At 45.6% G+C, this 84,230-nt stretch carries 71 protein-coding genes; 41 read left to right on the top strand and 30 right to left on the bottom strand.

Features of this window, described 5'->3' with window-relative positions; genetic code table 11:
* Together MHM87_RS15860 and prsT are read right to left on the bottom strand one after the other, a co-directional pair.
* Positions 1 to 85, bottom strand: an 85-nt coding sequence (locus MHM87_RS15860; RefSeq protein ID WP_081333992.1) for a valyl-tRNA synthetase, incomplete at its 3' end; no start/stop codon positions are given.
* Positions 86 to 220: 135 nt separating this feature from the next.
* Positions 221 to 2,995: an XrtA/PEP-CTERM system TPR-repeat protein PrsT gene (gene prsT, locus MHM87_RS15855; RefSeq protein ID WP_239260123.1), complete on the bottom strand. Its 2,775-nt coding sequence runs from the start codon at positions 2,993 to 2,995 to the stop codon at positions 221 to 223.
* A 305-nt stretch (positions 2,996 to 3,300) separates the two neighbouring features.
* Between prsT and MHM87_RS15850 the strand changes: the two genes are divergently transcribed.
* The 3 genes from MHM87_RS15850 to MHM87_RS15840 all read left to right on the top strand — a co-directional run bounded on the left by MHM87_RS15850 (position 3,301) and on the right by MHM87_RS15840 (position 7,920).
* Positions 3,301 to 5,091 (top strand): DEAD/DEAH box helicase, encoded by a 1,791-nt coding sequence (locus tag MHM87_RS15850; protein ID WP_014948201.1) that lies wholly within the window; start codon positions 3,301 to 3,303, stop codon positions 5,089 to 5,091.
* A 129-nt stretch (positions 5,092 to 5,220) separates the two neighbouring features.
* Positions 5,221 to 6,603, top strand: coding sequence for a siroheme synthase CysG (cysG, locus tag MHM87_RS15845; RefSeq protein ID WP_101563455.1), 1,383 nt, complete (start codon positions 5,221 to 5,223; stop codon positions 6,601 to 6,603).
* Positions 6,604 to 6,915: 312 nt separating this feature from the next.
* The gene (locus MHM87_RS15840) at positions 6,916 to 7,920 is read left to right on the top strand and encodes a hypothetical protein (protein ID WP_239260121.1); all 1,005 of its coding nucleotides are present in this window, start codon (positions 6,916 to 6,918) and stop codon (positions 7,918 to 7,920) included.
* A 7-nt stretch (positions 7,921 to 7,927) separates the two neighbouring features.
* Here MHM87_RS15840 and ccoG read toward each other — a convergent pair whose 3' ends face one another.
* From ccoG to MHM87_RS15825, 3 genes are all read right to left on the bottom strand, one after another.
* Positions 7,928 to 9,301: a cytochrome c oxidase accessory protein CcoG gene (gene ccoG / locus MHM87_RS15835; protein ID WP_061094170.1), complete on the bottom strand. Its 1,374-nt coding sequence runs from the start codon at positions 9,299 to 9,301 to the stop codon at positions 7,928 to 7,930.
* 234 nt (positions 9,302 to 9,535) lie between these two features.
* On the bottom strand, positions 9,536 to 10,933 hold the full coding sequence (locus tag MHM87_RS15830) for a PLP-dependent aminotransferase family protein (protein ID WP_239260119.1): 1,398 nt from the start codon (positions 10,931 to 10,933) through the stop codon (positions 9,536 to 9,538).
* Between the two features lie 93 nt (positions 10,934 to 11,026).
* Positions 11,027 to 12,424, bottom strand: coding sequence for a PhoH family protein (locus MHM87_RS15825; RefSeq protein ID WP_014978266.1), 1,398 nt, complete (start codon positions 12,422 to 12,424; stop codon positions 11,027 to 11,029).
* Between the two features lie 521 nt (positions 12,425 to 12,945).
* Here MHM87_RS15825 and MHM87_RS15820 point away from each other — a divergent pair.
* Complete coding sequence (locus tag MHM87_RS15820; protein WP_239260117.1) at positions 12,946 to 14,343, top strand: hypothetical protein; 1,398 nt, start codon at positions 12,946 to 12,948, stop codon at positions 14,341 to 14,343.
* Position 14,344: 1 nt separating this feature from the next.
* On the opposite strand, the gene MHM87_RS15815 is transcribed toward MHM87_RS15820, so the two are convergent.
* On the bottom strand, positions 14,345 to 15,136 hold the full coding sequence (locus MHM87_RS15815) for a DUF4019 domain-containing protein (RefSeq protein ID WP_239260115.1): 792 nt from the start codon (positions 15,134 to 15,136) through the stop codon (positions 14,345 to 14,347).
* A 329-nt stretch (positions 15,137 to 15,465) separates the two neighbouring features.
* Here MHM87_RS15815 and rapA point away from each other — a divergent pair, with 329 nt between their 5' ends.
* The 6 genes from rapA (at position 15,466) to MHM87_RS15785 (ending at position 24,275) form a co-directional block, all read left to right on the top strand.
* Entirely contained in the window at positions 15,466 to 18,327 is a 2,862-nt protein-coding gene (gene rapA / locus MHM87_RS15810; protein WP_239260113.1) for an RNA polymerase-associated protein RapA, read from the top strand.
* Positions 18,328 to 18,376: 49 nt separating this feature from the next.
* Positions 18,377 to 19,093: a bifunctional tRNA pseudouridine(32) synthase/23S rRNA pseudouridine(746) synthase RluA gene (rluA, locus tag MHM87_RS15805; protein WP_239260111.1), complete on the top strand. Its 717-nt coding sequence runs from the start codon at positions 18,377 to 18,379 to the stop codon at positions 19,091 to 19,093.
* A 167-nt stretch (positions 19,094 to 19,260) separates the two neighbouring features.
* On the top strand, positions 19,261 to 20,148 hold the full coding sequence (locus MHM87_RS15800; protein ID WP_239260109.1) for an alpha/beta hydrolase family protein: 888 nt from the start codon (positions 19,261 to 19,263) through the stop codon (positions 20,146 to 20,148).
* Between the two features lie 142 nt (positions 20,149 to 20,290).
* Positions 20,291 to 20,614 carry a hypothetical protein gene (locus tag MHM87_RS15795; protein ID WP_239260106.1) on the top strand — a complete coding sequence of 108 codons (324 nt, stop codon included), beginning with the start codon at positions 20,291 to 20,293 and terminating at the stop codon, positions 20,612 to 20,614.
* 43 nt (positions 20,615 to 20,657) lie between these two features.
* Positions 20,658 to 22,004 (top strand): MFS transporter, encoded by a 1,347-nt coding sequence (locus MHM87_RS15790; RefSeq protein ID WP_061094165.1) that lies wholly within the window; start codon positions 20,658 to 20,660, stop codon positions 22,002 to 22,004.
* An 84-nt stretch (positions 22,005 to 22,088) separates the two neighbouring features.
* Positions 22,089 to 24,275, top strand: a complete 2,187-nt coding sequence (locus MHM87_RS15785) for a response regulator (RefSeq protein WP_239260104.1) — start codon at positions 22,089 to 22,091, stop codon at positions 24,273 to 24,275.
* Here MHM87_RS15785 and MHM87_RS15780 read toward each other — a convergent pair.
* The 7 genes from MHM87_RS15780 to rppH all read right to left on the bottom strand — a co-directional run bounded on the left by MHM87_RS15780 (position 24,270) and on the right by rppH (position 31,762).
* A complete protein-coding gene (locus MHM87_RS15780) occupies positions 24,270 to 25,259 on the bottom strand; it encodes a sensor domain-containing diguanylate cyclase (protein WP_202941222.1) in 990 nt (329 codons plus the stop codon). The two genes, MHM87_RS15785 and MHM87_RS15780, sit on opposite strands and share 6 nt — an antisense overlap.
* Positions 25,256 to 26,326: a response regulator gene (locus tag MHM87_RS15775; RefSeq protein ID WP_239260102.1), complete on the bottom strand. Its 1,071-nt coding sequence runs from the start codon at positions 26,324 to 26,326 to the stop codon at positions 25,256 to 25,258. Before MHM87_RS15775 ends, MHM87_RS15780 begins: the two co-directional genes overlap by 4 nt.
* Positions 26,327 to 26,335: 9 nt before the next feature.
* The gene (locus MHM87_RS15770) at positions 26,336 to 27,169 is read right to left on the bottom strand and encodes a thymidylate synthase (RefSeq protein WP_239260100.1); all 834 of its coding nucleotides are present in this window, start codon (positions 27,167 to 27,169) and stop codon (positions 26,336 to 26,338) included.
* A gap of 8 nt (positions 27,170 to 27,177) precedes the next feature.
* Entirely contained in the window at positions 27,178 to 27,990 is an 813-nt protein-coding gene (lgt, locus tag MHM87_RS15765; protein WP_239260098.1) for a prolipoprotein diacylglyceryl transferase, read from the bottom strand.
* Between the two features lie 4 nt (positions 27,991 to 27,994).
* Positions 27,995 to 28,801 (bottom strand): sulfite exporter TauE/SafE family protein, encoded by an 807-nt coding sequence (locus tag MHM87_RS15760; RefSeq protein WP_239260096.1) that lies wholly within the window; start codon positions 28,799 to 28,801, stop codon positions 27,995 to 27,997.
* 3 nt (positions 28,802 to 28,804) lie between these two features.
* A complete protein-coding gene (ptsP, locus tag MHM87_RS15755; RefSeq protein ID WP_039224899.1) occupies positions 28,805 to 31,096 on the bottom strand; it encodes a phosphoenolpyruvate--protein phosphotransferase in 2,292 nt (763 codons plus the stop codon).
* Positions 31,097 to 31,219: 123 nt separating this feature from the next.
* A complete protein-coding gene (gene rppH, locus MHM87_RS15750) occupies positions 31,220 to 31,762 on the bottom strand; it encodes an RNA pyrophosphohydrolase (RefSeq protein ID WP_014948179.1) in 543 nt (180 codons plus the stop codon).
* Between the two features lie 113 nt (positions 31,763 to 31,875).
* Here rppH and mutH point away from each other — a divergent pair, with 113 nt between their 5' ends.
* The gene (mutH, locus tag MHM87_RS15745; protein WP_014948178.1) at positions 31,876 to 32,553 is read left to right on the top strand and encodes a DNA mismatch repair endonuclease MutH; all 678 of its coding nucleotides are present in this window, start codon (positions 31,876 to 31,878) and stop codon (positions 32,551 to 32,553) included.
* A 32-nt stretch (positions 32,554 to 32,585) separates the two neighbouring features.
* Here mutH and MHM87_RS15740 read toward each other — a convergent pair whose 3' ends face one another.
* Together MHM87_RS15740 and MHM87_RS15735 are read right to left on the bottom strand one after the other, a co-directional pair.
* Positions 32,586 to 33,665, bottom strand: a complete 1,080-nt coding sequence (locus tag MHM87_RS15740; RefSeq protein ID WP_239260094.1) for a DNA mismatch repair protein — start codon at positions 33,663 to 33,665, stop codon at positions 32,586 to 32,588.
* 76 nt (positions 33,666 to 33,741) lie between these two features.
* The gene (locus tag MHM87_RS15735) at positions 33,742 to 35,247 is read right to left on the bottom strand and encodes a CYTH domain-containing protein (RefSeq protein ID WP_239260092.1); all 1,506 of its coding nucleotides are present in this window, start codon (positions 35,245 to 35,247) and stop codon (positions 33,742 to 33,744) included.
* Between MHM87_RS15735 and MHM87_RS15730 the strand changes: the two genes are divergently transcribed.
* The gene (locus MHM87_RS15730) at positions 35,210 to 36,022 is read left to right on the top strand and encodes a TIGR04211 family SH3 domain-containing protein (RefSeq protein WP_069943706.1); all 813 of its coding nucleotides are present in this window, start codon (positions 35,210 to 35,212) and stop codon (positions 36,020 to 36,022) included. The two genes, MHM87_RS15735 and MHM87_RS15730, sit on opposite strands and share 38 nt — an antisense overlap.
* A 131-nt stretch (positions 36,023 to 36,153) precedes the next feature.
* Here the strand turns inward: MHM87_RS15730 and MHM87_RS15725 are convergent, their stop codons facing one another.
* From MHM87_RS15725 to MHM87_RS15695, 7 genes are all read right to left on the bottom strand, one after another.
* Positions 36,154 to 37,503, bottom strand: a complete 1,350-nt coding sequence (locus tag MHM87_RS15725; protein ID WP_239218005.1) for a HAMP domain-containing sensor histidine kinase — start codon at positions 37,501 to 37,503, stop codon at positions 36,154 to 36,156.
* Positions 37,497 to 38,237, bottom strand: coding sequence for a response regulator transcription factor (locus tag MHM87_RS15720; protein WP_239218007.1), 741 nt, complete (start codon positions 38,235 to 38,237; stop codon positions 37,497 to 37,499). The genes MHM87_RS15725 and MHM87_RS15720 overlap by 7 nt, the downstream gene beginning before the upstream one ends.
* Complete coding sequence (locus MHM87_RS15715; RefSeq protein ID WP_239260090.1) at positions 38,209 to 41,436, bottom strand: efflux RND transporter permease subunit; 3,228 nt, start codon at positions 41,434 to 41,436, stop codon at positions 38,209 to 38,211. Before MHM87_RS15715 ends, MHM87_RS15720 begins: the two co-directional genes overlap by 29 nt.
* The gene (locus MHM87_RS15710) at positions 41,426 to 42,904 is read right to left on the bottom strand and encodes an efflux RND transporter periplasmic adaptor subunit (RefSeq protein WP_239260088.1); all 1,479 of its coding nucleotides are present in this window, start codon (positions 42,902 to 42,904) and stop codon (positions 41,426 to 41,428) included. The genes MHM87_RS15715 and MHM87_RS15710 overlap by 11 nt, the downstream gene beginning before the upstream one ends.
* Positions 42,901 to 44,355 carry a TolC family protein gene (locus MHM87_RS15705; protein WP_239260086.1) on the bottom strand — a complete coding sequence of 485 codons (1,455 nt, stop codon included), beginning with the start codon at positions 44,353 to 44,355 and terminating at the stop codon, positions 42,901 to 42,903. Before MHM87_RS15705 ends, MHM87_RS15710 begins: the two co-directional genes overlap by 4 nt.
* Positions 44,356 to 44,615: 260 nt before the next feature.
* Positions 44,616 to 48,413, bottom strand: a complete 3,798-nt coding sequence (gene putA / locus MHM87_RS15700; RefSeq protein ID WP_239260084.1) for a bifunctional proline dehydrogenase/L-glutamate gamma-semialdehyde dehydrogenase PutA — start codon at positions 48,411 to 48,413, stop codon at positions 44,616 to 44,618.
* Positions 48,414 to 48,710: 297 nt separating this feature from the next.
* Positions 48,711 to 49,757: a zinc-dependent alcohol dehydrogenase family protein gene (locus tag MHM87_RS15695; protein ID WP_239260082.1), complete on the bottom strand. Its 1,047-nt coding sequence runs from the start codon at positions 49,755 to 49,757 to the stop codon at positions 48,711 to 48,713.
* Positions 49,758 to 49,933: 176 nt separating this feature from the next.
* Here MHM87_RS15695 and MHM87_RS15690 point away from each other — a divergent pair, with 176 nt between their 5' ends.
* The 11 genes from MHM87_RS15690 to rpoS all read left to right on the top strand — a co-directional run bounded on the left by MHM87_RS15690 (position 49,934) and on the right by rpoS (position 60,143).
* Positions 49,934 to 50,392, top strand: a complete 459-nt coding sequence (locus tag MHM87_RS15690) for an Lrp/AsnC family transcriptional regulator (protein WP_110288546.1) — start codon at positions 49,934 to 49,936, stop codon at positions 50,390 to 50,392.
* A gap of 132 nt (positions 50,393 to 50,524) precedes the next feature.
* Positions 50,525 to 52,147: a methyl-accepting chemotaxis protein gene (locus MHM87_RS15685; protein ID WP_239260080.1), complete on the top strand. Its 1,623-nt coding sequence runs from the start codon at positions 50,525 to 50,527 to the stop codon at positions 52,145 to 52,147.
* Between the two features lie 342 nt (positions 52,148 to 52,489).
* Positions 52,490 to 54,205 (top strand): TIGR03545 family protein, encoded by a 1,716-nt coding sequence (locus MHM87_RS15680; protein ID WP_039224435.1) that lies wholly within the window; start codon positions 52,490 to 52,492, stop codon positions 54,203 to 54,205.
* Between the two features lie 98 nt (positions 54,206 to 54,303).
* Entirely contained in the window at positions 54,304 to 54,594 is a 291-nt protein-coding gene (gene ftsB / locus MHM87_RS15675) for a cell division protein FtsB (RefSeq protein WP_014948164.1), read from the top strand.
* Between the two features lie 5 nt (positions 54,595 to 54,599).
* Positions 54,600 to 55,361 (top strand): 2-C-methyl-D-erythritol 4-phosphate cytidylyltransferase, encoded by a 762-nt coding sequence (gene ispD, locus MHM87_RS15670; protein ID WP_239260078.1) that lies wholly within the window; start codon positions 54,600 to 54,602, stop codon positions 55,359 to 55,361.
* The gene (ispF, locus tag MHM87_RS15665; protein WP_039217505.1) at positions 55,361 to 55,834 is read left to right on the top strand and encodes a 2-C-methyl-D-erythritol 2,4-cyclodiphosphate synthase; all 474 of its coding nucleotides are present in this window, start codon (positions 55,361 to 55,363) and stop codon (positions 55,832 to 55,834) included. Before ispD ends, ispF begins: the two co-directional genes overlap by 1 nt.
* A complete protein-coding gene (gene truD, locus MHM87_RS15660; RefSeq protein ID WP_239260076.1) occupies positions 55,831 to 56,916 on the top strand; it encodes a tRNA pseudouridine(13) synthase TruD in 1,086 nt (361 codons plus the stop codon). The genes ispF and truD overlap by 4 nt, the downstream gene beginning before the upstream one ends.
* A gap of 80 nt (positions 56,917 to 56,996) precedes the next feature.
* The gene (locus MHM87_RS15655) at positions 56,997 to 57,632 is read left to right on the top strand and encodes a protein-L-isoaspartate(D-aspartate) O-methyltransferase (RefSeq protein ID WP_014948160.1); all 636 of its coding nucleotides are present in this window, start codon (positions 56,997 to 56,999) and stop codon (positions 57,630 to 57,632) included.
* Positions 57,629 to 58,207: a YqaA family protein gene (locus MHM87_RS15650; protein ID WP_014948159.1), complete on the top strand. Its 579-nt coding sequence runs from the start codon at positions 57,629 to 57,631 to the stop codon at positions 58,205 to 58,207. The genes MHM87_RS15655 and MHM87_RS15650 overlap by 4 nt, the downstream gene beginning before the upstream one ends.
* A 1-nt stretch (position 58,208) precedes the next feature.
* Entirely contained in the window at positions 58,209 to 59,078 is an 870-nt protein-coding gene (locus MHM87_RS15645; RefSeq protein ID WP_039224429.1) for a peptidoglycan DD-metalloendopeptidase family protein, read from the top strand.
* Between the two features lie 72 nt (positions 59,079 to 59,150).
* The gene (gene rpoS, locus MHM87_RS15640) at positions 59,151 to 60,143 is read left to right on the top strand and encodes an RNA polymerase sigma factor RpoS (protein ID WP_239260125.1); all 993 of its coding nucleotides are present in this window, start codon (positions 59,151 to 59,153) and stop codon (positions 60,141 to 60,143) included.
* A gap of 113 nt (positions 60,144 to 60,256) precedes the next feature.
* On the opposite strand, the gene folA is transcribed toward rpoS, so the two are convergent.
* Positions 60,257 to 60,754, bottom strand: a complete 498-nt coding sequence (gene folA, locus MHM87_RS15635; RefSeq protein WP_039231980.1) for a type 3 dihydrofolate reductase — start codon at positions 60,752 to 60,754, stop codon at positions 60,257 to 60,259.
* Positions 60,755 to 60,936: 182 nt separating this feature from the next.
* Between folA and MHM87_RS15630 the strand changes: the two genes are divergently transcribed.
* The 4 genes from MHM87_RS15630 (at position 60,937) to MHM87_RS15615 (ending at position 62,371) form a co-directional block, all read left to right on the top strand.
* Positions 60,937 to 61,302 carry a hypothetical protein gene (locus MHM87_RS15630; RefSeq protein WP_039224426.1) on the top strand — a complete coding sequence of 122 codons (366 nt, stop codon included), beginning with the start codon at positions 60,937 to 60,939 and terminating at the stop codon, positions 61,300 to 61,302.
* A gap of 63 nt (positions 61,303 to 61,365) precedes the next feature.
* Positions 61,366 to 61,572, top strand: a complete 207-nt coding sequence (locus MHM87_RS15625; protein ID WP_014978232.1) for a hypothetical protein — start codon at positions 61,366 to 61,368, stop codon at positions 61,570 to 61,572.
* Positions 61,573 to 61,585: 13 nt separating this feature from the next.
* Entirely contained in the window at positions 61,586 to 62,083 is a 498-nt protein-coding gene (gene sodN, locus MHM87_RS15620; RefSeq protein WP_239260075.1) for a superoxide dismutase, Ni, read from the top strand.
* On the top strand, positions 62,084 to 62,371 hold the full coding sequence (locus tag MHM87_RS15615; protein WP_275443782.1) for a S24/S26 family peptidase: 288 nt from the start codon (positions 62,084 to 62,086) through the stop codon (positions 62,369 to 62,371).
* A gap of 157 nt (positions 62,372 to 62,528) precedes the next feature.
* Here the strand turns inward: MHM87_RS15615 and cgtA are convergent, their stop codons facing one another.
* The 3 genes from cgtA to rplU all read right to left on the bottom strand — a co-directional run bounded on the left by cgtA (position 62,529) and on the right by rplU (position 64,540).
* Positions 62,529 to 63,695 (bottom strand): Obg family GTPase CgtA, encoded by a 1,167-nt coding sequence (cgtA, locus tag MHM87_RS15610; protein WP_014948151.1) that lies wholly within the window; start codon positions 63,693 to 63,695, stop codon positions 62,529 to 62,531.
* 260 nt (positions 63,696 to 63,955) lie between these two features.
* Entirely contained in the window at positions 63,956 to 64,213 is a 258-nt protein-coding gene (rpmA, locus tag MHM87_RS15605; RefSeq protein WP_012517170.1) for a 50S ribosomal protein L27, read from the bottom strand.
* A 15-nt stretch (positions 64,214 to 64,228) separates the two neighbouring features.
* On the bottom strand, positions 64,229 to 64,540 hold the full coding sequence (gene rplU / locus MHM87_RS15600) for a 50S ribosomal protein L21 (RefSeq protein WP_012517169.1): 312 nt from the start codon (positions 64,538 to 64,540) through the stop codon (positions 64,229 to 64,231).
* A 775-nt stretch (positions 64,541 to 65,315) separates the two neighbouring features.
* Here rplU and ispB point away from each other — a divergent pair.
* The gene (gene ispB / locus MHM87_RS15595; protein WP_239260071.1) at positions 65,316 to 66,290 is read left to right on the top strand and encodes an octaprenyl diphosphate synthase; all 975 of its coding nucleotides are present in this window, start codon (positions 65,316 to 65,318) and stop codon (positions 66,288 to 66,290) included.
* Positions 66,291 to 66,420: 130 nt separating this feature from the next.
* Here the strand turns inward: ispB and MHM87_RS15590 are convergent, their stop codons facing one another.
* The 3 genes from MHM87_RS15590 to MHM87_RS15580 all read right to left on the bottom strand — a co-directional run bounded on the left by MHM87_RS15590 (position 66,421) and on the right by MHM87_RS15580 (position 70,979).
* Positions 66,421 to 67,137 (bottom strand): divalent cation transporter, encoded by a 717-nt coding sequence (locus tag MHM87_RS15590; RefSeq protein ID WP_239260069.1) that lies wholly within the window; start codon positions 67,135 to 67,137, stop codon positions 66,421 to 66,423.
* A gap of 279 nt (positions 67,138 to 67,416) precedes the next feature.
* On the bottom strand, positions 67,417 to 68,748 hold the full coding sequence (gene pepQ, locus MHM87_RS15585) for a Xaa-Pro dipeptidase (protein WP_239260067.1): 1,332 nt from the start codon (positions 68,746 to 68,748) through the stop codon (positions 67,417 to 67,419).
* A 167-nt stretch (positions 68,749 to 68,915) separates the two neighbouring features.
* Positions 68,916 to 70,979 carry a transglycosylase SLT domain-containing protein gene (locus MHM87_RS15580; RefSeq protein WP_239260065.1) on the bottom strand — a complete coding sequence of 688 codons (2,064 nt, stop codon included), beginning with the start codon at positions 70,977 to 70,979 and terminating at the stop codon, positions 68,916 to 68,918.
* Between the two features lie 495 nt (positions 70,980 to 71,474).
* On the opposite strand from MHM87_RS15580, the gene fadB reads away from it, so the two are divergent.
* Complete coding sequence (fadB, locus tag MHM87_RS15575) at positions 71,475 to 73,625, top strand: fatty acid oxidation complex subunit alpha FadB (protein ID WP_239260063.1); 2,151 nt, start codon at positions 71,475 to 71,477, stop codon at positions 73,623 to 73,625.
* A gap of 18 nt (positions 73,626 to 73,643) precedes the next feature.
* Positions 73,644 to 74,807 carry an acetyl-CoA C-acyltransferase FadA gene (gene fadA / locus MHM87_RS15570; RefSeq protein ID WP_069943690.1) on the top strand — a complete coding sequence of 388 codons (1,164 nt, stop codon included), beginning with the start codon at positions 73,644 to 73,646 and terminating at the stop codon, positions 74,805 to 74,807.
* A 117-nt stretch (positions 74,808 to 74,924) separates the two neighbouring features.
* Here the strand turns inward: fadA and MHM87_RS15565 are convergent, their stop codons facing one another.
* Positions 74,925 to 75,857 carry an integron integrase gene (locus tag MHM87_RS15565; RefSeq protein ID WP_239260061.1) on the bottom strand — a complete coding sequence of 311 codons (933 nt, stop codon included), beginning with the start codon at positions 75,855 to 75,857 and terminating at the stop codon, positions 74,925 to 74,927.
* Between the two features lie 241 nt (positions 75,858 to 76,098).
* On the opposite strand from MHM87_RS15565, the gene MHM87_RS15560 reads away from it, so the two are divergent.
* The 11 genes from MHM87_RS15560 to MHM87_RS15510 all read left to right on the top strand — a co-directional run bounded on the left by MHM87_RS15560 (position 76,099) and on the right by MHM87_RS15510 (position 83,972).
* Positions 76,099 to 76,533, top strand: coding sequence for a hypothetical protein (locus MHM87_RS15560; protein WP_239260059.1), 435 nt, complete (start codon positions 76,099 to 76,101; stop codon positions 76,531 to 76,533).
* A gap of 550 nt (positions 76,534 to 77,083) precedes the next feature.
* Entirely contained in the window at positions 77,084 to 77,575 is a 492-nt protein-coding gene (locus MHM87_RS15555) for a hypothetical protein (protein WP_239260057.1), read from the top strand.
* A 124-nt stretch (positions 77,576 to 77,699) separates the two neighbouring features.
* Complete coding sequence (locus MHM87_RS15550; RefSeq protein WP_239260055.1) at positions 77,700 to 78,146, top strand: hypothetical protein; 447 nt, start codon at positions 77,700 to 77,702, stop codon at positions 78,144 to 78,146.
* Between the two features lie 604 nt (positions 78,147 to 78,750).
* Positions 78,751 to 79,002, top strand: coding sequence for a DUF6429 family protein (locus tag MHM87_RS15545; protein ID WP_239260053.1), 252 nt, complete (start codon positions 78,751 to 78,753; stop codon positions 79,000 to 79,002).
* 171 nt (positions 79,003 to 79,173) lie between these two features.
* Complete coding sequence (locus tag MHM87_RS15540) at positions 79,174 to 79,581, top strand: molecular chaperone DnaJ (protein ID WP_239260051.1); 408 nt, start codon at positions 79,174 to 79,176, stop codon at positions 79,579 to 79,581.
* 475 nt (positions 79,582 to 80,056) lie between these two features.
* Positions 80,057 to 80,392, top strand: a complete 336-nt coding sequence (locus tag MHM87_RS15535) for a hypothetical protein (RefSeq protein WP_239260049.1) — start codon at positions 80,057 to 80,059, stop codon at positions 80,390 to 80,392.
* A 124-nt stretch (positions 80,393 to 80,516) separates the two neighbouring features.
* Positions 80,517 to 80,795, top strand: coding sequence for a hypothetical protein (locus tag MHM87_RS15530; RefSeq protein ID WP_069948994.1), 279 nt, complete (start codon positions 80,517 to 80,519; stop codon positions 80,793 to 80,795).
* 117 nt (positions 80,796 to 80,912) lie between these two features.
* Entirely contained in the window at positions 80,913 to 81,221 is a 309-nt protein-coding gene (locus MHM87_RS15525) for a hypothetical protein (protein ID WP_239260047.1), read from the top strand.
* Between the two features lie 543 nt (positions 81,222 to 81,764).
* Positions 81,765 to 82,076 carry a hypothetical protein gene (locus MHM87_RS15520; protein WP_239260045.1) on the top strand — a complete coding sequence of 104 codons (312 nt, stop codon included), beginning with the start codon at positions 81,765 to 81,767 and terminating at the stop codon, positions 82,074 to 82,076.
* Between the two features lie 859 nt (positions 82,077 to 82,935).
* Positions 82,936 to 83,583, top strand: a complete 648-nt coding sequence (locus MHM87_RS15515; RefSeq protein ID WP_239260043.1) for a hypothetical protein — start codon at positions 82,936 to 82,938, stop codon at positions 83,581 to 83,583.
* A 143-nt stretch (positions 83,584 to 83,726) separates the two neighbouring features.
* Entirely contained in the window at positions 83,727 to 83,972 is a 246-nt protein-coding gene (locus tag MHM87_RS15510; RefSeq protein WP_239260041.1) for a hypothetical protein, read from the top strand.
* Positions 83,973 to 84,230: the final 258 nt, after the last annotated feature.

The raw sequence follows: 84,230 nt of genomic DNA, 5'->3' as shown, positions 1-84,230 counted from the left end.
CTACACGCTCAACTACACCCAATTTAAAAGCTAAGGTGTAATCACGCTGTGTACGCTTAGGTCTTTGATTACTTGAAGTTGTCATAAAGAAATCCTCTTTATGTCAACGTATTTCAGGACGGGACAGCATGATTGAAAAAGGCCACATTGATGTGGCCTTTTTCGTTTCTCGCAAATGGAATGTTTAGATCTAAGCTAAAGCATAATAAGCTATACGAGCCTAAAGCCCGTACTGCTGCTTAAGCGACTCAGCCCTTTGTTTTGCAGCTTCAGACTTAAACTCTCGACTTGCCAGCTTGCGCGAGGCGAGCGCCTTTTTATCGAGTTCAAGTAATACACTCACATAATTTAAATATACGTCGTCGTTCGCAATAGGACGTGCAGAAACTTCCTCGTACAGTTTAAGCGCAGCGGCTTTATCACCTTTAGCCGCATAAATTTGCGCTAGCGTATCTACTGCGTCAGCGTTCTCACGTTGCAGTGATACGGCTTTTTTAGCGAGTTCTTCAGCTCGAGTAAGGTTTTTATCTTCAAACGCCAAATACGCTAAGTTGTTTAAGACAACAAAGTTATCCGGTGTTTTAGTTAGCACCTGCTCATAGGTTTTAATGGCTGCTGCTCTGTCTTTGCCGATTTGACGCTCTGCTAACAGCATGGCACTTGGAATGTCGTTACTGTGCGCCTGAACGTGTTTTTCAAGAAACGTAAATGCCTGAGCTTTTTTACCCGACATCTCAAGCGCCGCTATCAACAACAAAGCGTTATCTGAGTTAGGCGTAGCGTCATAGGCGGCTTTGGCGTGCTCTACAGCTTGCTCAGGCGCTTTATCGATAAGATTCAAGCGCGCTATTACGCCTCTAACGAAAGGCAGAGCCTTAACATCATCGGCCGTGCTATTAATGATTTCCCATGCAGGTTTAGCCTGCCCAAGTCGGCTGTGAAAGTAAGCTTTCAATAAGGTTAACTGTGCATCTGGGCGTTTAGCCAACACCTTATTGGTTAACGCCAGCCCCTGGTCAAATTGCTTTTGAGAGTCGACAATCAACAACTTACCCAATACCGCATTTTTATCTTGCGGGTAAAACGATAGCCAACGATCGAAAAACGCTGTCGCGTCTTCTACATTGTTGGTGGCGATAAGCGCTTGACCCTTTAAGTTCCAAAACGCTTGTGGCGACGCTTCATTCCCTTCGACATCTGACAAAAGCGAAACCGTTTTATCAAGCTGACTGTTCAACGAATACATTCTTGCAAGAAGAAGTCTTAAATTCAGATTTGTTTTATTGGCGTTGAACTGTGTTTGAGTATGCTTGATAACGTCCTGTGCGTTCCCCTTTTCCGTTGCGAGGGCAAACCATAGCGCTAGCGCCTGTACATCGGCGGGGTTCTTATCAATAAAGGCGCGAACAAAGGAAATCGCGTTATCGTTTTTACCTTCGGCTACCAGTAATTTAGCGCGAGAGTAAAACACCTCATTCTTTGCACCTTCTAGCTCACTGGCTTTATCTAGATATTGGGCGGCCTCTTGGTAGGCTCCCTCTGCCGTCGCAATATTCCCTAGGTAAATAAGCGGAGCTGCAGTTTCAGGTGACTTTTCATGCCACTCTTTCGCCGCGCTTTTTGCTTTTTCCAGCTGATTCGTCGCTATGTAGGCACGCAGTAAGGTTGCTTGTGAGGTGACGGACTCAGGTGCTTGTTCAACCGCTTGTTCGAGGTTTACTAAACCATCGATGTCATTTAATGAAAGCTGTAAAACCCCTAAACGCGATAAGTCTTCGGCTGTAGTGCTAACCCCTTCTGATTTTTCTACCATTTGCTGAGCACCAATGACGTTGCCTTCTCTTAGCAACTGATAGCTGGCTTTCGAAAACAGGGCCGCATCAACACCCTGCTCACCTTCGACTCTTGCTAACACTTCAAGCGCCTCATCGTTTTCACCTAGTTGAAGCATGCTGTCGGCTAGCATTCGAAGGCCAGGGTGATTATCAGGCAAGCTAGACGCCACCATAGTTAAGTGGCGCTGGGCCGCCTCGAAGTCTTGAATTTGATACGCACTAAAACCCGCAACCAAACGCACAACCTGATCGCTCCTACCGTTTTGAACGGCAATTTCCAAGTGTTCGAGGGCCTTAGCATAATTTTCGTTGGCCGACTCAATGATGCCTTTAAAGGTATTAAGCAGCGGATGGTTTTCATTTAAGGTCAACAAGTCATCTACAATAGGTTCTGCTTTGTCGAGCTCTCTTATTTCAATCAGTAGCGCTGCATAGGCAAATTTGCTGGTTACGTCGTCAGGATACTGACTCACATACACGCCGTAGACTTCGGCAGCTTTACTCGGCTCACCTTTTTGAAGATAAATTTTTGCTAGCTGTTGTAGCACGTCTTTATTGGTGGGGGCTTGTTCTCGCAGCTTCTCGGTGGCGGCTAGCGCTCCATCCATGTCGTTGTCTAAAACAAAGGCATAACTGTCAATAAGGCCTTTGTAGACTGAGCTCGTATCTAGGGTTGATAAATCAGCCAGTAGCGTTTGCGCTTCTTCGTTTTTACCTAGCTGCATTAAAGCCTGTAGCTTATAAAAACCCACCTCGGCTGATTCAACTGCTGACATCCCTTCTGCGCGATAATCTACTTCGGCCAGCGCATTTTCTGCGCCTGACTGTTGGTAAGCGACCGACAATAGAGGAATGACTTGGCTAACAGGATGCCCAAGTTCCATTGCCTTGTTGAGTTCTTTTTCAGCAGCTGAAAAATTACTTTCCTGCAAGTACAGCTTGCCAAGTTCGAAGCGCGGTGCTGCGGCATCGGGCGCTTTTTGAATGGCATTTTTATATTCAACAATGGCGGCGTCGATTTGTTGAGAAGAGGCGTAGTTCCTTGCATCTGCTAAATGGCTTTCCATTGATTTTTCACTACATCCAGATAAAAGCGCGCTGGTCAGCATCACCGCTAACGTTGTGCTTTTAAGTAATGTATTGGGTTTCATTTTTGTCATTGTAATTCCTTGCCCTACTTCAACTTTTTATTGTCACATCGCTACACATTGAAAATAGCGCATGGTGTACTGTCTATTATTTCATCTAAACTGTGCAATTTCGTGGCAACCTTGCCATTATTCGAATATAATATGGTTTTTTGCAACACTGCTGGCAAGCATATCGCGAAATACGCTACGAATACGCTTCATAAACTCGCCCGAAAGGCCAGTTCATCGCTGTATAGCGTCTTGCGATAATAAACCGAAAAAGTACGGTTTAATCGTATGCCGCACCCTCCTTACTTAATGCACCAGGATCCTTAATGACCACAACTGTCGACATGACATTTAAAGACCTCAATTTACCAGAACCTATCTTACAAGCCCTTGAAAAAGTTGGCTACGAGAAACCGTCCCCTATTCAAGCTGAGAGTATCCCTCTTTTACTTGAAGGGCACGATTTACTCGGTCAGGCACAGACAGGGACAGGAAAAACCGCTGCGTTTGCCCTGCCCATGTTGGCAAATATCGATCCTGAAGAACGTAAGCCGCAATTACTGGTATTGGCCCCAACCCGTGAGCTAGCTATTCAGGTTGCAGAGGCGTTTCAGGTTTATGCGAGCTTTAGTCAAAAAATTAAAGTACTTCCAGTATACGGCGGTCAGTCGTACGACAACCAAATTCGCCAGCTTAAGCGCGGCGTTCAAGTGGTTGTTGGTACCCCAGGCCGTATCATCGACCACATTAAGCGCAAAACGCTAGACTTAAGCGAACTTAAGTTCTTAGTGCTAGACGAAGCAGACGAAATGCTTCGTATGGGCTTTATCGATGACGTTGAGCTTATTCTTAGCCACGCACCAGAAGAGCGCCAAACCGCACTGTTCTCGGCAACTATGCCTGGCCCAATTAAGAAGATTACTCAGCGATACTTGAAAGACCCTAAGCACGTTAAAATTGCGTCTAAGGTAAGTACAGCTAGCACCATTCGCCAGCGTTATTGCCAAATTGCACCACACCACAAGCTTGAAGCGCTAACGCGTATCATGGAAGTGGAAGTGTTCGACGGTATGATCATATTCGTACGTACGAAAACCGCTACGGTTGAACTAGCAGATAAACTCTCTGCTCGTGGTTACGACGTAGAACCACTAAACGGTGATATTCCTCAGGCAGCTCGTGAGCGCACTGTTGAAAAACTTAAACAGGGTAAAATTGATATCCTTGTCGCTACCGACGTTGTAGCCCGTGGTCTTGACGTTGAGCGTGTAAGCCACGTTATTAACTACGATATTCCGTACGACAGCGAATCTTACGTACACCGTATCGGCCGTACTGGTCGTGCTGGTCGTCAAGGTGATGCGATCCTATTTATCTCTCATCGCGAAAAGCGCTTGTTATTCTCTATCGAGAAAACTACCAAGCAGCCTATTGAAGCAATGCCAATTCCTTCAATTAGCGAAATTAATGAAACACGTTTAAGCCGCTTCAAACAATCAGTTGCCGAAGCAACCCAAGACGATAGCATTGAATCACTAATGCCTATTGTTGAGATGATTAAAGAAGAAAACGAAGCGTCCCCTGAAGTATTGATGGCGGCACTGCTTAAAATTGCGCAAGGCGACGAACCGTTAATACTTAAAGAATCAGATCGTCCAGATATTAACAGCAAGCCTCAGCGCGACAGCCGCGAGAGAAACTCTCGTGACCGTGATGGTCGTGAGAGAAAGCCAAGAGTTCCTCGTGGAAACCGCAAGCCTGAAGAAGGCATGCAGCGCTTCCGCATTGAAGTAGGTCACGTACATGGTGCGAAGCCTGGAAATATCGTTGGCGCTATTGCTAATGAAGCAAACATAAATTCGAAGCACATTGGCGCTATCGAAATTTATGACAACTTCAGCACGGTAGACCTTCCTGAAGGTATGCCTAAGGAAACGCGCGATACTCTACAGGGCACCCGTGTTGCTGGTCAGCGTTTGAATATTCGCGAATGGTCAGATACACCGCCGGCTAAAGGTCGTGGCGATCGTGGTAACCGTGGTGACAGAGCGCCTCGCGGCAATCGTGAAGACCGCCCTAATCGCGGAGATCGCGAAAACCGTAAGCGTAAGAACTAAATAGCAATACATTCAGCCTTTATATAACTAATAGCAATATAAAGGCTGTTTTCGTTGTTTTCTAATTAAAAAGAATTGGCGCAAAATAGTGTCAGTTCTTTTTTTGTATTTGAAGCTAAGAAAACCTTTATGGATTACTTTCCGTTATTCCTAGACGCCAGAAAACTCAATGTTCTAATTGTTGGGGCTGGTGAAGTAGCTGCCCGTAAGCTAGAGCTTATTATGAAGACACCTGCGACCATCACCGTGGTGGCGCCTTGGGTTTGCGATACGGTGAAGCAATTGGCGCAAAATGAGAAAGTGACACTTATTGAACGCGAGTTTGAAAATAGTGATCTCACCCATAAAGATATGGTCTTCATTGCCACCGACAAAGGCGATGTTAATCAACATATTCACGACTTAGCGCGCGCTAACAAAGTGTTGGTAAACGTGGTGGACAATACGCCGCTTTGCCAATTCATCACCCCCTCTATTGTTGACCGCTCTCCTATCGTTATTGCTATGAGTAGTGGTGGTGTAGCGCCTGTTTTGCTTCGTTATTTACGTCAAAAGTTAGAGACTGTACTGCCTGCTAACTTAAGTCGACTTGGCGCATTTTCTGAAAAATTCCGCGAAAAAGTAAAACAAACGCTTAATGGCGTTACCGCTCGTCGATACTTTTGGGAAGACGTGCTCGATGGTGACATTGCTGAAATGGTAGAAAAGGGCCAAGACAACAAAGCCGATGATGCATTCGAATTAGCACTGCAAGCCGCGGCTCAGGACAAAAAAGTAGAAGGGCAAGTGTATTTGGTGGGAGCAGGTCCTGGCGACCCCGATCTTCTTACATTTCGCGCCTTGCGCTTAATGCAAAAGGCCGACGTGGTAGTCTATGATCGCTTAGTATCGCCGCAAATTCTTGAGCTTGTACGCCGTGACGCTGAGAAAATCTACGTGGGTAAGGCCAAAAGCAATCACACGCTTCCTCAAGACGACATTAACCAACTAATGGTTGATGAAGCTAAAAAAGGCAATCGTGTGGTGCGTTTAAAAGGCGGCGACCCATTCATATTTGGACGTGGTGGAGAAGAAATTCAAACACTTATTCAGCACGGCATCGACTTTCAGGTAGTTCCCGGCATTACCGCCGCAAGCGGGGCGTCTAGCTATGCTGGCATTCCACTTACTCATCGCGATCACGCCCAGTCTGTGGTATTTGCCACCGGTCACCTAAAAAATGGCACTATCGACCTCAACTGGCCTGCCCTTGCACAGAAGAATCAAACCGCTGTGTTTTATATGGGTTTGACAGGCTTGCCGATTATCTGCGAAAAGCTCATTGAACACGGTCTTGATGCCAATACGCCTATCGCTTTAGTTCAATCGGCGACTACCGAAAAGCAGGCGGTACTAACAGGCACGCTAAGCAATATTGTGGCTAAGCAAGAAGAGGCGCAATTACAGCCTCCTACACTTATTATCGTCGGTTCAGTTGTTAGTTTACGTGACGAGCTAAACTGGTACCAATAATCCCTTCCTGCCCCTTTGTGTAAATAAAGGGGCTCTGTACCAGCTTTCCGCTTAAGAACAGCGGCAGGCCTACGCAAAACATGTACAAAGTATTCAGCAACAACTCAGTGGTTTACCCACTAATCGACAGTTTTTGAATCAAGTAGCACAATCCCAAGGTCTCTCAATGCACTATTGACGACCTCTGCTAGGGTAATGGGCTGGCACGACCCAAGGCAAAGGCTTCAAAATAGCCTTTGCCTTGTTTTTTTCATTTTCACGCGCATACTCACAAAATGAGTGATCAATTATTGAGTTAACCCAACGATAACAATGAAGCTTCACACTAACTCGAAAAAAAAGAACATTTGGCGCTTTATTGGCAAGGTAACGAGATACCTTGGTCTTGCTACGATCCTTGTGGTTTTCCATGTTCAGCATGCGCTCTCTGAACAACTCGAGTTCAAAAGAAAGAAGACTGATACCGGCATGCAGTTCTATTACGAATGGATTGACGGTGCGAAGCAGCGACATAACCTCAGGTTTGAAATTCCCTTTGAGTCAATTGAAGACTTGCCGCTAAGGCAAACTAATTACAAGCCAAAAATAGCACAGCGACACGTGACTGTTGCGTTGACCAAAGCAGCAAAGGCTATCGACCCCAAGGACGCAAAAGTAACAATCAAGCCCATGAGAGAAGCCATTAATATTAAAGTGTCGGGGACTGACGAAGAGAAAATAGAAGACGTTCAAGCGCATTTACGTGACGTACAGCAAAACGCTTACGATAGCTACTTGCATGAACATTACTTCACGCGCTTTACGACCATATTTAACCAAAGTGCCATAAAGCCAGATCACCTGCGTTACATCTCTGAGTCAGTAAAACCTTTGGTGTCCGTTTCTCAAGCGTTTTACGAGAAAGTCGCGTCTGAGTCAGATTCTAGAGCCTATTTTTCTTTAATTCTCAGTTGGCTGCAAAGCATCCCTTACGACACGTTAGAAGATAGAGTCGTGAGTAATGGCTCTGGGTATGCGCCGCCCATAAGTGTGCTTATGCAGAACCTAGGGGACTGTGACAGTAAAGCAGTGTTAGCGTCTTCAATGGTAAGAGCTTTTTTACCCACTACAAAGATGATTGTACTTTACCTGCCCAACCACGCCTTGCTTGGAATTGCATTAACCCCCATGGCAGATGACCGAACCATAGAGCACGATGGCGACGTTTACGTGCTCTATGATCCTACGGGTCCGGCACTCATTCCTTTCGGGCAAGTATCCGAAGATACAGAGCGCAACATTGTGACCGGGCGCTACCAAGTAGAAGTAGTAGAGTAAGTTTCATCTACATTTGCCTGTTATTCCCTGAATAGAACATCACTTCATTGCCAATCACACTGTTGGTAGATTTATCGATAATAACAAAGCTAACAGATTGCATGGTATTAGCCATTGGCGACAATGCTTCAACTGAAAACGGCACATTTCGCTTTTCGCCTGGTGCTACGTTTATAGTCGGTACGTTAATAAGCTGCATATCTGATGGCGTTTCTATAGCAATTTCATAGGTTTTGGCCACGCGGGATTTATTTAAAACGGTTAACGTATAAGTGTTTTCAATGTGTCCCGCGTTGTTCTCTCTGTAGAGCGCGTTGCGGTCACGGCTAATTGAAGCTTCGAAGTCCTGCCTGTCGATAGCCCACTCGCCCATTGCGAGCAGTATGGCAATGATTGCGGCGCCGTAAAGATAGTTAGTGAATTTACGCCCAGAGTTTCTGCCGGCTCGCGAAAAATTGATAAGTTTGAGTGGATAGCCAAATTTGGCCATGACCTTGTCGCATGCGTCAATACACAGGCCACAGTTAATGCACTCGTACTGAATTCCTTCACGAATATCTATGCCTGCCGGGCAGACTTGAACGCATAATTTACAGTCGACACAGTCTCCCAGGTCTTTGTGCTGTGAAAAACGCTTTCTTGGTCCGCGACTTTCTCCTCTCGCTTCGTTGTAAGTGACCAATGACGTACTGTTATCAAACATCGCAGCTTGAAAGCGAGAATAGGGGCACATATGCGTGCACATTTTCTCTCGAAGCCAACCTGCATTGGCATAAGTGCAAACGGCAAAGAACATTGTCCAGCCTGAAATTAACGCTGGCGCAGAGAAAGTAAAAAACTCCGTATATAGACGAGATGCCGGATAGAAGTAAGACATAAAAACCAGCGCAGTAACAAGGCTTAATGCCAACCATGCACTGTGTTTTGCCCCCTTTACGACTACTTTTGTTAGTGAGCTAGGCTGCTTATCTAAAGCCTTGCTTTGATTGTGCGTACCTTCAATACGGCGCTCTACCCAATTGAAAGCGAGAGTCCATACGGTTTGAGGGCAAGTAAAGCCACACCATACTCGCCCGTAATGACGGGTGACTAAAAACAAAACAAAAGCCGCAAGAATAAACAGAAAGGCAAAAATCATGAGGTCTTGTGGATACAACACCCATGCAAAAAGCGTAAGGGTTTGACGCCCCACATCAAACAAAATCGCCTGCTGTCCTTGGTATTGAATAAAGGGGAGCACAACAAACAGCGTCACTAGAACTACATTCAAATATCGACGTATTTTTTGAAAGTGCCCGGTTTCCTCACGGATATAGATTTTTTTGTTTTCTACGGGTGTACAAGCAATGATGTCTTCCTGCCGAATTTTAACTGCCGTCATTAGCTTTCTCCGAAAATTTTGCGCTAATGGTAGGGATTTAAGGTCGTTAAAATAGAAACAGATTAGGGGTTTCTTTATAGATCAGTTGCAATAGTTTTTAAGGCGTAGATATTTAAGGTGTAGGCTTTGAAGTCACAGATTTTTAAGGTGTATGTTTTTCTTGTTTCAAACCTGCGCCCTATACAGAATGTGCAAAAACTACGGTTTGCGTTACGCAGATTGATAACACGTTATTTATGAAAGACTTTTTATAAATAACGAAAGCTTAAGCAGTTGATTGCGCTTCGCTTCATTCAGAGCAAACGACGCGTTTAAACGAAAACAATGGTTAAATTCATTGGTTAAGCTAAACAGTTTTCCAGGCGCAATTGTGATGTGTAAACGCAACGCTTCTTTATAAATAGCCATTGCATCAACATGCCCCCGGCATTCCACCCACAAAAAATAGCCGCCGCTATGTGTATGAATAGTCGCAACGTCTGATAGAAGGTCGGTAAGCAGCGCCGTTATCGTCTTCTTACGAGTGATGAGTTTTTTTCGCAGCTGCTTTAAATGAGACTCGTAATTTTTTGTGGATAAATAGTCTACAAGCGCAAGCTGTATCGGCGCACTGGTTGCCAATGTACTCATAAGCTGCTGTTTTTGTATTTCAAGGGCACGCTTACCTGCGGCGACCCACCCTATTCTGTACCCTGCCACTAAAGACTTGGAGAACGATGAACACAACATGCTACCTCCCTCTTTCATAAAATGCTTAATTGGCAGAGGTGGACGCTTATCAGCATAAAGCTCGGCATACACATCATCTTCAATAAGGGCAACATTATACTTATCGAGTAACGCGGCCACCTGCTGTTTTTGACCGTCACTCAATGAGTATCCAACAGGATTTTGAAAGTTGCTCATAAGCCAGCAGGCTTTCACATTATGATTTTTAAATGCGCGCTCAAGTGCAGCTACATCCAGGCCAGTGTTGGGTGATACCGTTACAGTAATCGCTTTAAGACCTAGACGTTGAAGCGCCTGCAGCGTTCCATAAAACACCGGCGACTCGACCACCACCCAGTCTCCTGGTGTGGTGCATGCCTGCAAACTCAAGTTCAGCGCCTCTAGCGCACCAGCGGTAATAATGATTTCATCAGGCGATATATTCACGCCTTTGGCGGCATAGCGCCTAGCGATGATTTTTCTAAGGTCCAGGTTACCTGGAGACAAGTTATCCATGGCGCTGGTCAAGGAAATTCGCTGGGCGGCAGCTACAATCGACTTATTTAAATGTTGCCTTGGATAAAGGCTTGGGTCGGGGTAAGCAAATCCTAAGCTGAACATGTAAGGGTCGCGTGAGGCCTGCAGTACTTCATACACAAAGTCGTTAATGCTGACGGCTTCTGTGGCCTGTACACGCTCTTTTGAGGCATTATTCGCTTTAGCTGTTACCAGAAAGCCAGTACGTTCTTGGGAGCTGACTATGCCTTGGCTTTCTAACGTCTGATAGGCGTGCAGCACTGTCATTAGGCTGAACCCTGTTTGTGCTGCCTGTTTGCGAAGTGATGGGAGCTTTTCATTTTCTACCCACACGCCGCGCTCAATCTGCTCTTTAAGTTGGTGAGCTAAAACTTCGTATTTAGCCACGTTATACTCCGATAGTTCCCACTAGCGGAGTATAACAGTGAGGACAGTTTTCTGTTATAAAAACAATACTGCCAATTTACGCATTATCTTAGGTTAAAGATTTTCTTCTGCAAAACTCGCAAGACGACTTCTTACCACGCCGTCTAGGTTAATGGTGGCACTGCCCGAAAAGTCTTTAAACTTCTCAACCAAGTACGTTAGGCCCGAGGTCACTGCGCTCAGATAGTTACTGTCAATCTGCGCGAGGTTACCGCCCACTATCAGCTTTGTTCCTTCACCACAGCGTGTGATGATGGTTTTAAGCTGTGACGCGGTTAAGTTCTGCGACTCATCCAAAATCACAATCGCATTTTGAATACTTCGGCCTCGCATAAAGTTCACCGACTTGTACTGAATGTTGGCTTTTTCCATAATGTAATTCATAGAGCCTTTGGTATTTTCGTCGTGCTTGTGGAGTACTTCCAAAGAATCGGTAATTGCTGCCAACCAAGGCAACATTTTTTCTTCTTCCGTTCCCGGCAAGAAGCCAATGGACTCAGCAATTTCCGGCGTGCTTCGCGTGACAATGATTTTGTCATACATGTTACGCTCTACCACCATTTCAAGGGCTGCCGCTAACGCAAGTAGCGTCTTACCACTACCGGCAGGGCCTGTGAGAATAACCATATCAATGTGTGGGTCTAGCAACGCGTGGAGCGCCATGGCCTGCCCTATATTTTTGGGTGTGATGCCCCAGGCGTGGCGACCCATTAAGCGTTCGTAACCTAAATCCAACACCTCTAAGTGATCGTCGGTGATCTCTTCTACTAAACCTGCAAACTGTTTAGTTTCGTCGAGCAAAAACTCGTTTACATACGCTTCTGGCAACATAGACTTGGGGATGGTGTGAATCGTATCGCGTCCTTCGCTGCGACTATCCACGCTCTTTACGCTGTCCCAAAAGTTACCTTCAAAGGTGTGAAACCCGCGAGATAGATATTTAATGTCAGTAATAAGCTGATCGGTGCGGTAGTCTTCAACATGAGCGAGGCCTGCCCCTTTCGCTTTAAGGCGCATGTTTAAGTCTTTGGTAACCAACACCACTTTTTGCGGCGCAAACGTCTTTTGCAAGTGCAGCGCTACGTTAATAATGCGGTTGTCATTCTCGTTGCTGGTAAAGACTTGCTGGGCTTCGACCATATTAAGGTCGGCGAATATAGATAGACTCCCTGTAGGTGCCGTTTGACCCGCGCCCAACCCTTCCATCGATACACCCGCTAGCATATCTTCTGGCGTTGCGTCGTGGAGCAAATCCTCCATAGCCCGAATGGATACCCGTGCATCACGCGCCACGTCTTTTTTGCTGTCTTTGATGTAGTCAAGCTCTTCCAATACGGTCATTGGAATAACAACGTCATGTTCTTTAAAAGAGAGAAAAGCGTGAGGTTCGTGCAGCAGAATATTGGTATCGAGGACGTAGATCTTAGTATCGGTAGAATTTTTTCTTGGCATCCTTCACTCCGGTAAATAAAGCCAGGTTAGCCGTATTATTCATTTATGAACGCACGCGCTAACAAGCTACAGTTACGGTTGTAGGAGAATGCCGCTCGAAACAGGACTTCTTCCCCTACTCGCGTCGACTGAGAAGCAGTACTACTCTTTCTGCCTCAAAGGTTCGTTTGTTAAATTAGCGAACCCTTAATTCCACCATAATCCAGTTTTTGAGATTTAGCACTGTTTTTTCTTTTTTATTTTTCGTTAGAGCAAGTGATAAGCGAAGAGCAGTCCCTTCACGTAATATGAGATAGCACAGCGCTCCCATTCTGCATTAACAAGAAACTGGCATACTTGGTTCGTAACAAATGCTCACACTTTAACTACAGTTAGCGCAGCTTTAGTTGCGTTTTTAATACCCAAATAGGCTAAGGTGTATTTGTTGAAGCGGTGAATTAAACACGGGTGCGAACCCAATGCCACAACACCTCAATAAAGTGGATGCGTTTAAATTAATAACACTCAGGGAAAGGTCAGCTATGAATTGGCTTAACATCACAAAAATAAAAACGGCCATAAGCATGACGTTAGCGCTACTAGCGTGCTTTAACGTTGAAATTGCATGGGCGAATAGCCAAGCGCACAATGATTCTTCCCCTGCTAACATTCTAATCAAGGTTGAGAAAAGCACGACTGACACGTCTGAAAAGTGGGTAGTCACCTACACATTGACTACGCCAGCCAAAACGCTGGCTTTTGTTAGAAACCCAGATACATCAAGAACAACACGTTGGTTCGCGCAAGACAACGACATAGAAATCGTCTTTGATAACGTCAAACACCAAGAACTTGTGCGCTCGAAGTCAGGCAAGTCCCTCTCTACCGTGTCATTTTTACTGACACCCACCTATAAACACTTGGGCAAAGATTATGCGCCATTTTCTCCTTTTTCTGATGGCGGAAATGCATTTCATTCTGGACGACTGTTCGCTTGTGCTAATGCCTGTACTGAAGAAGATAATAAATGGCACCTGACACTCAATGTTCCTAGTGATGAACACATAGTGTTGAATGGCAAAGTAATGAAAAGCAGCGTGTCGTGGACAGATAACAATGATGGAAGAGTCGTGTATGTGGGTAAGCAACAGCCAATTATTACCGATGATGTGGTTGCCCTAATTGATCCCGGGCTTCCTGAAAGCATTAAAGCTTCGCTAGAAGAAGATATACCCAACATGATGGCGTTTTTCTCCCATTCTCTTAATCCGCTTAAGGGCGAAAAGCCTATGTTACTTGCCTCTTATGCAAACGTAGATGATCACTCTACACAAGGCGGCACACTACCTAACCAGATATTTATGCATTGGAACAGACAAGACTTAAATGAGCAGGCCGATAACAGCAGCTTTGTTAACCAAACACTTTGGTTCTTTGCTCACGAAGTCGCCCATTTATATCAGCCCAGCAGTACCAAAGGTGTATCAGAAAACGAGGAGCAGTCTTGGCTGCACGAGGGCAACGCCGACTACTTTGCGGCAATCGCCATGAACTTCCTCTACGAAGACGCCAATAGCTACGTTGAAAGCCGAATGACCCGCGCTTTCGAGAGCTGTACTGAAAGGCTGGCGCAGACAACGCTGGCTCGTGCTTATAAAAACGGACACTTCAATCTTTATTATTCATGCGGGATGATAATGCACCGCGCCATTGATAGCGTGGTGCAACAAAAAACGTTAGGTGAGGAGTCGCTGTTCACCGTATGGAAGCGACTTCAAAAAGCAGTGAATAGTGGCATGCCACCTGGCACAGCGACGTTCCTAACCTTGTTAGAGCCCTACAATGCACCTGAACTTATCAAAGCCATCAACAATGCAACGAGCGATGATGCTTTCAAAGCCATTCAAGGAATTGAAACTTTGTACCAGTTACCTGAGTAGGCTACTTAATGAAGTAGCCTATTGCTTTATATTCGCCATCAACTTCCACCATAGAAAGGGTCTCTACTTTCATTGTGGTCTGGGAATCAAAGTCAGTGGTGAACGACAAAATTAGGTAGTTTCCTTTAGGCAATCCCGGCAGTGAAGTTGGCGCTTGTGCTAACGCGATTTCCCTCGACTTGGCCGCCCCCAATGGCTCCCTGACTAGCTGCATCGCCTCGGTCCATTTAGCGATTGAAATACCGCTTCTAAAAATAGCCCCACTCTCTTTCCAGCTTTGTTCATATTCACCGCTGTCGATAAGTTCCAGCCAACTTGTTGCATCTTCAAGGACTTCGCTACTGACATTAACTGGCTTGCCAGCTTCAATTACTTGGTTGCTACCATTGTTTGCATTGACCGTTTGCGCATAATAAATAGCAACGAACAAACTGATGGCGAGCGCTAGCGTGATCCAAAGAACATGTTGGGGATTCAACGACGTTGGCCGGTCACCCTGCAGCTTAGTTGAATGATGAGCTGCGGCATTCTCGCCCGCAGTAGAAGTTTGCGAGGTTGGCTGCCCTTGAGCATGACTTGTAGTGGCATGGGTTTCACCCATTAAAAGCGCATCGGGCGTCGTTTCGAAAACTGAAGCAAGTGCGCCTATTGAATCGTGTGATGCAGATTGTGTTTTCTCAATTCGCTGAATAGTACGCAAACTCAATCCAGACACATCTGCCAGATGCTGCTGACTCCATGCCCTAGCATTGCGAAGTTGTATAAGCTTTTGACTGTCTACTTTCATATCCATCTCGCGCTTCCTCCTGTTAGCTGCGATTCACATACGTTAAAAACATAACGCGGTTAACAGTAAGAAATATCCATGGTTAGTGATACGACAGTTTTACGCCAACCCTGTGACAAAGCAAGCCTGATAGGCACGTCAACGTTCTTATTCTTTTGCTACCAGCATTCTCGTTGTGAAGCAAAGAAGGCCTACTAGTGCTAATCGTCTTGTTAACGCAGGGCATAGGTACTCAATCCCCCCACCTGCAACCGCAAATCAAATGAGCTAGTATTAATGACTTATCACAACGCAATGCGTACAATACCGCCCCCCGAAAAATAGGTTGGTGATTTATGAGTTCAGATAGTCAATTTTCAGTTGGTCAGCGTTGGTTAAGCAACACAGAAATAGAGCTGGGGTTAGGTGTCGTTATTGGTAGCGACTTCCGTTCTGTCGAAGTGTTGTATCCAGCAACAGGCGAAGCGCGAAAGTATACTAAGCAAGATGCGCCGCTTACGCGACTAATTTTTGAAATTGGCGAAACGGTCAAAAGCCAAGACGGCTGGGAAATGACCATTACTGAAAAAGAAGAAAGCCAAGATCTTTTCATCTATCACGGGCTTCGCGAAGACACCAAAGCGCAAGCGCGATTACCTGAAACCATGCTAGACAGCCACATTCGCTTGAACCAACCTGAAAAGCGCCTGTTCAGTCAGCAATTAGACAACCCTAAATGGTTCGATTTGCGCGAGCGTGCTTTAGATCATCAATACGATTACTTACGTTCAAACACCATTGGTCTTGCAGGTGCGCGCATATCGCTTATTCCGCACCAACTCCACATTGCGTCAGAGGTAGGCGGCAGACACGCACCTCGCGTATTACTTGCCGATGAAGTAGGTCTTGGTAAAACCATTGAAGCCGCGTTGATTATTCACCAGCAGCTTAAAACAGGCCGCGCAGAGCGCGTGCTTATTTTGGTTCCAGACTCGCTCATGCACCAATGGTTAGTTGAAATGCTTCGTCGCGTTAACCTTCCTTTTGCCATTTACGATGAAAGTCGTTGCGAGGCTATAGAGAAGAGCGAAGGCTTACAAGATGACGAAACATCTGACGCGAGCGCTGTGAATCCATTCGAAAACGACCAGCTAGTACTTTGTAGTATCGACTTCCTAAGCAAGAGCGAAAAACGCCAGCAGCAAATTCAAGCTGCAGGATGGGATTTAATGGTTGTCGATGAAGCCCATCACCTTGCGTGGTCAAGTGAGGCTCCCTCAGCCGAGTACCTGTGTGTAGAAGCATTAGCCAACCAAACGCCTGGTGTATTACTCCTTACCGCAACGCCTGATCAACTTGGTCACGAAAGTCACTTTGCCCGCTTGCGCCTGCTCGACCCGGCTCGCTTCCATAGCTACGATGCATTCTTAGATGAAGAATCGAAATACAGCCAACTGGCCGATGCGGTAGCGCCATTACTTTCAGACGCCGAGCCTAACGACAAACAACGCAGCAAACTCGCAGAATTCGCGCCTGACGTAATGGAACATGCGGGTGATTTAAGCTCGCCGGAAAATCGCCATGCGCTGCTGCACCAACTTATCGATTGTCACGGCACAGGCCGTATGCTGTTTAGAAACCGCCGCGCCAATATCGAAGGCTTTCCGATGCGTAAATTAAGCGCTTACGAACTGGCTTTGCCTGAGGTTTATTCAGATGCCGTGAGTGGCGGCGACTTAACCTATTCACTGTATCCTGAACGTATGGCAAGCGTGGTTAACAGCTGGACCAAGCAAGACCCGCGCGTTGAATGGCTGCTTGATTTCATGCAAAGCGTTAAGCCAGAAAAGATTCTGCTTATTTGCGCAAGCGCCCGTACAGCGCAAGAATTAGGTGAGGTTATTCGCACGCAAACCGGAATTCGCCATAGTGTATTCCACGAAGGCATGAGCATTGTGGAGCGCGACAAAGCGGCTCATTATTTTGCCGATGAGGAAGACGGCGCACAAATTCTACTGTGTAGTGAAATTGGTAGCGAAGGCCGTAACTTCCAGTTCGCTCACCATTTGGTGCTGTTCGATTTGCCTATTACGCCAGATCTGCTTGAACAACGTATTGGTCGTCTTGACCGTATTGGCCAAACCCAAACCGTACAAATTCACGTGCCGTATTTAGCGAAAACCGCGCAGCACGTATTACTAGATTGGTATCACGAAGGGCTGAATGCCTTCGAAAAGACCTGCCCCACGGGCTCTGGTGTATTCGACGACGTTAAGCCTCTGCTTATTGGTGCGTGCTTACACCCTGACGATATGAGCGCGCGTGACGAGCTAGTGAACATGAGTGTTACGCTTAATAGCCAGCTCGTAGCGCAACTAGAAGCCGGTCGCGATCGTCTTCTTGAGCTTAATGCCTCGGGTGAAGGCCGCGTAGAACAACTGCTTGAAGACATTATTACCCTTGATAGCGAACAAGATTTGTCGCGCTTTATGGGTCGCGTATTCGATGCTATTGGTGTTCAGCAGGACGAAAAAGGCAATGACTGCTTTATTCTTATGCCAACTGAATCGATGGTGAGCCAGCTTCCAGGTCTTGACCCAGAAGGCATGACGGTTACTTACAAGCGCCGTGTAGCCACAACGCTAGAAAACGTACAGTTTTTAAGTTGGGATCATCCACTTGTGCATACCGCCATGGACGTAGTACTCACCGACGTACACGGAAAGAGCAGCATGGGCTTCATTGCCGAGCCGTCTTTGCCAAAAGGCGCTTATTGGGTTGAGGCGTTGTTTGTGCTGCAGGCGCAAGCGCCTAAAGCGCTTCAGTTGGGTCGCTTCTTACCTCAAACGCCCGTGCGAGTGTGTTTAGATGCGCAAGGAAACCCGTCTGAATTAAGCTTCGACGTTAAGCGTAAAATTGGACGTAAGATCTCGGCTCAGCTTCTAAAAGCCTTGCAACAGCCGCTTGAGCTTGCCATTGAAAAGGCGCGTAAGCTTGCCCATCAGCAAGCTAACCAAAAGCAACACGACGCACTTAACAGAATGCACAGCACGCTTAACGAAGAAATACAGCGCTTGCGCGATCTTCAAAAGCGTAACCCAGCAGTACGTGACAGCGAAATTGAGTTTATTGAAACGCAAATGAACGCCCTTGATAAAGTTATTCAGGATGCAGATATTCAGCTGGACGCCATTCGTATTGTGGTAAATAACCCGTAACCTCGAAAGGTTAAACATTCAAGAGCGACTGTGAAGTAACGAGTACATAATGGCGAACCCAAGTTTTGTTTATAACCCACCGATGACACCTTATCTTGATATTTTGTATCAAGATGAGGACATGGTGGTTGCGCATAAACCTAGCGGGCTATTGAGCGTTCCGGGCAAAGCTTTAGAGCACCGCGACTCGCTGATTAGCCGGGTGAACCGTGTGTACCCCACCGCCACAGTAGTGCATCGCTTAGACATGGCGACTTCGGGTATTTTGGTGCTGGCGCTTAATAAAGATAGCCATCGCCATATCTCGAAACAGTTTGAGTTACGTCAAACTAAAAAGCGCTACTTCGCACGTGTTCATGGGCATGTAGAACAAGACAGCGGAGAGGTTAACCTTCCCCTTATTTGCGACTGGCCAAACAGGCCAAAGCAAATGGTAGACTTCGAGCGCGGTAAAAAAGCCGTAACGCACTTTGACGTCATTGAGCGCACACTGGATGAAAAAGAGCGACCCTATTCTCTCGTTGCCCTTTATCCCATTACCGGTCGCTCTCACCAACTGCGAGTACATATGCTTGCTTTGGGTCACCCTATTTTGGGAGATAGACTCTATGCGCATGAAGAAGCGTTATACATGGCGCCTCGTTTACAGCTTCATGCTGAAAGCTTGAGTCTTTTGCACCCGACACTTGGACATTGGCTGCACTTTAATGTCGCCATCCCTTTTAGTCCGTTTTGCCCAAAGCCGCTCTCAGAAAGTATTGAGTAGCGTTCTAACGCTACTCAACTTTATCAATAGACTCCATTTTAGTTTTAACACACCCTGCCGATAACCTTCGTATAACGCTTGATGTACGAATTAATTTGATGCTGTCCAAGCTGAATTGTTGTCCAAGCTGAATAGATCCAGATTAAGGTAAAGGCAAACCACATTTTATGAAAAGGCACGCTCTCCTTTTAACATTTGCTGTTATTGTTTCGCTATTGCCTATGACAGCTCACTGTGACTTTTTCACAGATGTTAGTCACGCCTATCTGCCTGGAGAAGTGAAACCTTTAATGATTGGAGAAGTTGAATCCCCAATTATTGAAATTGAAGCGCAAACACCGTTACCTTTGGGTGTGGCTATCATACTCACTGAGCCTTTTCCCTCTAGCCTCACGCTCGCGCAGGGAAATAGCCTTGCCAACATGCTTGCTGAAAAAGGCTGGAATGTAGTGATAAGTCCGTTTAATTTGCCGGTCAATGTCACGTCCCAGCAGAACCTACCTGCTGAATCTGCAAACACCGACATGTCAGACTCTGAAACTACGTCTATGTCAGCCCAAAATATCCACCCCAGAAGTAATCAACTTACGCAGTATCTCAATTTTGAATCAGCAACTTCAGCGCTGAGTTTACAACTCAATGCATTGAATAATTATTTACAAGACAATTCAGGCTACCGTATGGTCATTGCACAAGGCATGCTGGCCACAACATACTTGTCCGTCGTAGAGCAACAGCCTCAACTTCATCCAGACACTTTCGTAGCCATTTCACCTTTTTGGCCGGAAGAATCAACGAATACATTAGTTATAGATAATATAGCGCAGTCCAGCTTTCCAATATTGGATCTGTCACTAAGTGGATTTAACGATTGGGCGAACAGTACCACGCAAAAACGAAAGATTAGCGCAAAAAACGCACTAAAAATGCACTATCGGCAAATAATTATCCCCAGCAATTTATTAGCCTTTAGTATAAAGGAGTTTCAGAAACCCCCTCATATTCAGATAGTTGCAAATAGTACTATTGGTTGGACTCGCCACCTAGGCTGGTAATTCGATAATTTACCGATTACGCTAAATTAGTATCCAAAACAATTATCTAAATTTAATGGTGTAAATAGCAAGCCTCTGTCCTAAGCAGTAAGATTGTTATGAACTATAATACTTTTAGCAAACATAAACGGTTGAGTTACTTGTGAGTGTTCAAGATTTCGTAGATAACAAAGCAAAGCAGCTGTGTTTCTATTTGAGAGCATTTTGGCAAGGAGAGCTTGCTATCGAGGAAATCGAGCTATTCTTTTGGGATAGTATGGAAGAATGGGGGCAAATTGATTACACCTTAACGCAGCCCTATACACAAAAAGAACGGGTTTTTTGGCATTTACTTCACCAAGTGCATTATTGGAATGAAGACAAGCTAATTAACGACCAGTTTCTTGTGGATGAACTAAATAACTGCGTGAATTTCCTTGAAGGTTTGGGTCATTGCCCACTCGATTGCGTAGGCATTCGTCCATAGTAAAACTTTCACTTCAACGCGTTATTGCTTCTCACTGTGGTTCATGGCTCAATATGCGTTTGTATTCTTGCCTAAGGCCGCAGTTTTGCTCAACGCTTTAAAAACGTTTAACGACAAACGATACCTCAGTATATTTCTTTTCGGCATTTCCAGTGGCTTCCCTTGGATCATGATTGGTTCAGTGCTATCTGCTTGGCTCAAAGATGAAGGTTTGTCTCGCTCGGCCATCGGCTTATTTGGCATTATTTTCGCGACATACTCTTTTAATTTTCTCTGGTCTCCGCTTGTCGACAAAATCAAGCCCCCACTATTAGGTCAACGACGAGGTTGGATTTTCGCTATGCAAGGCTGTGTAGTTTTGCTGTGTTTAGTGATGTCTCAACTCACTGCAGACCAAGATTTGTTTTATGTTGCATTAATCGGTTTGCTTATTGCTATTGCCTCAGCCACGCAAGATATCGCCATCGATGGTTTTCGCATTGACTGTATTGCCCAAGACGACAAAGACGGCATGTCAGCCGCGTCTTCAGTAGCCACCGCTGGCTGGTGGACCGGTTATGGCGGGCTTGGTGCTATCCCGTTCTTCTTGGCTGACATGACATCTTGGACTTGGCCAAACATTTATCTTTTACTCGGTGCTCTCATGGCTTTATTAATGTGCGCCACGTGTTTAGCGAACGAGCCACACATTGACCGCGAAGCATTGCTTGAAAAGATAACAGCCAAAGATAGAAAGCAGTCTCCCGTTTTTCACTGGATACAAACTACTTTGGTCACGCCATTCGCCGAATTTTTCAATCGAAACGGCGTTAAATTAGCGGCGTCGTTTTTACTGTTTATCTTTCTATTTAAAATCGGTGAAGCCTTTCTAGGCCGCATGAGTATCGTGTTTTATAAAGAAATTGGCTTTTCTAATAGCGATATCGCTACTTACTCAAAATTGCTCAACTGGTGGGTAACCATCGTATTTTCACTGTTAGGTGGATTGGTTAACATTCGCTACGGTATTTACCGCGGATTGATGATTGCGGGTGTGGCCATGGCCGCGTCTAACTTACTATTTGCACTGATCGCGCAAACAGGCCCTTCCACATCTCTTTTAGCCATAACCGTTATTGTCGATGGCTTTACAGGGGCTTGGAGCACCGTTGCTATGGTCGCGTTTATCTCACTCTTATGCAATCGAGCGTTTAGTGCAACCCAATACGCACTCATGGCCTCCCTAAGTGTTGCGGGCAGAACCTTGGTCGCTTCTAGCAGCGGCTTTGTTGTAGATAGTCTTGAAGGCAATTGGAGCCTGTTCTTTATTCTCACAGCAGTCATGGTACTTCCCAGCCTTTGCTTTTTGTATTCAATTAGGCACCACATAAAGCGCGTTGAGTCACCGTAATTTTTTCTACTTCCTTGCAAGTTAGCGTTAGTTGCCTACATTTAAGATGGGTATTTTTACCGCATATTACTTGCAAGGATGAACGTGAGCTCAAACCACACTGGCCAGTCGCAGCGCAAATCATCATCAATTTCGCGGACATTCACTTTTTCAAAAGTGGGTGTTACAGCACTGTTGATCGCTATGGTTTTCATTGCGGTTTTAATCGCGCTGATGAGCAAACAACAAGCTCTCATAGCAGCCTTAAAGCAGCAGAGTTATTTAGAGGACAATATTCTTGCCACTGAGTCTAGTATCAATCAGTTTACGTTTCAGGTGGAGAGCAGCGCGTTTTCTGGCCCCGCGAATTATACTATTTTAAAGCGCGAGCTACAGGTCACCGTTCAAGGTATATCAGAATACCTTCGCAGTAGTGCAGGTCAAGCTATCTCGCCCACCGTCTTATCCGAGAGAGACTTTGCAATAGCAAAAGAAGGATTGAATAGCGCGTCTGCACGGCAGGTCGCGCAAACCACACTAGATTTACTTTATACTCTTATTGAGTTGCCGACAGACGATGCAACTCAACGTATTCAGCAGCAATTTAGTCTGCTGCCTATGGTCAATGCCATGCAGGCGGAAGAAAACGCGTTGTTACTGCGTATTCAGGCGTTGCGCAATAAGATGCTTCTCACTACTATTTTGGGCGCAGTCGTCATTGTACTTTGGTATTTTATTGCATGTTTTTTTTACAAAAGTAACGCAAACAAGTCGCCTAAAAAGTTTGGTAAATCGAAGTTGAGACTTGCCATGGTGGATGACGATAGAGATTTGCAAAACAAAGAGTTTTTGCAGCTAATTAGCCATGAATTCAGAGCGCCAATAAGTGCAATTATCAGTGCTCTTGAACTTATTCCTAACATGGAAGAAGAGCGCACCAGACTAATTCAGCAGGCTGAACAATCCAGCTATCGACTTCTTAATCTTACCAACAACCTTACCGATGTATTAACCAATAACACTGAAGACGACTTGCACTTTTCAGATGTCGACCTAATCAGCTTGCTCGACGAATGTATCTCGCCGTTTTCTGTACGCGTAAAAGACAAAAAAATCGAATTTAATATGCACTGTAGTCACAGTGTGCCCCATTACGCAGAAACGGATCCTGTCGCCCTTTCTAAAGTAGTAGTTAACATTCTTGATAACGCCGTTAAATTTACGGCTAATGGACTGATCGACGTCACCGTTACAACCTTGGTGAAAAACCAAGGGATTTTTCTCGTTATTATAATTAGTGATACTGGAATAGGAATTGATGAGGCGACGCAAAAGCGCATGTTTGAACGCTTCTATCGCGGTGAACACTCAACTGGTCAGCGCTTCCCGGGGGCAGGAATTGGCTTGTCTGTAGCTAAACGCAGCGTTGATAAGCTGGGCGGTGCACTACAGGTAACCAGTACAGTTGGAGTTGGTACAGAGTTTAAAATTTTACTGCCTCTGAAACCTATTGAGGACCTTCCCGCTACAAATTCAGCACCGTCTAATGCGACCTTCGCCGTAGTTGACGATTTAGAGATATCTAGGCTGCATTTACAATCAATTATTACCAAAGAGGGCTTTAGCGCACGCACGTTTTTATCTGGTGCGAACTTGCTCAATCTGCACGAAGAAATACTTCAGTTTTCAGGCATTATTGCAGATTTGTACATGCCGGGCATGAATGGTCTTGAGCTAGTGAGGACGCTCAAGGCGATTTTTGGTGAACGGGTACCGCCCGTTATTATGCTGTCAGCAACCCCAGATATTGCCAACATTATTGCAAACAGTGAACTCCCCATCTATCAAAGCTTTGTAAAACCCATAGATAGAAACCGGTTTGTAGATGCGCTCCATCACCTCACAGCAAGTAACGCAAGAGTTGTTGAAACAACGAAAAAGGCCAACGTGTTACTGGTAGAAGACGAGCCCATTAATGCAGAAATGGTGGGGTATATGCTGCAATGTATGGGTCACGAAGTTACCGTGAGTTACACCGGTGACGACGCTATTATTAGAGTGAGTGAAAATGCGTTTGACTGTGTACTGCTGGATATCAACTTACCAGATATCAATGGCTTGGAAGTCGCTAAAATAATGAAAGAAGGTCACCCTGACCTTCCAATCATCGCCCTTACTGCGAATGCTCACAGAAGCGATAAAGAAGCGTCGCTGCAGGCAGGTATTCGATACCACTTAGTGAAGCCTGTCACCTTTCAAGAGCTCAAAAACACCCTACGCCTAGCACTATAATGCGCTAGGCGCTGCATAAATGCGATATTGATTTCGGCCGTTTTCTTTTGCTTCATAAAGCGCCTGATCAGCACACTCAAGCCATGCCATCGCTCCTTTAAAGTCAGGAGAGAATTGTGCAAGACCTAAACTAACAGTGAAACTTATTGACTCACCTTCGTGTTCTACCACTAAACGCTGTGCTAATTGTCGGATACGTTCGGCAACTATCTTGGCATCTTCAACCGAAGAGTCATTCAGAATAATGGCAAATTCCTCTCCGCCGTAGCGCCCTGCAAGGTCGGTTTCCCGCACACAGCGCTTAATTAGCGCTGCTAACATCTTAATCACCTTATCCCCAGCCTGATGACCATAAGTATCGTTAATGCGTTTAAAATGGTCGATATCGAGCATTAGCGCAGTACTTGGCTTTTCTCGGCGCACACAAAGTTTGTGCATCTCATCAAAGCGTTCCTGCCAGTAGCGACGATTATATAGCCCAGTTAAACCGTCCACGCGGCTCGCTGTTTTCAACTCTTCGTTAAGATGCTCCATTCCACGCTTACCAAGCGCCTGCTCAGTGACATCGTAAACAAGCATACAAAACCGCTCTACGTTGCCGCGCTTATCAACAATAGGGAACATGGTCACATTTTGGTACATGAACTCTGCAGCGCTGGTTACAGGACGATTACAACCAAACTTAAACAAGTAAGGGCGCTGTTCCCAAATAATAAACACCGGGCTCTTCAAATTGAACACAGGGTCGACTTTGGTTCTCAACCACTTTTCCTCTATTTCCGGGAAATGAGAAAAAAGACTGTCTCCAATGATTGCTTCCGCTTTCTTTGCACCGTGGTTTTCAAGAAACTTGTTCCACACTTGAACCTTGAAGTTGCGGTCTAGCACTGCAATGCCTACTTCAATGGAATCGAGAAGCTCTGCGGGTACTTGAGAAGAATTAGCTAAAGCACCGGTGGAAAGTGCGTCTGTTGATGCATTCATATACTTTCCTTGTCTTGTGTGACAGCGTCATCATCGAGCAGCCGAGAATAGATATGGTTCATGGCGTCACCAGGAAATAGCAACAGCAGGTCAAAGGAAATATCTCTGGCCTTAATGGCATAACCTATTTCGATAGCCATGAGCTTGCCCCATCGCTGCACGTTATCACTTAAAAGCGTTGATAGTCCTTGGTGCTGCCCCAGTAGCACCGGATGCGTGTGGCTAAAGGCGACATTTAACTGCTCTGACAAACCGTTTAAACAGGCCCCGATAAGAATATTGGAGACATCCATTAGTGCTTCTAGCGCTAGTTGGTCTGAGGAAGCTGACGGCGGATACTTTAATAGTTCAACGATGTTTTGAGAGTTTGTGTCGGTAAAAATGACCAGCGCTTCGCCGCTTATACCTTCACTAATAAAGCCTTTTGAAACTGCCGACACACTGTCGTTACGATTAATTTCCGCAACCGCCATGGACAGTTCGTTGCTTTCAATTAAGTTGACGTTTGGTATAGGCAAATCAATAAATTCACCTAGCAGTTGAGCAAGATTCTCACCCGCGCGCCCCATGGCAATATTGACCATTTCACGACATGCGTCTAATTGATCTTCTTTGCTCATCTGGCGCTTGGCTAAAACGGCATTTGAGTCGCTATCGTCTTGCGCTTTTTGTAAGCTCGCACCAGAGGAATGTGTCTCGCCACTGTAAATCCCGTAAGAGGCTAGGATGTGGCTGAGTTTTTCGTTATCAATTGGCTTTCTTATGAAATCCAGGGCACCAAGAGCGAGCATTTTTTCTCGCGCTTGCGCTTGTACATCACCGGAAACGACAACCACCAAACAAGGTAGATCCTGCTGACGAATGGCTTCCATGGTTTGATAGCCATCCATTACTGGCATGTTTAAATCGAGAAACACAACATCTCCCTTACCTTCGCGAATAAGCTCAAGGGCTTGCTCGCCATTTTCGGCAAAAGAGATGTCTACATCCCACCCATCAGGTAAACTGCGCGCCATCTGGCGCCTTGCGAAACCTGAGTCGTCGCATATTAATATAGGAGTACTCATGGTAACTCCTTATATGGCAACAGGGGCTTTAATGTGTGGGTGTGACTGGTAATTTTTAAGCGTGAAGTCGTCGAAGGAAAACCCGAAGATATCTTTCACCTCAGGATTAATTTCCATAGTTGGGCGCTCGAAAGGCTCACGACTTAGCTGCAACTCTACCTGTTCAAGATGGTTTGAATACAGATGCGCATCGCCTAGCGTATGAATAAAATCGCCGGGCTCTAAATCACACACTTGCGCCATCATCATGGTCAGTAAAGCATAACTTGCGATATTGAACGGAACGCCCAAGAAAATATCGCCACTTCGCTGGTAAAGCTGGCAGCTAAGCTTACCGTCTAATACATAAAATTGGAAAAGTGTATGGCAAGGTGGCAATGCTTGTTTGCCCATCGCTGCATTTTCTTTAGGAGAATAATTGGTATCAGGGAGCACTGCAGGGTTCCAGCCGCTAACGATAAGTCGACGAGAATCTGGATTGTTTTTGATTTGCTCAACCACTTCGGCAATCTGGTCTACCGATGTGCCATCACCGCGCTCCCAACTGCGCCACTGGTGTCCATAAACCGGACCAAGCTCGCCTTCTTCGGTAGCCCACTCGTCCCAAATACTCACACCGTGCTCTTTCAAATAAGCGATGTTTGTCTCGCCTTTAAGAAACCAAAGTAGTTCGTGAATAATGGATTTAAGGTGACACTTCTTTGTTGTCACCAAGGGGAAACCTTCCTGTAGATTAAAACGCATCTGATAGCCGAATACACTTAACGTACCTGTACCAGTTCGATCTTCCTTTTTCACACCCGTATCACGTACATGGCGCATTAGAGCGAGATATTCTTTCATCGTTATTCTTATATTTTTTGCTGTTCAACATGGTCTTTTCCGCGCATGTAAGCACGGACTATTAATCCTATTCCTAAAGCTATCATAGGTAAACAAAGAAGTTGCCCTTGGCTTAGTCCCATTTGATATAAGCCAATATGTGCGTCGGGCTCTCTGAAGTATTCAACGATAAACCGGAAGGTGCCGTAACCAAGTAAGAACAAGCCGCTGACCGCCCCTACTGGACGCTTTTTGGCAGAATATAGCCATAGGATAATAAAGAGTAGTACGCCTTCAAGCGCAAACTCGTAAAGCTGTGATGGGTGACGAGGGATATTACCCGCGTTGGGGAAAATGACCGCCCAAGGCACATCGGTGCTACGCCCCCAAAGTTCAGCGTTTAAGAAGTTACCTATGCGTCCAGCACCCAAGCCGATGGGTACTAACGGGGCAACAAAGTCGCCTAGTCGAAGGAAGGTCGTGTTCATACACTTGGCGCGCCAGAATAAGGCTGTTAGCACCCCTAAAAGCCCGCCGTGAAAGGACATTCCACCAGCCCAAATTTTGAACAAGTACAAGGGATCGTCGAGAAACATACCAAACTGGTAGAAAAGCACATAGCCTATTCGACCGCCTAATATTACGCCAACGAAGCTCCAGAAAAGCAGGTCGCTTAACTGCTCACGGCTCCAGTTGGTTCGTGAAAGACGCTTTTGTGCCAATAGGTAAGCGGCGATAAAGCCCACCAAATACATAAGGCCGTACCAGCGGACACTTAACGGACCGACACTGAAGATAACGGGGTCGATACTGGGAAATACCAGATAACTGCTCTGTTCCATTACTTTATTCAATTCCTAAAATCATTCTAATGCTCACCAACACGAGTAAGCACGCCAACATCGCTTTTAACACACGAACATTTACTCGCTGCCCAAGCTTTGCACCTATGTTTGCGGTAAACATAGAGGTGGCAACAATACCAGCTGTTGCCGGTAAATACACATAACCTAAACTATGTTCTGGTACATCTATCGCATTGTAACCGGCCACAATAAAACTCGTGGTACCAAAAACGGCAATAATAAGTCCGCAAAAGGCAGCACAGCCAATTGCCGCGCGTACATTAACACGAAACCATACCAGCGCAGGTACCAATAATGCACCGCCACCAATCCCCATAAGTGCACTTACTAAGCCAGCTCCACCACCAACAGTCGCAAGCGTACCTTTTGATGCGTCATTTTCTGAGGCTTTTTGCTTACCAAATATCATCTGCATCGCAATTAAAATAACCAGCACCGCAAACACATCTTTAAGCAGTTCACCAGAAATATGGCTTGCTACCTGAGCTCCGGCAAATGCGCCAAAAGCAATACCTAAGCCTGTGTAAAGCACAACATGCCTTTGAATATTACCCAGCTTGTAATGCGCGAAGGCCGACGACATTCCTGTGAAGATGATGGTAGATAATGAGGTAGCGATAGCGACAGGCATTACGGTTTCAGTGGTCATTCCCATGAAATGTATAAGCAAATACGACAACACAGGAACGATGATAAGCCCACCGCCAATGCCCAGCATACCCGCCAGAACACCTACCACAGAGCCTAAAATAAGGCAGCTGAGAACTATTACAACTAACGGATCCATTCCTTAAGCACCTGCTCGGATAAGGCCTCCCAGGCCCTTGGTTTCAAGATATTGATTCAAGTGCACAAAAACTTCTTCTTGGCTAACAGAGGTGAGCGCCAATGACAGTAACTGCTTACATTCATCCAGCGTGACTTTTCTAATAAGCCAGTTTATTTTTCTTAAGTTAAAGCCGTTCATACTTAGGCGGCGATAACCCATTCCCATTAGCAGTAATGCTCCAGCTGGCTCACCTGCAATTTCACCGCAGATAGTTACGGGCACTTGATTTTGATTGGCTTTTTGAACCACGTCGTAAAGCGCCCCTAATACCGCAGGATGATAGCTATTGTAGAGCCCTGCCACCCGCGTATTGTTTCTATCCACCGCGAGCAGATATTGGGTCAGGTCGTTACTGCCTACCGAAAAGAAATCCACGTGCTTTGCTAATTGAGGTAGCTGATAAAGTACCGACGGGACTTCTAGCATAATACCTAACTTAGGCTTGGTTAACGTTTGTCCTGACTCTGCAATCTCATCACAAATTTCATAATATGCCTGATTAATTAGTCGCTTAGACTCCTGCACTTCAGATACGGTGGAGATCATTGGCAGCATAATTTGCAAATTGCTTAGGCCTACACTTGCACGCAGCATGGCGCGAACCTGAACCAAGAAAATTTCTGGATGATCAAGGGTTAGGCGGATGCCTCGCCACCCCAAAAATGGGTTTTCTTCATTAATTGGGAAGTACGGTAGTGGCTTATCGCCTCCTACGTCGAGAGTACGCATAGTGATAGGCAATGAAGGCGCGGCCTCAAGCACTTGGCGGTACAGCTTTACTTGCTCTTGTTCTGAAGGAAAACGCTCGCGTAACATAAAGGGGATCTCGGTGCGATAAAGCCCTACACCCGCGCCAATTTGTTCAGCGTTTAGCTCGACTTCAGCTGAAAGGCCAGCGTTGATATAAAGAGACATTCTACAGCCATCAACACTTTCGCAAGGTTTATCAGCCTCGGCGTCAATTTTCTCTGCGATGGCCGACTCTTCTTCAATGAGCTGTATAAATTCAGACTTGATGTTACGTTCAGGCGATACAATGACCTCGCCTGAATACCCATCAAGCAAAATCTCTTTGTCTTCGAGTAGTGCTGGCGTAACGTTTTGACAGCCCATCACTGCAGGCACGCCCATGGCTCTAGCCAATATTGCCGCGTGAGAGTTATTTGAACCGCGAATAGAAATAATGCCTTTTAGCTTACCTCTTGGAAATTCGGCAAGCATAGGCGCTGAGACTTCATCAGCTACGAGAATACTGGCTTCGGTTATTGTTTTTTCAGTAACCTTTTTGCCATTCGCTTCATACAAAATGTTAGCAAGAATACGGTCGGATAAATCGACAATATCAATGGCACGCTCTTGCATGTAAGGGTCGTCCATTGCTTGAAAGCGTGCGGCATAGCTTTCTACAACCATTTTTAATGAAGACGCCGCATCCCAACCTTGGCGAATTTTTTCTTCAACTTCCCGCCCAAGGCTGTTGGCATCTAGCAGATGATGATACAGCTGAAAAATGGACTTAACATCGTCGGGGATGCCGTCATCTAACCGCTTCGATAACGCATCGACATGACCTCGCGTAACTTCAACTCCTTTGCGATAGAGTTGAATTTGATCTTGAGGAGATTGCGTGCGCTTTACGACCCAGTTTTTAAGGTTAATTGATTTGTCTGGAGACACTCCCTTGCCAATAGCAAGGCCTGGAGAACCCGCAATACCACGCACATTTTTTTGCCGCGCAGTATTGTCGTTCGAATTTGACAGCGTTAAAGCCCCGCGAATATCAGCATTGGTTATTTCTAACGCGAGCTGCGCAGCAAGGGTGACTAAAAATGCTTCTTCGTCTTCACTGAAGCGGCGCATTTGTGATTGCTGAAGGGTAATAACACCAAGCACACGCCGTTGGTTGATAATAGGCGTACCTAAAAAGGCGTTATAGTTTTCTTCCTGAACTTCGGGGTAATGTTTGAATCGAGGATGGCTATGAGCATTAACGATATTAAGAGGCTCTTCCCGCTGACCTACCAGCCCGATAAGCCCTTCTGAGAAGCCAATGCGTACCTGCTCGACTGCATCGGGATGTAGTCCGTCAGTGGCTTTAAGGATAAATTCTTGGGTGTCGTAATCCGCAAGGTAAATGGAGCATGAATCGACATCTAGGGTCTGTTTAACCCGTGAGGCTAGCCTAAACAACGCCGTATCGAGAGCAGGAATTTGATTCATTTCCTGCACGATACGCTTTAACGTGGTTAACATTGTTCCTTGCTGGCTCTGAGGGCTCACTGGTTTTTCCTTTTTTACTCGCAGTTTACTCGCTGCTTACTCCGCACACCGCAATATTGCACACCTCTTTCTTGCGTACCTGAACTTCGCATACGCTTATCCACGCCTGCGTTTCTTGCCACGTTTATGTGGCGCTGCGTTTTGGCGCTGTTGAGGCCGATGCTGCGCAGACATAACTACAGGCGAGAACTCTTTCATTACTCGTCTGTATACATCGCGCTTAAACGATACAACGTTTCTTATTGGATACCAGTAACTTACCCACCTCCAGTCATCGAATTCAGGATGACCTGTTTTAAGTACATTAACGTCTCGCTCGTTACAATCGAGCTGCAACAAGAACCATTTTTGTTTTTGCCCTATACAAACAGGGTTGCTGCCTTGTCGAATTAATCGCTTCGGCAGCTTATATCTAAGCCAGTTACGGGTAACACTTAAAATAGTGACATCTTTCGGTGTCAGCCCTACTTCTTCGTGAAGCTCGCGGTACATAGCTTGTTCAGCAGATTCCCCTTCATCAATTCCGCCTTGAGGGAACTGCCATGAATGTTGACCATAACGTCTTGCCCAAAATACTTGACCCATTTTGTTGCAAATCACTATGCCCACATTCGCACGGAATCCATCGGCATCTATCACATAGACTCCCGGGCACACTATACTGTTATATGTTTTCATTCTTCCACAAACTATGCTCCAATCATAGTCTTAATATTCGTACCCGCTTTTCAAACAGGAAATTAACCATATTTATGCAGCCACCAGCGTCTCCCCCGTCATCTCCAGATAGCCTTTTAGCTCGTTGTCATGCGATAGCAGGCTTGACGCTTGGAGAGCTTGCGGACATGGCAAATGTAGCCATTCCGGCCAATTTACAACGTCATAAGGGGTGGCCAGGCATGCTGATAGAGAAGTGGCTGGGCGCGAGTGCAGGTTCGAAGCCTCAACAGGACTTTCCTGAACTTGGCATCGAACTTAAAACCATTCCCATCGACGCCCATTTTTCGCCTTTAGAAACCACATACGTCTGTTTTGCCCCGCTTTTGATGGCGCCCGGCATTACATGGGAAACGTCTAACGTGCGAAACAAACTACAGCAGGTATTGTGGCTACCAATTGAAGGTGACAGAGCTATTCCGCTGGCCCATAGGCGGGTAGCAACAGGCTTTTACTGGCGACCGAATGAACACGAAGATGCGGTATTGAGACACGATTGGGAGGAACTGGTCGAGCAAATTGCAACTGGACAGGTCGAGTCGATCACCTCTCGTCAAGGCGAGGCCTTACACATACGTCCTAAGGCGGCAAACGGGAAAGTACTCACCGACGCGTTGGGGCCAGAAGGTCAGCGTATCAAAACCCGTCCTCGCGGCTTTTATTTACGTAAAACCTTCACCCATCAAATATTAATAAATGCATTTGGTGGCTAACGCGAACTCAACGTCTAGCACAATACTCTTGTTTATCTTAGCGGCGTGGAGTTTAGGTGTTTAACCAAATACTCACTCAAAAACTTTTCTGAATTTATCCCCATGCGTTTTGCCACGGCTTCAAGTTTAGCGTCGCTGCGCAGCAGTACATTCTTGGCGTACTCTAAGCGGTAGTGGAAAATGAAACGTCTAAAGTTTTTCTTTTCGGTAAGTTGCAAGGCCAATGCGAGCGAGGTGGGGTCGATATCTGCCCCTTTACAAAACTCACTGAGGGTAAGGAAGCGAACCTTGTACGCCTTTGACTCTATGGTGTAGCGTTCTGCTTTAGAAATAATACTGCTAATTTCATAAGGCGTTGCTTTGCCTTCATCTAAGCGTTCGTAATCGAGTGGCGACGGGGACGTCCGTCGTATAAAGGTTAGTGAAAACAGTACAACTAGAATTGCCGTTCCAATCATCAGATGATGAAACCCTTCCCAAAAAGGAACAGGGAAGAAGCCGAATGTTGCGGCCGTCACAAGTAGAATACTCATAAACGCAACACCAACCAAGCTCCCCATTACTCCGGCAAGCCTAGGCATTCTCAGGTTTTTTATATCCACCGCCTGCTCTGGTAAGTGCCTATGGTACATTTGAATATGCTCGGTAATAAGAATACCTATGAGCAACACGCTAAACCCCGTTAACAGTGATGCTATGTAGGCAGGCCACAATAGCAGAGGCTGACCATGAGGAGACGATGAGAGCCATTGCTGCTTATCGTCTACGGGTATTAGGAGAATGGCGCACTGAAAAACGCCGGTCACTACTACCGGCCACCACAGCCGCTTTCTTGCCGTAGGATAAGCTAACAGCATGGGTTTTATTGCGCGGTAACAACACGTAATCGCGATAACAGCAAATACTTCTGATAACCCGTAGATACTAGCCAGTCCTGTGGCATTTGCCATACGGAGCCACTCATCCAGCATAAACACAGGCCAGCACAAAAACGCTGCCGTTAGCCAGCGTCCACTGCGTAAATTGACTTTTTGAACGAACAGACGCACAAAGCCAATGGCATAAATGCCAAGCAGTGCGTAAAGGAAATAGTCATTTATGGCTGAGGTCATCAGCGCCCTCCATCCTTGAGATTCGAGTTGCCTTTACCGTGCATGTTTACAGTAACCACATATACATAGAAAACAATTACCAGTAAACGTCACGTTGCATAGCCACTGTGCGAGTTCGTTCCATAATACGAATTAATGTACTGAGCTTTTCTGACGTCCATTTTCGCACCTCGTCATGAGAGTCTACTTCGGCGTCGTCTATTGACTGCTTTAACATAAGCAGCGCATTCAGCTCATCAATACCAGTGAGCAAATCTAACCACGGCGCGCGAAAATTACCCCGCTCTTCTACAAACAAGTCACCCAGCAGAAACCCACTCCATAATGTCTGCCTAAGCATCACTTCTACAGCGCTGTAATTGGCAGGCCCCATGGTTTTATTTAGCGGCATGCTTTGCTGTACAGTTTGCCAACCTTGCGACAGCCAACCTTTTGCATGATCAAGCACCGGATGGTCAAAACCCGTTGCGACTTTTTGCCACGGCTTATTCTGGATAAGACTTATGGCGTGTAGCTTAATGTCTGTGGCATCGTTGTCGAAAAACAGCTTTTCAGGCTCATGAGCCTGCATTAAGCCTGTTTGTCGTCCTTGCAAATAGCTTACTACTGCAGGATGTTTGCTGAGTGTTTTGTTAAACATGCTCTTTTTAGAGAGCAAGTAACGCAAACTTTGTAAGTCGTCTTGCCAACCCCACTTTTGCGCATGGGTGACCAGTTTTTTATGCAGGGCTAGTAGCTCAGGGCACTGCAGAACCGGCAAGTAAAGCGATACACTTTGAAGTAACAAGCGTACACTCTTGGCGACTTCCGCGAGCATTTTTATTGAACCACTTTCGCAAAACACATGCTCGTGGTGCTGCCAATGCGCCAATGCAGTTTGAACCGCGTGGCTAAATGCTTCTTCCGTGGTGGTTGTGTCTTCAAGCGCAAGGAAATCTGGCAGGTGTCGAACTTTAGCGTTAAAACCGTGAAGTAATTGATATCCCTGCGCCGCTTTTGATACATCACTAAGGCGTACCGGCATGTTGTCGTTTATTAGCACAGCTAACGTAAACAAACTGTTGATATCACCTGACATCAACTCAAGCTCTATTTCGTTGATTGGGGAACTGGCTTTTTCTGTACTTGCTTCACCACAGTCCAGCACAATCTCAACCACACTTTCACCCACACTAACCACATAGGCATTGCGAGTAAAGTGAGTGCTAAACTGTTTAGATAGCCGCGTGTTTTTTGCCGCCACATCCCAATCCTGGGGCCAAGCGCTGGCTTCAAATAGCGTGAGGTCGGGCCTTGAATTATCAAGGCTCACATTGTATTCCATGCGTTTGTGCAGACCACCGCTGACCACGCCGTTAGTCTTTAGCGTCTGTTCGTATTCACCATTGTTACCTCGAACACGAAAGCCCATTTTATTGTTTTGAAAATCGAGCTTATCGGTATCGTAATAGTCGTTTTCAAGGCGCATTTCACGATGAGAGTTAACCTGAATACTGTTTTTTTCGAAAAGAGGAAGTACACGTTGAGTAAACGCATGGTGGGCGTTGTCACCCGTTACAAATTTTAATTCTATTTCTGACATGGTTGCGCTAGGCACAGCTTATGATGCTGACACCTTACCTTTGTCGCTTACTTTTCGCAATGCTGGCGCCATGAAACAAGATGCTTTAATTAGACAAAAGTGGAACAAACTTGCCTTTATCGCGGTCAACCAATACCATCTTCACGTTTTAAATTCTAAAATTGGACTTCATATGATTCGAAAGTGGTTAGCAGCAGCCCTTATTGCATGCTCTTTTCAAGCATTTTCGCTACAAGATACCGCTGATTTAGAAGCGTCTTCTTCGCATTACATAAGAGATGACTTGTTTATCTTTATGCATACTGGACCTGGTCGTAACTACCGCATTCTAGGTTCAATTGAGGCGGGCACACCTATTACTGTGCTCTCCCGCGACAATGATGCTGAATTTACCCAAATTACCGACAACGAAGGACGTAAAGGCTGGGTTGAAAGTAAGTTTGTGTCTAATACCATGTCGCAAGCCGAGCAATTGCCAATCATAAGTGAGAAGCTAGCTGAGAGCCAAAGTGGACTTCAAGCTGCACAATCAGAAAATGCCAAACTTCGTCAGCAGCTTAACGATGCTCGCCAAAAGGTGTCTAAACTTACCACCACAAACGACGAGCAAGCGTCTCAAATTATTCGTTTAACGGCTAAGGTTGAAAGCGCTAATAAAGACGAGCTTGTTACCTGGTTTACTCGCGGTGGCATAGTGGCAGGCGTGGGGATATTGCTTGGTGTAATGCTCACTTACCTTCCTAAACGCAAGCGTAGAAACAGCGAATGGATGTAGTGTAGGTTTTAAAGCTGGACGCTAAAAAACGAAAACGCCGATGTTAGCATCGGCGTTTTCTATTGGGCTCGTTTCGGTAAATGGATTAGGAGTGACAACGTGCAAACACTTTGATGAGTTATATGCGCCTATTATCGTACTGTAAGCAACACTCTATACCCTCTTGTCATACGAGAAACATCACCTTGTTCATCGTGTGACCCTCGGGCTGTTATCCTCTCATGTGCATAACCCCATTTAAGCTTCGCACAAAGCTTATCAATGAGTTTTAACCCTATTCCAAATCCGCCATCTAATTCACTGATAGTCGGCGCAGATAAAGTCGCTTGGCCTTTTTCGTTAAGCGCCTCTTCTTCAAGGCCGTCCTCTTCGTTGAGCACGGTGAGCGTTGCATCTGAAAGACTTATTGTGACTCTTCCTTGCTGCGTGTGCTGATAAGCGTTTCGAATCACATTTCCTATCACAATTTCGCTCGCCGTTTTGGCCAGCGTTAACTCACAATCGCTCAATTGCAGCTGCACACTCACGTCTTTTCCCGACAGCAAATACATTAAATCTTGGCTTAGAGCCTCAACCATTGCTTTAAGGTTAACCTTTTCTTTGGGTAAAGCTGCTTCTTCATTTCTTCCTAGCCAAAGTAGAGTTTCGGTCAAATCTGCCATGGTTTTTGAGGCATGATCCACCCGCGCAAGCGCGTTATTTCCTTTAGTATTTTCACCATCGATCACTCTGTGCAATAATGCCGCGCTACTTCTAATGACGGCAATCGGCGTTCTAAGCTCGTGACTCGCGTGGTTAACAAATTCCCGTTCTCGATTTAGGGTGTTGCGCACGTTTTGCAAACTGCCATGTATCATCCCTGCTAGCGCGTTAAGTTCTTTATAACGAAACTCCGGGATAGGCTTATCGAGCTCTTGTTCATCCAAAGACGCCGCCCACCTCTGCAATGACTCTATGGGGCGAGACACGCTGCGCATAAGAAAAAGCAAGGCGACAAAAAACGAAACCAGTGCAACTACGCCCACAATGGCGCTGTAAATAACATGGTTTATTCTAAAGTGTTTTTTGCCATCAGAAGGTGGCGCGACAAACACTTGGGTAACATAGCGCGATTCTCCATTTTCCAACGGAACTAACACAGCAAAGCGAGCCGAAATAGGACGGGAAAACCAATCAGGTTTGTTGATATCTTTCATAAGTGAAAACGGTATAAAGCTCTCTTTAGAAAAGCTCTGCTTCACTTCGTCAGGCAAACTCTCGTAGTTCGCAAAAACATGTAAATCGAGAATTTGAGCATGCTTGTTGTCATCAAGCTCTGCGCTTTCTGCCGCCCGTATCATGGTATTTCTCAGCATGCCGTCCATACCATCGAAAAAGCTATCGCTGCTTTGTATTGAAAAGAGCACAATAACTACGGCGGCCAAACTTAATAGCGACCACAAGACGTAGCGTCTTAAGCTGATGCGAAGGCCATTTACCACTGATCGTTTCCTTTATTTGTACTTTTTGGTTCCGCGCTTGTACTTTGCTCTGAACTGGACTGTTCTGGTTTAAACGTCACACAAAACCCTGTGCCGGCTACTGCTTTTACCTCTATATTGGCATTTGCTTGTACCAGTGATTTGCGCAGATTGTGAAGATGTACCTTAAGCGCATTACTCTCTGGCGCATCTTCTCCCCAAACCGCATCAAGAAGGCGCTCTCGTGGCATAACTTTTCCTTGTTGCTGTAACAATGCCTTTAGCAGCGTAAATGCTGTGGGGCTTAACTTAATAGGCACGTTCTCAACACTTACTACGTCGCTTCCCATTGCTAAACTTACGTTGCCAAAGCGCAGCTTTTTCACTTGTGATGAACGCCTGTGTGCCAGTGCGAAAACCCGGGCAACCAGTTCGGGCATGTCAAACGGCTTCACTAAATAGTCATCGGCGCCTTTTTGAAACCCTTCTAGCTTGTTTTCCAACTGGTCACGGGCGGTTAGCATAATAATAGGCGTATCGTTGCCGTCTTCCCGCACCCTCTCACATACGCTTAAGCCATCAAGTCGCGGTAAATTAATGTCCAGCACCACGACATCAAACGGATGCTTTTGGATAAGAGACAGCGCGGCTACACCGTTTGCAGCGTGGTCACATACCATGTTTTCAAGCTCTAAATAGTCGATAATATTGCCCGCCAGGCCCATATCATCTTCCACTAGTAACACGCGAATCATTAGCCGTACTCTCCGTTAAAGGTTTAACCAAATGCTTTGCCATTAAACGGCTTACATCGTCATAAATTAACAGTAATGCGGGTATTAATAAAAGTGTGATGACGGTGGCAAACAATATACCGTAACCCAGCGACGCGGCTGCCGGAATTAAGAATTGCGCTTGTACCGACGTTTCGCCCAATATGGGGTATAAGCCTACAAAGGTGGTAATTGAGGTCAACAACACAGCCCGTAGGCGACTGGTACAAGCTTCAATAACTGCCGTTTCCACCGGCACACCTTCTTCTCGCAAAGCGTTGAATCGTGAAACCAACAACAAGCTGTCGTTAACCACCACACCGCTAAGCGCCAATATGCCGTTCAGCGAGAGCAGACTTATCATTAATCCATTCGACCAGTGGCCGATAATGGCTCCGACTATACCAAAGGGGATGGCGGTCATAATAATAAGCGGCTGTACGTAGGATTTAAGCGGAATCGCCAACAACGCAAAAATAGACAACAAGGCTAATATAAACACGCTCTGCATAGAGCTTTGCGTTTCAGCTTGCTGCTCAGCCTCACCGGCAAAATAAAGCGATAAGTCCTGATACTGACGCGATAGCTGAGGAACAAACTCGTTGTTTAAGTAATTCACCAGTTCGGTAGAGGTGATAACATCGCTATCCACCGACGCGCTAACCGTTAAGGCGCGTAGGCCGTCTATACGTACCACCTGTTTTTCTTGTACATCTTGAATAACGTTAGCCACTACAGAAAGCGGTACTACGGTGCCGTCGTCCAGACGCACTTGCGTGTTCATTACATCAGACGGATTCATTCTGTCTTGTTCGGGATAACGCACCCGCACTTTTACTTCGTTTTTATCGCGCAAATAGCGCTGAACAATTTCGCCACCAAATGCTTTTAACAGCTGTTGCGATAGGCTTTGCGTATTCAACCCCAACGCTCGTCCTTCGGGGGTAAGTTCAAAGCGCATCATGGCTTCGCCGGGTGTCAGCGAGCTCTCAACTGCATATACACCATCGATATTGTTAAGTACTTCAATAAAGGCATCGTTAGCCGCCGTCAGGGTATCGTCGTTAATGCTTTTAATTTCAACGTTAAACCCGTCGACCATCTCTCGGCGTGAGCGTATTTTTAGACTTTTTACGCCTTCTAAATTGCCAGTTAACGCATTCCAGCGTGACGACAATTCATCAAGAGAATAAGAGGAGTCTTCATCAAGTGAAATGGTGATTGTGCCGCTTTGATCGCCACTCGCCGTTACTTGCAAACTGCTAATGCCACTTTTATCTGCGCCGTTTTCTTGGGTTAATTGGCGGTCTGCCTCTAGCGCATTTTTCTCTAGCAGCATTAAGTTGCGTTCGTTCTGTCCATAGCTGGCATCGCTGTAAAGCGACATATTGGCCGAAACCGTATCGTCCTGCATACTGGGGAAGAAGCTTACTCTTACCGCACCTGTGAGCGGTAGGCTAACCACCATGACAAATAAGGCAATAAACAACAATACAGCGGCATAACGGTACGCTACGGTGACTTTCAACAGGCGCTGATACACGCGGTAATTAAACCACTGAAGTCCACCATCCGCTTTTTGCTGCACTTTGTTCCATACGCCACCTAATCCCCCCCGCGCTTTTTGCTTGGTTGGCAGATGGGCTAAATGAGAAGGTAAGATCAGCTTCGATTCCACCACCGACAGCAACAAACACAAGGTAACGATAGTGCCGAACTGAGAATAAAGCGTACCTAAGCCGCCCGATACGTTCGATAATGCGAAAAAAGTGGCCACTGTGGTTAGCACACCAAACAGTGTGGGAACCGCCACTTTATGGGTACCTAAAATGGTGTTTTGAAGCGTATCGCCATGCTGTTTACGCGTGGCGTACACGCTTTCCCCCACCACCACGGCATCGTCCACCACAATGCCAAGGGCCATGATAAAACCGAATGTGGTCATTTCGTTTAACGTCATTCCCGTATAGCTGTCGGTCATGAAGTACAAGGTGCCGAAGAAGATAAAGGGCAACCCAGCCGCCACCCAAAATGCCACGCGTAAATTTAGAAACACGGCAAGAGTAACAAATACCAACACAATGCCCATAAGCGCATTGCTGGTAAGTAACGTCAATCGCTCGGTAATAAGCGTGCTTTTGTCATACCAGGTTTCAAGCTCTACGCCTTCAGGTAGCAAGCCTTTTTCGTGCCATGCGTCCACTACTCCGTGAGCCTGCTGTACCATTTTTGTTACGTCACCATATTCGTCCATAAGCACCTGGATGCCATAGCCATTGGTACCGTTGTAACGTGACAAGTGATAGCTGTCGTCGGCAAACATATCGCGCACTGTAGCAACATCGCCAACGGTGAGTATGACGCCATTGGTATCGGTAATGAGGGGGATGTTGGCAAAATCTTTCGCCCAGTAAGACTGTTCAGACGCTTTTAAACGAATCACTTTTTCTTTGTTGCGCAAGCTGGTTGTAAGCGCGGTATTCGACTCCTGGTTAACGGCATCAGCCACGTCTGACAGCGTTAATCCGTAGGCTTGAAGCTTACCTTCGTCTATTTCAATAGACATCATAGGGTCGACAAAGCTGCCTGCGCTGACTTCGCGAATGTCATCTGTTGCCAGTAAATCTCGCTCTAACTGCTCCCCCAAGTATTGAAGTGAAGCGTGGTCGACGTCACCATAGAGCTGCACCCAAATAGCGTGCTCTTGTCGGCGTGCTTTGCTTATAACTGGATTTTCAGCATCAGATGGGAAGTTAGAAATACTATCTACTTCGGTTTTGATGTCGTTGAAAAGCGTGTCTAAATCGTATTCGGTTTCCTTTTCTACCTGCACACTGGCGCCGCTGGCGTTCGAGGTAGACGTAATTCGCTTAATCCCAGGGATTGCCTCCAGAGCGGTTTCAATTTTGATAGCTATCCCTTCTTCTGCTTGTTTAGGGCCACCACTATCGTATGTCATTGAAATGGTAACAAAGCGTGGCTCCATACTTGGGAATGCCTCTTTGCGGATATCGTTCATGGAAACCAAGCCAAGCACGATAAGGCTGACCATGAGCAAATTGGCCGCTACTGAGTTCTGCGCAAACCAAGCGATAATTCCCCGGGCGTTATTCCCACCATTCCTATTGTTTTTCGGACTCTCGCCCCCGCCAAACGGCGCGCCGTTTCGATTATTTGTCATCAGCTTGCCCTCCTGTTTGTCCTTCCACCACAGGCAATACTTTGGTATTCACCAGATAGCTGTTTAAAGGGCGTGCAACCACCAGCGCTTGGCGTATTTCGCCAACCTGTTCTGACATGCTGTTGCCGCTAGCGTTACCCGAGGTTTTACCCGCAACATTACTCACAATATCGCCCGTAATTTCACTGTTTTTTGGCGGGGTAATGTAGGCATAACCTTCGCTTTCAAACAAAACCGAAGGCGTGAACTTTGCCAACTGCCCGGTAGATGGCATTACTAACCATACTTCTTGCTTTTGCGAGATAGCAGAAGCCGGCAGTTTCCACACATTGTCGAGAGCTCTTCCTTCAATATCTGCCTGCACAAAGCTGCCGAATAAAAGAGGCGTTGAGTATGCTAACGGCTTTTCAATAACCGCTATGGCGTTTCGCTGACGCGTTGTATCGCTTTGATGCCATTCAGCGCGAACGATATTAGCAACCCAGGTATTTCCTGTAGTGGTATCGGTAAGCGTTACCGGCCAGTTAAGGGAGGCATCACCAGACAACTGCGTTTCATCACCAGAAGGTAGTTGAGCCCATTGGCTAGGTGAAAGACCAATAGCCACTTCGGCAATATCTGCAGAATAGAGTGTGGCGACCGCACTGCCAGCTTGAACATAGCTCCCTAGCGCAATGTCACGGCTGACCACCAATGCATTAAAAGGTGCACGTAACGAGGTAAACGCCAAATCTCGCTTGGCTGAATTTACACTTTGCTCGGTCTCATCCAAAGTGGCCTGAGCCGCCTTTAGCTGTGGCTCACGCAGTACTAATGCCGATAAAGGTTCACCATCAAGCCCTGAACGTGTCCATTCATCTTTCGCTTGAATACCCTGTAATCGCTCTTCTTCTAGACTTACCACAGCCGCTTGATAGGTAGCATTTGCACTTGCTAACGCCTGTTGATAGTTGGTGTCATCAATACGTGCCAATACCGTGTTATTTGCCACTAGGGCACCAGTTTTAAAAGACGAAGATATTTCAGTAACTTGACCACTAACCTGTGCGACTAAGCTCAAACTATCTTGCGGAACAACCTGACCATACCCCCTCACCTTAGCGTTATAGCTGTCGGCGGTTACATCAATAACGCCTACTTGAGCCAGCTGAGTATTGCCGCTTTGTTCTCCCTTTGGGCTGCGATTAGTGGTATTCACTGATGACGTGTCGCTTGCCTTGTTAAGCCTGTTCACACCGCTATCGGCAGCAGGTAATGCTGCTGTCCTTTCACCACCTGCAGTTTTCTTTGCCTGAGCGGCATTTTGTGGTTGCTCAGCATTCGCTGAAATTGCTGGAGACGTTGGCTTTGATTCGGTCTGCGGTTTTGCGCCGGGATGTTGGGCACCCATATTCATCATGGTATACATAACCGCTAGCGCAATACTTGCAGCGGCGAGTAAGGTTACAATAATTCGTTTGTTTCTCATTGTGACACTCCAAGGCCAAGGGCTAGGCCTAAGTCAATTCGGTTTTGTAATTTCTGGGCGTGCAGCTCAACTGCCTGAGCTTGTAAGTTAAAGCGCGTGTCATATACGGAAAGTAAGTCCAAGATGTCAGCAAGGCCCTGTCGATACTGACCTTCAATGGTAGAGACGCTGCGCTCTGCATTTGCTAACGCCACGTTGGTGTGGCTAATTCGAGCACTCAACGCAGTCTCGCTATCCAGCGCATTTTGGGTTTCCTGTACCGCCGTTAATAACGTTTCGCGATACTGCCACCAGGCATTGGCTGAGGTTAGCTTTGCATCTTCAACTTGCGCCCTTAGAGCGCCCCCCTGAAACAGTGGCGTGGTCATCTGTCCAAGCAAACTCCACAAAGGGTTAGTAAACAAAGCTTGTGAAGGTGTAGAGGCATTATCAGAAAGGGATGCAGACAAGCTAATGCTTGGCAACAGGGCTTTGTACGCCACATCGACTTTAAACTCTGTTGCTTTTAACGCATAAAAGGCCGCCTGAAGATCGGGTCTACGTGCCAGATCCTGTTTCGGCAAAGTTGTTAGCGGCAATAACACGTCGGGAAAACTAACTTGAGTGTTGAGCTCGTTTAGCGATTGGTTTTGTCTGCCTAAGAGTACGGCCAACGTGCGCTTTGCTGTTAAAAGTGCATTTTCATATTGGGCAATAGTAGCGCGAGTATTTGCACTGCTTGTACGCGCAGTATCTAAATCGTCTAGGCTTCCCAGCCCAGTGCTATAGCGCTTTAAAATAACGGCTTCGTTATTTTCTAGTACTGTTAACCGAGACTGCTCAATATTCAGTAATTGCTGCTGAGTGAGTACGTCGATATAGCTTCTTACTACGTTAGCGACCAGAGAATCTCTGGCAGACTGATAGCTGGCTCTGGCACTTGCTGCATCTAAGTTTGCTGCACTTATTCCATCGCTGATTTTTTGCCATAGATCCAGCTCCCAACTGACGTTCATGCTCGCGTTATAGCTCTGACTGCTCGAATTAAAGCTCGTACTGGAGTTGGTATTTGAGCTGGTAGATGCACTGCTATTGGTGGTTTCACTTTTTGACGCAGAGAAGCTCGCGTCAACATTAAGGTTCCTATCCGCTTTTGCACTATCTATGGCTACTTGTGCTTTTCTAAGCGTTATTAACGACTGCTGCAGACTAGCATTAGAAGACAGGGCTTCATCAATGTAACCGGCTAAGTGAGGTAACTCTTTGATATCAATGATATCGGTTAACGTCGTGTCCGAATTCAGCAGCAAGGTTTGTGTTGATTCTTGTTGCCGTGCTTGAGACTGCCACACAACGTTGTTACCCGTTGACGACGATGCCGATTCGCTCAACGCTCTGTCATCAGTACTTGTGCATGCAGACAGCAAAATGCAAAGGGTAATGCTATTTACCGTCAGTTTTATCTTGCCCATGACTTGTGCCTATTATTTGGCGCACAGCTTACTTTCGAAGGTCTATGCGCAGCTTTTTTAAATTAACTGACACGAGTATTTCAAACGCAGGGTTAAGGTCCGGTTAAGAAAAGAGCAAGGAATTAGAAATAAATGAGAAAGGTAAGAATAAGGTATTAAAAAGGCCAGCTTAGCGCTGGCCTTTGAATGACATGTTGTGAAGATAGCTCTCAATTAAATCGCTATCTTGCAAAGTCGGTATTTACCACAAGCATTATCGCTTATTCATCATCTTCGACCAAGGTCATCAATGACGTGTTACCACCTGATGCCGTAGTATCAATACTGATGGTTTTTTCGGTCATCAAACGTTGAATAAGGTTGTCGTTATATTCTGCTGTGATAACCGGCAAAATAGCGCCTTCGCGGGATGACAGCATTGCTGTAATACGCGCAGTACGTTCAGTACCAGAGTCGACCACCACGCCAGATAAATCTTCATCCATTAGCAAGGTATCTAGATGCGCAAGACGCGCTACCTGAAATAAGCCTTTAGGTGCGCCCGTTGATTCAAATTTATTTTGAATTTCAACAGCTTCTTCATAGAAGATTTCAGACACAACTGATACTACCGGGTTACCCGTTGATAGCGCGGTCACAATAGACAGTAACCAGTATTCAAAGGTTACTTCTTTATCGGCGAAACACACCAAGATCCCGCGAGGCTCTAGGTAAAGCTTGTTCGATTCACCTGTTGGGCCCGGCAGGGTTTGTGGCTTGGCAAGCTTGCGTTCAACGCTGGTTAGCTGCTGACGCGCCGTCGCAAGCGTACGGTTCAAGTCATCAGCAAGCTCGTCAACAATGTCCACTTTCGCAATTTTTGCCAGAAGCTGACGTACCATAGAAATACGGTCATTCAACGGCGTATGACGCCACTGCACTTCCACCGCTTTCGCTTTATCCATCATTACGTGCGCACGCTCGGCAATCTTTTCATCACCGACAAGCGCTGCATCAGTACCGTCTACATCATCAATGCGCGATGGCTTAGGTGTAGCACGCTCCATCATTAAGCGAGGCAGATAGTTGGGGCCCCCCGCTTTTGGACCTGTACCAGACAATCCACGTCCACCGAATGGCTGAACGCCAACAATAGCGCCAATCATGTTGCGGTTAATGTACACGTTACCCGCGCGGCTCTTCGCTGCTAGCTCGTTAGCACGCTCTTCAATACGCGAGTGAATGCCCATAGTCAGGCCGTAACCTGTGCCATTGATTTGCTCTAGCACACTATCAAGGTCTTTCGACTTAAAGCGAACAATATGTACCACAGGGCCGAACACTTCTTTTTCAAGCACATCAATGTTTTTGATTTCATATAAGGTCGGCGCAAAGAAAGTACCGTTTTCAAAGCCTGCTGGCATTTCATTGCGATAAAGCAGCTTAGCTTTATCTTCCATGTACTCTTGGTGATCGGTCAGGCTCTTAAGTGCCTTCTCGTCAATAACAGGGCCCACATCGGTAGCAAGCTGCGTTGGGTCACCAACGGTAAGCTCTTTCATGGCACCAGTTAGCATTTCAATAAGATCATCAGCAATTTCGTCTTGTACAAACAATACGCGAAGTGCTGAACAGCGCTGACCGGCACTTTGGAAACCAGAGTGGATCACGTCATCAACTACCTGCTCTGGCAGTGCAGTTGAATCAACAATCATACAGTTTTGACCGCCGGTCTCTGCAATCAATGGCACCTGTTCGCCACCACGTTCTGCAAGTACTTGAGAAATTAACGTACCGGTTTGCGTTGAACCTGTGAACATTACCGCTTTAATGCGCTCGTCTGGCAGAAGGGTTTCGCCCACTTCTTTACCTGGCGATACAATAAGTTTCAGTGCGTCTTCTGGCAGGCCTACCGAGTGCATAATATCTACCGCACGCTGCGCAATAATGCTGGTTTGTTCAGCAGGCTTAGCAATAACCGTGTTACCTGTTACAAGTGCCGCTGCCACTTGGCCTAAGAAGATGGCTAGTGGGAAGTTCCACGGGCTAATACAAAGCACAACACCACGAGGAAGTAAGCGTTGATCTTCAGCAAGCTCTTCTGCACGCGCCGCGTAGTAGCGACAGAAATCAACGGCTTCACGCACTTCATCAATACTGTCTTGCGCCACTTTACCGGCTTCACGCATACAGATAGCGATAAGCTCAGCCATGTGGCGCTCAAGCGCATCTGCTGTTCGATTAAGTATCTCAGCGCGCTCGCTTACATCGCGTTTAGACCATGCTTCAAACCCAGCTTCGGCTTCATCTAATGCTTTGCGCATATCATCAGGCGTAGCGTAATGGTGATAACCTACCACGTCGTTGTGGTTAGTTGGGCTAAGTACCGCTGTCGCACCTTCTGGCACTTCACCGGTCACTTTGTAGTAATCCTGCCAGCGTTCAAGTTCGTGTTTAAGCGCCGTTACCGCATTGGTGTCGGTAAGGTCTAGACCACGCGAGTTATCGCGCTCTGGCGCATACAGCCCACGTGGGGTTTTGATTAACTTGTTATAGCGTACTTTCAAGCGTTGTGTTTTCTCTACCGGATCTTCAAGCAAAGACTCAACCGGTTTTTCATCGTCAACGATGGCGTTTACAAACGACGAGTTCGCGCCGTTTTCAAGAAGACGACGTACAAGGTAGGCCAATAAGTCCTCGTGTTCACCTACAGGTGCATAAACACGGCACTGAATTTTATCCTGTGTTACCACCTGATCGTAAAGGGTATCGCCCATACCGTGCAGACACTGGAACTCAAAACCTTCTTTGTCGTCACCAGCAAGCTCAACAATAACAGACGCTGTGTAGGCATTGTGAGTCGCAAACTGCGGGTAAATGGTGTCGCGATACTCAAGTAGACGGTTCGCACATGCATGGTATGACACATCTGTTGACGACTTACGGGTAAATACAGGAAACTCTTCAAGGCCCGCTTGTTGAGTAAGCTTAATCTCAGTATCCCAATAAGCGCCTTTAACCAAACGCACCATTAGCGGACGACCTACCTCTAGGGTAAGTTCACGTAAGTGCTCTATAACGTGGATTGCGCGTTTTTGGTAGGCCTGTACGGCCAAGCCAAAGCCTGTCCAACCGTTCAGGTCTTCATCGCGAAATACAGCTTCAATAATATCTAGAGAAAGCTCTAGACGGTCAGCTTCTTCCGCATCTACGGTTAAACCGATATCGTATTCTTTCGCCATCATACACAGCGCTTTCAAGCGCGGCGGAATGTCTGCCATGGCGCGTTCGCGGTGAGAAAATTCAAAGCGTGGGTGAATAGCAGAAAGCTTTACCGAGATCCCCGGTGAACGCTTAGGACCGCGTCCGTTAGCCGCTTTACCGATTACTTTTATTGCTTTTACGTATGCATCGTAGTAACGCTCAGCGTCGCGCATAGTACGTGCGCCTTCGCCTAGCATGTCGTAAGAATATACGTACCCTTTGGTTTCTTTCTCTTTGGCGCGATCTACCGCATCTTCAATGGTTTCGCCCATAACGAACTGACGACCCATAACGCGCATCGCAATGTTCATAGCGCGGCGAATAACAGGTTCACCTAAGCGGCCAAGGGTTTGTTTTAACAAGCCGAACTGTTCTTTCTTGCGCTTGTCGGCATAGTTCACCATGTTGCCCGTAAATAACAAGCCCCACGCCGATGCGTTAACAAATAACGACTCTGAATTCCCCAAGTGAGGTGTCCACTGTCCCTGAGACAGTTTGTCACGAATAAGCTCATCTTGAGTGGCTTTGTCTGGAACACGCAGCAAGGCTTCAGCCAAGCACATCAATACCACACCTTCTGCTGTAGATAGCGAGTATTCATTTAATAATGCGTCAACACCACCGTGCCCTTCTTGCTCTCGGCGAATTTGAAGCACCATCTTTCGTGCGCGTTCCCATGCACGGCTTCGTGCACGTGGGTTTACCTCGGCAATGGGAAGGATTTGATCCACAGCCACCGACTCACTAATGCGATAGTAGTCTCTTATACGCTGGCGTAGGGGTGAAGTTGTATGAAGTGTGTCGTTAATGAGCATTGCAACCCTTTCATAGAAATAGCTGTAACAAAAAGCGTTCCCGCCGTGTAAGACTGCTCACGGTTACATGGAAGCGGCTAAAAAACAAGCAAAGTCGAAACCCTGCGTTGACCTGTCGTTCTTCTTTTAACTTTATACTTTTGGATGAAGATCACGACAGTGCCAAATTTGCGCGGATGGTAGCACACAAAATCGCCCTGCCAAGCCCCTACCAGCAAAGTTTTTTTGATTCTCTGTCAAGCTACGTATTCAGTGCGTTAGATGACATTTCACACGCTGCTCAACAAGCCCTGTTTTTCACTTTTCATCAAAAGAAATAACGGTCACGCCAGGTTGTGAATATTTGTCCATTTCAGTCAACGCTTTAGGCGCTTCTTGAAGTGAAATTATCTTTCCAATCAGGGCTTGGGGATTCAGCTTTTTTGTGGCGATCATGCCAAACATGGCCTCGTAACGATACGCCTGCATGCCGTGACTACCTATTACTTCAAGCTCATGTGCAACGACCGTATCCATGGGAATAGGAGGCGTTGACTGTTCAGCTAATAGCAAACCAACTTGAACATGTTTACCACGCTTTCTTAAGCTATTTACCGAGTTTACACAGGTAATAGGATTTCCTAAGGCGTCAATTGACACGTGCGCACCGCCTAATGAAAGGCGCTTGATTGTCGCAGAGACATCCTTTTCATTTTTAGCATTTATCACCACGTCAGCGCCAAGCTTTTGCGCCAATGCTAGTGCGTCATCCGAAATATCAACGGCAATAACGTTTGCGCCAATACTCGATGCAATCATCACAGCAGATAGCCCAACGCCACCACAGCCGTGAACATCGACCCATTGCCCAGCGCTCACCTTACCTTGGTCAACCACTGCGCGAAACGATGTAGCAAAACGGCAACCTAAGCTAGCCGCAGTCACGTAGTCTATTTCTTCAGGGAGGTGAACCAGATTAACGTCTCCAAAATCGATTTCTACATATTCTGCAAACGAGCCCCAGTGAGTAAAGCCCGGCTGTGTTTGGTTACCACACACCTGGTGATTACCCGAAGAGCATTCTGAACATCTTCCACACGCACTAATAAAAGGAACCGTAACTTTATCGCCCGCTTTGAATCGCTTTACATCGCTTCCAACGGACTCTACAACGCCAGCAAATTCATGACCCGGTACATGAGGTAAGTTTATTCCATCATCATGTCCCATCCAGCCATGCCAATCGCTGCGGCACACGCCTGTGGCTTTTACCCGTATCACTACCCCGTGAGATTTTGGCAGGGGTTTCTTTACGTCCTTAATATTTAATTTTCCACCAAACGATTCAAATACCACAGCTTTCATGATTACAGCCCTCCAAAATAAGACTAATAAGTGTTCACACCATTGTGACTAAGTCTAAAAGAGTACTCGCGAAATAACCTTGCTTTCTATTTAGCTTAGATAGCCCAAATTGAAAGAAGCTTTTAATTGATATTTAATTGAGGAAAGAATCCATCAAATAGGACATAAAGAAGAGCATGGATAATGTTGATAAGAAAATTTTAGCCTTACTTCAAAAGGACGGAAAATTGTCGAACGCCAAGCTGGCTGAAAAGCTCAATATGAGTGAAACACCCTGCTGGAGACGTGTAAAACGATTAGAGAGCGAAGGATACATTGAGAGTTACCAAGCGAACCTGAACAAACGAAAGCTAGGGTATGGCGTGCTGGCGTTTGTACAGCTCACTTACACAGCCCATGACACAAAAACAACGAGTGACTTTATTGATATTATTCAACGCTGCGACAACGTTTTAAGCTGCCACAACATCACAGGTGGCGCTGATTTCTTACTACAAGTAGTGGCCAGAGACTTGGATGATTACGGCCACTTTGTAGATACAGTACTGCGAAAACTCCCCGGCATATCAGATATATCATCAAGTATTTCCCTTAAAGAGCTTAAATCAACAGTTCGACTGCCTTTAGATTGCTGAATAAACACCACAAAAAGTGCCATACTTAAATTTTGGTACATTTGTCTAATTTAACTCTGGAGTAATAAGTAGAAGTATAAAAACCGTCTACACTTTAAAAAAACAAAAATACAAATAGATAGGTATTTGCCGATGTGGTTAAGAAAATTCAGTTTAATTCAACGTTTGGGCATTATCGTTGCCCTAATTACGCTGTTATTTGTACTTCTTACTGCCGTCGTTTTAAACAGGCATTACGAAGCATTAAAGCAAAAGTCTTATGATGAAAATCAGCACTTGGTCGAGGTGGTTCATACCATGCTCAGTAGCTTCGCGGCGCGCACCGACGTAGACGAGGCAACCGCTAAGCAACAAGCGTTAGAGGCCGTCAAAGCGCTACGATACGACGGCAGCAACTACTTTTGGATCCAAGACCAAACGCCATCTATGGTTATGCACCCCATCAAGCCCGCCCTTGACGGTCAAGATTTACGAACCTTTAAAGACGGGAACGGCAAAGCCTTCTTTATAGAAATGGCGCAAAACGTGAAATCGAAAGGTGAAGGTTTTGTCGATTATGTATGGCCGCTTCCCGGTGAAGAGTCACCTACCGACAAAATTTCCTACGTTAAAGAGTTCAAGCCGTGGGGATGGACAGTGGGCTCTGGTATTTACCTTACCAATCTTGAAAAGGAATTTGCTCATCTTCGCAATGTTATTGCGGTGTTTTGTCTGGTTAGCATAGTGCTAGTTGTGGTGCTTGTTTATGTGATTGGCGGCAGCATAGTGAAACCGGTTCAAGAAGTGACCGAGCGAATGAAGGATATCTCACAAGGTGAAGGTGACCTAACCCGCTCGTTGCCTGAAACTGGCCAAGATGAAGTAACGCGTTTGGCACGCTACTTTAATGAATATACCGAAAAAATGCGCCAATCGCTATTGGGTATTCGTGAAAATATAAACTCACTAACCCAACAAGCCGAACTGGTAGAAACGTCGAGCAAGAATAGTAACGCCCAAGCTCAGACCCAAAATGAAAACATGCTTCAGGTTGCCGCTGCGATGGAAGAAATGACCACGCAGATAAATGAAGTTAGCAATAATGCTGACTCGGCAGAGAAAAGTACAAGCAGTGCCCGTGGTAACGTGCAGCATGGCGCCTCGGTCGTAGACAGCACAGTAAAAGATATCCGCTCTTTAACCTCGGATATTGAAAGTGTAAGTAGTGCAGTGACCGAACTTGCTGCGCAGACCGAAAGCATTGGTGCAGTACTTGATGTTATCCGCGGCATTGCCGAACAAACGAACCTACTTGCGCTTAACGCTGCTATAGAAGCCGCGCGAGCGGGCGAGCAAGGACGGGGTTTCGCCGTCGTAGCTGATGAAGTGCGTACACTGGCAAGTCGAACCGGACAAAGTACCGATGAAATCCAAGCGATGATAGAAAAGCTGCAAAGTAATGCCAAAAGCGCAGTAGATGCAGTAAAAGTAAGCCAGTCAGCGTCAACCAAAACGGTAGAAAACGCCATACAGGCGAATCAAAATCTGCAAGAGGCTGATCGCTTAATGACTGAAATTGCAGATATGAGTAGCGAAATAGCGCGGGCTACCGAGCAGCAAGCGGAAGCCGCTACCGAAGCGAATATGCGCATCAATGCGCTTTCGGGTGCTGCTGATAGTAGCTTGAGAACGGCAGATGAATTAGCAGCTGCGAGCCAGGCGTTACGCGCAAGCTGTATAGCAATAATGGACATTGCGAACCGCTTTAAGCTTTAAAGCATTTCACATTTCAACGAGCCTGCTGCGCTTTGCTGCAAAGCATTGAGAAGCAGGCTCACTTTACTGCTGCTACCACTCCATAGCTCAGGGTAATTTTCTTTTAAAAAAAGTAAACTTTGCCGAATTTTGCTTCTCTTACGTCAAGTTGTTTAAAAGCTTACATGGTTTAATCAATACACCTACCTTCTGCGTATGGAAGAAAAGACCTGAGTGCATTACACTCAGAGGCACCATAAGTGGCGGTTAATCGATTACTTTTTATTGAGCGATATACTAGCCACCAAAGTAGTGACTTATGCGCAATAAAAGCCAGACGCGCAAAAAATCAAGGAGTTGAATATGAGCAGTGGTTCAAAGGGTAAGCCTATTTTATTATGGGTTGTCGGTTTTTTCGTGTTGCTATTTTTGGTGTATTTCCTGTTCGCCAATACCATCATCAAATCTATTCTTGAGTCCAAGCTGGGCGAGTCCTATGGAGCAGAAGTGAATATCGACGAGTTCGACCACTCTCTTTTTCCAACAACTGTTACGCTGAAAGGTATTGCACTCACCAACCCCACAAAGCCTACTCACAACCAAGTTTTTGTAGGCGAAGCTCATGCAGACGTTGAGCTAAAGCCACTGTTAGATGATCAAGTTATCGTAAACAATCTTGATTTACTGAAAGTGCAGTTCGATACACAGCGCGAGTCTGAAGGTGAAGTGTATCGCGTTCCAGAACGTTCACTGTCATTTGACGAAATTAAAGCAAAAGCCAAAGAAGCCGTGCCTACGGTTGACGAACTTCTCGCCCGCAATCCACTAAAAACCACTGCTGCCATTGAAAATGCAAAGTCTGCCTACGAAACCTATGGAAAAGGTTTGAAAGACGACTATGAATCTTTACCTGATAAGTCGCGCATTGAGTACTACAAAACGCAGGTAGCCCAGCTAAAAGAAACGAACTACAAAGACCCTCAAGCCTTGGTACAGGCAAAGTCTTCTTTTGATAAGTTGAAAGAAGAAATGCAGGCAGACCGCGCGCTTATTAGCAATTTCACGGAAAAAGCGAGTGATGCCAAACAAGCCCTTAGTGAAAGTGTTGAAGCACTTAAGAAAGCGCCACAAGAAGATTACGCGTTGCTGAAAGGGGTAATTGCAGGTGACCAAGCGGCACTTTCTCAAGTCACTTACTTTGTGTTTGGCGACAAAGCGGCGGAATACACTGAGTACCTTATGGCAGCAATGCAAATTGTTATGCCGCTCATTCAAGGTGAAGAAAAAAGTGAAGCACCGACTGAAGTGCCGTCGATTTTGGTGAAAGAAGCCAATGTATCAGTGCTTTGGCAAAATGAATCTATCACCAGCAAATGGAACAACATTACAAACGTTCACGAAGTATTCGGTAACCCCACCACCTTTACTATTGAAGCAGCGGGCGAGTTACTAAAGTCGTTTACTTCCAGCGGTGAATTCTGGATTGACGGCAACGGGGTTGACGCTAGCCAAGTCTGGCAGCTAGCCGGCGTAAATATGTCTAACATTTCATTTAGCGGTAATGAAACACTAAATGCGGTGCTTAAATCAGCGCTGATGAAAACCAATGGATCGATGAAAGTCACTGATAACATGCTTACCGGTACGGGCGAAGTTGACCTTCAGCAGCTCGTTATGGAAGCAACTGGCACCAGTGATATCACCAGTGCTATTGCGCAGGCACTGCAAACGTTAACCAGCCTAAACATGACGATGCTGCTAGACGGCACGCTTTCAGACCCTGGCTTTAACATTAAGTCTGATCTGGATAATAAGCTGGCTAAAGCGGCGCTTTCACAGCTTACTGCCAGCCAAAAAGACAAGCTGGATGAATTAAACAACAAACTCAACAGCATGATAAGTAACGAACAATCATTGCTATCAGGCGAGCTTGTTGACGTAAACAGTATGCTTAGCGCAGCCCAAGGCGACAGTGCCGCCCTTCAGGAGCTGCTTCAAGCTCAACTTAACAACGTTGTTGAGCAGCAAAAAAGTAAGCTGTTTGATAAATTGAAGGGAAAATTGGGCCAAGGTGAATAATGCGCCTTTGACTCGACGCTGCTTCGCGGCATAATAAGATACAGCAGAGGCGAAGAGCCTCTGCTTTTTTCCGCTTAACCACATTGTCAGGTGAATCTGTGTTGCAAGGTAAATGGCTTCCCATTGTATTGATAGTACTGCTTGGTCTATTGCAATACAGGCTATGGTTTGGAAAAAATAGTATTCCCGATTACTTCAACCGAAAACAAGAAGTTCACTCTCAAGCCCTTCAAAATGCCAACCTCGCTCAGCGCAATGCCCTACTTAAAGCTGATATTAGCGATTTAAAAATTGGTCTAGAAGCCATTGAAGAAAGAGCCCGAAATGAACTCGGTCTGATTAAAAAGGGAGAAACCTTCTACCGTATTTTGCCCGCAGATTCTAAGTGAAGAAAATGACATCGCCCCGCGTTGTTGCGGTTATCCCCGCAGCCGGAGTTGGCAGCCGAATGCAGGCTGACCGCCCAAAGCAATACCTCATCTTAAATGGTAAAACCATTCTTGAACACACTATTGACGCGCTGCTACAGCATCCGTTAATCGATGACGTGATCGTAGCGATAAGCCCAGGTGACGCGTATTTTGATCAATATCGGTTACGTGAAAAACCCATTCGCGTTGTAGATGGCGGAAAGGAACGCGCTGATAGTGTATTGAACGGGCTTATGTCACTTGGCGAGAACGATTGGGCACTGGTTCACGATGCCGCGAGGCCTTGTATAGAAGAGAGCGATATTTCCGCACTGCTCGAATTAATGAGCAGTGATAACGTTTCTGGCGGTATTCTAGCTACCCCTGTTCGTGACACCATGAAGCGGGTCAAACCTTCAACAAATGTTATTTCTCACACTGAAGACCGAGACGGTCTTTGGCACGCTTTAACGCCGCAACTTTTTCCAGCAACGTTGCTAAAACGCGCGCTTCAAAATGGTTTATCACAAGGCGCGAATATCACAGACGAAGCCTCTGCCATGGAGCTTGAAGGCTACAAAGTTGCCATGGTAAACGGAAGTCCGGCAAATATAAAAATAACGCATCCGGCCGATCTTCCTTTGGCAGAATTTTATCTTAAGCAAAAATTAAGCGCGCAAGGCCAGAACGCTCAAAACTACAGAGCTCAAAGCCACAGCGCAAAAAATCAAAAGGCACAATCATAATGCGAATTGGACACGGATTTGATGTACACAAGTTTGGCGGTGAAGGCCCCATCACAATAGGTGGCGTCAGTATCGACTATGAGCAAGGACTGTTAGCTCACTCAGATGGCGATGTATTACTACACGCACTGTGTGATGCAATGCTAGGTGCAGCAGCACTCGGTGATATTGGCAAGCACTTCCCTGACACAGACGACGCATACGCGGGTGCAGACAGCCGCGTGCTGCTGCGTCACGTTGTCAATGTAGTTAGGGAGAAAGGTTACCGCTTAAGTAATGCAGATATGACCATTGTGGCGCAAGCACCTAAGATGGCGCCGCATATTGCTGCTATGCGTGAGATTATTGCACAAGACTGCAACGTATCGCTTGACGACATCAACGTAAAAGCAACGACCACTGAAAAGCTAGGCTATACAGGCCGTAAAGAAGGCATTGCCTCTCACGCCGTTGTTCTACTGGAAAAATTATGAAGCCTTTACACACTGACCACTGGCAGTACTATTTCGCAAAACCTGTATCCACCGGTATTTTTAAATTCCAAGCCGACGATTTTCAAGTTGTCGAGGATTTGGGTTATACCCCTTGTGGTGAAGGCGAGCACCAGTTTGTATTTACTGAAAAAACCAACACCAATACCGCGTTTGTCGCTGAGCAGCTAGCCCGTTTCGTTAACCTTCCATTACGCCAAATTACCTATGCGGGTCGCAAAGACAAATACGCGGTAACGCAACAGTGGTTTGGTATTCACGCGCCGGGTAAGCCTGACTTCGACTTCAGCAACTTTGAACTGGAAGGCGTTAAAGTGCTTAAGCAAATGCGTCACAATAAAAAGTTGCGAACCGGTCAGCTTAAAGGCAATCACTTTACGATTACCTTGCGCCAGGTACTGCATCCTGAGGCCATTGAAGAGCGTCTTCAAGAAATTGAAAAGCACGGTGTGCCAAACTATTACGGCGAACAACGCTTTGGCGTAATGCGCTTAAATGACATGGGTGAAGTGCAGCGCGGTGGAAACCTGGTAATGGCCGAGCGGATGGTAAACGGTGAAACCATCAGACACCGCAACAAACGTTCCATGGCGCTTTCTGCACTGCGCAGCTGGCTATTTAATGAAATGCTTTCTGCACGCTTAGAAAAAGACATGTTCGACAAGGTCACTCACGGCGACGCGCTGGTGCTTTCAGGTTCTAACAGCTTTTTCATCAACGAAGGTTCCGACGGCTCTGAGCAGCAGCAAGACGCACAACGTCGTTTTAATGCCAAAGACGTATGCCCTTCAGCACCGCTGTGGGGTAAAGGTGAACTTGTTACGCAAGCTGACACACTAGCACTTGAGCAATCTGTTGCAGAGCAAAATAGTGAAGTTATCGACTTTTTAAGCCAGTGCGGGTTCGAACAAGAGCGTCGCGCGATAAAAATTTGGCCTTCACAGCTTGAATGGCAGAGTAAGGGTGATACATTTACTATCTCGTTTGCGCTTCCAAGTGGCTGCTTTGCAACCTCAGTCCTTAGAGAGTGCGTGGAAACCTTGTCCCCAATTAACAGGGTGTAAAGAGTATTGAGAAAGCGTGGCGCGCAACAGACTAAACCTCGCGTGGCTGTGGATAAGAATAAAGGAAAGTACGCAACATCATGAGAGCTTCTAGAAAAGGAGACGCGTTAGCACAACTGCTTTATAACGAGGGAATACGTTCGCAAGCAGTATTGAACGCCATTGCTGGTACGCCGCGGGAAAGCTTTTTACCCGACGCGCTGAAACATAAGGCCTATCAAAATACGGCATTGCCAATAGGTCAAGGCCAAACCATTTCGCAGCCTTATATTGTTGCGAAAATGACAGAGTTGCTGCTAGATAGCCCTAATAAACCCGAGAAAGTGTTAGAAATAGGCACGGGTTCAGGTTATCAGACCGCTATACTCGCGCAGCTTTTTGCCAAAGTATTCAGTGTTGAACGTATTAAATCATTGCAGTTCCAAGCGAAACGTCGAATGAATCAGCTCGACCTTCACAATATTGCAATGAAACACGGCGATGGTTGGAAAGGTTGGGCATCCAAGGGCCCTTACGATGCCATTATTGTCACCGCCGCCGCTGCAAGTCTTCCACAGGATTTGTGCGATCAGCTTAAAGAAGGCGGGCGGTTGATTATTCCCGTAGGTAACGAGCAACAATCGTTACTGTGTATTGATAGGATTGAAGGTGAACTAAAAACATCGACCATTGAATCGGTCCGATTTGTTCCCCTTGTAGCAGGAGAGCTAATGTGAAGCTTTTTGAGCCATGTTATGACATGGCGTTACGCTGGGCGAGACATCGTCACGCAACCAAATATTTGGGTGGGTTAAGCTTCTCAGAGTCGGTTTTCTTCCCTATTCCACCTGATGTTATGCTTGCGCCAATGGCACTGTCCCAGCCTGCTAGAGCATGGCAGTTCGCTTTTATTACGACCATCGCGTCGATTTTGGGCGGTATAGCTGGCTATTGGCTTGGTTACTTTGCTTTCGATGCTTGGCTGGCTCCGCTTATCGAGAGCTGGGGGTATACCCACAAAATAGACACGGCAATGCAGTGGTTTAAAGACTACGGCGTATGGGTAGTTTTTCTTGCTGGTTTCTCACCTATCCCTTATAAAATTTTCACTGTGAGTGCTGGCTTCTTGCAAATGGCCTTCTTGCCATTTGTACTGGCATCTGCTGTTGGTCGAGGTGCACGCTTCTTTTTGGTCGCAGCACTCATGCGCTGGGGGGGCGCAGCCATGGAGCAAAAGCTAAGGCAGTATGTAGAAGTGCTTGGATGGGGAGTAGTCATCCTTGCAATATTCGCTTATTTACTATTGCGATGACATGCGTAGGCCCCACCTTCACATAGGAATTTTGTTATATATTTGTGTACTCATCGGGGGCTGTGCAGGAAGAAGTGCACCCGCTCCCGTGGTTTTATTAAATAGCCAAGTTTCAGATGGAAGCGAAGAATACACAAAAAAAACCTATAAAGTTCAACGGGGAGACACCCTCTATGCGGTGGCATGGTACACGGGAAATGACTATCGCGACTTAGCAAAATACAACCAATTATCAGCTCCTTACACCATTTTCCCTGGTCAAGTTTTAAACGTCACGCCACCTTCGAATGTGGCTACAGCCCCCGTTATACCTAAGTCCAAGACCAATCAGTCAACAGCTCCGACCACATCAAATGTAGACAAAAGTTTGGTTGACCGCCCACAACCACAGGCGTATCGTGAAAGTGAAAAAGTTGTTAAGCCACAAAATGTTACAACTGTCAAGAAGCCGTCACAAAGCGTCAAAAAACAAACACCGACGAGTTTTCCAGACAAAGTACAAGAGTGGGTGTGGCCTGCAGAAGGTAAGGTAGTTGGAACCTTCAGTAAGTCAGAGTCAGGCAACAAAGGTATTGATATCGCTGGTGCTAAAGGCAGTAAAGTCGTAGCGGCAGCAGATGGAAAAGTTGTTTACTCAGGTAGCGCACTAAGAGGTTACGGTAATCTGGTTATCATTAAGCATACAGATACCTTTCTAAGTGCCTATGCCTACAACGACACTATTTTAGTCAAAGAACGAGAATGGGTGTCGGCAGGGCAGCAAATTGCAACCATGGGTGACAGCGGAACAAATTCGGTAAAACTTCACTTTGAAGTTAGGTATAGAGGGAAATCATTAGACCCTATGAAATACCTGCCAGCATTAAAATAATAAAAATAAATAACAATAAAAAAAGACAAAGGAGAAACGTCATAAGGTAAACCTTGTAGCAGGAGATTCATGATGGGTAAGTCAAATAAAGCCTTAGAATCAAAACCGCAAGATGACTTAGAAGTCATCGATATGCCAGCTGATATGAAAGCTGACGAAACCTTAGTTAACGACGCTGAACTAGAAAATGACGACGCCATTTTCAGTCAGGATGACCAACCTAAAAACCTGGATGCCACACAGCTTTATCTAGGAGAGATTGGTTTTTCACCACTGCTAACCGCAGAAGAAGAAGTTTATTTTGCGCGCCGCTCACTGAAAGGCTGCGAAGCCTCTCGTAAACGTATGATTGTAAGCAACCTTCGCCTTGTTGTTAAGGTTGCTCGCCGTTATAACAATCGTGGGTTGGCACTTCTAGATTTAATCGAAGAAGGCAATTTAGGACTAATTCGTGCCGTAGAGAAGTTTGATCCTGAACGTGGATTCCGCTTTTCAACATACGCCACATGGTGGATACGCCAAACCATCGAACGCGCTATCATGAACCAAACGCGCACTATTCGTTTGCCTATTCATGTAGTGAAAGAACTAAACGTTTATTTACGTGCTTCTCGTGAACTTTCACAAAAGCTTGATCATGAGCCAACTGCAGAAGAAATTGCACTAGCGCTTGATAAGCCTGTGGAAGATGTCACTAAGATGTTGCGTTTAAACGAGCGCATTACCTCTGTCGATACACCTATTGGTGGAGAAAATGATAAAGCACTCCTCGACATTATTGCTGACGAGAAAGAGTTTAGCCCTGAAGAGAGCTTACAAGACTCAGATATCAAAAGTAATATTGTAACCTGGCTTGAAGAACTAAACCCTAAGCAACGCGAAGTACTTGCTCGTCGTTTCGGTCTTATGGGATATGAACCTTCAACACTTGAGGATGTGGGTACCGAAATTGGCTTAACACGTGAACGTGTTCGTCAAATTCAAGTAGAAGCACTTCGCCGTCTTCGCGATATGTTGGGTCATCAGGGTCTTTCATTAGAGAACCTGTTCGACCAAATGAAGTAGCATCTGCGCGCAACGCAAAAATAAAAATGCCGGTGTTGTGAAGCTCTCAATTTTTGAGTTTCACAACACTGGCATTTTTTTATTTTAAATTGGACCTAGTTCCAATCTCTCCGTTAGTTTCGAACGAGAGTAACGAATGTGTAAGGGTGAGGATTTTTCTCATCGGCGTCATGTTCATCACGTGATACTTCCGTCCAACTTGCTGCCGCCTCATAGTCTGGGAACTGTGTATCTCCGTCAACAGTCAAATCAATATGTGTGAGATACAAAGTGTCAGCGCTATCTAAGAACGTTTGGTAAATAGTACCGCCACCGATAATCATTATTTCATCGTTGTCGCTGTTCTCTGCGCTTAGCGCTTTGGCTACCTCAATCGCTGACTCTGGCGAATCTACTACCGTCGCGTCAGATAAGCTGTAGTCAGCATTACTCGTTATAACAATGTTTGGCCTGCCAGGTAATGCCCTTCCGATTGACTCATAGGTTTTGCGGCCCATTATGACGGCTTTGCCTAAGGTGATCGCTTTAAAGTGTTTTAAATCAGCCGGTAAGTGCCACGGCATATCATTATCTGCGCCTATAATTCTGTTTTTCGCCATAGCAGCAATCATCGCTATCTTCATTTCATTACCTATAAAGCCGTTTTTATTGTTGAACCGCGGCAGTATATCAATATCAGCGATCAAATGTGTATTGGCTCAAAGGGTATATCTTTAAAACCAAATAAATAGAAACAGTTATCATTTGCATTATTATTTTAACTGTTCTAGTGTGTATACAGGAGGTCGCGACAATGCAAATAAACTATCTATGCCCTAAACACGCAGATTGGGTTTATAACAACCCAGAACAGGCCCTACACGTAATGGCGCGCGATGAAATGCAAGGCACAATGCTTATGCAAAGCGGTCAGTTCAGTGAAGCAATTCCATACCTTGGCTGTGCGTTTGATATCGCCGTTATTCTGCTTGAGGTAGACGGCGGTGAGAACAGCGCAATGACAGCTAAGATTATGGGCTTAACAAGCTTGCTTGAAGAGACATACTTTCATCTGAAACTGCCTCACCACCGAAACGCCATTGTCGACAGAGCTCATACTGTCATCAGCGCCTCGAACAACATCGTGAACAGCAATGTACCACTGCGCTTCGCCGTGTAGTTGCACCGATACTTATGCGCCTAACTACTTCACCTTACTTTTACTAACGCTTTAGGAGAATTCATGAAAGTTAACCTTAAACGCTCAGCTCTAATGCTATACGCCGCTGTATTTAGTTCAGGCGCATTCGCTCATGCAGGACACGATCATGAACACTGGACTAGCGGTGTTATGCATGCTCTGTTTTACGCGTCTCTTGTAGGCTGTGCAGCTGCGTGTGGCTTTGCGGCTTACAAATACTTCAACGCTAAAAAGCGCTCAGCAAAGTAAGGGGGTACAAATTATGATTCATCGATTACTTTCAAAACTTCATGCCGTTAGCCCCTTCCCTGCGGTTAGCGCACATTGCGACATTCCTTGCAAAATTTACGATCCGTTTTCGGCGCAGTTGGCTGCGTTGAGTGTTATTCGCTTCGTAGACCTACTTAACGAACTGGCCGAAAAAGAGACACTTACGTTTGCAGATCAAGCGCAAATGAGCCGCTTAGTAGCAGAAAAGGAAACCCATGCAGAGAAAGTAAAGCAAGAAGTCAGGGTAATATGGGGCGATTACTTTAAAGCCCCTCAGTTTGAGAAGTTTCCAGATACTAACGAGCTGGTTCATAAAATCATGCTGGCCGGTTCCGGGTGTAAGCAACACGTCAGCAGAGAAAAAGCTGAAGAGCTGCTTTCGTTAGTGAATGAATTTGCAGAGCGTTTCTGGGCAACCAAGGATGTCGCAACCAAAAAAGCAACGTGCCCCTATCCACCTTCTGAAGAAGTGGTTTATCCCGACCTCTAAATGTTTAAAATTATGCGGGTTGCGGGGAGCAGCATGTTGCCTTCTCTAAACGACGGTGATTTTGTCTGTGCAATGAGATGGCCTTTTAGGTGGCTGCGTAGCGAGCAAATCGTGGTTGTTAAAAGCAACGCTTACGGCGTAATTATCAAAAGGGTAGACCAAGTTAACACCGACGGAACGTTTACCTTAACGGGCGATAACAAGGCCCACTCTGTAAGCCAAGAGGCCATGGGTAAGTTTACTCGCGCTCAATTGCTGGGAAAGGTTATCTATCATATCAGTGAGTAAGCCAGCACGATGAGGGTGCATTAGCCTAACCGCGTTACTTACAAAAAAGCTCGCACGTTGTCTTTGCACCGATGCGAGCTTTTTTTGTTCTAATTTGCTTTAGAGCACTGGTTATCAGTAATTGTTTCGAAATTGACTGTCACTCAGCGACTGTTTCTCAGCGACGATACTCAACTTCCACGTCGTAATCGTCTTCGTCCCAGTCGTCGTCATCTAGGTCATCTTCAAACTCATCATGAGCTTCAAGTGTATTCTTGTGGTAAGTGTCCCACTTGAATTCTACTTCTTTCTTCTCTTCTTCCTCTTCCAGTTCAGCTGGAAGAGTTTCAATGAAGTCCATAATGTCGTTACACAAAGGATCTAGGTTCATCTTTTGGAACGCAGAGATTTGATAAACTGGGCCTTCCCAACCCAACGCATCGATCACGTGCTGACAGCGTTCTTCAGCTTCTTCTTCAAGTAGTAAATCGACTTTATTAAATACTAACCAACGGGGCTTTTCTGCCAATTTAGGGCTGTATTTTTCAAGCTCTTCAATGATCGCTTTTGCGTGCTCGGCAGGATCCGTTTCATCAACAGGGAAAATATCTACCACGTGAAGCAAGATTCGACAGCGCTCTAAGTGTTTTAAGAAGCGTATACCTAGGCCAGCACCATCGGCAGCACCTTCTATCAAACCAGGAATATCCGCAACAACGAAGCTTCGCTGTGAATCTTGACGAACCACCCCTAAGTTAGGCACAAGGGTTGTAAACGGATAATCAGCCACTTTAGGCTTAGCTGCTGATACAGAGCGGATAAAGGTTGATTTACCTGCGTTAGGCATACCAAGTAAGCCAACATCGGCTAGAAGCATAAGCTCTAGCTTAAGGTTACGAATTTCACCTGGTGTACCATTGGTCTTTTGACGTGGGGCACGGTTCGTACTGCTTTTAAAGCGGGCATTACCTAAACCGTGAAAACCACCTTGTGCCACTTTAAGCTTTTGACCATGACGAGTCAGGTCACCTAATACTTCGCCAGTATCACTATCAGTAGCACGCGTGCCAACAGGCACCATTACGGTGAGGTCTTTACCTTTCTTACCGATACAGTTGCCGCCTTGACCATTTTGGCCACGCTCAGCACGGTGAAAGCGCTCAAAGCGATAATCGATCAATGTATTTAGGTTTTCATCGGCCTGTAAAAATACACTGCCGCCGTCACCACCGTCGCCACCGTCTGGGCCACCTTTAGGTACGTATTTTTCCCTTCTAAAGCCAATTGTACCGTTGCCGCCGTCACCGGCTTCAACGCGAATTTCAGCTTCATCTACAAATTTCATTTATCGCTCCGGGCTGTAATGCCGTGGGTTATTAACTTATTTAATGCGAATACTAAGTTTACACCAAATTGCGCATCGGCGCTTTCGAGTCTACTCAGCATTCTAAAAAATTGAGAAGTAAAACCTTGCTCAGCGCTAATTCATTTTCAGAATATAATCGCTATTAATTAAGAACAGAAAAAGAAAGAAAGGTTTCACAAAACAAAAAACCCCGCAAGCGCGGGGTTTTTCTAAGCCTGTTCGGCGAGAAGCTTACGCGCTTACTCAGCTACGATGCTTACAAATTTACGGTTCTTCGGTCCTTTAACGTCGAACTGAACTTTACCGTCTTTTAGTGCAAACAACGTGTGGTCTTTACCGATACCCATGTTGTCACCAGCGTGGAAACGAGTACCACGTTGACGAACAATGATGTTACCAGCAAGAACAGATTCACCACCAAAGCGCTTAACACCTAGGCGTTTACTTTCTGAATCACGACCGTTTTTGGTACTACCACCAGCTTTTTTGTGTGCCATGTGTTCGTGCTCCTATTATGCGTTGATACCAGTGATTTTCACTTCTGTGAACCACTGACGGTGACCCGCTTGCTTACGAGAGTGCTTACGACGACGGAACTTAACGATTTTTACTTTATCGCCACGACCGTGTGTAACAACCTCAGCAGTCACCTTACCACCAGCAACGATTGGTGTGCCGATTTTTACGTCGTCACCGTTGCTTACCATTAAAACTTTGTCAAATTCAACCGTTTCGCCTGGGGCTACTTCGATTTTTTCAAGACGAACGGTTTGGCCTTCGGCCACACGGTGTTGTTTACCGCCACTTTGGAAAACCGCGTACATAGTTAACTCCGCTCTGCGTCCACTGACGCTTCAATTCAAAAAACAGGGCGCGAATTGTACGTGAAACATCCGTAAATCACAACCCCGATTCGCAGAAAAATAGATTATTTTTCCAACATGGGGCGAATTATGCCCCAATTGCGTATTTGATGCAGCTTCAAATGCCCAAAAACCGTTAAAAATTCACAAATTTTTTTAAAAAAACAGTAAAAATTTTTAGGTCGTATTAAATCAAAATGGAAATATTGATAGGTCAAATTACATAGAAATGCGATCCAAACAGCGCAAGATCACGCGAGCGAGATCGGCAAACGATCCCCAAATATGCATTGCGATCAGCCTGCGATCGAGCTGTTGGATCCCACGAATAGGATCGTTTTTACGATTACTACTTCCCCACTTTGTATCTGTGACTTGGGGCAATGCTACTACCCTAATTGAGAAACAAAGTTGCTCTTAAACACTTCGTTTTCTTCATACAAACGTCAAAAAATAGCGACTTAACAGGAAAAATTATCGAGAGCACCTATAATTGCATGTGATCGCATGATTAAGGGGGCGTACGTGCGGCAAACCGCTAAAAACGGAACAGAATTTATATGAAGAATGCAGCCCCACCTTTTTCACATCTGGTTTAACCGTATTTGAGGAATTACACGTAAATGCGTTAAGCCGTCATTTTTTAAGACAATTTGGTGGATAGTACAGATGATTAAGGTACAATCGCCACCAATAATTGCCCAAGACGTAAGAGTAAGTATTTATTGCCATGCCTATGGATATAGATCAAATCCGCGCCCTGTCTAATGATGATATGCAGGCGGTCAACCAGCTGATTCAACAACAAGTCGACTCTGATGTTGCCCTAATTAATCAGCTTGGTTTTTACATTGTAAACAGTGGCGGCAAGCGATTACGCCCACTTCTTACCGTGTTAAGTGCGCGGGCTATGGGAATAGACAACAACGATCACCATACCCTTGCGGCGATTGTTGAATTTATTCATACCGCTACCCTGTTGCACGACGATGTAGTTGACGAATCGACCATGCGCAGAGGGCGAGAAACGGCCAATGCTATTTTTGGCAATCAGGCATCAGTGTTAGTGGGTGACTTTCTTTACACCCGTTCTTTCCAAATGATGGTGAGCCTTAAACGCATGCGCGTTATGGAGATACTGTCTGAAGCCACAAACCAAATTGCTGAAGGTGAAGTGTTACAGCTGATGAACTGTAACGATCCCAGCACTACAGAAGCACGTTACTTTGATGTTATTTACGGTAAAACGGCGCGTTTGTTTGAAGCTGCTACGCAGTTAGCGGCTGTACTGACCGACCAAAATGAGCACATTGAACACGCTATGCAAGAATACGGTAAGCACCTAGGCACAGCCTTTCAGCTAGCTGACGATATACTTGACTACATGGCTGACAGCGAAGAAATGGGCAAGAATGCGGGCGACGATTTAGCTGAAGGTAAGCCTACTCTGCCATTACTTTACGCTATGTGGCACGCAAAAAATGACGACGACAAAGCGCTTATTCAAGAAGCTATTGAACAAAGCAATGGCCTACCACACTTGACGCGGATTCAAGGCATTATGGAAGAAACCGGCGCTTTGGACTACACACGTGAATGTGCACAAAAAGAAGTACACATGGCTATTAACAGCTTAAACGCTATTGAAGATTCTGAATATAAAGAGGCGTTAATCGCGCTGGCACATATTTCAATTGAGCGTACGAGCTAACTAGCGATAAATAACTAATTGTCGATAAGTGATATGAAAAGGCGTGTTGTAAGCAACACGCCTTCTTTATTGGCAATTACCAATTATGAAAACTAGTTAATACCAGTCCGCATAGATAATTATTAAAAAGCTAGCCTTCGAGCATGAAGCCTATCATCCCCACTAAAAAACCAAGAATACCGCCAAGCGGAGGAAGCCAATGGTTTTCCATACGAATTTGCGGTGCAATATCCTGAAACACCGAATAAAGTATTCCACCTGCGGCAAACAGCATTATACCGCTCATTATAACGGGGAACTGCGCTAGATAGTAAAAGCCTAACAAGCTAAACAAGGGGCCAAGTAGCGCCATTAATACAAAGATAACAATGAGTTTGGTTCTGCGCTGCTTGTTCTTTGGCAACATTTCCCTATACGCATTAAACCCTTCTGGTAAGTTTTGAACTGCAATCAGTAGGCCTAATAACATGGTACCTCCGCCTAACGCTGCCGTAGTACCAAGTGCGATAGACTCAGGCACGAAGTCGCTAAGCATGGCGGCAAGTTGACTACCAGCGGTTTTCTTTTTCGCCAAGTAAATATCAAGGGCCATAAAAGCTAAGGCACCGCCAACGAAGCACATTATGGCCGCAAATACCGATACGTCTTTTATGCCTTCAGGTACGAGCACAAGTCCCACCGCCGAAATTAGCGCTCCTGCTCCTAACGCTAAAATGCCATGGCGTAACTCTTTTTCTAGCCACTTAGGCTGAATGCCTTGATAAGTCGCTAAAATAGCGCCTGCGGGCATAGCAAGACCCGCCACCGTTGCCATTATTAATAAACCTACAATATCGCCTTGTGGCATAACGACTCCTTTCTAATCATTGCTTGTACATCTTCCTATTGATTACTACACACAGCACCATTGGTTTACAAATAATACCAGTCCGCATAGATAATTACCCACTCAGCGAGAGTTAAAATGTTCGTAATCGCGGCGTGTTACCGCAGGTATAGTGGTTCTACATCGAGGTGACGCAACAAAGAGAACGTACATTTTAAAAGCGCGTAACGAAAAAGAGCAGCTTAAGGCTGCTCTTTGCATTTATAACGATGGGTTGTGTTGGCTATACACAAAAATCGATTAATTTAAGTCCAAATCTCGGGTCATGTTCTCGTTCTTATCGCGATGCACAATAATGTTGTCTTCAATGCGAATGCCGCCAAACGGTTTGTATGCATCAATGGTATCCCAGTTGATGTACTTAGACGCAGGCGTCGCTTTAAGGTCGCGCAGTAGACTATCGATGAAGTACAGGCCCGGCTCAATAGTGAACACTTGACGCGCTTCTACCATACGCGTGCAGCGTAAGAACGGGTGATCATCAGGAGCAGGCTTAGGCGTGCCTCTGTCATCATTAACCAATCCGCCCACATCGTGTACCTGCAGCCCCAAGAAATGGCCAATGCCATGTGGGAAGAACGTGCGTGTTATACCCATTTCCACGATTTCTGGCGGCGTTAGGTTCACCATGCCGGTATCGTGAAGAATTTGCGCAATACCATCGTGGGCTAACAAGTGAATGTCTATGTAGGCTACACCCGGCTTTAACGAATCGACTAAGGTCAGCGTTACCTTATCTACCGCTTGAATGAGGTCGCGGAACATCGCTGAATTATGAACACCTTCTTGAGCGTAAGTACGTGTAATATCTGCCGCATAGCCATGATAATTTGCACCCGCATCAATCAGAAAAGAACGCGATTCTTTTGGCGCTACGGTATCACACTGCATGTAATGCAGAATTGAAGCATGCTCGTTAAGTGCCACAATACTGGTATATGGTACGTCGTTGTCACCTTGTCGACTTGCTGCAGCATAGGCAAGATTGATATCAAACTCGCTTTTGCCTTCACGGAAGGCTTGCTCAGCGGCCTTATGACCTGCCACCGCCAGCTTGTTAGCTTCACGCATGCAGTCAAGTTCATAGTCGGTTTTATAAGCACGTTGATAGTGCAAATAATGCAACACGCGGTCTGGATTTACATTGTCAAAACCCAACGCTTTTGCCACTTCAATATATTCGCCTACATAGGCAAAACGGCTTTTATCGTAAGGCAGGAATTTCTCTACCGCATCGGCTTGTTGAAGTAGTTTAATGTCGAAGCTGTCAGTCCAAAAGTCATTTGGCTCTGGCGGCACTTTGTGCCAGAAATCTTCAGGGCGATAGAAAATAAGCGTAGGCTTGTCTACACCGTTTACCACCAGCCAACAGTTAGGGTTATCAATAACAGGCACCCATGCTTTGAACTGCGGGTTTACCTTAAATGGGTAGTGATTATCGTCCAAGAAAAGACGTTTGCCCTGCCCTGAGTGAATAACTAGTCCGTCTAGCCCTTCTCGCTGTAATGCTTCGCGAGTTCTAGCTTGAAGCTCTTCGATATGCTGTTGGTAGGTTGCTTTATGTTGCGACATAGCCCCTCTTATCTTTTTAGTCGTTAGTTAGCTACTAGTGTATCACGAGGCCAGCATGACATGCATACTGGCTCAGACCGCTGTGCTGTTGTATACGTTAAGTTTCCCAAACTGGTAAAATAATAACGTAATGAAAGGCGTACCCGTATACGCCTAACCTTTGATAGCTATCGCGGTGCTAGTTGCAGTGTACCTGTTACCGGATGTGTACTTACTGCATCTGCCGATGGGATCATATCGCGGGTAAGTTGAGGGAAGATATTCTCGTTTCCACCTAACTGCTGGTCGTAAATATGCTGATACGCCATCACCGCCTTCACGTAAGCACGGGTTTCTTTATAGGGAATATTCTCAATCCAAATATCCACGGGCAGCGCTTCATTAGCAGGTAACCATTCCAACACTTTGCGCCAACCAGCGTTATAAGATGCGGACACCAGCACAGGGTTATTGTTTAACTTGTCCATTAAATAACGCAGGTACTGTACGCCGTATTCAACGTTATCGTCTACCTGAAAAAGTGTGTTACGACTTACTTTCTCTTTTGCTACATAACGCGCTGTTCCCGGCATAAGCTGCATGAGTCCTGCCGCTCCCACCGAAGAGATAGCATCGCTTCTAAACGAACTTTCGCGGCGTGCAATAGCCATAGCCAGCGACTTTGAAATGCTGTATGCCTGCGACTTTTCGCTGAATACATCGTTAAAGGCCAGTGGGAATCGGCGCTCGACATCATCCCAATAGCCACTTCGCGCAAAACTGGTAATAGCTTGATCGTACAAGCCCCACTCATACGCCAAAATGCCCGCATCGGTCACTTTCGATTCGGGTAAATGTGACAGTAAATAAAACCACTCACGGCGCGCTTCTGTGGTTCTGTCTAACCTGAAAAATTCAACAGAGCGCATGGTGGCAGGGGTTTTCGCCACACTGGCAATAGCTGCCGTGTCTCTTGGTGCTGGCGTGTGTGCAAGCGACGGAATTTCGCCTATGTGCGCACTTGCCATAAAGCCATAATAATGGCGTTCTTGAGAAAGCTCTTTATAAAGCACGGTAGCCTGCATAGTTTGACCAAGCGCTTCTAAAGCACGGGCTTTCCAATAGCGATAGTTTTCTTCTTGCTGCAAACTGGCAGGAGCGCTATCAATAACATTAACCACTTCCTGCCACTTTTTCGTGCGAAGCAAATGGGAAATATGCCAAAGCTTTACATCTTCACTGGCACCCTGCACATCAGCAAGTTCAAGCCAATGATGCGCTTGAGGAAGGCGGTCTAGCGTGTAGCTAAGCGCTATTGCTCTTCGCATAACGTGCTGCTGCGCTGGCGAGAACACGTTTTTGTCGTTGTAGCGGTTAAATACCGTGCCGGCTAAGTCAGGGTTTCGCCAAGCAAGTTTCTCGACCGCCCATACGATTACCTCAGCTTCATGCGATGCATTTTTTAGTGGAAAGAGCGCCGTTCTATTTACTCGGCTGGTGTCGCGGGTTACCGATAGCCACGCGTCAGCCAGGTATTGCTTATCACCGGGAAGTTGGCGCTTAAGATAAGAGATAATGCTTCGGTTATCTTCTTTCGCGGCAATCTCTATGCGCTTGATCACCATTTCGGGTGTCATCATGCCCGCTTTTTTCCACTTAGCAAAAAGCGGATCGCATTCATCCGGTTGCGACTGACCGTGAAGCCATAAAGCGTCGACTTCGGACAAAATAGCTTGTTCGCTTTCACCTTCTTTTAAACGAAAATTAAGCGCAATACAGGTTAGCCTTGCTCCCATGCCCGGGCGATAATTGTCTAAAAAAGTGCTGCGATAATCGTTCTTAGCAAGGTAATTAAGCCATTTATAACGCACACCGTAGCTTACCGGCTGACCATTGAAATCTTCTAGAAACTGCTTAACCTCGCGCTTTGTTCTTATTGACATCGTGCGCTCTAGCTTGAGTCTAAGCAGATAAGGATAAAGTGGATAATGCGCCAGTTCATAAATGTCGTTGTCGAGGCGCTGAACGCTTCGCTTCGAATACGTTAACAGCTTTTTTTCAACTTCTAGATAACGAGCGCGATCCTTTTCGAAAATATCTTCGGGTAGTGTTAAAGGCTGTGTAGCCCATGCGCCGATAGAGAAAAATGAAGAGAGCGAGCAAACAAATGCCCCCACAAAGGTGGCGAACAATTTATTGTTTTTTGTCAGCGAGCGCTGACCTAACCACGAACTAAAATAAAAACCAGACACAATAGAACTCCTACCCTGCTCTACACTCGAACGCTTATGAGCGCTGGCAAATTTGCCGAATCGAGCTGATTGTAAAATGTTGCTGAAAAAGCAGCATTGCGACTGATCCACTACGTTCGTTTGATAAACGAAGGGAAGATTTCAGCCTGGCTCCTTGCCAAAGAAGATGTTGTGCCAGCCGTCGTTAGCTATGCTTTACACACATAGTTGACATGATTGTAGATTATTCTTTTGCTGGATTGGCGCTTTGCGTCAATAACGCTCATTATACAACCACCAATGGCGAAATGAAGCTTGAATTCGATATTTACACTTGAATTTAAGTCATCCGACCACTACCTTAGACAAATTGAAACGCTTGTTTGATTTTTTGTTGAAATTTTGTGTGGCTTTGTAAAGAATCTAGCCACCCTAACGCGTTAGTGAATGCATACGACCCTACAAATTAGTTGGATTACTTCACTAACATCCTGGCCAATGCCGAAGGAGATGATAATGATATACACAGGCAAAAGTCTTTCCGTCAGCCTGTTAGAAGACGGCTTTGCTGAGCTGGTATTCGACGCCCAAGGTTCAGTAAACAAGTTCGACCGCCAAACGGTGAGTGAACTTGACGAAGCAACTCAAGCCCTACTTGCTAAAGGCGATGTTAAAGGCTTAGTGGTACGCAGTGCAAAACCTGCATTTATCGTGGGTGCTGATATCACCGAGTTCACTGGCCTATTCGCCATGGACGATGCAGAAGTACTACAGTGGGTTGCCAATACATCACAAGTATTCGACCGCTTCGAAGACCTACCTTTCCCTACCATCGCTGCAGTTAACGGCTTCGCTCTAGGTGGCGGCTGTGAGATGGCATTGGCGTGTGACATGCGTATTGCAGACACTACTGCTTCAATTGGTTTGCCAGAAGTTAAACTAGGCCTAATGCCTGGTTTTGGTGGTACGGTTCGTCTACCTCGCCTTATTGGTTCAGACAACGCCCTTGAGTGGATGACCACTGGCCGCGACAGAAAAGGCGCGAAAGCCCTTGCTGAAGGCGCAGTTGATGCCGTTGTTGCACCAGAAGCACTTGTTGAAGGTGCGCTTTCAATGGTGAAAGACGCCGCTGACGGTAAATTTGACTGGCAAGCGCGTCGTGCGGTTAAGAAAGCCCCACTACAGCTAAACAAAAACGAAGCCATGATGAGCTTCAGTACTGCTCAAGCTATGGTATTTGCGCAAGCTGGCAAACACTACCCAGCACCGCACAAAATGGTTGAGACTGTTCAAAAAGCAGCGGGTCTAGACCGTGAAGGTGCACTTAAGCTTGAAAATGAAGGCTTTGTAGCGTTAGCGAAAACAGACGCTGCGAAAGCGCAAATTGGTATTTTCCTTGCCGACCAACTAGTTAAGAGTAAAGGTAAGAAGCAAGCGAAAGCAGCGACTAAGCAATCTAAGCTTAACGCTGTGCTAGGCGCAGGCATCATGGGCGGCGGTATCGCATACCAGAGCGCAGTGAAAGGCACGCCAGTTATCATGAAAGACATTAACCAAGGTGCACTAGACCTTGGCCTTTCAGAAGCAGCGAAGATCCTTGGTAAAGGCATGCAGCGCGGTAAAGTAGACGCGGCCAAAATGGCGCAAACACTTAACGCTATCACGCCTACCCTTGAGTACAGCACGCTTAAAGATGCAAACCTTGTTATTGAAGCGGTTGTAGAAAACCCGAAAGTAAAAGGTATTGTGCTTAAAGAAGTAGAGGACAACGTAGCGGACGACGCTATCATCTGTTCAAACACTTCTACTATCTCTATCAATCAGCTCGCTGAAAGCCTAGACAAGCCAGAGCGCTTCTGTGGTATGCACTTCTTTAACCCAGTGCACCGCATGCCGCTTGTTGAAATTATTCGTGGCGAAAAAACCTCTGAAGAAACCATCAATGCAGTAGTAGCCGCTACCCTTAAAATGGGCAAAACCCCAATTGTGGTTAACGACTGCCCAGGGTTCTTGGTAAACCGCGTATTGTTCCCATACTTTGCGGGCTTCAGTAAGCTACTTATCGACGGCGCTGACTTTGTAGCGGTTGATAAAGTAATGGAAAAAATCTTCGGCTGGCCAATGGGCCCAGCATACCTAATGGACGTTGTAGGTATCGACACTGGCGATCATGCAGCAGACGTAATGGCAGCGGGCATTCCAGAGCGTATGGCTCGTCTGGACAATGACCCGGTAACTCTTTTCTACAAAGAGCAGCGTTTAGGCCAGAAGAACGGTAAAGGTTTCTACAACTATGGTGTTGATAAGCGCGGCAAGCCGTCTAAAACACCTGCTGAAGAAGCATATGCTCTAATGGCACCACACGTAGCTGACAAGAAAGACTTTGAAGCTGACGACATTATTGCACGCCTTATGATCCCTATGGCAAACGAAGCAATTCGCTGCTTAGAAGAAGGCATTGTAGATAGCGCAGCTGAAGCAGATATGGCGCTACTTTACGGCTTAGGTTTCCCTCCATTCCGCGGTGGTATTTTCCGTTGGATTGAAACCATTGGCTTGGCGAACTTTGTTGCTATGGCAGACAAGTACGCTGAACTTGGTCCTATTTATCAGATCTCAGACGGCGTTCGTGAAATGGCCGCTTCTGGTAAATCCTATTTCGCATAAGACCCGGAGGAAAAACTAATGAAAGAAGTGGTCGTAATCGATTGCGTACGCACCCCTATGGGTCGTTCAAAAAACGGTGTTTTCAGAAATGTGCGTGCAGAAGACTTATCTGCTGCGCTAATGACCGCGCTACTAGAGCGTAACCCTGGCGTAAACCCAGCGGAAATTGAAGACATCATTTGGGGCTGTGTTCAGCAAACTAAAGAACAAGGCTTCAACGTTGCACGTAACGCGCAACTACTCACAAAAATTCCACGCACTACAGGCGCGGTAACGGTTAACCGTTTGTGTGGTTCATCAATGCAAGCCCTTCACGATGCAACAAGCGGCATCATGAGCGGCCGTGGTGACATTTACATGATTGGTGGTGTTGAGCACATGGGTCACGTGCCGATGAACTACAACATCGACTTCCACCCTGGCCTTGCTAAGTACACGGCGAAAGCGTCGGGCATGATGGGTATGACTGCCGAGCTACTTGGCCGTCAAAACGGTATTACTCGTGAGCAACAAGACGCATTTGGCGCACGTTCGCACCAGCTAGCGCACAAAGCACACCTTGAAGGCCGCTGGGCTAACGAGATTGTGCCTGTTGAAGGTCACGATGCAAACGGCGTATTAAAGCTAATTGACTACGATGAAGTAGTACGCCCAGAAAGCACGGCTGAAAGCATGGCCGCACTTCGCCCAGTGTTCGACCCAGTAAACGGTACTGTTACTGCGGGTACATCTTCGGCGCTGTCTGACGGTGCATCGGGTATGCTGCTTATGTCAGCAGACCGTGCGAAAGAGCTTGGCCTAACGCCTCGTGCGAAAATTCGCGCAATGGCTGTGGCGGGTTGTGATGCGGCAATTATGGGTTACGGCCCAGTGCCAGCAACACAAAAAGCCCTCAAGCGCGCTGGCCTTACTATGGACGATATTGAACTTGCTGAGTTTAACGAAGCGTTCGCAGCACAGGCGCTATCGTGCATTAAGCAACTAGGTTGGATGGACCACCTAGATACTAAGATTAACCTTAACGGTGGTGCAATTGCACTTGGTCACCCACTAGGTTGCTCTGGTTCACGTATCTCAGGTACGCTTATCAACCTAATGGAATCACAAGACGTAAGCCTAGGCTTAGCGACTATGTGTATTGGTTTAGGCCAAGGTATTGCTACCGTATTTGAGCGTGTATAAGCGTTTAAATAAGCACTTTTAAAGCTAATTATTGAAAAGGGCCTTCGGGCCCTTTTTTGTTGATTCTAATTACTTTTCAGATTACTTCAAAATACGAGATAAAGGACTTACCACACCCTACGCACCTTGCTGAAGCACGTGAGTATAAATTTGCGTGGTCTTTACGTCTGAATGACCTAACTGTGTTTGCACCGTTCTAATATCAGCGCCCGATTGCAGCAAGTGCGTTGCAAAAGAGTGGCGCAGCGTATGAGGCGTAACTTTCTTTTTAATGTCACAAGTTTTTGCCGTGTTCCGTATTGCTTTTTGTATACTCGATTCATCAATATGATGTCGTCGCACTCTATTGCTTTCAGGATCGACAGATAATCGAGAAGAAGGAAATAAATAATGCCAGCCTAACTCTCTGGGCGCGTTTTTGTATTTCAAACGTAATCGGTGAGGTAGATAAACGCCTACGTACTTTGGATTTTCTAAATCAGCCGCCAAGAAGTTTTCTACCATAGCGATTTGTCGTGTAAGACCCGGTTTTAATTCCGCAGCCAACGTTACAATGCGATGCTTACCGCCTTTCCCATCCCAAATGCGAATAGCGTTGTAGTCAAAATCAATGTCTTTAACTCGTAGCCTAACCGCTTCCATTAGCCGCAAACCACTTCCGTACAATAAAGATATTGGTAACTTTAGGTTGGCAGGAATTTGCTCAAAAAGAGAAACGACCTCTTCCTGCGTTAATACAACTGGAAGCTTGGCTTGCCTACGACTTGAAACAAAGTTGAGTTCGCATGAAAGTGGGCGCTCTAATATATCGCGATATAAGAACGCCAATGCATTTAACGCACTCGCCTGAGTGGCCGGAGCCACATTTTTAGCGTTAACTAGGTGAGACAGAAACACTTCAACTTCTTTGTCTCCCACTTCAGAAGGGTGTCTATTATTGTTAAAGCGAATAAAGCTAATTATCCATTTACTGTAAAGCTCTATGGAGCGCTTCGCATAGCGACGGTTTTGCATGTGCTCTATCACCATTTGCATGAACATTGATTTCATTTTTTTGAATTTAATTACTGTAAATAAAAACAGAATTGCGGTTTTTGACTCGTCCGTAAAATAAAAAGGAGAGATTCCGTACTTAAGTACGGTGTTTTCAGATACTAAGTGTAGGTTATTGATGGAAGTGTATTTACGTGCGAAAGTGATAAAACTATAAATGTGATATATGGAAACTATCCACTTTGCATAAAGGATCTTTTCCTTACACTAAATTGTTATGCGCTTCGAGAAGTCTGAGATGCAACCACACAAAAAAACTGTTCTTACTGGGGCGCTAATTTGCGTGGTAAGTCTCGTGTTCTTATTGATAGATTTAACTTCAAACTATGAACAATATTTGGGAGCTGCTATAGGTCGCGAAACAGTATTGGTTACTTCTAAAAATGAGTTTGAGATACGAAACGAGAACTATAAAGGAAGGAACGGTCCCAGAGTATATGCTTATCATGCTGAGCCTGTAAGAGGAAAGCTGATACACTCATTGTCACCTATCGAGGCAGGGACGAAAGTAGACTGCTTATTAGTTAACTCAACCTGCTTTGCAAAACCTGCTGCTCCTTTCGATTATTTGAAAAATAGTAGAAAGCGAGCACTTTGGAGATATCTAGGTTTTTTTATTTTGGGTTTATTGATTATTGCTTTCTCAAAGCAAATAGCAAAACGTGTTGGCTAGTGGTTCCAGCGCATAACAAGCCACTCAAGGCTCTCGCTTCGCTCGCTGGGACGCTAACACATGGGCTGCGTCACTTCGTTCCTAATTTTAGCACATGTGTTATCGCCCCTTAGTGGGAAGTTATATGCTTTTCAGGAAGCCCATCAATAAGGAATTTTATGAATCTAAACGCTACATTTTGGGGGCAAGCACTCTCCATCCTCGCTTTAGTTGTAATTTTTCTTACCATCAAATTTGCTAAAGGAAAGGCTGACAATATCGGGTTGGTTGCCATTTACGCCTTCTTGCTCAACTTCTTGATTCCACCTGTTGGATGGTTCTATTGTTACCGATGGGCAAATAAATAATTACCTAAAACAAATATCATCCTCTATGTAGCTAGGGTTTGTTTTTATTAAAGTGGATGTGTAAAAGGTTTTAAATTGTACGCATATAACAACTCAATCAACACACTCACTTCGTTCGCTGGGACGCATACACGCGGGGCGGCTTCGCCATTATGCCCCACATGTCTGCGCCCGTTATTTAAAAGTTATGCGATTGGTGGGACATGGATAAAAAATTAGAACGTTCCAATGCAGATAAGGTCTTAAGAAGACTAACTAACCAAATCAAGCCACTTGGTTTTGTTCGAACAAAACCAACGTTTTGGGTTAGAGAACAAGAATATTTGGTTCAATTCATTCATATACACAAGTTCACATTTGGCCCGTGCTTTAGACTGCACACGTGTGTTAGACCTTTAAATTCTGAATTGGAATTTATTGGGTTGTTTGGTCCAATCGAGCGGGAACTTAGCGCCACTACCAAATTTGAATACACGGAGGCCTCAAACTCTGTAGAAAATTGTGCTTCTGCAATGTCTCAGTTTATCTCAACATTTTCAGAAGAGTGGTATGCAACTCTTGGTAGCTTAGCGACATTACTGAGTTCAAAATCAGTACTAGACGCACAGGAAAAAACGTCACTTCAAGAATCCTTAGATGGGAATTCAAAAATATCTAACATCGAAAGAACGAGGTTGTTATTAAAAATCGCATAACAAAACACTAAAGGCACTCGCTCTGCTCGCTGGGACGCTAACACATGGGCTGCGTCACTTCGTTCCTAATTTTAGCCCATGTGTTATCGCCCCTTAGTGGGGTGTTATGTACCAGGATAGTTCAGTGGTTTATAAGGTTAAATGGAAAGATCTTGCTAGGCACATGGTCAAGCAACTATTTATCATCATTTCTGTTGGTTTTACCATAGTGATGTTGGTTCGTTTCGCATCATCATCTTTTGATATCGACGAGACTTTCAAGCACGTTAGCCTTGTTCAAATTCCCCTGATATATCTCGCTATCTTTTTGTTTAGCCTATTCTTTGGCGTCACAATTAGTTATTTGCTTAAATGTTCATATATAACCATCGAAAATGACATAATCAGCGGTAGAAACTATTGGTTGCTTAAAAGGCATTTTCGTATGGGAGAAATCGAGAAAGCATTTCCATTTAATAGTAATGGTATGCCTGTGGTGGTGGTCGATGCAGGTAAAAAAGGCCAGATATATGTACCGCTCCACATCGAACACGCAGATGATTTGTTTAGAAAATTAGACCAATATGCGTAAAGTACATAACAAACCGCTGTAGACGCACGCGGTGCGTGCTGGGACAAAAATACGTGGGCCGTCCTCGCTTCGCTCGTTATTATAGCCCACGTATTTTTGCCCCTAAGCGGGGTGTTAGCCCCCATTCGTTAATTCATTCAAAAATAAAAAATCGTTGCAGTGTTTACGCCGGTGTCATCACTCGTTTTAGCGTCCCACCGCCATTGGTTATTTTAGTGTCCAAAGCTATCAACTAATCAAGGGCGTTTCTTCCCGTGGTTTGCGCGGCGCGGGCAGTCTTTCGCTGTAAGCGGCCGGTGCTTTTTTCTGCAATCGTTTCGTGCAATTGTAGGGTTCATTGGCAACGCAGCTTTATCAGTTCCGGCAAATGGTTGCGGCAAAAATCAGTTGTTGTTTTTCTGGTGGTTGTTTAAGGTAAATGCAAATCAGGGAAGGGCAATTAGATAATGCAAACATCTTGGTGCAGGGCAGCAAAGCTGCGAACGTTCAGTGTTAGGGCTAACAAAGCGCAGCACGGGACAATAACGCGCAGTTCCCCTTTTTTGCAAAGAGCGCAAAAAAGTGGCCCTTCGCTATTGCCCGTGTGCTAGGTGTTAGTAGCCATATGAAAATGGAGACAGCAGTGGAAATAGATGAAGATAAAATCGATGAAGCGGCACTTGCTCTGTTTTACCTTACTCTGCACGACAAGTTTGGTAGGGCTTGGAAGCAAATAGATTGGAGTATCACCGACCGGCTTTATGAAAAAGGTTATATTCACGACCCTGTTGGCAAATCAAAGTCTGTTGTTTTAACTGAAGAAGGGCTCGCCAAATCAGAAGAGCTATTCAAAAAGTTATTCGTCAAAAGTGAGTGAGTATTGTGCGCATAGCTCAGCTGTTGCTCTAGGATGTATCGGCGTGGCAACTAACAAGCCAATTAACTCACTCACTTCGTTCGCTGGGACGCATACACGCGGGGCGGCTGCGCCATTATGCCCCACATGTCTGCGCCCGTTATTGGAAAGTTAGGTGCACAAGGAGGATTTATGCATCGTATTCTTTTCGTAATAATTCCTTTATTGATATCTGGTTTGTGTTCAGCCGATGAAGTTCTTGGATACAAAGGTAAGAATGGAAAAGTGTTCGGTTACGAAAGCGTTGAATTAGCATTAGAAGCACTTCGTAATAAGCCTAATGTCGATATTAGTGAGAAGGGGGGTTGGACGATTGTTAGTGACAATGCCGAAAGAGCTTTGTGGTCTTTTGCGCCCGTTAACCACTCTGCATACCCGTCTGTCGTGAGGCGAGCTGTCGTTGAAGAAAACGGTCAAATTTTTATCGACACCCAGGTTCGATGCGGTGCGGAAAAAGTCGACTGTGACAAATTGGTCCAGGACTTTATTGAGTTAAATAACAAAGTAACTCAAGAGGTTAACGATGCTAAAGGCACCTAACAAACCGCTGTAGTCGTTCGCTGGCGCTCACTGGGACAAAAACACGCAGGCTCCCAGTCGCTTCGCTCCTAATTCTAGCCTGCGTATTTTTGCCCCTAAGCGGGGCGTTATATTCTCGAATGGAAAAGGAGAATTGATATGGATGTAAATAATTCTAAAAGCTTCAAACTCGTAATATTTATTTTGTCGGTCCTACTTTCTGGTTTTGTCCTAAAGCTTGCAGGATTAGACGCTTCGCAAGCCAATATCGTTAAGCTTTCCAACTTCTCCCTTCCAATTTTCATAGTCTTCGGCATTTGCGTTAGCTGGACTTACAACTCAATCCATTTTTTGACAGAGCGCTTTTATCAAAAACGAACATAACAACCCAATCAACACACTCACTGCGTTCGCTGGGACGCATACACGCGGGGCGGCTTCGCCATTATGCCCCACATGTCTGCGCCCGTTATTGGAAAGTTATACGCCGTAGAATATGGATACTCTGAAAAAATTAAATAAGTCTTGGATATCACATCTTGAAGGCATTGAAATTATCATTCTCCCTTCAGGCATAGCGATAGCATTTTTACTAGCTTATTTGGATATTTTGGAATTGCCGATTGGTGCAGGGCTTACTTTCATTTCAAGCTTCACTTCTGTTATTTTGCATCATCTTGCGGTTTACAATCTCGTTCGTTGCCCCGAGTGTGGTGAAAATTTGGCAAAGTTTAAAAACGGCAAAAATATCCCGATCAATCAGTTGTATAATGGGTTCGCAAAATGTTCGCCTTGCAAGCACTGCGGATGGGCTGCGAGTAAAGGCGTATAACAAACGCCTCAACAAGGACGCAAAAAGCTTGGCTTGCGTCACTTCGTTCCTAATTTTAGCCAAGCATTTTGCGCCTGTTAGGCGGGCGTTATATTTAAAGGTACATTAACCAAGGAAGTTTAAATTGAAACCATTTTCCTCTGTTGAGTCTCGCAATTTTAGTAAATTGCTTTTAGTTTCCAGAATAGCTGCTACTTTTTCGCTTTTTATGCTTATTTTAGGAGTAGGCGTAACGCTGTGGACGGCCTTCACCGAATCACTATCACATGCAATTCCATTGATGCCTATAATTGTTTGGTCAATTTTAATCTTTTTGTTTACTGGCATTATTGCTGTGCTTGTCTCAATAGAGGAGCATTTAAGAATGCAAGAAGTGCGCGATGTAAGAAACGGCAAAATATAACAAAAAAATCAAGTCGTGGGCTAAAGCCCACTGGGACGCTAACGCGCAGGGCCGCTTCGCTATTTTGCCCTACGCGTTATCGCCCCTTATTTAAAAGTTATACGTCAGGGAGACAGCATGCGCTTTACTCTTTTATTGCTTCTGGTCATTTCATTTTACTCAAATGCTAGTGACGAGATTACAATTCATATAGGTGAGACGAGTTACTCTATAAACGACTCAGATAAAATGCTAACTAATACGGAACTAGAAATTGAATTGTCGAAAATAGAGTTTTCTTCAGTCACTTTAGACATAGATTATTGCGCAGAACCGTCATTAATTGCAGAAGCTTACTCAGCAATTGCGAACAGCAAACCGTCAGTATCCAACATTCAACTGAAAGCAGGCGGTAGCTCTGAAGAAACTAAGTGTAAAAACGTATAACAAAAAAATTAAGTCACTCACTTCGTTCGCTGGGACGCATACACGTGGGCTGCTTCGCATTTTAGCCCACGCGTACGCGCCCCTTATTTAAAAGTTATAAGGCGTCAGCCTAAACTACGTTTGGCTTTATAAAAATCCCAATAAAACTACCCTCGCCTGTTTTCATTAGCATCGCTCTGGCTTTTGGGAGGTTTAAATCCGCCGCTTTCAATTCAAAGGCGGTGTAATAGGCGCTTTGTCGCCAAGTTATTAGTTGAACCTCGCAAGCGCCATTACACTTGATAGCTCAGATGGCGGCTTGCTTCAGTCAATTCAAAAACATCAATGCACAGTCGTTTTGCTTGTTTGTGCTAACAATCAATCGTATGCTGGCTTCAACAGTTTTTAAAAAGACCAAAGGAACTGGCTTTGCTTATAACAAGGCGCTTAAGACCACTCCCTTCGGTCGCTCGGACGCATTTACGCGGGGCGGCTTCGCCATTATGCCCCACGCAAATGCGCCGCTTAGCTTAATGTTATACACCACTGTAATTGATAGATAAGATGGATTTTATTACCAACAAAAAACCAAGCAACGGATATAAATTTGGTGTTGCTCTCGTCGCTGTATTAGCAACATTGCTTATGGGTTTCCTCATACTCTCCGGTACAGTATCGCTTACGCAAGGAGCGCTTTATTGCTGGTTCCTAGTCAGCATCGTTTTTTATATGGCAGGGCCAGTGCTTGGCAAGCGCAAAGAGTATTTCGGAAACGAACCATCTTCACAAATCATGCGGGTAAATTTGTTGCCGTACTTTTTATTCAGTTTTCTGTGTGGTGGTATCGCGTTTTATGGTTGGCTATCTGGTGTATAACAAAAAAATAAAGTCACTCGCTAGCGCTCGTTGGGACGCTAACACGCAGGGCCACTTCGTTATTATGCCCTACGTGTTATCGCCCCTTATTTAAAAGTTATACACCACCCATTTTTTAGTAAAAGTCAGGCCGAAGTTCAGTGCTTTTTTACAACGGCTTTGGGGGTTCGTTTTAGTTTTTGGTTAGCATCAAAGGTAACTTAAAAGTTCTGCTTTTCAACTCAAGCCGCCCTCTTCTTAGGCAGCAAGTAAAAGTTTAAAACACTGGTTGTCTTGTTCGGTGCTTTTACTCTATTTTCTTCAACATGCTGGCAGTTAAGAAACGGTTTGTGTATAACAAAAAAATTAAGTCGCCTGCTAGCGCAGGCTGGGACGCATTCACGTGGGCTGCTTCGCATTATAGCCCACGCGTCTGAGCCCCTTATTTAAAAGTTATGTGCCGCTAGACTATGCCAGATTTTAAAATTAAAACTGAATTCGCAGCAAGAGAGAAAAAGTTCTTAGGGGGTTTGCTTGTTTTCGCGCTCCCTTTTGCTGTTGTAGTTGTTATTAATTCTTTTTCGTCCGAATACATAAATCCCGGTTTTCCTTTCGTCATCATGGTGCTAGGTTTTATGTTTGCTACTTTTACATGGTATCGATGCCCTAAATGCAACTCGATACCGCGTGCTTCAGGAAACCCTGGGGTGCAGCTGTTTGCTAAAAAGTGCGGAGAGTGTGGAGCTCAACTAAGGTGAAAGCACATAACAACCCAATCAACTCACTCACTTCGTTCGCTGGGACGCAGACACGTGGGGCGGCTGCGCCATTATGCCCCACATGTCTGCGCCCGTTATTGGAAAGTTAGCCACTAATACGTATGAAAAAAATTAAACTGTTTTTATTATTATCTCTTTGGTCGATGAATGTACTGGGAACTCAATCAAAAGAAGTCACTTTTTGGGATTGGTTTTCAAAAAATGAAAATAACCTTTTTTACTTAGAAAAAGACCAAGAAAGACTCTTGGACTCTATTTCTTCTGCGCTTAATGAATACGAAGATGGATTGGTATTCGAAATATCCAATCCCTTAAATGGGAAGCGTAAATTTATAATTAGTGCAGATGGAATTTCAGAACTGTTCCCAAGTGTGCAGGCGTTAAGTAAAGCTGCGCCTGTCTTAGATAAATGGGAAGTTATTGCGTTCAGACCAAGGATGGAAGACTATCAGAATTTTAAAATAGACTATGCAGGCAACGAAATAGATGCTTCAAAAATATGGATTTACTACAGAATCCAAGATGGCTTTTTTGATCTCATAATTTATCACCCAGAATACACTGACGAAGAACGAGACCTTTTTGTTTCTGCATCTTACATACTCTTAGATATGGCATTGGGAGAATACAACGTGACTACAGGTATAAGATACATTGATCATCAGAGACTCCCAGCAGATCCAACAAATGTTGGTCTATTGCCATTTTCAGAATTAAGGAACGCATTTGACTCCTATAATAATAAGTAGGGGCGTGGCTAACAAAACGCTCAAGTCGTTCCCTTCGGTCACTGGGACGCTTACACGCGGGGCCACTTCGTTATTATGCCCCACGTGCAATCGCCCCTTAGCTTAGCGTTATATGCTTTTAGGAATTTGAAAAAGGAATTTTAATGAATAAACAAAGCAACGCCTTTCATTTAGTCACTAAAGCATTCGCACTGCTAGGTGCGTTTATTTGTGGCTTTTTTGCAGCAACACAATTTATTTCGAGCTTATTTGCGTTACCAGACTTAATTGCTGTATTGCTTGGCTGTGCTAAAGCAGTTTTAATTGCACTACTCGCTTTGGCTTTTTGGAATGCAGGCACACATAGTAAAAACTCTTTTCAAATAAACCCGTTCAGTGGGCCAAGATAACGAGCACTGAATTCAAGGTTGTTTATGCACGCATATAACAAACAAATAAAGTCGTGGGCAAAAGCCCACTGGGACGCTAACACGCAGGGCCGCTTCGCTATTATGCCCTACGTGTTATCGCCCCTTATTTAAAAGTTATGTGGCTCAGGATATTCATGGATAGAAATACTAAAAAAGCACTGAGATGGGATTCTGGTTACAGAACTAAACCAGTCAAACCAGACAAAGCTTCTTTTTCAAGTGGTAAGTATTCTATGG

Origin of the sequence: Alteromonas sp. Cnat3-28, assembly GCF_022348265.1 — a bacterium.
GTDB lineage: Bacteria > Pseudomonadota > Gammaproteobacteria > Enterobacterales > Alteromonadaceae > Alteromonas > Alteromonas macleodii.
Note: the sequence above shows the minus strand (reverse complement) of the source record. Positions and strands in the feature narration are given on the sequence as shown.

Coding starts and splice junctions, on each gene's coding strand:
- prsT (WP_239260123.1), bottom strand. CDS start 2,995: ATGACAAAAATGAAACCCAATACATTACTTAAAAGCACAACGTTAGCG.
- MHM87_RS15850 (WP_014948201.1), top strand. CDS start 3,301: ATGACCACAACTGTCGACATGACATTTAAAGACCTCAATTTACCAGAA.
- cysG (WP_101563455.1), top strand. CDS start 5,221: ATGGATTACTTTCCGTTATTCCTAGACGCCAGAAAACTCAATGTTCTA.
- MHM87_RS15840 (WP_239260121.1), top strand. CDS start 6,916: ATGAAGCTTCACACTAACTCGAAAAAAAAGAACATTTGGCGCTTTATT.
- ccoG (WP_061094170.1), bottom strand. CDS start 9,301: ATGACGGCAGTTAAAATTCGGCAGGAAGACATCATTGCTTGTACACCC.
- MHM87_RS15825 (WP_014978266.1), bottom strand. CDS start 12,424: ATGCCAAGAAAAAATTCTACCGATACTAAGATCTACGTCCTCGATACC.
- MHM87_RS15820 (WP_239260117.1), top strand. CDS start 12,946: ATGAATTGGCTTAACATCACAAAAATAAAAACGGCCATAAGCATGACG.
- MHM87_RS15815 (WP_239260115.1), bottom strand. CDS start 15,136: ATGGATATGAAAGTAGACAGTCAAAAGCTTATACAACTTCGCAATGCT.
- rapA (WP_239260113.1), top strand. CDS start 15,466: ATGAGTTCAGATAGTCAATTTTCAGTTGGTCAGCGTTGGTTAAGCAAC.
- rluA (WP_239260111.1), top strand. CDS start 18,377: ATGGCGAACCCAAGTTTTGTTTATAACCCACCGATGACACCTTATCTT.
- MHM87_RS15800 (WP_239260109.1), top strand. CDS start 19,261: ATGAAAAGGCACGCTCTCCTTTTAACATTTGCTGTTATTGTTTCGCTA.
- MHM87_RS15790 (WP_061094165.1), top strand. CDS start 20,658: ATGGCTCAATATGCGTTTGTATTCTTGCCTAAGGCCGCAGTTTTGCTC.
- MHM87_RS15780 (WP_202941222.1), bottom strand. CDS start 25,259: ATGAATGCATCAACAGACGCACTTTCCACCGGTGCTTTAGCTAATTCT.
- MHM87_RS15775 (WP_239260102.1), bottom strand. CDS start 26,326: ATGAGTACTCCTATATTAATATGCGACGACTCAGGTTTCGCAAGGCGC.
- MHM87_RS15770 (WP_239260100.1), bottom strand. CDS start 27,169: ATGAAAGAATATCTCGCTCTAATGCGCCATGTACGTGATACGGGTGTG.
- lgt (WP_239260098.1), bottom strand. CDS start 27,990: ATGGAACAGAGCAGTTATCTGGTATTTCCCAGTATCGACCCCGTTATC.
- MHM87_RS15760 (WP_239260096.1), bottom strand. CDS start 28,801: ATGGATCCGTTAGTTGTAATAGTTCTCAGCTGCCTTATTTTAGGCTCT.
- ptsP (WP_039224899.1), bottom strand. CDS start 31,096: ATGTTAACCACGTTAAAGCGTATCGTGCAGGAAATGAATCAAATTCCT.
- mutH (WP_014948178.1), top strand. CDS start 31,876: ATGCAGCCACCAGCGTCTCCCCCGTCATCTCCAGATAGCCTTTTAGCT.
- MHM87_RS15740 (WP_239260094.1), bottom strand. CDS start 33,665: ATGACCTCAGCCATAAATGACTATTTCCTTTACGCACTGCTTGGCATT.
- MHM87_RS15735 (WP_239260092.1), bottom strand. CDS start 35,247: ATGTCAGAAATAGAATTAAAATTTGTAACGGGTGACAACGCCCACCAT.
- MHM87_RS15720 (WP_239218007.1), bottom strand. CDS start 38,237: ATGATTCGCGTGTTACTAGTGGAAGATGATATGGGCCTGGCGGGCAAT.
- MHM87_RS15715 (WP_239260090.1), bottom strand. CDS start 41,436: ATGACAAATAATCGAAACGGCGCGCCGTTTGGCGGGGGCGAGAGTCCG.
- MHM87_RS15710 (WP_239260088.1), bottom strand. CDS start 42,904: ATGAGAAACAAACGAATTATTGTAACCTTACTCGCCGCTGCAAGTATT.
- MHM87_RS15705 (WP_239260086.1), bottom strand. CDS start 44,355: ATGGGCAAGATAAAACTGACGGTAAATAGCATTACCCTTTGCATTTTG.
- putA (WP_239260084.1), bottom strand. CDS start 48,413: ATGCTCATTAACGACACACTTCATACAACTTCACCCCTACGCCAGCGT.
- MHM87_RS15695 (WP_239260082.1), bottom strand. CDS start 49,757: ATGAAAGCTGTGGTATTTGAATCGTTTGGTGGAAAATTAAATATTAAG.
- MHM87_RS15690 (WP_110288546.1), top strand. CDS start 49,934: ATGGATAATGTTGATAAGAAAATTTTAGCCTTACTTCAAAAGGACGGA.
- MHM87_RS15685 (WP_239260080.1), top strand. CDS start 50,525: ATGTGGTTAAGAAAATTCAGTTTAATTCAACGTTTGGGCATTATCGTT.
- MHM87_RS15680 (WP_039224435.1), top strand. CDS start 52,490: ATGAGCAGTGGTTCAAAGGGTAAGCCTATTTTATTATGGGTTGTCGGT.
- ispD (WP_239260078.1), top strand. CDS start 54,600: ATGACATCGCCCCGCGTTGTTGCGGTTATCCCCGCAGCCGGAGTTGGC.
- ispF (WP_039217505.1), top strand. CDS start 55,361: ATGCGAATTGGACACGGATTTGATGTACACAAGTTTGGCGGTGAAGGC.
- truD (WP_239260076.1), top strand. CDS start 55,831: ATGAAGCCTTTACACACTGACCACTGGCAGTACTATTTCGCAAAACCT.
- MHM87_RS15655 (WP_014948160.1), top strand. CDS start 56,997: ATGAGAGCTTCTAGAAAAGGAGACGCGTTAGCACAACTGCTTTATAAC.
- MHM87_RS15645 (WP_039224429.1), top strand. CDS start 58,209: ATGCGTAGGCCCCACCTTCACATAGGAATTTTGTTATATATTTGTGTA.
- rpoS (WP_239260125.1), top strand. CDS start 59,151: ATGGGTAAGTCAAATAAAGCCTTAGAATCAAAACCGCAAGATGACTTA.
- folA (WP_039231980.1), bottom strand. CDS start 60,754: ATGATTGCTGCTATGGCGAAAAACAGAATTATAGGCGCAGATAATGAT.
- MHM87_RS15630 (WP_039224426.1), top strand. CDS start 60,937: ATGCAAATAAACTATCTATGCCCTAAACACGCAGATTGGGTTTATAAC.
- MHM87_RS15625 (WP_014978232.1), top strand. CDS start 61,366: ATGAAAGTTAACCTTAAACGCTCAGCTCTAATGCTATACGCCGCTGTA.
- sodN (WP_239260075.1), top strand. CDS start 61,586: ATGATTCATCGATTACTTTCAAAACTTCATGCCGTTAGCCCCTTCCCT.
- MHM87_RS15615 (WP_275443782.1), top strand. CDS start 62,084: ATGTTTAAAATTATGCGGGTTGCGGGGAGCAGCATGTTGCCTTCTCTA.
- cgtA (WP_014948151.1), bottom strand. CDS start 63,695: ATGAAATTTGTAGATGAAGCTGAAATTCGCGTTGAAGCCGGTGACGGC.
- rpmA (WP_012517170.1), bottom strand. CDS start 64,213: ATGGCACACAAAAAAGCTGGTGGTAGTACCAAAAACGGTCGTGATTCA.
- rplU (WP_012517169.1), bottom strand. CDS start 64,540: ATGTACGCGGTTTTCCAAAGTGGCGGTAAACAACACCGTGTGGCCGAA.
- ispB (WP_239260071.1), top strand. CDS start 65,316: ATGGATATAGATCAAATCCGCGCCCTGTCTAATGATGATATGCAGGCG.
- MHM87_RS15590 (WP_239260069.1), bottom strand. CDS start 67,137: ATGCCACAAGGCGATATTGTAGGTTTATTAATAATGGCAACGGTGGCG.
- pepQ (WP_239260067.1), bottom strand. CDS start 68,748: ATGTCGCAACATAAAGCAACCTACCAACAGCATATCGAAGAGCTTCAA.
- fadB (WP_239260063.1), top strand. CDS start 71,475: ATGATATACACAGGCAAAAGTCTTTCCGTCAGCCTGTTAGAAGACGGC.
- fadA (WP_069943690.1), top strand. CDS start 73,644: ATGAAAGAAGTGGTCGTAATCGATTGCGTACGCACCCCTATGGGTCGT.
- MHM87_RS15565 (WP_239260061.1), bottom strand. CDS start 75,857: ATGAAATCAATGTTCATGCAAATGGTGATAGAGCACATGCAAAACCGT.
- MHM87_RS15560 (WP_239260059.1), top strand. CDS start 76,099: ATGCAACCACACAAAAAAACTGTTCTTACTGGGGCGCTAATTTGCGTG.
- MHM87_RS15555 (WP_239260057.1), top strand. CDS start 77,084: ATGGATAAAAAATTAGAACGTTCCAATGCAGATAAGGTCTTAAGAAGA.
- MHM87_RS15545 (WP_239260053.1), top strand. CDS start 78,751: ATGAAAATGGAGACAGCAGTGGAAATAGATGAAGATAAAATCGATGAA.
- MHM87_RS15540 (WP_239260051.1), top strand. CDS start 79,174: ATGCATCGTATTCTTTTCGTAATAATTCCTTTATTGATATCTGGTTTG.
- MHM87_RS15535 (WP_239260049.1), top strand. CDS start 80,057: ATGGATACTCTGAAAAAATTAAATAAGTCTTGGATATCACATCTTGAA.
- MHM87_RS15525 (WP_239260047.1), top strand. CDS start 80,913: ATGCGCTTTACTCTTTTATTGCTTCTGGTCATTTCATTTTACTCAAAT.
- MHM87_RS15520 (WP_239260045.1), top strand. CDS start 81,765: ATGGATTTTATTACCAACAAAAAACCAAGCAACGGATATAAATTTGGT.
- MHM87_RS15515 (WP_239260043.1), top strand. CDS start 82,936: ATGAAAAAAATTAAACTGTTTTTATTATTATCTCTTTGGTCGATGAAT.
- MHM87_RS15510 (WP_239260041.1), top strand. CDS start 83,727: ATGAATAAACAAAGCAACGCCTTTCATTTAGTCACTAAAGCATTCGCA.